The following is an 82,640-nucleotide window of genomic DNA, read 5'->3' on the forward strand; positions in this document are numbered from 1 at the left end:
ATGGCCAGCCACATGATCAAGTCCGGCGCCGCGGACATCGTGATCGCGGGCGGCGTCGAATCCATGAGCCGCGCCCCCTGGGTCCAGGAAAAACCCCGGACCGCCTTCGCCAAACCGGGCGAAATCTTCGACACCTCCATCGGCTGGCGTTTCGTCAACCCCCAGTTCACCAAGGGCGAGCTGTCCAGGGACGGCAAAATGACCTACTCCATGCCGGAGACGGCAGAAGAGGTGGGGCGGGTTGACGGCATCTCGCGGGAGGACGCCGACGCCTTCGCCGTCCGCTCCCACGAACGCGCCCTGGCCGCCATCGCCGCCGGCCGCTTCGCGGAGGAAATCGTTCCCGTGACCGTCAAGACCCGCAAGGGCGAGACCGTGGTGGACACCGATGAGGGCCCCCGCGCCGGCACTACCATGGACGTCCTCGCCGGGCTCCGGCCGGTAGTCAAGGGCGGCTCGATCGTCACCGCCGGCAACTCCTCCACCCTCAACGACGGCGCCTCCGCCATCATCGTTGCCTCGGAGGCCGCGATCCAGAAGCTTGGCCTCACGGCCCGCGCCCGCATCATCGACGGCGCCTCAGCCGGCTGCGAGCCCGAAATCATGGGCATCGGGCCGGTTCCGGCCACCCAGAAGGTGCTCGCCCGTTCCGGGCTCAGCGTCGATGACCTCGGCGCCGTCGAGCTCAACGAGGCGTTCGCGACCCAGTCCCTGGCCAGCATGCGCCGGCTCGGCCTCGACCCGGAGATCGTAAACCGCGACGGCGGTGCGATCTCCCTGGGCCACCCGCTGGGGTCCTCCGGTTCCCGGATCGCCATCACACTGCTGGGCCGGATGGAGCGCGAAAACGCCAAAATCGGCCTTGCCACCATGTGCATCGGCGTCGGCCAGGGCACGGCCATGCTGCTGGAGCGCGTCTAGTGGCGGCCCCGGCCCTCGACCCGGCTGGCTTCGGCACGCTCCTGGTCGAAGAGCGCGAGGACCGCGTGGTGGTGGTGCTCAACCGCCCCGAGGTCCGCAACGCGATCGACCAGCAGATGGTCGATGAACTCCACACCGTCTGCGCCCATCTCGAGCGGCACCCCAAAGTCCTCATCATCGCCGGCTCCATGGGGGTTTTCGCCTCCGGCGCCGACATCGGGCAGCTGCGCGAGCGGCGCCGCGACGATGCCCTGCAGGGCATCAACTCCACCATTTTCGTCCGGATCGCCAAGCTGCCGATGCCCGTCATCGCAGCCCTGGATGGCTTCTGCCTCGGCGGCGGCGCCGAGCTGGCGTACGCCGCGGACTTCCGGATCGGCACCCCGTCCGTCAGGATCGGCAATCCCGAAACCGGACTCGGCATCCTGGCCGCCGCCGGTGCCAGCTGGCGCCTCAAGGAACTCGTGGGGGAGCCCGTCGCCAAGGAAATGCTGCTCGCCGGTGCCGTGCTGCGCGCAGACCGTGCCCTGGCCGTCAATCTCATCACCGAAATCCATGAACCGGCCGGGCTGATGGCCGCGGCCCACAGCCTCGCCGACCGGATCGCCACACAGGACCCGCTCGCCGTCCGGATCACCAAATCCGTGTTCCACGCCCCGGCCGAGGCGCATCCCCTCATTGACCAGCTGGCACAGGGGATCCTCTTCGAATCCCAGGCCAAGTTCGACCGCATGCAGACATTCTTGGATAAGAAATCAGCCAAGAAAACAGAGAAAAAGTCCGCCAAAGATTCCGGGAAGCAGAAATAGACATGGGCAACTCCGTACTCCCCGCCAACCTTCCGACAGCAGTGGGAGTCCTCGGTGGCGGCCGCATGGGCGCAGGCATCGCCCACGCCTTCCTGATCAACGGAGCCAACGTCGTGGTCGTCGAGCGCGACGAGGCGTCGGCCGAGGCCGCCCGGGAGCGGGTCGAGTCCGCCGCCGCCAAGAGCATTGAGCGCGGCGCCGTGGACGGCAACCTGGACGAGATCGTTTCCCGGCTCGCGGTCACCGTGGACTACGACGACTTCGCCGGCCGGCAGCTGGTGGTCGAGGCCGTTCCGGAGGACTGGGACCTGAAGATCACCGCGCTGCGCGGCATCGAGGAACGGCTCGCCGACGGCGCCTACCTCGCCTCCAACACGTCCTCGCTCTCCGTCAACGGTCTGGCCCGCGAACTGAAGCGGCCGCAGAACTTCCTGGGCCTGCACTTCTTCAACCCGGTGCCGGCGTCGACGCTCATCGAAGTGGTCCTCGGCGAGCAGACTTCCGACGCCCTGGCCCAGGCCGCCCGCGGATGGGTGGAGGCGCTCGGCAAGACCGCCGTCGTGGTCAACGACGCGCCCGGCTTCGCCTCCTCCAGGCTGGGCGTCGCGATCGCCCTCGAAGCGATGCGCATGGTGGAAGAGGGCGTGGCCACCGCGGAAGACATCGACAACGCCATGGTGCTGGGCTACAAGCACCCCACGGGACCGCTGCGGACCACCGACATAGTGGGCCTGGACGTGCGCCTCGGCATCGCGGAGTACCTGCAGTCCACGCTGGGTGACCGTTTCGCTCCGCCGCAGATCCTCCGCGACAAGGTGGCCCGCGGCGAACTGGGCCGCAAGTCCGGCAAGGGCTTTTTCGACTGGACCAAGTGACCGGCATTCGTCCGTGCCCCTAGGATGGTGCGGTGACCTCCCTGGACCGCCCCGCGATCGCGCCCATCACCCTGACCGGCAAGTACGTCGTCCTTGAGCCGCTGAGCCAGGACCACCATGACGGCCTTGTCGAGGCGGCACGCGACGGCGAGCTGTGGCACCTCTGGTACACCAGCGTGCCCGCCCCGCAGCACATGGCCGCCGAGATTGAGCGTCGACTGGCCCTGCAGGACAGCGGTGCCATGCTGCCCTTCACCACGCGGCTGCTCGACCCCGCTGCCGGCGGACCGGGCCGGGTGATCGGCATGACCACCTACATGAACATCGACGCCGCCACGCCCCGGGTGGAGATCGGCTCCACCTGGAACGCGGCGTCCGCGCATGGCAGCGGCAGCAATCCGGACTCCAAGTTGCTGCTGCTGCGGCACGCCTTCGATACGCTGGGCTGCCCCGCCGTCGAGTTCCGGACGCACTGGCTCAACCACCAGTCCCGCGAGGCGATCACGCGGCTGGGGGCCAAACAGGACGGCGTGCTCCGCAGCCACACGCGCAGCGCCGACGGGGCGCTGCGGGACACCGTCGTGTATTCCATCCTGGAACATGAATGGCCGATGGTCCGGAACGCCCTCGAATCCCGGCTGGCGAAGCGGCGCTAGCGTGCCGAGTAGGCCTTGGCCCCGTTAAGCGATGCGAAGTACGCCTCGTAGCCCCGGGCGTTCGGGTGGAAGTTTTCGGGACTGGCCAGGGCTGTACGGCTGAAATTGATCCACGGAGCCGCAGAGTTCACGCCGTGACCGGCAAAAGCGGCCCGGACATCGACGTACTCCGCTCCGGTGGCCCGGGCGGCGGCCGCGATGGAGCCGTTCAGGCCGTCCGCCAGGACCGTGGCCTTGTAGATGAACCGGGACATCGGATCAGCCTGGCCGGGCGCTACCGGATCATAGAGGTAGGGGTAGCCCGTCACTACAACCTTGGCGTTGGGGGCGGCAGCCTTCACGCGCTGGATCATCGCTGTCACGTCGCCGGACAGTCGATGGCTGGAGATCTGGCCCTCGGCGTAGGCACTGGCGGCATCGCACAGCGGACCCGCAGCGGGATTGACCATGGCGGCGCCGCAGGAGGCGAGGATTTCCGCAAACCGGAGGTTGTTGCCGCCGGCAGTGATGGTGACGAGCCCGGTGGTCCTGGTCAGCCGCCTGAGCTGGGTGTTGACGACGTCCTGGGTCGTCTTGCCGCTGCAGGCCGCGTTGGCGACGAGTTTGATGGTCTTCGTGTGGGCAGCGAGTTCGGAATAGCTGTTCTCGCTGCGGTAACAATCATCCAGGTACGGCCCCGCCCCCAGCCCGGCGGCATAGGAGTCTCCGAGCGCGACGTACCGGGTCCTGTCCGCCGCCTCCGCCGGTACCGCCGCCACGCCGGCCGCCATGGCCAGGGCGGCGAGACCGGCCGCCAGAGCCGTCCGCCGGCGTCGAAGTTTCAGACGTCCCATGGTGTTCTCCTCAGTGGCACCCTGGGTTCAGCGCCCGTGCCGTGAAAAACGTGTTGCGAAGCGTTAACCCCGCACCATGCCAATGGTCCCATTGTGTATAACGTTTGTGAATCCTGCCGCGGATCGCGCCGGTGCGTGTGCTTAGCTTTCTGGATGATGATTCCTGCAGCGCCCCTGGGCCAAGCCAAGGGGCAGGCGGTGCCCGGAACCGTGGAGTGGGATGGGGCCGTCAACGCCTGGCACGTGGCCGGGGACGTGTTCCGCATGGGACGGCGGGAGTGGCTCACCGAGGCCGGCTGGCGGCAGGTGCACCGCCGGGGCATCCGGACCGTCATCGACCTCCGCAATGAAGCCGAAATCCGGCGCCGGGAGACCGATCCGCCGGTGCGGGCTGGGGCCCTGGCCGGTTTCGACGTCGTGCTGGCCCCCACCGAAGACCCGGACAACCGCGAATTCCGCGAGCTCTGCGTGCCTTACCTGAACGACCCCGCCTGTTATGCGGACAACGCCAGGCTGTTCCCGCACCTGCTGGCCCGGGTCTTCAAGGCGGTGGCCGCCGCGGAAGGCGGTGTGGTCATCCATTGCTCCGCGGGGCGGGACCGGAGCGGCATGATCGCCGCCATGCTCCAGGACCTCGCCGGTGACAGCGACGAGGCCATTGTGGGCGGCTACCAGCGCTCCATGCGGGACATCAACGAGCATCTCCGGCACGCCGCAGTCCCGCATCCCCACGAGCGTTTCCTGCCCGAGAATGTGCTGGCGCCCCTGCTGGAATCCCGGGGCCAGAGCCTGCTGCAATTTGTCCGGTCCCTCAACACTGCGGACTACCTCTTCCGCCACGGCGTGACGACCCCGGAACTCGCGGCCATCCTCGGAAAGCTCGGCCGATAGGGTGGGCGCAGTTAGGGTAGGCCAGTGAAGACTCCGAAGTTCCAGCCGATGGTGCGGGCCGCCGCGGCCCTCGCGATTGCGCTTGCCGGTACCGTGCCTGCCTTTGCGCTGACCGCGGTCCCGGCGATGGCCGAAGCCAACGCCCCAGTCCCCGACGACCCGGCGCCCGCTGCATCGGCGATGGCGACGCCGGTCTCGACGGCGGTCCCGATGCCGGTGCCGGTCTCGACGGCGGTTCCAGCGCCGGCTGCGTCTGCGATCTCGACGGCGGTCCCGGTCCCGGTGCCGTCGCCGGCTGACGCGCCTTTGGCTGGTTCTTCTCCGGTGCCGTCCGCGACGCCGATCAGCGATGCCGGCCTCGCCGAGGCCGTGCGGCGGGACCTTGGCATGACCCTCGCGGAATTCGACGCCGCCGGTGCACTTGCCCGGCGGGCCGCCGACGCCGCACCCTCCCTTCGGGCCCTCCCGGGTTATGTGGGGATCAGCCTCGCCGGCGGCAAGATCGCGGTTGAAGGCAGCGGCGCCGAGCTCCGGGCCCGCGTGGCCGAACTGAACCAGTCCGGCCCGGCTGACTTCCTGCTTGCCGCCCCCGCGGCCGCCGCCGCTGTCCCGTCAGCCGCGGAGCTGCTGGCCTCCAGCACCCAGCAACTGTTCGAGGCCTATGTCCGCGAGGTCGGGGCCGCCGGGCTGCAGGCCGTCACGTACACAGACGGCCACTTTGTCATCCGCACCGGCGGCACCAACACGGCGCAGTCCGTTCCGGCTGCCGACGCCCTTCCCGCCGCCGCTGTTCCCGCCTCCGTTGTTCCCGCCGCTGGCGCCGATGCGCAGCCGGCGAAAGCGCCGGGCACGGTGCCGAAGATGTCCGCGGCCGAATTCGTGGCCCGCTACGCCAACGTGACGCTGGAACAAGGATCCCGGATCACCACCGAGGAAGACTACTTTGGCGGCCAGGGCTACATCGTTGACGGCCAAGCCCTGTGCTCGGCCGGGTTCGGGGCCTTCAGCCCCGCGGGCGAGCCTCTGGTCCTGACCGCCGGGCACTGCGCCGGTGACGGCTCCGCGAAGCAGGCCGCGATCGAAAATCCGGCGGGCGCGCCAGCGGCCGGGGGTGCAGGTTCGGGCGCGGCCGCCGGGATCCTGGGCACATTCGGGTTCAGCCAATTCGGCGGCCCCGGAAATTCCAAGATAGCGACGGACAGCGCCAGCGTCGGCACGGACATCGCCGTCCTCCACGGCATCAGGAGCGACCTGGACCTCCAGCCCGCCGTCACCCGATGGGACAAGCCCGCCGATCCGGGGCCGACGTCCGTGAAGATCGTGGGAACAGTGGCTCCTTTCCAGGGCCAGCCCGTGTGCCGGTCCGGCCGGACCACCGGGTGGAGGTGCGGCACGGTGGATTCAGTCGGCATCTGGGCCATGGTTGGGCCAAATTCACTACCGCCCGATTATGACAACGATCTCCGGGCGGTCCGGGGCTTCGACTCTACGTCCGTCACCTCCGGCGGCGGGGACTCCGGCGGCCCGTGGATCAGCGGGAACTTCGCCGTCGGGCTGCACACGGGGGCGGAAAGTACCGACGAGGGCGTCCAGACTCGGGCCATCGCGACCAGCCTCGAGGACGCCATGGGCCAAGTCCCCGGCGGTGTCCAGCTGCAACTGTTCCTGGCCAAGCCAGCGCTCGCTGCGGCCTCCAACGGAACCGTCACAGCCGGTGAGCCGATTACCGGGCACATCGATGCCGGTCCGGCCTCCGTGGTGGCTCCGAATTCCAAGGTCCGCATCACCGTCCTGAACCAGAAACCTGGCCAGACCTCCGGCCAGAAGGACGGCCAGCCCTTGGAAGTGCCGGTCGATGCGTCGGGAAACTGGCAGTTCCCCGCACCGTCGTTGGCCGGGCCCTTCACGTTCTCGGCTGAAACCGTGAACGGCTTCAGCGGCTCCGGCGCAGTCGCCCTGTCCGTCGACGTCTCCCGGCTCGCGGCTCCGGCCATCACCTCACCTGTGGACGGCCAGCCGGAGGGCCCGGGACTCACAGCCATCGACGCCATCGAGGGCACCGGAGAAGCCGGAGGCACGGTGCGGCTCTCCGGCGACTTCACCGGGACCGGGCTCGTCGACGCAGACGGCCGCTGGCGCATCAACGTGGCCGATCAGCCGGTCTTCGGAAAAATTTCGGTCACGGCAGTGCTCACGGCCCCCGGAGAAATGGACAGTCCCGCGGCGACCCGCGCCTATACCGTCATTCCGCCGGCTCCGGCGGTGTCGAACCTCAGGGACGGCCAACACCTGCGCCAGGACGCCCTGCCAGCCACCATCTCCGGCACAGCCCTTCGAGGTGCCGGCGTGGCCGTGGCTGTGGACGGGGTGGCCGTGGACTCCGTGCAGGCCGGTTCCGGTTCCGGAGCGGAGGAGGCCGCGCTCGAGCCCGGGACCGCGCAGACCTTGGCCGGCAGTGCCCGGTGGAGTGTCACGTTCCCCGCGGAACTGGATGCCGGAGCGCACACCTTGACCGTGACGCAAACCATTGACGGCGTCGCATCGCCGCCGGCAGCCGTGGCGTTCAGCGTCGAGGCCACGCCCGTTTCCGGGGGCACTCCGGCCGGGCCGCCCGCCGGGCCGCCGGGATCCGTGCAGCCGGCAACGCCTGGCCACCCGGCGGTCCCGCAACAGCCCGCCAACCCTGCCGGGGCTCCCGCCGGACCGGTCAAACCGGCGCAAGCTCCCGCCCCGCCGTCGGACACCTCCGTCGTTGTGGGCGGCGCGGCACCGGGCAGCACAACACCGGACAACACGGCACCAGGCAACACGGCGGGCACCTCAGGCCAGCTGGCGAGCACGGGCGCCGGCGGGCTCCTGCCCGTGGCCGGTCTCGGCGCGGGAGCCCTGCTGCTCGGCGCGGCCTTCGTGGCATTCGGCCGGCGCCGGGCGGTGCGTTAGCCGGGGCCTCCAAGCCCGGGCTCGCCGGAAAGCCGCGGGGTCGCCGTAAGGCTACGGCGACCCCGCAAGCTTTGGGCGAATCCGCGCGTTCGGGACAGCGAGCCGCGCGTTACTGGAAGTCAGCCAGCCAGAGATCCGGGCCGAAAACCTCGTACTGAATGTCCTTGGCGGGGACGCCACCGGCAATCAAGGCGCTCCGAACCGACTTCAGGAACGGCAGGGGACCGCAGAGGTAGTACTCGGCGTCGTCCGGGAGTTCGACGTCGCCGACGTCCATGAAACCGGAGAACACGGAACCGCCCGCCTCGCCGGTACCGCCCGCCTCGCCGGTTTCGGCCACCGCGGACGCCCCGCCGGTACCGCCCGCCTCGCCGGTTTCGCCCGCCCCGGCTCCCTCGCCCGTCTCGCCGGTCTCCGCTGTCCCCGCGGGAGCCAGGAACCACGTCTTCAGGGTCCCGTCCGCGAGTTTCGCAAGATCTTCCCTGACCTGAGCGCGGAGCGGGAAGGATGCCTCGCTGTCATCGGCATGCAGCAGCACCACCTGGCGGCGTGAACCGGACTGCACGAGGTGGGAGAGCATCCCGGCCATGGGCGTGATGCCGATTCCCGCGCTGGCCATGACCAGCGGCCGGTCCGTGTACTCCAGCACAACGTCGCCGAACGGAGCTGAGAGCACCACCTCGTCGCCCACCTGGACGTCATTGTGGAGCAGCGTGGACATCTCGCCGTCGGGAGTCTGAAGTCCGTGGACCCTCTTGACGGCGAACTGCCGGTGCTGCCCGTCGTCGGCCCTGGTCAGGCTGTATTGCCGGGGCTGCTGTACGCCGTCGGGCATGGTCATCTTGAGGGTCACGTACTGCCCGGGCAGGGACGGCTTGACGTCCCGCTCGTCGGTCCGCTCGACGACGAACGAGACGACGTCGGCAGTCTCCTGGATCCGCTGCACCACCCGCCACGTCCGCCAAATGGTCTCGGGGGAGAGGTGCACTGCGTTGTACAGCCCGCGCTCCTTGTTGATGAGCAGGTTCGCCATCAGCCAGTAGACCTCATCCCAGGCGGCGGCGACCTCGGGAGTGACAGCATCGCCCAGAACATCCACGATCGCCCACATGAGGTGGTCGTGGACAATCTGGTACTGGTCCGGGCTCGGGCCCAGCGAGACGTGTTTGTGGGCCACCCGGGAGAGCAGATGATCCGGCACCTGGTCCGGTTTCTCCACGAGCATGCCGGCGAAGGCCGCGATGGATCCGGCGAGCGCCTGCTGCTGGCGGCCGTCCGCCTGGTTTCCCCGGTTGAAGAGCCCGTCCAGGAGATCCGGCTGCGCCTCGAACATATGTTTGTAGAAGCGCTTGGCGATCTCCTCGATGTGCTCGCCGACTACGGGCAGCGTTGCCTGAATGACGGGAAGTGAAGTGTCTGAGAGCATGGTGCATCCCTTCCGGTGAGACCGGTGATGCCCGGCGGTGCCGGGCGACTCAGCACTTCCAAGCTAACAGCCGCGGCACCGCGCCTTCCGGGCCGATCGGCCCTACATCGGGAGCGGGGTCCGGTGTAGGCGGCCTCCCGCCCTGGGCCCGAGTTCGCCGGAAAGCTCCCGGGTCGCCGGAACGTTACAGCGACCCCGCAGGTCTCCGGCGACCCCGAGGGTTCGGGGCAGAAGTCAGGCCTTGCGGTCCAGCAGCAGGTTGGTGATCCGCAGCGTGCAGATTCGCTGGCCGGTCTCGTTCGTGATCAGCACCTCGTGGGTGGTCAGGGTGCCGCCCAGATGGATGGGGGTGGCCGTGATCGTGATCAGTCCCTCGCGGGCCGACTTGTGGTGCGTGGCCGAGACGTCGACGCCCACCGCCGTCTTGCCCAGGGTGCTGGCGTGGATGACGGCGGCCCAGGACCCCACGGCCTCGCCCACGGCCAGTGAGGCGCCGCCGTGCAGGAGCCCGAACGACTGCCGGTTGCCCTCCACCGGCATGGTCGCCACCACGCGGTCCACGGACTCCTCGACGATCTTCACGCCCATCTTCTCGTCGAGTTCCCCCAGGGTGATTTTCCACAACTCGGTGCGGCCGGTCTCGGGCGTCATAGCGTCTCCTTCGTTGCCGGCCGGCCGGGTCCCGGACGGTCGGTGCCGCCGCGGCTAGTGTGCGGCAGGCCTCATTCATGTACTGTAGATCATATTACCGAACGGACGGTCAGTAATGTTCCGGCCGTGTTGATCTTGCTCCCCCGTTGGAAGGACCCGTCAACGATGACCACCACAGCCGCACCCGCAGTAGACACTGTCGAGATCGTTCCCAGTTTCATCCGGGGTTCCTGGTGGACTCCCGACGACGCCGCTGCCGCCGGCGCCGCGCCGGTACTGGACGCCAGCACCGGCGAGCTCCTGGCGAAGGTGAGCACCGAGGGGCTCGACCTCGCCGCCGTCGTGGATTATGGCCGCACCACCGGCCAGGCGGAACTTGGCACGCTGACCTTCCACCAGCGCGCGCTCAAGCTCAAGGAACTGGCGCAGTACCTCAATGGCCGCCGCGAGGAGTTCTACGCGCTCTCGGCGCAGACCGGCGCCACGAAGATCGACTCCATGATCGACATCGACGGCGGCATCGGCGTCCTGTTCACCTTCGGGTCCAAGGGCCGCCGGGAGCTGCCCAACTCCCAGGTGGTGGTGGATGGCCCCATGGAGGTGCTGTCCCGCGACGGCTCGTTCGCCGGTGAGCACATCTACACCCGCATCCCCGGCGTTGCCGTGCAGATTAACGCCTTCAACTTCCCTGTCTGGGGCATGCTGGAGAAGCTTGCCCCGGCCTTCCTCGCCGGCGTCCCCACCATCGTCAAGCCCGCCACCCCCACCGGGTACGTGGCCGCCGCCGTGGTCAAGGCGATCGACGAATCCGGCATCCTGCCCACCGGCTCGCTGCAGCTGATTTCCGGCTCGGTCCGCACGCTGCTGGACCACCTGGACTACCGCGACCTCGTGGCCTTCACCGGCTCCGCGTCGACCGCCAACACGCTCAAGTCGCACCCCAATGTGGTCAAGGGCGGGGTCCGCTTCACGTCCGAGACCGACTCCCTGAATGCCGCGATCCTGGGCCCGGATGCGGTCAAGGGCACACCGGAATTCGACGCCTTCATCAAGTCCCTCGTCACCGAGCTGACCGCCAAGGCCGGCCAGAAATGCACCTCGATCCGCCGCGCGATCGTGCCGCAGGAACTCGTCGCCGACGTCACCGCCGCCGTGGGGGACCGCATTCGCGAACGCGTCGTGCTCGGTGATCCCCGCGCCGAGGGCGTCACCATGGGCGCCCTGGCCTCCCTTGAGCAGCTCGCCGACGTGCGCGCCGCCGTACAGTCCATGCTCGACGCTGGCGGGGAGCTCGCCTACGGCACGCTCGACGCGCCCAAGGTCACCAGCGCGGACGGCAGCATCGGCGTCGTCGACGGCGGCGCCTTCATGTCCCCGGTCCTGCTGAGCTGGGCCAACCCGGAAGCCGAGGAGGTCCACTCGCTCGAGGCCTTCGGCCCGGTGTCCTCGGTGATCGGCTACACCGACCTGGCCGACGCCGTCCGCCTCGCCGCCCGCGGCGGCGGCTCGCTGGTCGCCACGGTCTGCACGAACGATCCCGCCGTGGCCCAGCAGCTGGTCACCGGCATCGCGGCCCACCACGGCCGCGTGCTCATGCTCAACCGCGAGGACGCCCGCAGCTCCACCGGCCACGGCTCCCCGGTCCCGCACCTGGTCCACGGCGGTCCCGGCCGCGCCGGCGGCGGCGAAGAGCTCGGCGGCATCCGCTCGGTGATGCACCACATGCAGCGCACCGCCATCCAGGGCTCGCCGAACATGCTCACCGCCGTCACCGGGCTCTGGCACACCGGAGCGGACCGCAACTTCACGCTCGAGACCGAGGGCCAGCACCCGTTCCGGAAATCCCTCGCCACCCTGCACATCGGCGACGCCATCCGCTCGGAGCTGCGTGAGGTCTCGCTGGAGGAAATCACCAAGTTCGCGAACTCCACCGGCGACACCTTCTACGCCCACACCAACCAGGAAGCCGCCGCGGCCAACCCCTTCTTCCCGGGCATCGTGGCGCACGGCTACCTCCTGCTCAGCTGGGCAGCCGGCCTGTTCGTGGAGCCCGCACCGGGACCGGTCCTGGCCAACTACGGCCTGGAGAACCTGCGGTTCATCACCCCCGTGGCCGCGGGCGATTCCATCCGCGTGACCCTGACGGCCAAGAAGATCACCCCGCGCGAGACCGACGAGTACGGCGAGGTGGCCTGGGACGCCGTCCTGACCAACCAGAACGACGAAATCGTCGCGACCTACGACGTCCTGACCCTCGTAGAGAAGTAGCCCGTCCCGCTCACTCCCGCCTTACCTCCCGTTGCGCTATCACTTGTGGCTGCCAAAAGGTCGAAATGACCGCCACAAGTGATAGGGCAACCGGGGAGGGACAGGGGCGGGCTTCGCCGTGCAGGGAGCAATTGGCGGGCTCTTTCCATCCCGCTCCGGCGTAAAATCTTGCTCGTAGGAGGTGGCGAAATGACCCTAGTACTCAATAAAGCCACAACAGTCCTGCCAGTTGATGATGCAGCGCGTGCCCGGCATTTCTACGCGGACACTTTGGGGCTCCCGCACCGTGGCGTGGCAGATGACGGAAGCGAATTGTTCGGCTCAGAAGGCGGCCCAATGCTGCAGCTGATGCCAGTCAAGGATGGAAAGCATTCAGAGCACACCACCCTGAGCTTCGAAGTCAGCGAGATCGAGCGCACGGTCCAGGAAATGGAAGCCAAGGGCGTCATGTTCCAGGACTACGATCGCCCGGACCTCAAGACCGAGAACCATATTTGTACAACTGATTCAGAGAAGTGCGCCTGGTTCATGGACTCCGAGCACAATATTCTGTGCGTGCACGAGAACATCACCACGGCAGCTGATTACCAGCTCTAAACGGCTGGCAACGGCGGGTTTTCGGGCGCTCCGGCTCAGCGGGGCGCCCTTTTCTGTTGCCCGCGGCCATCCAGGGCGCCTCGCCGCCTTCCGGTGGCGCCCAGGCCCAGGCCCAGGTCCAGGTTCACGAGAGGGATTGTCCTCAGCTGCGTCCCTGCAATTGGTTCGCGGGCTGGTCAGCTTCCGTTGTACTCGTCGTCGGTGATGTGCTCGCCCCACGTGGTGGTCGTCGCTGCGTCCTCGCCGTTCTGGAGCATCGCGATATGTTCCATGAAGCAGCCAGGGGCGGCCGCGTGCCAGTGCTCCTCGCCGGGCGGCGTGTAGAGCGTCTGGCCGGGGTGGACTTCGACGATCTTGCCGTCCCGGGTTCCGAACGGGCCAACTCCCTGGGTGACGCGGAGGTACTGGCCGTTTTCGTGGGAGTGCCAGGCGGTGCGGGCTCCGGGCGCGAAACGGACGGTCGCGACCACCATCGTCTGATCCGGCTCGTGCGGGAGCGCGATCGGATCGAGCCAGACGTCGCCGGCGAACCGGGCCGGCGGGTTCTTCGCAGTGGGGACAGTGGGTTCGATGTTCATGGTGATCCTTACTTGCTCTCGGTGAAGAGCCGCTTGGCCACGCCCATGGCGGCCATACCCTTGGGCCAGCCGGCGTAGAGCGTGACATGGGTGATGGCTTCGATGAGTTCTTCCCGGGTGACGCCGTTCTCAATGGCGCGACCAAGGTGGAAGCCGAGCTGTTCGGTGTTGCCGCCGGCGGTGAGAACGGCGACGGTGATAAGGCTGCGGTCACGGGCCGGAAGCTCCGGGCGGTTCCAGACGTCCGCGAACAGGACGTCGTCGGTGAGCTCGGCGAGCTTCGGGGCGAAGTCTCCGAACATGTTCCGGCCGCCGCCGATCTGTTGGGGTTGGTCAGTCATGATGTTCCTTCTTTCAGTGGAAGCTCGAACTGCTGCACAGAGCTTCATGCAGGGCTTCAGGCGCCTCGGCGGTCACAGTTGCTTCCGTCGCCGCGCCAGGGGCGTGAGTTCGTTGGCGCCGTAGCTGTTGTCGTCCGGGTTGACGGTAACGCCGGGTGCGACGAGCTGGTCGATGCGGTCCAGCACGTCGCTGGCCAAGGTGATGTCCGGGGCGGGCAGATAAGACTCGAGCTGTTCCATGGTGCGCGGTCCGACGATGGCGGCTGTGACGCCGGGGTGGTTGATCGCGAAGGCGATGGCCAGTTCGATGAGCGTCAATCCGGCATGTTCGGCCAGTTGGGCGAGTTCTTCGACGATGTCGAGCTTGCGCTGGTTGGCCGGGCTCGTCATGTCGAACCGGGCGTTCGGACGCGCGGTTGAGGTGGGCGCGGAGGCTGCATTTTTACGCCAGCGCCCGGAGAGCCAGCCGCCGCTGAGCGGGCTGTAGGTGAGGGTTCCCATGCCGTGGCGCTGCACCGTGGGAAGGATGTCCTCCTCGATGCCGCGGACCAGGATCGAGTACGGCGGCTGCTCGGTGACAAACCGCTCCAGGTTGCGTTCCCGGGATGCCCACTGGGCTTCCACGATCTGCGACCCGGAATACGACGAGGAGCCGATGTACCGCCCCTTCCCCTGGCGGACCAGATCAGTGAGGGCGCCGAGAGTCTCCTCGACGTCGGTATCCGGGCTGGGCCGGTGCACCTGGTAGAGGTCGATGTAATCGGTGTTCAAGCGGCGAAGGGAGTCTTCCACCGCCCGCATGATCCAGCGGCGGGATCCACCCCGCTGGTTGGGATCGTCCTCGTTCATGGGCATGAAGAACTTCGTGGCGAGGAACACGTCCTCACGCCGGCCCTCCAGTGCCTGCCCGACGATTTCCTCGGATGCCCCGCCGGAGTAGACATCGGCGGTGTCGATGAAGTTAATGCCCGCGTCGAGGGCGCGGTGGATGATTCGAATGGAGTCCGCGGTGTCGTTGTTGCCCCAGGGGCCGAACATCATCGCGCCGAGGCATAGGGGACTGACCTGCACGCCTGTGCGGCCAAGGGGGCGATATTTCATGGGTGGCTTCTCTCGGTCTCAGGCTTCGGGGATGACCATGGCGAAACGCTCTTCGCGGGACTCGTCGGGGTCCGGTCCGTTGCGCACGCCGGTGTCGAGGGAGTCGATGGCGGCGAGTTCGTCGGCGCCGAGTTCGAAGTCGAAGACGTCGAAGTTCTCGGCGATGCGTGCGGGGTTGGTCGACTTCGGGATGGCTGAGCGGCCCTGCTGCAGGTGCCAGCGGATCATGACCTGGGCGGGGCTCTTTCCGTGTGTTTGTCCGATGCCGGCGATCGTCGGGTCTTCCATCACGTTCCTGCGCTTCTCGCCCCATCCGGGGTAAAAAGTGATGCCGCCGATCGGTGACCACGCCTGGGTAAGGATGCCGTGTTCGGTGTCCGTTGCCTGGACGGCCGGCTGGGCGAAGTACGGGTGCAGCTCAATCTGGTTCACCGCCGGGACGACGTCTGTGGCCGCCAGCAGTTGCTCCAGGTGATGCGGCATGAAGTTGCTGACACCGATCGCCCGGACGCGCCCGTCAGCAAGCAGGGTCTCCAGGGCCTTGTACGCGCCGACGGTTCTTTCGAAGCGGTCGGGGGCGGGCTGATGCAGGATGAACAGGTCCAGGTAGTCGACGCCGAGCTTGCCTGTCGCCTTTTCCCAGGCGTGCAACGTCTGGTCGTAGCCGTAGTCACTGACCCAGACTTTGGTCTCGATGAACACGTCGGAACGGTCCAGGCCCGAGTTGCGGATGCCCTCACCGACCTCCCGCTCGTTGCCGTACGCCGCGGCAGTGTCGATGTGCCGGTAGCCGGCCGCCAGCGCCGCTTCGACGGCCGCCGTCGTTTGCTCCGGCGGGCTTTGGAAGACGCCCAGTCCGAGGGCGGGCATCGTGACGCCGTTATTGAGAGTAAGTTCCATGTGCATGCCTTTCACGGTATTCAGGTGTGCGGGATTGTGGGAGGGCACGTGAGTACCCCCTTTTCGGATGTAGACAGGTCAGCGGGCGGCCTCGGCCAGGGGTGCGGGTGCGGCCCTGAGCGGTGTCGGTAGCTGGCGAGGATGATCGCCAGGATCGCCGCCGGGTGGGCAGTAGTTGCGGGTGCAGGATTCATGTTTTCCATGGAACCGTGATTTCCCAATGGCGGGGAGTCACGGTCGTTCCGGGTAATGCCAGTGCCTCCCTCGTCGCATTGGCCGCGGGTAGCGTGGAGGCCATGACACACAGCGACGACGTGCGGAAGTTCCTGACCTCCCGCCGTGCCAGGATCACGCCGGAGGAGGCCGGCCTCCCGGTCTACGGCGGAAACCGCCGCGTTACCGGGCTGCGCCGCGAGGAAGTCGCGATGCTCGCCGGGATGAGCATCGATTACTACATACGCCTTGAGCGCGGAAACCTCTCCGGCGCCTCGGACAGCGTCCTTGAAGCCCTCTGCCGTGCACTGAAGCTTGACGACGCCGAGACGGCCCACCTTTTTGACCTGGCCCGCGCGGCCACGGCCGCTCCCCGGGTGCGGCGAAAGCGCAGCCCGCAGACGGTGCGGCCCAGCGTGCAACGCGTCATTGATGCGATCACGACGGCGCCGGCCTGGGTCCGCAACGACCGCGGGGATGTCCTTGCCGCCAACGAACTCGGCCGTGCACTCTACCTGGACATGATGGCTGAGCAGGTGACTCCGCCGAACAGTGCACGGTTCACCTTCCTGAACCCGAAAGCGCGGGAGTTCTTCGCCGATTGGGAACGCAGCGCGGACGACATCGTCGCGGTCCTGAGGTCCACCGCCGGGAAAAACCCCTACGACAGGGACCTCACGGACCTGATCGGAGAGCTTTCGACCCGCAGCGAGGAGTTCCGCACCCGGTGGGCGAGGCACGACGTGAAGTACCACCGCACCGGCCGCAAACGGCTCCACCACCCGATCGTGGGGGACCTGGACCTGAGCTTCGAGGCACTGGAACTGCCCGCGGACCCCGGACTGCGCATCAACGTCTACACGGCAGATCCCGGGACACCCTCCGAGGACGCCCTGAAAGTCCTCGCCAGCTGGGCCGCCACCCAGCGCGAAACGGCAGCGGCCGCAGTCAGGGAGAAGGAATGACCGATCGTTCCTCCACCGTGCTCATTGTGGGCGCCACCAGGTCAATGCCCGGGTCCGGTCACGATCTTCTTTCGTTCGGATTCGTGCGCGCCGCCCTTCTTTGCCAGTGTTGAGCACGCCTCCTCGATATCCCGGGCGAGCGTGTCGACGTGCTCGCGGCTCATCGTTTCCTTGACCAGCGCACGCATGATCGTCACGTCCTGGGCGTTCGGCGGCAGGGTGTAGGCCGGCACCATCCAGCCGCGTTCGGCCGAGAGCTGCCAGGCAATGTCGAACTCGTCGTAACCGGGGTCGCCGGCGAGCCGGAACGCAACCAGGGGAAGCTGCTCCTCGTCGGGGCCGATGATCTCGAACCGGCCCATGGCCTCCAACTTCTCGGCGAGGGCGCGGGCGTTGGTCTGCATGTTCTGCATGATGTAGGTGTAGCCGGCGCGGCCATAGCGCACGAAGTTGTAGTACTGGGCGAGAACCATCGACGAGCCGGTGGAGAAGTTCAGGGTGAACGTCGAGTCGGTCTTGCCGAGGTAGTTCTCCTCAAAAACAAGGTCCTTGGCCAGGTCGGCCTTCTCCCGGAAGATCAGCCAGCCGATGCCGGGATAGACCAGTCCGAACTTGTGCCCGGAGACATTGATCGAGCGGACCTGCTCGAGCCGGAAGTCCCACTCGGAGTCCGGGTACAGGAAGGGCCAGACAAACCCCCCACTGGCCCCGTCCACATGCAGCGGCACATCAAGGCCCCGCTCACCTTTGATCCGGACCAGCAGGTCGTTGATGCCGACGATGTCGTCTTTGTGCCCGGTGAACGTAGTGCCCAGCACGGCTGCGACGCCGATGGTGTTCTCATCGATATGGGCCTGCACGTCCTCCGGGCCGATCGTGTACTTCCCCGGCTGCAGGGGCACGATCCGCGGCTCGACGTCGAAGTAGCGGCAGAACTTCTCCCACACAACATGCACGTCGCCGCCGAACACCAGGTTAGGGCTCGACGTCGATGCGCCGGCGGCCTCGCGGCGTTTGCGCCAGTTCCACTTCAGGGACAGGCCGCCGAGCATGATCGCCTCGGACGATCCCTGGGTCCGGGCGCCCGTCGTCTCGCCGGGAGCGTGGAAAAGGTCTGCGAGCATCCGAATGCAGCGCTGCTCGATTTCGGCCGTGCGGGGATATTCGGCGTGGTCGATGAAATTGCGGTGCAGGTTCGCTGCGATGATCTGCTGGGCCTGCGGCTCCATCCATGTCGTTACGAAGGTCGCCAGGTTGCGGGCCGGATCACCCTCCAGCGCCAGGTCCTCCGACACCAGCCGCAAAGCGTCCTCAGCAGGAATGCCGGTCTCCGGGAACTCCCGGCTCGGAACCTCCTGGGTGACAAATCGGTTGCCGAACAGTGCCACGTCGGCGTCCGCCGGCTGGGAATTTATTGACATCACTTCTCCTAAAGAGACTGTTGAAAGGGGGTTACGGATGAGCTCCACGGCTTGCAGGAGACGAGGCGTCGGTGGATTCTGGACTCAGCATCAGAACCGCGCCGGTGAGAAAGCACAGGCCTCCCACAAATGTGCCGAGATTGGACAGCTCGGCGTTCCAGACATCGCCGCTCGACGGTATGACAAACGCCGCGACAGCCGAGATGCCGAACGCAACCGAGCCGGCCACGTTGATCACGCCGATCTTCCACGTTCGAGTCCTGGGCCGGCCGGCAATGGCGCCGCGACCGGCATCCCGCAACGCCACCCCGCTTGAAACGAGGAAGGCGACTGACCCCAAAGCGTCGGGTCGCCACACTTGCTGCTCGGTCAGCGCCGCACTGAGATTGACCCGCATTGCGTTTGCCGTACTCCAGTTGAACCACAGCGTGCCGGCAAGTTGAACCGCGCCAGCAAGCCAGCCGAGATTCCGTGGCGCCCATACCCAAAACGAATGGCGCCGCGTGGCACCCACGGCCGGGAGCGCGTCAACGGCTTCGCGGTACTGCAGGAACGCCGCACAGGTGAAGAACAGCGAACCGACGAAGAACGTGGCTGCACACAAGCGCAATCCCACGGCCTCGGCGTATAGCGGCACCGCTCCCAGGGCGAACAGACTCGAGCCAATGATGAACAACCAGGCGGTCCACCGGTCCCGTACGGTCAAACGGCCCGCGCTCGAGATCTCAGTCATTGTCGGCCCTCGAGGCAGCCCGATGGTGGACCTTGCCGCCAGCGTCAGACGCCACGGGCCCTTTCGGGCCCGGGACCGGGAGCACGTTGGAGATCACGAAGGCCACCGCCACAGCCACCACCACCTGCGGTGTTACCGCCACACCGTCCACTCCCAGCAGCAGCGTGGCCAGCAGGGTCGACGTCAACGGCAGCCGCAGCATGGCTGCGCACATGGCTCCCATGCCCATGCCGAGTCCTGCCGCGAGATTCATTCCGGGCAACCCGCTCGCGACAATACCGAGCGCCGCACCGATGAACATCGAAGGGAACACGGGCCCACCACGAAAAGCGCTCAGGGAGAGCCCGTAGGCCAAGGCCTTACAAACGATCAGCAGGAGGAGCGCCGCAAGCGAGTAGTCCGTGGCGTGTTCGACCAGATCCGGAAGGGCGTCCTGCCCCGAAAACAAGACCTGCGTGAAGCTGTTCCCAGAGATCAACTGGTAGGCCATTGCGGCAAGACCGATCAGCAGGCCGAGCCCGGAGGTCACCAACATCCGGTTCAGGTGCACGAGCGGACGAAGCGAGAGCCCGACCCAGCGGATCAACCATCCCAACAGCGCACCGACGACGCCCATGATCACCGCCCAGCCCAGCGTCGCCAGGGTCGGCGGCACAGCAGGCGGCACGACGGGCAGCGCCAGCGAGAAGCTGCCCAGCCCGGTCCAGCCGTCCAGGCCGACGAACACCAGCGCCCCGACGCCGGACGCGAGCAGTCCGGGCAGGGCCATCAGGCTCAGCGTCATTCCCCCGATCCCGGCGGCCTCCATGATCAGGAATGCACCGAGCACGGGGGATCCGAGCAGGGTACTGATCGCTGCGAAGCTGCCAGCCGACGCCATGATCGTCAGGGCCATCGGCGGAGCGTCCTTCTTCGCCAGGTGCACCGCCAACGCCCCGAGGCCGCCACCGATCGCGATCAGCGGACCCTCCGGCCCGAGCACCGCACCCAGGCTGAGCGTGGTCAGCGCCGCGAGAATAATGCCCACGAGCTCCCGGCCGCTGGGCGGACCGCCGCCCGTCTTGAAGCCGAAAGCCGGTGAGTGGCCCCCGGTTCCCGGCAGATACCGGATGGTCGACGCCGTCAACAGCCCACACAGCACCAACCACGGAACCGGCCACCAGGCAGGAGCGGGACCCCCGAGGACTTGTTCAGGCAGGCCGACGAAGACGTACTGCTGGACAACCGCGACCAAAGCGAGAAAGCCGTACGCAATGACCGAGATGGGAACGCCCAAGACCGCAGCCAGCACGAGCGCAGAGATGTACGCCCTGGAACGAATGACGACGGCCGGATCGAAACTGGGCGGCGATGCGGCAGGCTCGCTCATTCCCGGCAACCCGGCGCGACTGTGACGATCCGGGTGACCCCGAATGTCCTTCTTCCAGGTCGGGGCGGCGTGCCCGGCCGGCAACACCGCGGGTCACCGATGATCAACGAGCAGAACATCATCCCTCCTCCTTCCGCCAGACGGCGGGAGCCTTTAGCGAGGTCTCACAAGCGATAGAGGTGGTCCTTCAGATGTTCTCCAAGCTAAACCCTTCCAAGGGGGCAGTCGTCACCCAATGCGGGTGAAAGAGAACCAAAGCGTTGCGGTCACACCCCGGGTGCCCCCGCTCCGTCCGGGCGTGACCACGGCGTGACCGGGCGCTCCTGCCGGACGCCGTCCACCGTGATGTCCACTCGCTCACTGAAGAAACTGACAAGTCCGTGGATCTGCGCGGCGTCGCGGAGCCGCCGGTCATAGCTCCACGCGACGTTCCTGCCCTGCTCGGAGCCAGGGTAGCTCCAGTAGCTCGCCTGGCCCTTGTACGGGCAAATGGTCCGTTTGGGGCTCTCTTGCATCAGATCCAGCCGCACATCCGACGGCGGAATGTAGTAGCGCACCGGCAGCATGGTTTCGTAGAGCAGCTGCGCGCCGTTCGTCGTGGCGAGCGTTACGCCGTCGAGCCCTACCTCAACGGTGAGCGAGGACGCCCGGATGTCCACACGGTGGAACGGATCACGTGGGTGGCCGATGATCTCCTCGTCGTCCTCGAGCCAGTCGAAAGCGTTGAAATCCAGCACCACGTAGCCGGCGAGGTCGGGGTCCGCCGGCCGGAAGGCAGCGCGGGGCAGCCTCGCATGGGGAGCGACGACGTCGAGCTCCTCACCGGCCGCCGTGTGCCTGCCGAACGCCGTGCGCGGATCCAGCGCCCGCGGCCCCTCCCGGCTCACTCGGAAGCCGTGTTCCGGGACGTCGCCCGCCTGCTGCCCCGGCGGCGCCAATTGGGCACGGAGGTCGCCTTCGGAAACGGCGTAGACGGGGGTGATGCGTTTGGGCTCCCACACCAAGAGCGCACCCAGAGTGTCGACGACGGCACGCCCGCCCACCATGGCACGGACCCTTTTCGCGGTGGGCTGGTAACGCAAATCGGGGAACGTGCTGAAGAGGACGTCAGATATCTTCGTGGCCATGACTACAGGGTGGGCGTCCGTTATCCCGCCGTCAACGACTGACCCGGCCACCCGCCGGCCGGCAGGCGGTCAGCGGGGGACGTGAAGGCCGTGGAACGCCATGGTGATGACGTCGTCGGCCAGCTTCTCCGGGGACAGCGAGCCGCCCGGCTTGTACCACTCGACGATCGAGTTGATGGTGCCGAACAGCAGCCGGGTGACGGTGCGGGGGTCAATGTCCTGGCGGAGCGAGCCCTCATCCCGAGCCTCGGAAATCAATGCGGCGACCTTGTGGTCGAAGGTGCGGCGCCGTTCCAACGCATCCCGCTCGATCTCCGTGTTCCCGCGCAGGCGCAGCAGCAGCGTCACGAAGGGCAGCCGCTCCACCAGCACCGAGATGGTCTGGCGGACCACGAACTCCAGCCGGGCATCGGCCGAACCGGAGGTTGCCCCGGGCTGGTCCAGGATCGCCTCGAGCCCGCCCAGGGCGTGGTCCAGGGCGAGCTTCAGCAGGTCGCCCTTGGACGGGACGTGGTGGTAGATCGCGGACTTGGAGATGCCCAGGTTCTCAGCAAGGATACCCATCGAGGTGGCATCGTAGCCGTGGCGGTTGAAGACGTCGACGGCGATGACCAGCACCGACTGCTGGTCATAGCCGGGGCGGCCGCGCTTGGTGGTGGTTGCTGTGCTGGGCATAGTGGCTAGTTTCTCACGATCTGGTGCTCGCTCAGCCCTTGGGGCGCATGTCGTAGATCCGGCGCAGCTTGCCGTTGGACCGCTCCAGCGAGCCGGGGTCGACGACGTCGACGGTGCAGGAGGAGCCGACGTGGATCTTGATCTGCTGCTGCAGGACCTTGGCGGCGGCCGTGGCGCCCTCGACGGTGACGGTGTCGCGGCGCTCGATCTTGACGGTCAGCTGGTCCATGCGCAGGCCCTCGGGCCGGGTCAGCTCCAGCTGGAAGTGCGGGCTGAGCTCGGGGATGCGCAGGGCGATCTCCTCGATCTGGGACGGGAACAGGTTCACCCCGCGCAGGATGATCATGTCGTCGCTGCGGCCGGTGATGCGGCCCATGCGGCGGTGTGCCGGCCGTGCGGTGCCGGGCAGGAGCCGCGTGAGGTCCTTGGTGCGGTACCGGATGATCGGCAGCGCCTCCTTGGTGAGCGAGGTGAACACCAGCTCGCCCGGTTCGCCGTCGCCCAGCACTACGGTGGGGTCGAAGGCGTCGATGATTTCGGGCCGGAAGTGGTCCTCCCAGATGTGGCTGCCGTCCTGCGTTTCCACGGCTTCGCCGGCGACGCCCGGGCCCATGACCTCGGAGAGGCCGTAGATGTCGCAGGCCTTGAGGTTCATGGTGGTTTCGAGCTCGTGCCGCATTTCCTCGGTCCACGGCTCGGCGCCCAGGACCGCGTACTTCAGCGACGTGGAGGCCGGGTCGATGCCCTGCTTGATCATGGCGTCGGCGATGGTCAGCAGGTAGGTGGGGGTGGCCAGGATGGCATCGGGCTTGAAGTCCTGGATGAGGGTGATCTGGCGCTCGGTCTGGCCGCCGGAGATCGGGATGACGGTGCAGCCGAGGGCCTCGGCGCCGGCGTGGGCGCCCATGCCGCCGGTGAACAGGCCATAGCCGTAAGCGTTGTGCACCTTCATGCCGGGCCGGACGCCGGAGGCGCGCAGCGAGCGGGCCACAAGCTTGGCCCAGTCGGCGAGGTCCTTCTTCGTGTAGCCCACCACGGTGGCGCGGCCCGTGGTGCCGGAGCTGGCATGGATCCGCGCTACCTCGTTCTGCGGCACGGCGAACATGCCGAAGGGGTACTCGAGGCGGAGGTCCTCCTTGGTGGTGAAGGGGAACTTGCAGAGGTCGGAGAGTTCACGCAGGTCCGTCGGGTGGACGTCGGCCTCGTCGAACTTGCGCTTGTACAGGGGGACGCGGTCATAGGCGTAGGCCACGGTGTGCTGCAGGCGGCTGAGCTGGAGCGCCTCGAGCTCGTCGCGGGAGATGGTCTCCTCGCGGTCCAGGACAGCGTCGGTAGTGGCGGCGGCAGTTTCTTGGGTCATCAGTGGTTCCCTGTTTCTATTTCTTGGAGATGGTGCGGCTGCGGCCGCGGAACTCGGCGATGAGTTCCCACGTAGGGGCGTCGGTAGCGGTATCGGTGGGGAGCTGGCCCGGAAGGGTTGCTGCGGGGGCCGCGCCGGCCGGTGCCGGCTGCGGTGTTCCGGGCGCACCCGCGCCAGGGTCGGCGGCGTAGATCTGGATGTCGTACAGCCCGCTGCGTCCGGTGCTGGCGCGGCGGTTCGCGACGGCGGTCAGCACCTGTCCGCGGAAGGCGGGCTTCAGGAAGTTGATGTCGACGCCGGCAGCAACCGTGATGTTGCCGCTGTCGATCCCGGCTTCGCCGGGTTTCGGGTTGGCCGGGTTGCAGGCGAGGGCGAAGGCGGTGTCGCCGAAGGCGAAGATCATTCCGCCGTGGGCCATGCCGAAGCCGTTGAGCATTTCCTGCCGGAGCGTCATGCGGATCGTGGCATGCCCGTCGTCCAGCGCCAGGACTTCGATGCCCATCCATTCCGAGGCGTAGTCGTCTTTCAGGATGGGGTGGGTGGCCCCGGAAACCGTCAGTTCAGCCATGCGTCGTTGCCTCCAGCTTTATTTACCGAATGTTCATTAGGTAATCCCATGTGGGTGCCCGCTGTCAAGGGGTGTAAGTATGCTGGGACACATGGCCAAAGGAATTTACGTCAGCGCGACCACCCCGGGCTCCGGCAAGTCCCTCATAGCGCTGGGGCTGGCGGACACCCTCCACCGGCACGCGGACCGGATCGGATTCTTCAAGCCTGTGGTTCACGGCAACGACGCCGCGGCGGACCCGATGGTGGCGCTGATGAAGGCCCGGTTCGATCTTGATGACCAGCGCTGCCGCGGCGGCCTGACGTTTGCCGAGGTCCGCGGGCTGCTGGCCGAGGGCAACAGGGCCGAGATCGACGCCCGCTGCGTGGAAATCTTCGCCGAAATGTCCCGCCACTGCGACGTAGTGATTGTGGAGGGGACGGACCTCACCGGCCAGGATGCCGCCGTCGAATTCGACCTCAACGCTCGCCTCGCGAACAACCTGGCCGCCTCGATCGTCGCCGTGGTGGGCGCGAAGGGGCGGACCGTCGCGGAGGCTGCCGACGCCGTCGAGGTTGCCCGCAAGGAACTGGCGGCGGAACACTGCAGCCTCCTGGCCATCATGGTGAACCGGGCCAACCCGGAGGACGTGGACGGGATCGTCGCCGCCGTGAAGCCCGGCGCGTCCGGCCGCCCCGTCTACGTCTTCCCCGAGCTGGAGGACATCGCACGGCCCACCACCGGGGAGGTGGCCTCGGCCCTTGGGATCCGCCAGGTGGCCGGCCGGCAGGACATGGAACGCGACGTCCATTCCATCAAGGTGGCGGCGATGAATGTGGCCAACTTCCTGCACGTGCTCGACGACGGCGCCCTCGTGATCGTCCCGGGTGACCGTGCGGACGTGATGGTCGCGTGCCTCGCGTCATCGTTCTCGCCGGAGTTTCCGGTGCCGTCTGCGCTCATCCTCACCGGCGGCCTGGCCCCGGACCCCAACATCTACTCGCTGCTGGCGCAGGCGCCATTCCCCGTGTTCGCGGCCCCGGACGATACCTACACCACGGCCAAACGGGTGTCCGAGGTCCGCAGCGAGATCTGGTCCGGGCACCGCCGCAAGGTTGCCTCGGCCGTGGGGCTGTGGGCTAAGCGCGTGGACGAGGCCGAGCTGGTGGAGCGGCTGCACCTGCCGCGGCTGGAGCGGATGACGCCGCTGCGGTTCCTGCACGACCTCATTGAGCGGGCCCGGCTGCAGCGCCGGCACATTGTCCTGCCCGAGGGGAACGACGTGCGGATCCTGCGGGCCGCCGAAATTCTGCACCGGCGGGACGTCTGCGACCTCACGATCCTGGGCAATGAGTCGGCGGTCCGGGAGCTGGCGTCCACCCAGGGCATCGACCTCTCCGGCATGAGCATCGTGGACCCCGCGACGTCGGAGCTGCGCCAGCAGTTTGCCCAGAAGTACGCGGAGCTGCGGGCGCACAAGGGCGTGGACCTGGCCCGGGCGCTGGAAGTCATGCTCGACGGCAGCTACTTCGGCACCATGATGGTGCAGCTCGGTGTGGTGGACGGCATGGTGTCCGGCGCCGCGCACACCACGGCCCACACCATCCGGCCCGCGCTGGAGTTCGTCAAGACGCGGGACGGCGTCAAGATCGTCTCCTCGGTGTTCCTGATGCTGATGCCGGACCGGGTGCTGGTCTACGGCGACTGCGCGGTCAACCCTGACCCGAACGCGGAGCAGCTGGCGGATATCGCGCTGGCCTCGGCCGAGACGGCAGCCCAGTTCGGCGTGGAGCCGCGGGTGGCCATGCTGTCCTACTCCACCGGCGGATCCGGGACCGGGGAAGCAGTGGACAAAGTCCGGCAGGCCACCGAAGTCGTGAAGGACCGCCGCCCGGATCTGGCCGTTGAAGGCCCCATCCAGTACGACGCCGCCGTCGACGCCGCGATCGCCGCGTCCAAGATGCCGGGCTCGTCCGTGGCAGGGCAGGCGACCGTGTTCATCTTCCCGGACCTGAACACCGGCAACAACACCTACAAGGCGGTGCAGCAGTCCTCGGGTGCGGTCGCCGTCGGGCCGGTCCTGCAGGGTCTCCGGAAGCCGGTTAACGACCTCTCCCGCGGGTGCACCGTCGAGGACATCGTGAACACGGTGGCCATCACCGCCGTGCAGGCGCAGTCCGTGGAGCCCGCTACCGAGCCGGAACCTGCGGCTGCCCGCGCATAGTAAGCTGTTCCGGCTCGGCTGTTTTCCGGGTCAGCTGGTATCGGTCAGCTGTTTTCCGTCAGCTGTTTTCCGGCTTCGCCGGACTTTCGGGGTCTTCCTCCTTGGCGGGCTCATCGGCCAGGCCCGCCGGCGTGAGATCCAGGTCCTCCAGATTCTCGGGGGCCTCGGGCGCTTCGCCGACCTCGGCGGCCTTGGGGTTTCCTGTGTCGTCCAGGGCCGGGTTCGCGCCGACGACGCCGGTGGGATCCGGTTTACCGGAACCGCTGGCGGGTTCGGTGCCCGCTGGTTCGGTGCCCTCCGGCTGGGTCGCGTCGTCAGTCATGGAAATCCCCTTCGTGAGTTGTCCAGTTGGTCCGCCGACTCTAGGCGCCCGGCCCGGCTTTCGCAACGGATGGGCGCCACTGGCGTTCCGGCAATTTGGTCCGGCAATTTATAGTGGATCCCACGGAGCGCTCGGCCAGGCTCCGGCGTGATGCCAGTCCCGGCGCACCCTCGGGTAGCGTCGAAGCCAAGGCTTAGGAGGCCCCATGCTCGTGCTCGTCATCAACTCTGGCTCGTCTTCGCTCAAGTATCAGGTGCGCGACGTCGAGGCCGGCAGCGTGCTCACCGAAGGCCTGGTCGAGAAGATCGGCATGGGTGCCGGCGGTGAGGGCGACGGCCAGATCGAGGGCCCGCGCGACCACGCCCAGGCGCTGGAGCAGGTGGACGCCGCCATCCACGACGCCTTGGGGGACCGCGTGCTGGATGCCGTCGGCCACCGCGTGGTGCACGGCGGGGAGCGCTTCGCCGAGCCGGTGCTGGTCAACAACGAGATCACCCGGGCCATTGAGCGGCTGAACCCGCTCGCCCCGCTGCACAACCCCGCCAACGTCCTCGGCATCCGCGCGATCTCGAAGAAGTGGCCCGAACTGCCGCAGGTGGCCGTGTTCGACACCGCCTTCCACCGCACCCTGCCCGAGCACGCCTGGCGCTATGCGGTGCCGGACGAGCTCTACACGAACCACGGGATCCGCCGCTACGGCTTCCACGGCACCTCGCACGAATACGTTGCGCACCGGGCGGCGGCGCTGCTGGATGTTCCGGTCGAGGAGTTCGACGCCGTGATCGCCCACCTGGGGAACGGCGCCTCGGTCACCGCGATCCGCGGCGGCCAGTCAATCGACACGTCCATGGGATTCACGCCCCTCGAGGGTCTCGTCATGGGCACCCGCTCCGGCGACCTCGATCCGTCCATCCTGGTCTTCCTCGGCCGGAACGGATGGTCACCCGAGGACCTGGATTCGATGCTGAACCGGCAGTCCGGGCTCAAAGGCCTGGCCGGCAACAACGACATGCGCTCCGTGGTGGAGGCCGCGGAAGCCGGCGATGCCAAGGCGGCCATGGCCCTGGCGGTCGCGTCCTACCGGCTCGCGAAGTACATCGGCGGCTACCACGTGGCCGTGGGCGGCGCGAAGGCTCTTGTCTTCACGGCCGGAATCGGCGAGAACTCGCACCAGTTCCGGAACCTGGTGGCGCAGCGGCTCGGTGCCCTCGGCGTCGAACTCGACGCCGGGCTGAACCGGGAACGGTCCAGGGAACCCCGCGTCATTTCCACCCCGACGTCGGCCCTGCCGGTCCTTGTGGTCCCCACTGACGAGGAACGGGCGATCGCGGAGGCAACGGCCGCCGCCGTCGCGCAGGCATCCGTTGCTCCGTAGCCGCCCTTTTGGCCGCGCAAAAAGGCGCTTCCGGAGCGACGGATGGGTAGCGTTGGGGACATGAATGAACCCAAGCCACTGCCTCCGCTGCCCATCCGCACCGAGCGGCTGGTGCTGCGGCGTTTTGCAGCCGCCGACCTCGATGCCTTCCATGCCTACCACTCGCTCCCGGAAACCGCCCGGTTCCTGCCCCGCGAGGCCAAGAGCTACACCCAGTCGATGGAAACGGTGGGACGGTACGCCAACTTCGAGTTCGAGAAGGAGGGCGACTGGGTGGCCCTGGCCATTGAGGCCCAGGATTCGCCCGGCCTCCTCGGTGAGGTGGTGCTGAAGTGGCTGGAGGGGTGCGGGCAGGCCGAGATCGGCTGGAGCCTGGCCCCGGAGGCGCGGGGACGGGGCATCGCGAGCGAGGCCGCCCGGGCACTGCTGAAGCTCGGCTTTGAGGAGCTGGGCTTCCACCGCATCGACGCCAAGCTCGATGCCCTGAACACAGCCTCGGCGGCGCTTTGTGAACGGCTCGGCATGCGCCTGGAATCACGGCAGGTGGACAAATGGCATTACAAGGGCGAATGGGCCACGGAAGTGGTGTACGCCATGCTCGCGGACGAGTGGAAGGCCCGCTGACCGGGCCCGGCGCTTGAACTCGGTCAACTCCGCCTGGTGCAGCGTAGCGGCCGACTCAACCATCGGCCGCAAGCTCAACCACGGGCCTCAGGTGCCGGACGAACCAGGCTCATAGGTCCCGTACGTCGGAAGCCCTGCCGACTCATAGACAAGAATCGCGAGTCCGCCGGGCGTCGCCTCATGGCGGACCAGACGCAGGCCCGCCGGGGCGCCACCGGCCGGAAACAGTTGCCTGCCGTTACCCACCACCACAGGGGCGATCACCAGCCTCAGTTCGTCGATCAGCCCCTTCGCCAGCAGCGACTGGGCCAGCCGGGCACTCCCGTGGATCTGCAACTCCCGGCCGGGTTGCCTCTTCAACTCAGCGACCTGCGCGGGGACGTCCCCGGACAGGATGGTCGTGGGCGCCCAACCAGCCCGCGCCAGGCTCTGCGAGGCCACGTACTTCGGCAAACCGTTCATCTTCTCAGAGAACGGATCATCAGGGTCCGTGATTCTCGGCCAGTCCCTCGCAAAGTTGACGTAGGTGCGGCGGCCGAACAGCAACGCATCCGCCTCACCCAGCCAGTCCGCCGCCTGCTGGATGAATTCCTCGTCAAGATAGGGGACGAACCAACCTCCTTGTGAGAAGCCGTCGCTGGTATCCTCCTCGGGCGATCCAGGACCCTGCGCCACGCCGTCCAATGTGAGGAACTCTGTCAGCGTTAGTCTCATCGTGTTGCCTCTCCGTGCTGGGTGCTGGGTGCTGGGTGCCGGGTGCTGGGTGCTGGGGCCTGGGTGCCGGGTTCACCGGCCCGGGCTGGGCCTGGAATCACGGCAGGTGGCAAGTGGCACAACAAGGACGAACGGGCCACGGAAATGGTGTACACCATCCCCGCGGATGAATGGAAGGCCCGGCAGCAGGTATCCGGCGGCCGAAGGCGCAGCGAAGCCCCAATCTAAGGGACGCGCAAATCGTAGGGAAGTACCGACCTGGATAGCGCTCTGACGAGGTGGCGGTCTGTCGGGACGCCGATCTGACGCAGATGGCCGGAATGAAGTCCTCATTCCGGCCATCTGCGTCCATTCGGAACCAATTCGGGCCCAAGCCGAACCCGATTCGAGTTCCCGCCTTAGGGTGCCGGCGGCGCGGTGGATACCGGCGCCGGTGAGACCGTGCCCGGTGCGGGAGCCGCGGGTTGCGTCAGTTGCTGCCCTGCCGGCTCCGTGGCACCGGAGCCCGGGGCGGGACCGGACGACGTCGTACCGTCACTCGGCGCCGCGACTCCCGTGGCTCCCGTGGTTCCCGGGGCCGGGGCCTGCGTGCTGCCGGGGGTGGTTTCGGCAGTGGCTCCCGACGTCGTACCGGGCGTGGCAGCGGTACCGGCACCAGGCGTGGCGCCGGAGGTTGCGCCGGGCGTGGCGCCGGAGGTTGCGCCGGGCGTGGCGCCCGGAGTTGGCGCTGTGCCGGCGGACCCGGCCGGGGTGGCGCTCGGATCGGCCTTGATGACCGCCATGATCTGTTCCTTGTACGCGCTGAGCCGGCCCTGGATCTCCGAGAGCGGCTGGTTCCGCAGGTCCTTGCCGTAGGCGGCGATCTCCTGCCACAGCTCGTTGAGCCTGGTCATGCCGTCGCCGCTCAGGGGCCCATCCAGGGTCAGGACAAGTTGGCTGGCCAAGGCGTAGGTCAGGCACCGGACGCAGTTGTAGTTCGCCGACGCCGAGAGATTTTCCGGAACGATCACATCGGTCTGTCCCACAATCAGGACCACCTGGAAGCCCACCGCCACGGCGGCGCAGTCCGCGCAGCTGGCAAAGGCGTACGCCTCATTCCTGGTGTCCACGGTGTCACCGTCCTCGGCCCAGACCAGGGCGAAGGCGACGTCGTAGACCACGGAACCGTCAGTGGTGTTGACCGCGAGCGACTGGTTGCCGTCGTCCTCCGGAGCGGCCGGCTTGTCGAAGGGGAAGACCCAGGAAGGGGCAGCAGGCGCCGCCGCGGGGCCGGTCTGGTTTGCGGTGCTGGCCGTGCCGGACTGCCGGGGCACCAGGACCATGCTCAGCTGCGGGTCCTCGCGTGTGGGCCGCCGGGCGCCCTCCGGCCACAGGGCAACGGTCGTTCCCGACTGGCCCTCGGCCATCCGGGACGCGGCGGAGGCCGGGAAGACGGCGGTGGTGGCGTCGGCAAGGGTGCCGCGCTCGTAAGGCTGGACCGGGCGGTAGGTGTCAGCTCCCGGCCACCAGGCCCAGGCGAGGCCCGCCGCCACCGCCGCGATCGCAACGATGGCGGTGGCACGCTGGAGGGCCTTGCCGCGGGTCCTGCGCCACAGGCCGGTGGCCAGCTGGCGGACCAGGCGCAGCAGGATGTAGAAGATGCCCAGCACCGGCAGCGCCAGGCAGGCGATCGCGATCACCCGCACAGCGGCGTCGGCGACGTCCCCGGTGGCGACGCTGTGGGAAAGCATGGCCTGCTGTTTCAGGCCGTTGTCCCAGGCGGTGCCCAGGACGCGCGGCAGGGTGAGCACCATGGTGGCCATGCTGAAGAGCAGCAGGGGGACCGTGACCAGCACCCAGATGGTGACCACGGCCCGCGCCCAGGGCTTCAGGAGCCCGGCTTCGGGATCTGTCTTCCGCCACGGCACCAGGGCCAGCAGCGTGGGCTTGATGCGCTGGAACAGGTCCGGGACACCGGTAGCGTCGGCCAGGATATGGTAGCCGTCGAAGCGGACCAGCGGCATCAGCTGCCGGACCATCTGCAGGATCTGGGTAACCACCACCAGCAGCAGCGCATCGAAGCCGGTGGCCCACCAGATACCCATGATCGCGACCGCCACGATGGCGTTGAAGTACAGTCCGCCGAGGTCCGTGCGCAGCCGGCCGCCGCGCCCCAGCCGGTAGGAATCCGTGACGTCGGTATAGAAGGCCGGCCACATCAGATACAGGCCGGTCCCCATGGCGCCGGGGGTGGCCCCGCCGCGGCGGGCGGCGGCGGCGTGGCCGAACTCGTGGAAGCCGGCCGAGAGCACCGTGACCACCAGGATCAGAAGCACCAGGCCGGGGTTGGCGAAGGCCTCATGCGTTGCCGATGCCAGACCCTTGACCATCAGCACCCACCAGCACGTGGCCAGGAAGGCCGCGGTCACGGCCACCACGATCAAGGGGTTGAACAGCGTGGCGAACGGCGCGGTGATCTTCCGGGTGCGGTCCGGATCGGTCACCGAGTACCGGAAGCGCATACCCAGCAGCGGGTTCGATTTCTTTACCGCGGGCTCGGAGCCGTCCGCCAGCTGCAGGAGGCCGAGGGGGAGCAGCTGGGAAGTGATCAGGGTGCGGACGTTCTCGGCACTGACGAGCCGTCCGAAACTGTCACTGGCGTGCCCGGCGATTTCTTCCAGGCCCCGCTCGCCGTCGATCGCCTCGAGCACCAGGTACAGCAGTCGGGTGAGCTGGATGGTCTGGCCGTCGGAACGGCGCACGAGGGACGGGGCTTCCTTGTAACCGGACCCCTTCGCCTCGCCGATCAGCTGGACGCCGGCGGCCCGCACCGGAACCGGGTGCAGGCCGACCGCCGCGGACGCCGCCGGGCCGGCAGCGTCGCCGCGTGCACCGGCTCCGGAGTCGGTGCCGGGCGATGTGGCGGCGGATGTGGCGCCGCCGGTGGCAGACAGGGCCGGAGGGCCGTCCTGCCCGGACGGCCCTCCGTGCACAGTGCTCATCTAGGTGCTACTGCTTCAGGTCGGACTGCTGGTCAGCCGACGCCGTAGCGTCACCATGGATGTCCTGGTTGATGATGGCATCCTGCTGGGCGACGGCGAACGCGTTGCTGTCGATAGAGCCGATGTTGGCGCCGACGGCAGCGTCGATCGGCGCGGCCACGTTGGCGTTGGCGGCCACCGCACCGTTGATCGGTGCTGCGATGCCAGCGTTGGCGTCCAGGTTCACATCGACGTTGAGCAGGTTGCCGTTGAGGGCACCCGCGGCGCCGGCAGCGGCTCCCACGTCAGTCGGCAGCGCACCGCCCAGGTCCGGGGCCGTGCCATCCGGCAAGACGCCGGTGGCATCGGCGGGTACCGTGCCGGCGGGTACAGCGCCGCCGAGATCGGCCGTGGCGGCAGGCGTGGCCGGATCGGTGGGGGCAGGCGCTGCGGCAGAATCTGCTGTGGTCCCGGCATCCGTACCGGTGCCCTGGTCGATGACACTGTCCTGGGTGGAGTCTGCCGTGGCATCGCCTGTGACGCCCTGGTTGATAATGGTGCCCTGGTCGGCGAGGGCCTGGGACTCAGACCCGAAAGAGAGCACGTTTGCCGAGGCAGCCGCATCAATCGGCGCGGCAACGTTGGCGTTGGCCGCGACGCCGAGGTCGATCGGCGCCGCGGCGCTGATCCCCAGGTTCAGGTCGGCGTTCAGGTCCAGGACGGAGGCGACTTCCTTGTCCGGGAGAGCCGTGCCGCCCTGCGCCATCAGCTCATCATCAGTCAACGGGGTCATTCCCTGCTCAACGCTCATAACAAACTCCATCTCCGGCACCCTGTGCCCGGTCAAAGCCCTACGACGCCCCGCCCCCAGCGGACGGGTTCCACGTCGAAGTGCCCATCATGCCAGTAAATAGTAAGCATGATGACCAAATATCGGTAGCGGGCTCCCGGATTATTGCCGGAAAGTCTGCTGACCGGCCGGAAAACGCATCGATTGCTCCGTAACTGCCCTCATAGAGGTCTAAAAGGGCGCCTACGGAGCAACCGATGGGGTTCTTACTTCAGTCCGGCTCCGGGCAGCAGTTCGGTGGCCCCGAGGGAATCGGCGACGAACGCGTAGTCCCAGGCCCGTTCGCGCCACTGCACGTACCGGCCCGACGCGCCGCCGTGGCCGCCTTCCATCTCGATTTTCAGGACGACGGGTTCGCTGCCGGTGTTCACCTCGCGCAGCCGCTGCACCCACTTGGCCGGCTCCACGTAGAGCACGCGGGTGTCGTTGAAGCTGGTGACCGCGGCGATCTTCGGGTACGCCACGGCACGGACGTTCTCGTAGGGCGTGTACGACTTCATGTACGCGTACACGTCCGGGTCGGTGATCGGGTTGCCCCATTCCTCCCACTCCAGCGCCGAGAGCGGCAGGTCGGGGTCCAGGATGGTGGTCAATGCGTCCACGAACGGGACGGCGGCAACGATCGCCGCGTACTTTTCCGGCGCCAGGTTGGCGACCGCGCCCATGAGCAGGCCGCCGGCGGATCCGCCCATCGCCGCGATCCGTGCCGGGTCCACCCAGCCGGAACCGGCGAGCCAGTCCGTGGCCGCAATGAAGTCGGTGAACGTGTTTTTCTTGTGCAGCTTCTTGCCGTCGTCGTACCAGTGCCGGCCCAGCTCGCCGCCGCCCCGGATGTGGGCGATCACAAACACGATTCCCCGGTCCAGCAGGGATAACCGGGGGATCCCGAAGCCCGGATCCATGCTCATTTCGTAGGAGCCGTAGCCGTACACCAGGCCGGCCGCCGTCGAATCCTGCCGGACGGAGGCATGGCGGAGGACCGAGAGCGGAATCCGGGTCCCGTCGGACGCCACCGCCCATTCCCGGGTGGCGACGTAGTCCGACGGCGTGTAGCCGCCCAGCACCGGGCTCTCCTTGCGCAGCAGGAGTTCACCGGCCGGGAGCTCCGGGGTGGGCAGCACGAAGTCGTAGACCCGCGACGGGGTGAAGTAGGAGGTGTAGCCCATCCGGATGACGGGCGCCTCGTAGTCGGAGCCCGCGACGCCGGCGGTATACAGCTCTTCGGCGAACGCAGGCTCCACGGCGGCGCCCTGCTCCGGGGTGCCCAGTCCTGCCAGGGGCAGGACCTGGACCCGTTCAATGGTGTCCTTGCGCACGGAGACCACCGCGTGGGTCGACGTGACGCCGGCGCCGTTGACCCGGACCTGGTCGGAATGGGCGACGACGGTATCCCAGTGCTGCTCGGCGAGCGGCTTTGCGAGCTCGGCCGGGTCCACCAGCGAGACCATGGAATTGATGGCGTCCTTGTTGTGCGTGAGCAGAATCCGCTCCCGGCCCCGTCCCGTGGCGTCCGCCAGCAGGAACGGCTCGGCCTCGTAGAGGATGCGCTCGTCGCGGGAGATCACGGTGCGCAGGCCGGCGTCGGGGTCATCAAAGCGCAGCAGGCGGGTCTCGCTGAACTCGGAGCAGCCGATGCTGAGCACCAGGTGCCGCCGGTCGGCAGAGAGCTCGAAGCCGAGCCACATGGCGACGTCGTCCTCCTGGTAGATGACCGTGTCCTCGCCGACGGGTGTGCCGAGCACGTGGGACTTGACCTGGTACGGCCGCCACGAATCGTCCACCACCGTATAGAAGATCCGGCTGCCGTCGGGGGAGAAGGAGATGCCGTAGAAGACGTTCTCGATCACATCCGGAAGCAAGTCGCCGGTGCGGAGGTCCTTGATGCGCAGGGTGAAGCGCTCGTCGCCGGCGTTGTCCACGGCGTAGGCGTAAAGGGTGCCGTCGATGGTCGTGGCCGCCCCGCCCACGGCGAAGAACGGCTTGCCCTCGGCCTCGAGGTTGCCATCGAGGAGGACCTCCTCGCCGGGGATGACGACGCCGGCCTCCACGGCCGGCGGAGTCCAGTCCGCGACGCGGTCCCCGGTGTCCCGGCCGCGCACGCGGCAGTGGATGCCGTACTCCTTGCCCTCGACCGAGCGGGTGAAATACCACCAGCCGTCCTTGCGGTTCGGGACGGAAAGGTCAGTTTCCTGGGTGCGGCCCTTGATTTCCTGGAAGATTGCCTCGCGCAGCGGCTCCTGGTGCGCGGTCACGGACTCCTGGTAGGAGTTTTCAGCCTTGAGCAGGTCCACGACCTCTGCGGACTCCTTGTCCCGGAGCCACTCGTAGTTGTCCTCGAACGCGTCGCCGTGATGGGTGCGCACCGAGGGAACTTTCCGGGCGACGGGAGGCTGCGGGGACGGCTGGGCGGGAGTCTGGGTCATGGACCCAATCTACCGAAGAGCGGCGCCTCAATTGCCGTTCTGCAGATTGTTGGCCGCCACGTAGCCGGCGAGCGTTCCCGAGCGCAGTGCGGCGGAGAGCGCTGCGGTCGCGGCAGGGTCCTTCAGGACAATCGACTGGCCGTCCCGGCTGGTCCCGGTGCCGGCGGTCGGCAGGGTGAAGAACACGCCACGTCCCGGCGGCGTGCTCCGCAGGCCGAAGGCGAGGTTTTCCAGCGACTCCAGGGTGAAGCTTGCGTCCAGGGTCACGTGCGGCAGCACCGTCTTGATGAGTTTGCGGACGGTGCCGCGGTCCGCCAGACCGCCTTCGGAAGCCAACTTGACCATCATGGCTTTCAAGAACGTCTGCTGGTTCCGGACCCGCTGGTAATCGCCATCGGCGAAGGCATGGCGCTCGCGGACAAAGGCCAGGGCCTGCAGCCCGTTGAGGTGGTTCACGCCCGCCGGAAAGTGCACCTTGTCATCTGCGGTGGCGGTGAATGACTGTTTGATGTTGACGTCGACACCGCCGAGCGCGTCCGTCATGGCCGCGAACCCTTGAAAATCCAGCATCACCGTGTGGTCGATGTGCGCACCCAGCAGCGCCTCCACCGTCCGCGTCATCAGCGGCAGTCCGCCCAGTTCCAGCGCGGCATTCACCTTCGCGGTTCCGTGGCCGGGGATGTCCACCCAAAGATCGCGCATGATCGAGATGCCGTAGACGCTCTTCCGGTCCGCCGGGAGGTGGATCAGCACAAGAGCGTCGCCGCGCTGGTCGGAGGTGGTGCCGCGGGCCGCCGCCGCCCGCTCATTCACCCGGCTGTCGCTCCCGATCAGCAGGATGTTGAGGGCGACGGCGGGTGGTTCCGGCGTGGGCGTGGGGGTGGGTGGCGGCGAGGGCGTGGGGCTCGGTGCCCTCGCCGTGGCGGCAGCCGGGGTGGCGGCCGGTGCCGTGGCTCCGGCCGGGCCGGTGCCACCGGGCCGCTGCACGGTGAGGACGTAGGCCGCGACGGCCACGACGACCGCGAGCAGCGCCCCCAGGAGCAGAATAATCGGACGACGGCGGCCTGCCGCAGGGGACGGGGGAGGGGACGCCGCGGAAGCCGCGGCTGCTGGCTCCGGAGCGTTCCCCATGAACGGACGCTAGCACCGCTGCTGCCGCGGGCTAAGGGTCCAAGGGCCTCTCCTGGCCCCTCAGTTGACGGGAGTCAGTTCCCGTTCTCGAACTTGTTCGCGGCGACGTACTCGCCCAGGGTGTCAGAGGCCATCGCCGCGGAGATCTTTTGGATGGCGTCCGGGTCGGCCAGCACGATCGACTGGCCGTCCGTGGACGTTCCGATGCCCCCGGTCGGCAGGGTGAACATGACGGTGTTCTGCGCCCGGATGTCCTTGAGCTCGAGCCCCAGCCCTGCCACGGCTCCCGAATCAAAGGTCTTGTCGACCGTGACGAACGGCGAGACGGCACCGACCATGTTGTTGATGGTGATCGGGTTGCTCAGCGTCTGGCCGGCAGTCGATTTCTTGATGATGGCCCGCAGGAACTCCTGCTGGTTGCGGACCCGCTGGTAGTCGCCGTCGGCGTAGGCGTGGCGTTCGCGCACGAAGGCCAGGGCTTGGGTTCCGTCGAAGGTGTGCTGGCCCGGGGCGAAGGACTGGCCCGGCAGCGCGGTGGAACTGAACGGCACCTTGATGTTCACAGTTACCCCGCCCAGCGCGTCGGTGAGGCCCTTGAAGCCCTCGAAGTCGATCATCGCCACGTGATCGATGCGCTGGTGGAAGATCGACTCGATGGTCTGCACCATCAGCGGCGTACCGCCAAGGGCCAGTGCCGAGTTGATTTTCGCCTCGCCGTGCCCGGGGATGTCCACCCAGAGGTCGCGCATGATGGACATCGTGTAGATGTTCTTGCGGTCCGCCGGGATGTGCATGAGCATCAGCGTGTCCGCGCGCTGGTTCGTGGGCGTTCCGCCCGCGGCATCAGCCTCGGTGGCGCCGCGGCTGTCGCTGCCCATCACCAGGATATTCATCGCGGTGTTGGTCTTCTGCGGACGCGTGGACTCGTCGGGGAAGGCCTGCTCAATCTTGCTCGTGCCGGAGTCGAAGGTCCGTGCCAGGTTGAAGAGGTAGCCGCCGGCCACCACCGCGACGAGCGCCACGACTACGGCGACGGCGATCAGCACCTTGCGGCCCCGGTGTTTCCTCGCGGGGCGCCGTTCCCTGGATCCGGCCGCGGGGACTTGGTCTGCGCTGTCGAAGGGGTGCGTCATGTATTCCTCTTGGTCAGCCGGGACGGTGCCCGGAATCTATCTGTCACTACTCAGGCTGGCTGCACTCAGGCTGGCTGCGCCGGGGGCCAGATGCCGGAAAGTGGGCCCGGTGGCGGCCTTCTTTACAGTACACCGGGCGCGGCAACAACAGTTTTGGACCAAGAAGGCACTAGATAACGCGGGGTTCCCCGGATATGAAGCGCACTGTTGCCTGCGTCACACTCCCTGCCTAGGCTGGGGGCGGTCGCAGCGTCGCGGCCAAAGCAGTAAATGCACGAACAGGGGAATCGTTTGAACCACAAACTCCGGGTTCTTGTCAGGCTCGACCTCGATTGCGGTCAGGCAGAAGTAGCAGCGCAGGGACATGTGACGGCAAGAAGCCTCCAGGCCCTGTACGTGGTGGTCAAGCGGGCGAACCACCTGAGAGAAGGACTCCATCTGGTGTTGGATGTCAGCCACGCCGTGGTGGAGCCGGCAGCCCTGGAGCAGCTGCGGGAGTGCTCAGCCTCCCACCACCTGCCCGCCGCCATTGATCCGCTTCAGTCCGAATGCCAGCTCAGCATCGTGGCGCCGGTGGAACCGATGGCGGTTCCCCGGGCCAGGAGGTTGGCGGCATAGCTCCGGGCCGTCGAACGAAAACCCCTCCGGGAGTGCCCGGCTCTTGCGGCCACTCAGCCGTTGTGGAACTCAGCCGTTGTGCAACTCAGTTGCGGTGCGCGCGAAACGCAGGATGGTGAGGAGCGCGGGCGCGAGCTCGTACTCCATCTGCCGGTACATTCCCTCGCCGCGCCCGTAGGGATCCACGACGTCGTCCTCTGAAACGTCCTGGGCAAGTGTCAGGTGCCGGACCGCAGCGGCCCGGGCGGGCAATTCGCGCCAAAAACTTCTCAGGTCCACCGCCGGATCCGCCGTGCCATCCCGCTGGGTGCTGCCGCGCTGTTCCAGGACCCTCAGCATGCGCGCGAACTCGCGGATGGTAAACGTGCGCCGGAGCAGGGAGGCATCCATCTGCAATGCTTCGCCGCGGTGATGTGCGGCCATGGTCAGGACCAGATCGGTGTCGCGCAGGATCGTCGGCGTCAACTGCCGGGCGGCAAAGCCGTCCGGTGTTCCGCCATAACTCCGGATGATGTCCGCTGAGCTGGGCTGGACGGGCTCGCCCACCATGGCCCGGGTGCCGGCACTCTCTACCTCGAAGGCGCCGGGTTTCATCCGGTCAAGTCCTGCCTGGAGCAGGCGTTCCGCGACGGGGGAACGGCAGATGTTCCCTGTGCAGACGGTCAGGATCCGAATGGGTGGGGACGACTCCAAGGCTTCCATTTTCCGTTTCGTGATGCTTAGCGGCGACGTAATGTCCGAGCTTATCGTTCCCCGGGCACGGGCGCGCGTTTCCCGCTGGCTGGATGACTGGACGGCTGGATGGCTGGACGGCGCTATTCGGCGGACGGCCGCCGTCGTTGCTGTTTCGTCGCTGCCCGCTGTTCCTTTGCGGCGAGGCGTCGACGGTTTGAGCCGCGGGTGGGTTTGGTCGCCCGGCGGCGGGCGGCCTCCGGGGCAAGACCCTCTGCCACGAGGCCGGCGAGCTTGGCCAGGGCGATCTCGCGGTTGCGCAGCTGGGAGCGCTGCTCGGCGGCGGTCACGGTGATCACTCCGGCGATGAGGCGCCGTTCAAGGCGGGTGGCCAGTATCAGCCGTTGACCATCCGAGAGCGCCGTCGAGGCCGCGACGTTCCACGAGAGTTCGACGCGGCTGTCCGAGGTGTTGACGTGCTGGCCGCCGGGCCCGGACGAGCGCGAGAACCGCCAGCGGAGTTCCGACGCGGGAATGGTGAGCGCGGCCGACACCTCCAGATCCATGCAACCAGCGTTACACGGATTCCTGTCCTTGACGCATCTCCGGCCTTCCGCATATCCTGAACGAACGGTCGGTAATTATTTATCCGAAATCATTAGGAGCAACCATGGCATCGCAGACCCTGCAGTCAGTGCCCGCCGAGCCATCGCAGGCACGGCATGAACTGAGCCCCGAGGACGCGGCCCGGCTCGACGCCGAGGGCCAGGCATACTTCGACAAGGTCATGGCGGAAGATTCCCGGATCGAGCCGCGTGACTGGATGCCCCCGGCCTACCGCAAGACGCTCCTGCGCCAGATCTCGCAGCACGCGCACTCGGAGATCATCGGCATGCAGCCCGAAGCCAACTGGATCTCCCGCGCCCCGAGCCTGAAGCGTAAGGCCATCCTCATGGCCAAGGTCCAGGACGAGGCCGGCCACGGTCTCTACCTGTATTCCGCTGCTGAAACCCTCGGCCAGCCGCGCGATCAGATGATGCAGGACCTGATGGACGGCAAGGCCAAGTACTCCTCCATCTTCAACTACCCCGCCCGCACCTGGGCCGACATGGGTGCCATCGGATGGATGGTCGACGGCGCCGCGATCGCCAACCAGGTGCCGCTCTGCCGCGCCTCCTTCGGCCCCTACGGCCGGGCCATGGTGCGGGTCTGCAAGGAAGAGTCCTTCCACCAGCGCCAGGGCTTCGAGATCCTGCTGGAACTTTCCAACGGCACCCCCGAGCAGAAGCAGATGGCACAGGAAGCGGTCAACCGCTGGTACGCCCCGGCCCTGATGATGTTCGGCCCGCCGGATGACGATTCGCCCAACTCCAAGCAGTCCATGGCCTGGAACATCAAGCGGTTCAGCAATGACGAGCTCCGCAACCGGTTTGTCGGCATGATGATGGAGCAGGTCAAGGTCCTCGGTCTGACGCTTCCGGACAAGGACATCCGGTTCAACGAGGAAACCAAGAAGTGGGAGCACGGGCCGCTGGACTGGGATGAATTCCATGAAGTCCTGGCCGGCCGCGGCCCCTGCAACGCCCAGCGCCTGGAACGGCGCCGCGAGGCACACCAGAACGGCGCCTGGGTGCGCGAAGCCGCCGCCGCCTACGCGGAAAAGCAGAGCCGCAAGCAGAAGGAATCAGCAGCATGACAACCGAACCCCACGCAGGAAACGTCTGGCCCATCTGGGAAGTATTCGTGCGCTCCAGCCGTGGCCTGTCCCACGTCCATGCAGGATCGCTGCACGCGCCCGACGCGGCCATGGCCCTGCGCAACGCCCGCGACCTCTACACCCGCCGCAACGAGGGCGTGTCCATCTGGGTGGTCCCGGCCGAGGCCATCGCCTCCAGCGACCCCGATTCCAAGGGTTCCTTCTTTGAATCCCCCCAGGGCAAGGACTACCGCCACGCCACGTACTACACCAAGAGCGAGGGCGTGAAGCACCTGTGAGCACCACTCCCGAAACAGACATGCACGACAGCGGCCACGGCGACATCTCCGTCGGCGTATCCGGTGCGGGCGCCAGCGGTGACGGCACCGCGAGCGCCACCCGCATCACCCCCGGCAACGCCCTCCGTCCGGAAGACATCGCTCTCGCCGTCAACCGCGGCTCCGCGAAGCCGAGCGAGGACGCTGCCGAGTTCGCCCTGCGCCTGGGTGACGACGCACTGATCCTGGCCCAGCGCTTGGGCCACTGGATCTCCCGCGCGCCGGAGCTCGAAGAGGACGTCGCCCTCGGCAACATCGCCCTGGACGAACTGGGCCATGCCCGGTCCTTCCTCAGCTATGCCGGCGGCCTGGATGGGCGCAGCGAAGACGATCTCGCCTACTTCCGCCGCGAGCACGAGTTCCGCTCCGCGGCGCTCTTCGAGCAGCCGAACGGGGACTTCGCCGTCACCATCGCCCGGCAGTTCGTGGTCAGCTACTACCAGTTCGAGCTCTACCGCCGGCTGACGTCCTCCACCGACTCCACCCTGGCCGGCATCGCCGCCAAGGCGGTCAAGGAAGTTGACTACCACCGGGACCACAGTGCCCAGTGGGTGCTGCGCCTGGCCCTCGGCACGGACGAATCGCGCCGGCGCATGATCCAGGCGTTCAAAGTCGTCTGGCCCTTCGTCGATGAGCTGTTCCGCGACGACGAACTCACCGGACGCCTCAGCGAAGCCGGCGCCGCGCCCCAGCCGTCGAGCCTGCGCGAGGACTTCGACCGGCTCACCGGCGAGATCCTGGCCGAAGCCGAGCTCGAGGTCCCCAACGTCCAGCCATCACCGGGCGGGGGCCGCCGCGGCCTGCACTCCGAACACCTCGGCTACATCCTCGCCGAGATGCAGGTGCTCGCCCGCGAGTACCCCGGAGCCAGCTGGTAGAGACCATGGAAATGTTTGTCTCCGATCCGGAAACCGCCGAGCGCCGCAACGCCGCCAAGGGCAATACTGCCCGGGAGAAGGCCTGGGCGGTCGCTGCCACCGTGTGCGACCCCGAAATCCCGGTCCTCACCATCGCGGACCTCGGCATCCTGCGCGATGTCCAGGTCTCGACGGAACCAAGCACTGACGACGGCGGGATGGTTCCCGCCGTCCAGGTCATCATCACCCCGACGTACTCCGGCTGCCCCGCCATGGACGCCATCCGGGATGACCTCACCACGGCTTTCCACCGCGCGGGGTACCCGAGCGTCCGGGTCGAACTAGTCCTCTCGCCGGCCTGGACCACTGACTGGATGAGTGCCGACGGCAAGGCCAAGCTGGAACAGTACGGGATAGCCCCGCCGTCCGGCCGGGCGGCTGTTGACGGAAAAGCAGCCCGGCACGCCGGCCCGGTCCGGCTCTCGCTCGCCGTCAAATGCCCCCAGTGCTCATCTCTGAACACCAAAGAACTCACCCGCTTCGGTTCCACATCCTGCAAGGCCCTCTACGTGTGCCAGGACTGCAAGGAACCGTTCGACTACTTCAAAGTCTTGTAAGGAACAGGTGCTTCCATGAAGGTTGTCCGCCAGACCGCCGCGGAGTCGGCCGCAGCCACCGGCCGCCGTCGTGCGTCCTTCCACACCCTGACGGTGGACGAAGTCCGCCGTCTCACCGACGACGCCATCGAGGTGACGTTCGGGGTCCCGGCCGAGCTCGCCGGCCAGTTCGACTACCTGCCGGGCCAGTACGTCGCGTTGCGCACCACCCTGCCCGACGCCGACGGCCAGCCGCACGAGATCCGCCGCAGCTACTCGATCTGCGCCGAACCGCGCAGTTTCGCGGACGGCAGCAGCGAAATCCGCGTGGCCATCAAGAAAGACCTCGGCGGCCTGTTCTCCACGTGGGCCAATGCCGAACTCAAGGCCGGCGACGTCCTCGACGTCATGAGCCCCATGGGAGCCTTTGTCTCCAAGCACGGACGCGACGGCAAGTCCGTGGAACAGAATGTCATGAATTCCATGAACCATCCGGAAGAGTTGGCGGGGGAGCCCGGATCTTTCGTGGCGATTGCCGCCGGCTCCGGCATCACCCCGGTGATCGCCATCGCCCGCACCCTGCTGGCGGCCCACCCGGAAACCCGCTTCGACCTCGTCTACGCCAACAAGGCCGCGATGGACGTGATGTTCCTGGAAGAACTCGCGGACCTGAAGGACAGATACCCCGCCCGGCTGGCGCTGCACCACGTGCTCTCGCGTGAACAGCGGATCGCGCCGCTGCTCAGCGGCAGGATCGACGCCGAGAAGCTGCAGGCGCTGCTGGGCACAGCGATCCACGCCGACGACGTCGACGAATGGTTCCTCTGCGGCCCGTTCGAACTCGTCCAGCTCTGCCGGGACACCCTCGCCGCGCGCGGCGTCGCCCCGGAGCATGTCCGCTTCGAACTGTTCACTTCCGGCAAGCCGGAGCGCCCCGAGGGCAACATCGGCCGGCCCGTGGTCACGGACGAATCCAAGGAAACCTACAAGATCACGTTCAAGCTGGACGGGCTGCAGGGCGAAGTGGCCAGCCCCACCCATGCCCGCGAGTCCATCCTCAACGCCGCGCTCCGGGTCCGCCCCGATGTGCCGTTCGCCTGCGCCGGCGGCGTCTGCGGCACCTGCCGGGCCAAGGTGGTCAGCGGCAACGTCACCATGGACGAGAACTACGCCCTGGAGCAGGATGAACTCGACAAGGGCTACGTCCTGACCTGCCAGTCCCACCCCACCACACCGGAAGTCACGGTCGACTTCGACGTCTAAGGTTTTTCGACGTCCAGGCCTTTTCGAATCCAAGGAGCCCCATGATTTCCCTCTCCATTGCCGACGGCGTCGCCGAGGTCGTACTCGACGCCCCGCACAAGCTCAACTCCCTCGACGAGCAGGCGCTCGCGGATTTGTCCCGGGCGTACGACGACGCCGCTGACGCCGCCGGGCGCGGCGAGGTCCGGGCGCTGCTGCTCCGCGGCGAGGGCCGGGCCTTTTGCGCCGGCCGTGACATTGCCGGCGTTAAACCGGAGAGCGATGACGCGCAGGCCTACCTCGGCGGGCTCGTCCAGCCGCTGCTGAAGAAAATGAGCGCCTTCCCCGCGCCCACGTTCGCCGCCGCCCAGGGCGCCTGCCTGGGTGTGGGGCTGGGGCTGCTGCTGGCCACGGATGTGGTCTACGTGGCAGAGAATGCCAAGGTCGGCTCACCGTTCGCCAAGCTCGGCGCCACCCTCGATTCGGGCGGGCACTGGTATTTCACCGAGCGCCTCGGCATGCACAGGACCCTGGACCTGATCTACACCGCCGAGCTCATGAGCGGCGCCGACGCCGTGGCGCAGGGCCTGTTCAGCCGGGCCATGCCCGTGGCGGAACTGCTTGAGAATACCCGCGCCATCGTGGCCGACGTTGCCACCGGCGCCACGGGTGCGTTCCGGGCCAGCAAGGAGCTCGTCGCGCACATCCGGGACCAGCGGCTGGGGCTGTGGGAGGCCATGGAAGAGGAAAACGCAGAACAGGCACGGCTGTGCAAGAGCGAGGACTACGCCGAGGGTTTCCGGGCCTTCCAGGAGAAGCGCAGCCCGGTTTTCAAGGGCTGAGGGCCGGCCCGGTCGGGGTACCCGGAAACGCATTTCCCGGCTACTCGTCTTTGCTTCGAAGCATTCTCATTTCCGGAACCCGCTTGTAATGTTCGGTTATGACTCTGGGGAAATCTGTAAATAAGGCTGTCATACCCGCGGCGGGACTGGGAACCCGGTTCCTGCCGGCAACTAAGGCGATGCCAAAGGAAATGCTGCCCGTGGTCGACCAGCCGGCCATCCAGTACGTGGTGGAAGAAGCCGTCCGGGCCGGGCTGACGGATCTGCTCATGGTGACCGGGCGCCAGAAGCGGGCGCTGGAGGACCACTTTGACCGCGAGCCCTCGCTGGAGCACGCCCTCGAACTCAAGGGTGATTTCGACAGGCTGGAGGCCGTCCGCCACGCTTCCCGCCTGGGCCCGCTGCACTACGTGCGCCAGGGCGACCCCAAGGGGCTCGGTCATGCCGTCCTCTGCGCCCGCCAGCATGTCGGGTACGAACCGTTCGCCGTCCTGCTGGGCGATGACCTGATCGACGAGCGGGACGAGCTGCTGACCGCCATGATGGATGTCCAGGCCCGGACCGGCGGCTCGGTTGTGGCCCTGATCGAGGTGGATCCGGCGGAAATCAGTGCCTACGGCTGCGCCGACGTTTCGGTTGTGCCGGGCCAGGACCATGTGCGGGTCAACCGGCTCGTGGAGAAGCCTGCCGCCGCCGAGGCCCCGTCCAACCTGGCCGTGATCGGCCGGTACATCCTGCATCCGGAGATTTTCGATGTCCTGGAGGACACTCCGCCCGGCCGCGGCGGCGAAATCCAGCTGACCGACGCGCTGCAGACCCTTGCCGTGTCCGACTGCGAGGGCGGAGGCGTCTACGGGGTGGTCTTCCGGGGCCGCCGGTACGACACCGGAGACAAACTGAGCTACCTCAAGGCGGTCATCTCGATCGCAGCCGACCGGGTGGAATTCGGCGAAGAGCTCCGGGCCTGGATGAAAGCATTCGTCAGCTAGCGGGTGTCCAGGTCCTCGAACACCAGGAACGTCTGGGTGTCCAGGACTCCGGGCATGGACTGCAGCTGATCGAAGATCACCCGGCGAAGATCGATGTTGTCCACGGCGCGCACCAGCAGGATGACATCGAAGTCCCCGCCGACCAGAGCGATGTGATGGACCTCGGGGATCGCGCGCAGGAGTTCGCGCAACTCGCGCCAGGAATGCTGGCGCACTTTCAGCGTGACGTAGGCAGACGACTTCAACCCGGCTTTGATGGGATCCACCAGGGCGGTGAACTTGGTCAGGACGCCTTCGCCCGTGAGCCGGGCGATCCGGGTGTAGGCGTGGGCGCGGGAAATGTGGACGTTCTCGGCCACCTGTGTCACCGACATCCGGCCGTCTCGGGTCAGCTCCGCGATGATGTTCCGGTCCACATCGTCCAGCGGTACCGCCACCTGCTCTGATTCGAGCTCTGCCATTCGTCTACGACCCCCGCCGGTAATCCAGCTCACACTTACGATTTGTCTTCCAGACTAGGGCAAATTTGTGGACATCTCCACGATTCACGGGAGAGGTGGATACGAAACATCAGCTGGCGGCATACTGGGAAAGATTAGTGGCTACAGAAGGACGGACCAATGACGATCTCCGCAGACCACGCTGCGCAGCCAGCTGCGCAGCAGGCCGCGCAACAAGATCCAGCCGGTGATGCCGTGAGCAAGTTCGGTATCACCGTTGAGGACTACATGCTGCCCGCACGCCACCAGATCCAGATGGTGGGCCCGGACGGAACCCTGAATCCCCACACGGAACAGGGTACCCAGCCGGGGCACGAGTACAGCCTGCCCAGCGAGACCGAACTGATGGCCGCCTACGAGCAGCTCGTCATCGGCCGCCGCGTCAATGACCAGAACTCCGCGCTGGTCCGGCAGGGCCGCATGGCCGTCTACCCCTCGAGCCACGGCCAGGAGGCGTGCCAGGTTGCCGCCGCACTGTGCCTTGCCGAGGGTGACTGGCTGTTCCCCACCTACCGCGACTCCGTGGCCGTCATGGCCCGGGGCGTGGATCCGGTCCAGACGATGACGCTCTTCCGCGGCGACTGGCACGGCGGTTACGACCCCGCCAAGAACAAGGTCGGCATCCAGTGCACCCCGCTGACCACCCAGTTGCTGCACGGCGTCGGCGTTGCCCACGCCGCCAAGCTGCGCGGCGAGGACACCGTGGTCCTGGCCATGTGCGGCGACGGCGCCACGAGCGAAGGCGATTTCCACGAGGCCCTGAACTTCGCCGCCGTCTTCCACCTGCCAGTGGTCTTCTTCGTCCAGAACAACCAGTATGCGATCTCCGTGCCGCTGGCGCACCAGTCCGTTGCGCCCTCCCTGGCCCACAAGGCCGTGGGCTACGGCATGGCCGGCGAACGCGTGGACGGCAACGACATCGTGGCCCTGCTCGCCGTGCTCGGCCGGGCCGTCAAGCTCGCCCGGGAAGGTTCCGGCCCGCTGCTGGTGGAGGCGCACACCTACCGGATGCAGGCGCACACCAACGCCGATGACGCCACCCGCTACCGGCAGGACAGCGAGGTCGCCGAATGGGTGGCGAAGGACCCGCTGAGCCGGATGCAGACCTACCTGACGGACCGCGGCCTGCTGGACGACGACCGCGCCGCCGTGATCGCCGACAAGGCGGAGGCGGTAGCCACGCAGCTGCGCGAAGGCCTCAGCGAAGAGGTTCCGGTGGAACCGCAGGATCTCTTCAAGTACGTCTTCTCCACCCCCACACCACAGCTGAAAGAACAGTCCGCCATGCTCGCCGACGAACTGGCCCGGGACGCCGCATCCGCATCCACCTCAAGGGAGGCCGGGAAATGAGCCCCACCATCACCACGTCCTCCGAGGCGAACGGCAACGTCAGCGCCGCGACCGCCCGCGCCGCCGCCAAGGCTGCTGTTGCGGCCGAGCAGGCCGGCCCGCAGACCATCACCCTGGCCAAGGCCCTGAACACCGCGATGGCGGACGCCATGCACGCGGACCCCTCGGTCCTGGTCTTCGGCGAGGACGTCGGCATGCTCGGCGGCGTCTTTCGCATCACGGACGGGCTCACCAAGACCTTTGGCACGAGCCGCTGCTTCGACACCCCGCTGGCCGAATCCGGCATCGTCGGCATGGCCGTCGGCATGGCAATGAACGGCATGCGCCCGGTCATCGAAATGCAGTTCGACGCGTTCGCGTACCCGGCCTTCGAACAGATCGTCAGCCACGTCGCCAAGATGCACAACCGCACCAAGGGCGCCGTGAAGCTGCCCATGGTCATCCGGGTCCCTTACGCCGGCGGCATCGGGGGAGTGGAGCACCACTGCGACTCGTCCGAGGCCTACTACGCGCACACTGCCGGTCTGAAGGTCTTCACCCCGGCCACCGTGGCCGACGGCTACCGGATGCTTCGCGAAGCTATCGACTCCGATGACCCCGTCATGTTCATGGAGCCCAAGAAGCTGTACTGGTCCAAGGACCAGGTGGACCTGGACGCGCTGCGCGCCGAGCACGCCGCGAACACCGAGCGCGGCACGTCCTCCGAGGGCCGGGCCGCCGTCGCCCGCCCCGGCACCGACGCCACGCTGATCGCCTACGGCCCGTCCGTTCCGACGGCGCTCGCCGCAGCGGCCGCCGCCGCCGAGGAAGGCCGCTCGCTGGAAGTGATCGACGTCCGCTCGATCGTGCCGTTCGATGACGAGACCGTCTGCGCCTCGGTCCGCAAGACCGGCCGCGCCGTCGTGATCGCCGAGGCCCACGGCTTCGCGTCCGTGGCCTCGGAAATCGTCGCCCGGGTCCAGGAACGCTGCTTCCACCACCTGGCCGCGCCGATCCGCCGCGTCACCGGCTTCGACGTGCCCTACCCGGCGCCGAAGCTCGAGCACTACTACCTGCCCGGCGTGGACCGCATCCTCGACGCCGTTGACGACCTCCAGTGGGAAGACTGACCATGAGCGAACCGAAAGTATTCCTCCTGCCGGACCTGGGCGAAGGCCTCACCGAAGCCGAGCTCGTGAACTGGCTCGTGGCCGTGGGCGACGAGATCCGCGTGGACCAGCCGATCGCCGAGGTGGAGACCGCCAAGTCCATGGTGGAGGTGCCGTCGCCATACGCCGGCACCGTGGCCGTCCTGCACGGCGAACCCGGCCAGACGCTCGACGTCGGCAAGCCGCTGATCTCTGTTACTCCTGTCGGCGCTGCTGTTTCCGTCGCCGCTGGTGGGGCCGCCGCGGATGATGCCGCCCCCGCCCCTTCGCCGGACAGCATTCGTCCTGCGGACGATGCTGCCGGCTCCGGAAGGCCCGATGCCACTCCCGGGGCGGCATCATCCGCGCCGGCTGGTTTCGCTGCTGGCACACCGGCCGCCGCTCCTGTTTCTTCGCCTGCTGCTGTTGCGGCTGAGGCTTATCGCGAGGAGGAGAAGGCCGGGTCCGGCAATGTCCTGATCGGGTATGGGACTCCGGGCGGGCATGGGGTTGCCCGGCGGACCCGGGCTCCTAAGCGGGCTGCGGGGGCCGAGCCGGTTTCCGGGGTTTCGGCTGCCGAGGAGGCTGCCGATGACCTGGTGCTGCTGCGCACCCGGGTTCCCGGGAAACTGGGGGCCGTTATTTCTCCGCTGGTTCGCCGGATGGCGCGCGATCATGGGGTTGATTTGGGGGAACTCCAGGGCTCGGGGGCCAGCGGGCTCATCATGCGGCGCGATGTTGAGGCCGTCATCAAGCCGTCGCCGGTGGTTGAACGTCCGGCTGCTGCGGAGTCTGCCGCGCCGGCCGCGCCTGCCGCGGGTTCCGGCACCGACGCGCGCACCGGTCTGGGCATTTCCGGACGCACGGCGGTCCGGGGAGTGCGGAAGGCCGTCGCGGCAAACATGTCGCGCAGCCGCTCCGAGATCCCGGAAGCCACGGTGTGGGTGGACGTGGACGCCACTGCGCTGGTGGAGATGCGTGCCGCGCTGAAAAAGGCGGACCCGCACAACACCCCGGGCCTGCTGGCCTTCATCGCACGGTTTGTTACTGCCGGGCTCAAGAAGTTCCCGGAGCTCAACACCCGGATCGTGACCACGGAGGATGCCGCGGGTGGGGCGATGCAGGAGATTGTGGCCTTCGACGGCGTCAACCTCGGGTTCGCGGCACAGACCGACCGCGGACTGATGGTGCCGTCGGTGCGGAACGCGGACAAGCTCAGCGCCCGCGAACTGGACGCCGAAATCCGCCGCCTCACCGCCGTCGTGCGCGAGGGCAAAGCGACCCCGGCGGAACTGGGCAGCGGCACGTTCACGCTGAACAACTACGGCGTGTTCGGGGTTGACGGTTCCGCCGCGATCATCAACCACCCCGAGGTGGGGATCCTCGGCGTCGGGCGGATCATCGACAAGCCCTGGGTGGTCAACGGCGAGCTCGCCGTCCGCAAGGTCACCGAGCTGACGCTCACGTTCGACCACCGGGTGTGCGACGGCGGAGCGGCCGGCGGCTTCCTGCGCTACGTCGCGGACGCGATCGAGAACCCGGGGTCGGCACTCGCGGACATGTGAGGCTTAACCGGGGATCTGCATCCCGATTGAGGGGACAGGGGCCGCGCAATCACTCTTGTGCGGCCCCGGCGGCCCCTGCCGTCCCCTGCCGCGCCGAAAGCCACCGTGCCAGCCACGACGCCGGCAGGAGCAGCAGCCACGCGAACGGCGTGTAGGCCTTGAGGACGAACGCCGCGGGAATTGAGAGCAGGAAGACCAGCGCCACGGCAATCCGCGCATAAAAGATCCGGCGGTGGACGTGGGCGGCCATCTCGCGGTCCATGAGCCCCGCATGCTTCGCATAGCCCCAGATGGCCGCCAGCATCAAATAGACAGCGGCAATGTTGGCGGCGTACAGGACGCTCGGCCACGGGGTGGGGTCGTCCCCGTAGTCGCTGAGGATCGACGTCGGACCGGGCAGCATGGCGATGAAGAACAAGAGGGCAAGATTCAGCCAGGCCAGGTTCGCATTGAAGCGGCGGATGAGGGCAAAGTCGGAGTGGTGGGACATCCACGTCTTGGCGATGATGACAAAGGACAGGGCGTACGCCAGCAGCTGCGGCAGGGCAGCAACCAGGGCGTCGTCCACCTGGTCCGCGGGAATTCCTTCAGGCAGTTTCAGGTCCAGGGCCAGGAGGGTCAGGGCTATGGCGAAGACGGCATCGCTGAAGAACACCATCCGCTCCAGGGACGTGCCGGATTTCAACGGGAGCCACCCCCATTCGTTCGGTGGAGCACCTGGCTCATCGAGGGAAGTAGCCCACAGGCTACACCGCCGCGCGGGCCACGACGAGGGGTCCGGGCATACCCGCCACAGGGACCGGACGGGCATGCCCTGAAGGGAAATGCCAGCCAGCGCGGGTAGAATCGAGGCCTGTACAGCACCAACAACGCTGGACCAACAATGCCGGAAAAGCGTCGGAAATACGGAGATTCAATGTCACGATGGCTCGAGGTCGGTCCGGACAACTACGTACTGACAACTCAAGGTTCCCTGCTCAACACGGGTCTGGTGGTCGGCACCGAACGCGCCATGGTGATCGACACCGGCGGCGGGCCCCGGCAGGGCCGCGAGATCCTGGCTGCCGTTCGGGAAAAGACCGGGCTGCCGCTCGTCGTGGTCAACACGCACGCTCACTTTGACCACTTCTTCGGCAACGCAGTCTTCGCCAGTGAGGGCGTCACGGAGTTCTGGGCTCACGAGAACTGCGCCGCGGAAATCGAGGAGAACGGTGACGAGCAGCGCCGGCTGGTGGCCTCCGCGGAACCCGAAATGGCGGCCGGTCAGGGCTCCGACGCTGAGTTGGTGGTTCCCAACGCCATCGTGAAGGACCAGCCGGTCCTGGTGGATCTTGGCGGGCAGACCGCCACCTTGTTCTATCTGGGCCGCGGACACACCGACGGCGACCTCCTGGTCGGCACGGGAAGCACCCTCTTCGCCGGCGACCTCGTCGAACAGGGTTCCCACCCGTCCTTCGAGGACTCATTCCCGGAAGACTGGGCCGACGCCCTCCGGCACCTCTCCGCGCTGCGGCACCGCTACGAATTCCTGATTCCCGGCCACGGCGAACCGTGCTCGGACCAGTTCGTCAAGACCATGGCCAACACCATGACCACCGCGGTCCGGCAGGCGATCCAGGCCACCCGGGAAACCCCGGACGACGCCACCAAGGCCATCCCGATCCTGCCGTACGGCCCCGAACAGTCGCGCTGGTTCATCAAGCGCCTGCAGGACACGCGGGCCCACCGCTAGGGCCGGGAAATTGGCGGTAATGGTAAGTGTGCTCATTACTGCCCCTAGACTTGTTCCTTGAACGATGTCAATCGAGCACTGCAGCGGTCTGCGCTGTGATCCCTGGGGGGAACGAACATGCCAGAACCGGTCGAAAACAAGACCGCCAACGCCCTCGCTGAAGCTGAAACAGCTGAAGAGCAGGCCCAACTCCCGCGTCGGAGAGACCGCCGCCGCGGCGACGACTCCGACGCCTGGACAGGAACCATGCCCATCATTTCGAGCAACCAGGCCGAACAGCGCCCAACAGCCCCCAGCAGTTCCTGGGCGGAGGCCGCCGCTGCCGCTGACGCGCCGGCGCGCCCGCAGCCTGCCAAACCGTCCAAGGATCCCGTGCTGAAGCCGCCTGCCCCCGAGGCCGCACCTGCCGTGCCCGCCCAGCCCACCCGTTCCACCCGTTCGGCCAGCAAAGCCGCGGCCCTGGCCGATGCCCCGCTGCCCGACTTCATCAGCTCACCGGGTCTTTTTGTCCGCGAGCAGAAGCCCCGGCCCGTCGGCGGTTTCCGCGGTGCCCTCTACAACCTGACCGGCGGCGGCCTGAACCTTGGCCCGAGCGCCAGGCAGCGTGAGGAAGACGAACTGGCCCGGCGCATCTCCCGGCAGCTCCAGGGCAGCTACAACACGGCCGTCCTGAGCCTCAAGGGTGGCATCGGGAAGACCTCCACGACGGTCGGCGTCGGACTGACCCTGGCCGAGTTCCGCGGCGATCCTCCGTGCGCCATCGACGCCAACCCCGATTCCGGCGATCTCGTCGAGCGCGCCCTCGGCGAGGGGATCTACCAGCAGCAGAGCCCGCGCACCATCACGGACCTGCTCAGGAACATCGAGTCAGTCGATTCCCTCACCGCCCTGGCCCGCTACATGCACCACGCCGGCAGGCTCCACCTCATTGCCGGCGAGCAGGACCCCGAGGTCTCAGATTCGCTGACGGCCGAGGAATACCTGCGGATCCGCAAGCTCATCTCCGCCTACTACTCCGTGGCGCTGATCGACTGCGGCACGGGCGTGACCCACAATGCCATGAGCGGCATCCTGCAGTCGGCGGACAACCTGATCATCGCGGCCGGCTATGCCGTCAGCGGCGCCAAGCGGGCCCGCAGCACGCTTCACTGGCTGGCCAGCCACGGCTACGAAGACCTGGCCCGCAACGCCGTCGTGGTCATCACCGACAAGGACGAGGTGTCCACCCGGGTGGACAAGGACGCCATCGAAGAACACCTGTCCGGCATCTGCCGCCAGTTGATCGCGGTTCCGCACGACCGCGGAGTGGCCGACGGCGACCTCGTCACCCTTGATGTGCTTCGCCCCGAAACGCGGCGCGCGTACCGGGAGATCGCCGCGGCAATCGTCGACGGATACGTCTAAGCGCGACCCGTGCCGACCTCCGCGGTACATTTGAGCATGGCCAACAACTCACTCGGGGTCGACGCCGCCCGCCACCTCCAGGACCTGCTTTTGGGGACCGACAACGTCGAGGACTTCCTGGGCCGCCTTGCGGAGTTCTCGGCCGCCACGCTGAGCCGCACGACCGGCGCCGAGATTGAGTGCGGCGTGACCCTGCAGCGCCGCAAGCGCACCATGACGGTCGCGGGCAGCAGCCCGCGGGCGGTCACCCTGGACCGCATCGAACAGACCCTCGGCGACGGCCCCTGCATCGAGGCGCTGCGGACCAGGTCCGTGGTCCTGCTGGCGGATGTCGACGCCGATCCCCGCTGGCCCGACTACCAGCGGCAACTTGCCGCCAACGGGTGCCGCAGCACGCTGGGCGTTCCGCTGGAAATCGGCGACGACGCCGCCGCGGCCCTGAACTTCTTCGGGGCGGACACCGGGCTGTTCACGGACGACATCATAGCGGAGGCGGCCGGATTCGCCGACCTCGCCGGCCGCGCCCTCCGGCTGGCCGTGCGGCTCGGAACCTTCCAATCCCGGGCCGAAGATCTCCAGGCGGCCATGGAACACCGCACTTCCATTGATCTGGCGTGCGGCGTGATCATGGCCCAGAACCGCTGCTCCCAGGACCAGGCCATGGCCATCCTCACCAGGGTCTCCAGCAACCGGAACCAAAAGCTCCGGGAAGTCGCCGAGGACGTGCTCCGGCACCTCACCAGCGAGGAAGTCCGCACCCACTTCGACGCTTAGGGCAGGGACGGCCGCGGCGGGTGCCTAGGATGAAGGGGATGACCACCACACGCCTCGCGCCCTTCAGCCTCCGCAGCATCGCCGTTCCCGCGTTCGGGCCGGCCCTCATGTTCAGCCTGGGGGAGGGCGCGATCCTGCCCGTGGTCGCCCTGTCCGCCCGTGATCTTGGCGCCTCCGTGGCCGGGGCCGCGCTGATTGTGACGCTGATCGGCCTCGGATCGTGGTTCTTCAACCTGCCGGCGTCACTGATCACCCTGAGATTCGGGGAACGCTGGGCGATTGTGGGGGCCGCGGCCGCCAGCGCGTTCGCCCTCGCCGCGGCGGCGGTCGCTCCGCTGTTTTCCGGCGGTCTCTGGGTGCTGGCGGCGGCTATGGTGGTGGTCGGCATGGCCGCCAGCGTATTCAGCCTGGCCCGGCAGAAATACCTGACCGAGGCCGTGCCGGTCATGCTCCGGGCCCGGGCCCTGTCCACCCTCGGCGGCGTCAACCGGATCGGGATCTTCATCGGCCCGTTCGTTGGCGCCGCCGTGATGCAGTTTGCCGGCATCAGCGGGGCCTACTGGGCCGGCGTCGTGGCGATGGCCGCCGCGGCGGCCGTGTCGGTCACCATCCCCGACCTCGTGGCGAAGCCGCAACCGGCCGACGGCGTTCCGGTGCAACAGCCCACCTTGCGCAGCGTCGCCGTTTCCCACGCCGGCGTCTTCCTGAGCGTGGGGGCCGGGGTGCTGCTGCTGAGCGGGCTGCGCGCCTCGCGCCAGGTGGTCATCCCGCTGTGGGCCGATCATCTGCGCCTGGACCCCACCCAGGCCTCGCTGATCTACGGGATCTCCGGGGCGATCGACATGCTGGTGTTCTATCCGGCGGGAAAGCTGATGGACCGCAAGGGCCGGCAATGGGTGGCCGTGCCGTCCACACTGATCATGGGGACGGCCATGGTGCTGATTCCGCTCAGCACGGGCTTCGTCTCGCTCATGCTGGCGGCACTCCTGATCGGCTTCGGCAACGGGATCAGCTCGGGCCTGAACATGACGCTCGGGGCCGACTTCTCGCCGGACAACGGCCGCGGCCAGTTCCTCGGCATCTGGCGCTTCATGGCCGACGCCGGCGCGACCGGCGGCCCCGTGTTGCTCTCCGCCGTCACCGCCGCCGTGTCCCTCGGGGCCGGCGTGGCCGCGACCGGTGTGATCGGCTTCGCCGCCGCGGCCGTGTTCGCCGTGACCATTCCCCGGCTCAAGCACCGCCGGAACTACTGACCGGCCGGGCATTGGTGCGCCCAAGCAGGCAGTGATTAACAGGTAGCGACTACTCGGGCGACGCCTGCGTGGGCTCAGTAAGGTCGGGGAAGCGCGCCGGTGCATCGAGACCGGCCCTTCGTGGGGCGGCACGAGTGCCGCAGTCAGGGTCCGCCCGTGATTATTTTCAGCGCATGGTCTCCGCCCGGAGGGGTGATGCGTTTCGACGCAAAAAAATGAGGAGATGCTCATGTTAGGAAAAAAGTCCCGCTGGTTCGCGCCTCTCGCCGCAACAGCGGCGGTGCTTCTTGCCGCTTCGCCCGCGAGTGCAGTCACCACGCCGGATGTTGTCATTCCTGCCGCGGATTCGTGTGGCGGTTTTGATCTTGGCCTCACGGCCACGGGCGGCAGGATCAAGGAGATCCAGTTCAGCAACGGCAATCTCTACAGGGTGGGCACTGGAGTCGTCCTCACCTGGTCCAACCAGGGCCTCAACGGTTCTGGGAGCAACGGGAAGACGTACACGGTGAAAACCTCCGGCTCCGTGGCCAGGTATGTCAAGAACCCGGGCGGAGAGTCCTATACGCTCACCCTCACCGGCCACAACGGGTTTGTCTTCTTCTCGACGGACGCCGGAGGTCCCGGGGCCTTCCAGTACACCGGACGGGTGGTGCTCACCGTTGACAATCCGGTTGGCAATAACGTGAAATCCGTGGACGCCAGCGCAGGCAAAGCCGTGGACATCTGCGCACGCCTCAAGTAGCTATCGCAGGATCTGCTTAGGCCCGGGCGCGCTGTTGTTCCCGGGCCTACGTGCGCCGCGCTAGCGTTCCTGGTGCAGGGGCCTGTCCCGCCGTCGTGGGTCCGGCTGCAGGGCGGCCAGGCCGAACAGCCACACGCCGGCCACCGTTGCGAGGTAGCCGGCAATGACGATCAGGGACGTGCCGGCCCAAAAGTAGCTGGTGGTGCTGACCTCCTGGCCGCCCGGGCCAATGCTCAGCAAGGCGACGGCCGCCACCCCGGCCGCGGCGAGACCGGTGAGGACGGGAAGCGCCACCCATACCCTGGCCGAGGCCCAGTGTTCGTTGTAGCCGTTCCAGACGTTCCAGCCCGGGCCCCGGCGGATGATCAGCCAGCCGGCCGGGATCATGAAAGCCCCGACCACCAGGAAGGCCGCCATCACATCGGCGGGCCGGTGCCACTGGTTGATCAGCGTGGACACGCCCGTGGCGACGGCGAAGCTGCCGCCCAGATAGCCGGCCAGCGGCCGCCAGCGCGGCGAAACCATGAGGAACACGGCGGCGGCGGCCGAGGCCGCCATGGTGGTGTGGCCCGAGGGCAGCGAATTCAGCTCCAGCGTCTCAACCCCGCGGTACGGCCGGACCGGAAGCCAGTCCTTCAGGATCTGGGTGGCAAGGTTGGCGCCCACACACGCCGCAATCGCAATCACCGCCGCAGACCAGCGGCGCCGCAGGATGGTGACGAACACGACCACAACCGACGCGATCACCACGGAGAGCGCCGGCAGCCAGTCCAACAGCTTGGTGGCGGCCTTGCCCGCGGTCCCGCTGAGCGCCACGGCTTCCACGAGGGCCGATTCGTCAATGAACTGGCCCGTGGTGGTACGGACAAAGAAGACATAGGTGACGGCCAGCGCAGCGATGCAGGCAACCGTGGCCAGCACGAACAAGGCTGCCGTGGCCTTGCCGGGGGACCACCGCGCCTGCGGATCCGGTGTTGTGCGGTCCCGCGTGCTGCGCTCTGGCGTCTCGGGCGCACTCGCCGGGAGGACTTGTGTTTCCGCAACCTGTGTTTCCTGGGCCTCTGTTTCATAGACCGGGGCAGACGGGTCCCAAGGGGTGCGTTCCTGCCGAAAAGTCATGCCATTAAGAGTCCCATAGAACCCTGCGCGCCAGCTGAAGGGCCGGCGCGCGGCGCGGAGGGTAGTGCCCGTCAATTAACGAGTACTCACTACTGGTGCGCCGCCGGGCCGGGATTTGTAGAGTCGGGTGTGTGCTGCCGCGGCTTGTCCCCGGCACGGCGCTCCTTGAGCGGGGCCGGCGGAGACGAGTTTCCTGGACCAGGGACTCACCCCCAGTCGACGCCGGCCCAATCAAGGATCCATGCCGGGTTCCCGGTGCCGCGTTCTTGTGCCCCGCGTCTGAGACCGATGTCCGGGAAAGCTCCGCTGTACATTCCTCCCAGTGCATTCCCCGCAGTGCATTCCCAGTACAGTGGCTCCATGCCTGCCCTCCCCATGGACCCTCCGGAACATCCCGCGGCGCCCCTGCCCGGCCTCGACGAACTCCTGGCCGGCGCCCATGTTGTGAGCCTGCCGATGCGCGTGAAATTCCGGGGCATCCTGCAGCGGGAGGCCCTGCTGCTCCGCGGGCCGCTGGGTTGGGGCGAATTCTGTCCCTTTCCCGAGTACGGCGACCCCGAGGCCTCCCGCTGGCTTACGGCCGCCGTCGAGGCCGGCTGGGAAGGGTTCCCCGCGCCGCTGCGGGACAGCATCCCGGTCAACGCCACGGTTCCTGCCGTGCCGGTGCACCGGGTGCCCGAGATCCTGGCCCGCTTTGGCCGGGTGGACGCGGTCAAAGTCAAGGTCGCGGAGCGCGGCCAGAGCCTGGACGACGACGCCGCCCGGGTGGCGGCCGTCCGGGCGGCGCTGCCGGACGCCGCGATCCGGGTGGACGCGAACGGCGGCTGGGACGTGCCGGAGGCCGTCGCGGCACTGACCCGTCTCGCCGCCGTCGGGCTCGAATATGCAGAACAGCCCGTGCCCGAGATCGCAGGCCTCGCCGAGGTCAGGCGGCAGCTCCGGGCCGCCGGCGTCCCCGTGCTGATCGCCGCGGATGAGAGCGTGCGCAAGGAGGACGACCCCCTCAAAGTGGCGCGGGCCGGCGCCGCGGACCTGATCGTGGTCAAGGTGGCCCCGCTCGGGGGAGTGCGGCGCGCCCTGCGGATCGTGGCGCAGGCCGGGCTGCCCGCCGTCGTGAGTTCGGCGCTGGACACCTCGGTGGGGATCCGGGCCGGACTGGCCCTGGCCGCCGCCCTGCCCGAGCTGCCGTATGCCTGCGGCCTGGGCACGGTGTCCCTGCTCGCCGCCGATGTCACTCACGATCCGCTGGTACCCGACGACGGCGCGATCGCCCTGCGCGACGTCCGCCCGGCACCCGAGCTGATGGCCGAACACGCCGCCCCGCCGGAACGCCGGGACTGGTGGCTGGACCGGCTGCGGCGGGTGCATGCCGTACTGGCCGCATCGACTGCTCCGTAACGGCCCTTCAGGACCTCGAAAATGGCGATTACGGAGCAACCGATGGGTTCGGCGGCACGGCGAAGCATTCACCGGGACTTCATCTGACAGACGCCTCTCGGTAGCCAGCGGCTGGAAGGGTGGGCGCGACCGCAACTCACCCCATGGAAGGTCTCTCCATGTCTGTCACCTCCGGACGCAAATTTTCCCTGCTCCCCATGCTCGGCCACACCAAAGGCAAGCGAAGCCCTGTCACCTGTGCGCTGAAGTGCGACAACGCCTGCTCGGGCGAGGTCTGCAACACCAGCACCAACAGCTACTTCCGGGACATCGCCTCCGCCACCATGTCCCGCCGCGCCGCGCTGGGCTTCGGCGCCGCCGGCGCGCTCGCCGTCGTCCTCGGCAACGCCGTGACGTCCGCCGATACGGCAGTGGCCGAGGGCGGTCCGGGCCTCGCCGCTGCCGCCAAGGACGGGTTTGGAAAATCCAAGCTGCAGTTCACCGCCATCGCTCCGGTGGACGCCGCCGTGGATCAGTTCACCGTCCCGGCCGGGTTCACCTGGCAGCCGGTCATCCGCTGGGGCGACCCGCTCTTCAACGACTCGCCGGCCTTCGACCTGGACCACCAGAGCGCGGCGGCGCAGGCCCGCCAGTTCGGCTACAACAACGACTACACCGACATCCTGCCGATCGATAGCTCCAAGGACCGCCGGGCCGTGCTCTTCACCAACCATGAATACACCAACGAGTCCATCATGCTGCCGGCCGGATTCGACGCCGCCGAGGCCCGCGCGATCGGCCGTGCGGCCCACGGCCTCACGGTGGTCGAGTTGGAGCGTGCGAACAAGAACAAGCCCTGGAGCTACGTCCGGGGCGCCGGGCTGAACCGCCGTTTCCTGACCGACACCACCTACGAGCTCGACGGCCCCGCCGCCGGGTCCCCGCTGCTGAAGACCGCCGCCGATCCCTCCGGCCGGGCCATCCAGGGCACCCTGGGCAACTGCTCCGGCGGCACCACCCCGTGGGGCACGATCCTCTCCGGCGAGGAAAATTTCAACGGCTACTTCGCCGCGCCCGGAACCTCCGACGCCGACAAGCGCTACGGCCTGACCAGCAAGCCCACCGCCCGCCAGTGGGAACTCGATGACCCGCGCTTCGACACCCGCAACCCCGGATATCAGAACGAGGCCAACCGCTTCGGCTGGATCGTGGAAGTGGATCCCTTCGATCCCTCCTCCACGCCCCGCAAGCACTCCGCGATGGGCCGCTTCAAGCACGAGGGCGCCAACGTGATCGTCGCCAAGTCCGGTCACGTGGTGGCCTATATGGGCGACGACGAGCGCTTCGACTACCTGTACAAGTTCGTTTCGGCCGGCACCTACCGGCCCGGAAAGACGGCGGAGGACCGCAGGAACAACCTCACGCTGCTCTCGGAAGGCGACCTGTACGTCGCGAAGTTCACGGGCAATTCCCCTGCCGACGGGTTCGACGGCGCGGGCAAGCTTCCGGCCGACGGCGCCTTCGACGGCGCCGGTGTTTGGCTGCCCCTCGTGGTGGGCGGACAGTCCAAGGTGGCCGGGATGTCCGTGGAAGAGGTACTGGTGTACACCCGCCTCGCCGCCGACAAGGTGGGCCCCACCAAGATGGACCGCTGCGAGGACGTGCAGCCCAGCCCGCACACCGGCAAGGTCTACGTGGTCTGCACCAACAACGCGGACCGCGGCAAGCCCGGCAAGGAAGGGGCCACCGAGGTCAACCCCCGTACCCTCAACCGCGACGGCCACATCGTCGAAATCACCGAGACCGGGGACCAGAGCTCCACAAAGTTTGGCTGGAACCTGCTGATGGTCTGTGGCGATCCGGCCAAGAACTCCGCCACCTACTTCGCCGGGTTCCCTGCCAGCCAGGTCTCACCGATCTCCTGCCCGGACAACGTGGCCTTCGATTCCGTGGGCAACCTCTGGATCTCCACCGACGGCGCGCCCTCCAGCATCGGCTACGCCGACGGGCTCTTCAAGGTGACCCTGGACGGTGCCGAACGCGGCAGGGTGGAACAGTTCCTCGCCGTCCCGCGCGACGCCGAGACCTGCGGCCCGGTCATCCACGACGAGGAGCGAACCGTCTTCGTTGCCGTTCAGCACCCGGGCGAGGAAGGCACCTTCGCCGAACAGCACTCGTACTTCCCTGACTACGTCGCGGCCGGCGCGACACCGAAGCCCGGCCAGGTGCGCGCCCCGCGTCCGTCCGTGGTCCAGGTGTTCCGCACCGGCGGCTAGCTTCCTGCCGCCACGCTCCCTCACGTTTGGCAGGTTTCCTTCCCGCGCTCCCTCACGTTTGGCAGGTTTCCTTCCCACGCTCCCTCACTTCCCTTATTTTGGCGGCGGGACGTGAGGGAGCGTCGGGTTTTTGCCGGCGGGACGTGAGGGAGCGTCGGGTTTTTGCCGAACTGATAATTTGGGACTGTGAATAATCCGGCCGAATTGGTTGTCCCCAGAGTCCAGGCTGCAATTGCCACCGCGTTTGGCGAAGAGTTCCGGCAGACGGATCCGGTGGTCAGGCCCTCCCAGTTCGCCGACATCCAGATCAACGCCGCCATGGCCCTGGCCAAAAAAGCCGGCCTGCCGCCGCGGGACGCCGCCGCCAGGATCGTGGACGCCCTGAACCTGGACGGCATCTGCACCAGTGTGGAAATCTCCGGACCCGGCTTCATCAACCTGAGCTTTGACGGCACCTGGATCGAGGAGCTGCTCAATGCGGAGTCGGTCCAGGCCGCGTCCCCGGCCACGGCCGTCACGCCCGCCGCGACACCGCAGCGCGTCGTCGTCGACTATTCCTCCCCGAATGTCGCCAAGGAAATGCACGTCGGCCACCTGCGCACCACCGTGGTGGGGGACAGCCTCGTCAAGGTGCTCGAAGCCCTCGGCGACACCGTGATCCGGCAGAACCATATCGGTGACTGGGGCACCCCGTTCGGGATGCTGATCGAACACTGGCTGGAGATCGGCGAGGACTCCCCGGAGGCGGCGCTGCTGGTGGAGGACCCCAGCGCGTTCTACCAGGCCGCCCGGGCCAAGTTCGATGCCTCCGCCACCGACGAGGACGGCTTCGCCACCCGGGCCCGGCTCCGCGTCGTTGCCCTGCAGGGCGGCGACCAGGAGACCTTCGCCGTCTGGCAGCGGCTGGTCGCCCAGTCCAAGCGCTACTTCAACGCCATCTACTCCACCCTCGGCATCAGCCTTACCGATGACCACATCGCCGGCGAAAGCTCCTACGACGCGCATCTGGCACAGCTGTGCCAGGAACTCGAGGAACGCGGCCTGGCCCGGATCAGCGACGGCGCCCTGTGCACCTTCCCCGCAGGATTTACCGGCCGCGACGGGCAGCCGCTGCCGCTGATTATCCGCAAGTCCGACGGCGGCTACGGCTACGGCACCACGGACCTCGCCACCATCCGCTACCGGGTCCGCGACCTGGCGGCCAACCGGATCCTCTACGTCGTGGGCGCCCCGCAGAACGTCCACCTGCGCATGGTCATGGCCAGTGCCCGGGACGCCGGCTGGCTTCCGGAGACGGTCGAGGCCGTGCACGTGCAGATCGGCAACGTGCTTGGCGAGGACGGAAAGATCCTCAAATCCCGTTCCGGTGCCCCGGTGAAGCTCATGGCCCTGCTCGAAGAGGCCGTGGACCGTGCCCGCGCCGTCATCGACGCGAGCCGGCCCGAGCTCAGCGAGGCGGAGCGCGCCGTGACCGCCCGCCAGGTGGGCATCGGTGCCGTCAAGTACGCCGACCTCTCCACCGGCCACGACACCGAGTATGTCTTCGACTTCGACCGCATGCTCGCCCTCAGCGGCAACACCGGACCCTACGTGCAGTACGCTGCGGCGCGGATCCGCTCCATCCTGCGCAAAGCCGGGGTACTGGAAGAAATCACCGGCGACGGCGGCTCGCCGTCAGCCGGCGCCGCAGGAACTCCGGCGGCCGGCACTCCGGCAGCCGAAGCATCCGGCGGCCCCGCCACGGCGATCGCCGTCGTCGAACCCGCAGAACGCGCGCTGGCCCTGCACCTGCTGGAGTTCGACGCAACGCTGAACAAGGTGCGGGACGCGCTGGAGCCGCACCGGCTCTGCGGCTACCTCTTTGAGCTCGCACAGCTCTTCACCACGTTCTACGACCAGTGCCCTGTGCTCAAGGCCGAGGAATCCGTTCGGGACTCGCGGCTGGCCCTGTGCGCGCTGGCTCTGCGCCGCCTCTCCGGCGGCCTGGAACTGCTGGGCATCGAAACGCCGGAGCACATGTGAGTCCGGCGGATTCCGCTGCCGGCTCATCCGCTCCTGGCGGCCTGACCGCGGTGGAGGCTGCGCGCATCGCCGTCGGCACGTTGCTCGCCGCCGGTGTGCGCCAGGTGGTGGTGTCCCCGGGATCGCGCTCGGCGCCCATGGCCTACGCCCTGGCCGAGGCCGAAGCCGCCGGACGGGTGGAGCTGCTGGTCCGGATCGACGAAAGGTCCGCCGGCTTCACCGCCCTGGGCCTGGCCCTGTCCGCCGGTGCGCCCGCCGCCGTCCTGACCACGTCCGGGACCGCCGTCGGCAATCTCCTCCCGGCCGTCATGGAGGCCAACCACGCCGCGGTGCCGCTCGTGGTCATCTCCGCCGACCGGCCCGAGGAGCTGCGGGGGACCGGCGCCAACCAGACCACCGTGCAGCTGGACCTCTTTGGCGACCACGTCCGCTTCGCCGTCGACGTGCCCGCGGGCAGCGATCCGCAGCGCGCCGTCGAAACGGCCCTCAGTGCCGCCACCGGAGCTTTCGAGGACGCCCCGCCCGGGCCGGTGCAGCTGAACCTTGCCTTCCGCGACCCGCTGGTCCCGGCCGTGGGCGACGGGCTGCCCGCGGCCGCCGGTCACGGCATCTACCGGGCCGCCCGGAACCCCCTGGCCCTGGACTTTCCGGCCGCGTCGACGGCGCTGCCGGAGCGGCGCACCGTGGTGCTGGCCGGGCACGACGCCGGCCCGGTCGCGGAGGCTTTCGCCCGCGCGCACGGCCTGCCGCTGCTGGCCGAGCCGTCTTCCAACGCCCGCTTCGGCCCCAACGCGGTGGGCCCCTACCGGCTGCTGATCGAGCACTTCGGCGCGGACGCGGCACAGCCGATCGAACGCGTGGTCCTCTTCGGCCGGCCGACGCTCTCCCGGCCGGTGAGCGTGCTGCTGGAGCGGGCGGATGTCCCGTCGGCCCTGTACCAGCCGGTTCCGGTGGCCTGGTACGAACCCGGCCGCCGCACCGAACTGCCGCTGGAAACCCTGGCGGACCTGGCGGACTTCGCCGGCCGCGGATCTGCCGCCTGGCTCGATGCCTGGCTGCTGGCAGGAGCCGCCGCGCAGCATGCCGTGGACCTGATCCTGGCCGCATCCCCGGCCGCGACCGGCCCGTCGGTGGGCGCCGAAGTCTGGAAACATGCCCGCGGGCAGCTGGTCCTGGGCTCCTCGAACGGGATCCGCGACGTCGACCTCGCCGGGGCGCCGCCCGCGGAACCCCAGGCCACCATGTTCGCCAACCGGGGCCTGGCCGGGATCGACGGCACCACGTCCACCGCCACCGGGATCGCGCTTGGCGGCGGCCAGGAAACCACCGTACTCATGGGGGACGTGACGTTCCTGCACGACGCCGGGGGACTCCTGCTCGGCGCCGGGGAGGCCGAACCGCAGCTGCGGATCGTGGTGCTCAATGACGCCGGCGGTGCCATCTTCGGGCTCCTGGAGCACGGCACCGTCGCCGCGGCGGGGCGCTACGGCGACGCCGTCGAACGCCTCTTCGCCACCCCGCAGCGGGTGGACCTCGCCGCGCTGGCCGCGGCCTACGGCGTCCCGCACCGCCTGGTCGGCACGACGGCGGAACTCGCCGAGGCGCTGTCCGGCCCGCCGGAGGGCCGCAGCATCATCGAGGTGCGCACGGACCGGCACCGGCTCGGGGAACTGCACCGCGCCATCCGGGCCGCGGTGGCCACGGCCGTGGAGGGCCTCCCGCAGACGTAGCGCACGTTTCCGCTACGAAAAAGGACAGCCGCTACGTGGATCCACGTAGCGGCTGCCCTAAATCGGTGCGGAAATCCGGAACTACAGCACGCGGCTGAGGAACTCCTTGGTGCGGGGGTGCTGGGGATTGGCCAGGACCTCCCGCGGGTCGCCCGACTCCACGACGATGCCGCCGTCCATGAAGGTCAGGCGGTCGCCGACCTCCCGGGCAAAGCCGATCTCGTGGGTCACCACGATCATGGTCATGCCCGACTTGGCGAGGTCCTTCATCACGTTCAGGACATCGCCCACGAGCTCCGGGTCGAGCGCGGACGTGGGCTCATCGAACAGCATGAGCTCGGGGTCCATGGCCAGGGCCCGGGCAATCGCGACGCGCTGCTGCTGGCCGCCGGAGAGCTGGGACGGGTAGTGTCCGGCGCGGTCGCCGAGCCCCACCCGGTCCAGTAGCTCCAGGGCGCGTTTGCGGGCGACGGCCTTTGACTGGCCCTTGACCTGGACCGGGGCCTCCATGATGTTCTGCAGCGCGGTCTTGTGCGGGAACAGGTTGAAGCGCTGGAAGACCATGCCGATCTCGCGGCGCTGGGCGGCGATTTCCTTGGTCTTCAGGTCATGGAGCCTGCCCTTGACCTCGCGGTAGCCGATCAGGTCGCCGCCCACCGAAATGCGCCCGGCACTGATGGTCTCCAGCAGGTTCACGCAGCGCAGCATGGTGGACTTGCCCGAACCGGACGGGCCGATCACAACCGACACCTCGCCCTGGTTGACGGTCAGGTCGATGCCGCGCAGCACGTGGTGTGTGCCGTAGTACTTGTGAAGGCCCTCGATCTTGACCAGGGGCTGCTCTGTGGTGATCGTCATTTCGCCTCCTCCTCGGGGAAGTCCATCTTGAGGTCCGGCTCGGCCCCGGCGCTGGGGGCCACGGCTGCGGACGCCTTGGCGGCGGCGGGGTTGATCGCTGCCGGAACCCGGTTGTCCACTCCCTTGCCGTAGTGAGCCTCAATGAAGTGCTGGCCCACCATCAGGATGCTGGTGATGACGAGGTACCAGAAGGCGGCGACAATCAGGAGCGGAATGGGAAGGTAAATCCGGTTGGCCAGGGCGTTGGTCGCGAAGGTCAGGTCCAGTGTGAACGGCACCGCCAGGACCAGCGACGTGGTCTTCAGCATGCCGATTGTCTCGTTGCCGGTGGGCGGCACGATGACGCGCATGGCCTGCGGCAGGATGATCCGCCGCATGATCTTGCCCTTCGTCATGCCCAGGGCCTCGGCAGCCTCACTTTGGCCCTGGTCCACGGACTTCAGGCCGGCCCGGAAAATCTCTGCGAGATACGCGGACTCATTCAGGCCCAGGCCCAGGATGGCCGGGATCAGGCCGTGGGTGGGGTCCGAGGTCACCCAGGTGAAGGTTGCAGGACCAAACGGGATGCCGAGGACGATCGTCGGATAGAGAACCGTGGCGAGCCCCCAGAACAGCAGCTGGGTGTAGATCGGGGTGCCGCGGAAGAACCAGACCCAGGTCCAGCTGGACCAGCGGAACACCGGGTTGTCGGACTGCCGCATGAACGCCAGGAGGATGGCCAGGACGATGGCCAGGACCATGGACGCAAATGTCAGGAACAGGGTCCAGACGACGCCCTGGACCACCTTGGTGTCCAGGATGTAGGTGCCGACGACGTCCCAGCGGAAGTTGGGGTTCGTGAACAGGCTCTGCAGGAAGGCAAGCAGGAAGCCGACGATGATGATGGCGCTGATCCAGCGGCCGGGATGCCGTACCGGTACTGCATTGTTCAGTACCGGTGCGGCGTGAGGGTCCTGATGGCTGTCCATCTCTGCCCCTGCTGCGGATCCGGTTGTGGGGAGGCTCAAGACGCGACCGCCGGGTTGACCTCGGACTTGGTGATGGCACCGTCGGTGACGCCCCAGCCCTCAAGGATCTTCTTGTAGGAACCGTCTTCCATCAGTTTGGTCATGGTCTTCTGGACGACGTCCGCCAGGGCCGTGTCCGACTTGGCGACGGCGATGCCCTGGGGAGCAGAATCGTAGACTTCGCCGAGCTTCTCGAGCTGGCCGTTGGTCTGGGTCAGTGCGTAGCCGATGATGGGGGAGTCGGCGGCCATGGCATCGATGCTGCCGTTGACCAGTCGGGTGGTGATGTCCGTCTGGGTCTTGAGGGTCACGATGTTAATGGGCTGCTTGCCCTCGGCGGTGCACTTCTTGTTGCGGTCCGAGAGGTCCGGATCTTCCTGGATGGTGCCGGTCTGCACGCCGATGGACTTGCCGCAGAGGTCATCGAGGGAGATCTTCTTGGGGTTGCCCTTCTGAACGGCCCAGCCGGTACCTGCCTGGTAGTAGCTGACCATGTTCACCGCGGCAAGCCGCTCCGGGTTGATCGTGAAGGAAGAGACCCCGAGGTCGTACTTCGGGCCGAGAGCCGGAAGGATGCCGGTGAATTCGGCCGTCTGGACCTGGACCTTCAGGCCCAGCGCCGCGCCGATCGCCTTGGCGATGTCGACGTCGTAGCCCACGGGGGTCTGGCCGTCGGTGCCGAGGAATTCCGCGGGGGCGTAGGAGGTATCCGAGCCCACGGTCAGGGTGCCCTTTGACTTGATCGACTCGGGCAACATGGCCGCCAGGGCGTCGTCCTTCTGGACCGTGCTGGGGTCAAAGCTGGCCGCGGCGCTGCCCGAAGCGGAAGCCGCGCCGGAGGGGCCGGTCTCGGAGGCGTTCGTGCAGGCCGTCAAGGCCAATGCGCCGACGGCGAGCACCGTGGCGACCTTCATTGCGGGGTTGCTCAGGAGCGAAGGGGAGATCTGCATTTTCTTACCTTTTGTTGCCGGAGGGATGCGTAACGAGGCCGATTTATAGTGTATCGCCGAACAAGAGATGTACGTCACAGAAAACTAAGTTTCACTATTGGATAACTAAACCAGACCCGAATGCAATATCTTTAATGCCCGATCTGTCTGTGATCCCGGATTCCTGTCCGTTTCGCCAGTTCCTGCGGTGCAAGTCCGACGGCCGATTCGCCGGCCCGGCCGGCGTCACCGGCCCCACCCGCATCTTGGGCCTCACCGGCCCCGCGGCCTAGCTGCTGATGCCGAGCGACTCCAGCATCGGCCGGAACTTCGCCCACGTCTCGGCGAGCTCAGTCTCGGGAACCGAGCCGTCCACCACGCCGCAGCCCGCATAGAGCCGGACCGTGTGCGGGGATTCGATGACGGCGCCACGCAGGGCGATGCCCCACTCGCCGTTGCCGGCCGCGTCGAGCCAGCCGACCGGCCCGGCGTACGGGCCGCGGTCCAGGTGCTCGAGCTTGCGGATGAGCGCCCCGGCCACGGTGGTGGGGGTACCGCAGACGGCGGCGGTCGGATGCAGCGCGTTGATCAGGGCCAGGCACGTGGGGACGTGGCCTTCCACCTCAGCCAGCTCAGCCTTGACGTCCGAGGCCAGATGCCACACATTGGGCAGTTCGAGGATGAAGGGCTCGCTGTGCGCGTTCATGGCCTCGGAAAACGGGGCCAGCTGCGTGGTCAGGGACTGGATTGCGATGTCGTGTTCGTGCCGCTGCTTCTCGGAGCCGGCCAGCACCCGTTCGGCGAATTCCAGCGGCGAGCCCGCCATGCCATCGGCGTCGCGGCGGTCCAGTGTGCCGGCCAGGACGCGCGCCTGCGCGGTGCGGCCCTCCACCTGGATCAGCATTTCCGGAGTGGCCCCCACCAGCCCGTCCACCCCGTACGTCCAGCATTCGCGGTACCGGGCCGACAGCTCGCGCAGCACCTCGGCGGCCTTGACGCCGGTGGGGACGGTGGCCACGACGTCCCGCGCCAGCACCAGCTTTTCCAGGGCGCCGGTCCGGATCTCCGCGACGCCGGAGGCAACGGCGGCCATCCAGTCTTCCTCGCTGAGCGAGCCGGTGTGCAACGTTGCCCCTGCGGCCAATGGCAAAGGACGTACGACGGCGCCACCGGTCTGCGCGGGTGCCGGCACCGGGTCATCCACCACGGTCACGCTGGTCCCGGGATTGGCGCTGGCTCGGGGATTTGAGCCGGGATTGGCGCTGGTGCTGTGAAGCCAGCGGTCCAGGGCGGCGCGGGCACCGGCTTCGGTGAGGTCGCCGTCGTCGAACGTGAGCTGGGTCAGCCAGGCCTGGCCGTCACGGAGCCCGACGACGATTTCCGGGACCAGCAGCCGGGACTCATGGGCGGAGGCCTTGGAGAAGGCGAAGGAGCCGAAGGCGACCGGGCCGGTGCCGGGGCAGCCCACACTGTCCTGGATGTCTGCCTCCAGGACCTGGTGGCGCCACCAGATGTCCGCTTCCAGGAACCGCTCGGGTCCGGTGGCAGTGAAACGGGCTATCTCGCCGAAGCCCACGAGACCGGCCTCGCGGCGGGTCCAGCAGAGGACATCGTCCCGGACCAGAAACGACGGCAGGCCCCCGGGGAAAGTTTCGGCATCGAGGGGGACTGTCAAGGTGCGGAACGTGCTCGTCATGATGGCATAACACTAGCCCGTGATCGCCCATTGGGTGGATATACACGGGCCGGCCGGGCCTCCACGGGGCCGCCGCGGCCGTTGCCGCAGGTGAAAGCCGCGTCAATTGGCGGCCCGTTCGTGGGAGCGCCGATCATTTGAGACAATGTCAGGGTGAACCGAGCATCCTTGGATAAGCGTCCGGACGAAGTAGCCACGATGTTTGACGACGTCGCCCCCAAATACGACGTCGTCAACGATGTCCTGTCCTTGGGGCAGACGCGGCGTTGGCGCAAGGTGGTGGTGGAGGCGATGGGCGTATCGGCCGGCCAGCACGTCCTGGACCTCGCCGCCGGCACCGGCACCTCCAGCGAGCCGTACGCCGACGCGGGCATCAACGTCATCGCCTGCGATTTCTCCCTCGGCATGCTCAAGGTCGGCAAGCGCCGCCGCCCGGACATCGACTTCATCGCCGGGGATGCCACCCGCCTGCCGTTCGCGGACAACACCTTCGACGCCAGCACGATCTCCTTTGGCCTGCGCAACGTCAACGAGCCGAAGAAGGCCCTGGCCGAGATGCTGCGGGTCACCAAGCCCGGCGGCCGGCTGGTCATCGCGGAGTTCTCCCAGCCAGTGGTGCCGCTGTGGCGCACCATGTACACCGAATACCTCATGCGGGCCCTGCCGGCCATCGCCGTCAAGGCCTCCTCCAACCCCGACGCCTACGTCTACCTCGCCGAGTCCATCCGCGCCTGGCCGGACCAGGACCACCTTGCGGCCTGGCTGCAGGAGGCCGGCTGGGAATCCGTCACCTACCGCAACCTCAGCGGCGGCATCGTCGCCGTGCACCGGGCCCAGAAGCCGGCAGACCCCTCAACCGGCCCTGCCGCAGGCGCTGCGGCGCTGGCCGCCCACACCGGACCCGTGGCCAAGCTGCGCCGCAACATCACCCGGCCCGGCCGGTAGCCGATCCCTGCTGTGAATGTACTGATCGTCGGGGCGGGCCCGGCCGGATCCACCGCCGCCTACTACCTTGCCAAAGCCGGCATTGACGTCACGGTGCTGGAGAAAACCAGCTTTCCCCGCGAGAAAGTCTGCGGCGACGGACTCACCCCACGCGCGGTCCGCGAGATCCAGAAGCTGGGACTCGCCCACCCCGAAGCCGACGGCTGGCGGCGGAACAAGGGCCTGCGCCTGATCGCCGGCGGCCGCACGATCGAACTGCCCTGGCCGGAGGTTGCCGACTTCCCGCAGTACGGGCTGATCCGGACCCGGCTCGGCTTCGACGAACAGCTCGCCCGGCATGCCCAGTCCGCGGGCGCCGTCGTGCTGGAACGCCACAGCGTCACCGAGGCGCTGCGCTCCGAGGATGGCCGGGTCACCGGCGTGCGCGCAGCGCTGCTGGACAACTCCGGGCGCAAGACCGGCGAGACGCGCGACTTCAGCGCCGACGTCGTCCTCGCCGCCGACGGGAACTCGACGCGCACCGCCGTCTCCCTGGGCATCGGCAAGCGCGACGACCGGCCGCTCGGCGTGGCCGTGCGGACCTACTTCACCTCGCCGCGGCACGACGACGACTGGATGGAAGGCTGGCTCGAGCTTCCCGGCCGCGACGGCAAGCTCCTGCCCGGCTACGGCTGGGTGTTCGGCGTCGGCGACGGCACCTCCAACGTGGGCCTGGGCATCCTGAACTCCTCGAAGGACTTCGGCAAGCTGGACTACAAACAGGTGCTGCGCGAATGGACCGCCGGCATGCCCGAAGACTGGGGCTTCACCCCGGACAACCAGGTGGGCGAAATCCGTGGTGCCGCGCTGCCCATGGGCTTCAACCGCACCCCGCACTATTCTCCGGGCCTGCTGCTCCTCGGCGACGCCGGCGGCATGGTCTCCCCGTTCAACGGCGAGGGCATCTCCTACGCCATGGAGTCCGCCCGCTTCGCGGCCGAATTCATCGCCGACGCGGCTGCCCGGTCGGCGTCCGCCGGCTGGGGGACCGGGACGGAGGCTTCCAGGGCCGCCGACGCGCACCTTGCCCGGTACGCCGACTACGTGCGCCAGCAATGGGGCTCACACTTCACACTGGGACGGGCGTTCGCCGCCCTGATCGGCAAGCCGGCCGTCATGAAACTGGCCCTCCGGACCGGTATGCCTGTCCCCGTGCTCATGCGTTTCGTGGTGCGGATGCTGGCCAACCTCACCGATCCCGCCGCCAAGGGCTTCGAGGACCGGGTCATCCGGGTCCTGGAATCCCTGGTTCCCGCCACGTCCAATCAGGCCACGTCCAATCAGGCAACGTCCAACAAGGCCGCGTCCACCACGGACAGCGTTCCGCACTCCGGCGCCAACTCCGCGGTTTCCGCAACAAAAAGTTAGGGTTAACCCGTGACCAACTCTGCAGACCAAAGCTGGACGCACGCCGGACACGGCCTGCCGAGCGCTGAACCCAGCCTCAACACCACCGCGATCGCCACCGGCCTCCAACTGCCGGCAGGCTTCTCGGCCATCGCGGGCGACGCCGAGCTGGGCCCGGCGCTCACCACCAACCTGGCGCGCGTCGAGAAGAAGCTGCGCGAAGCCATTGCCAACTCCGATCCCCTGGCTGACGCAACGTCGCGCCACCTCGTGGAAGCCGGCGGCAAGCGGATCCGCCCGCTGCTGACCCTGCTGTGCGCCCACCTTGGCGACGCCTCCTTGCCCGCAGTGGTGCAGGCCGCCGTCGTCGTCGAACTGACGCACCTCGCCACCCTCTACCACGACGACGTCATGGACTCCGCGCCGTTCCGCCGGGGGGCGCCGACGGCCCACGAGGTCTGGGGCAACTCCGTCGCGGTCCTGACCGGCGACCTGATCTTTGCGCGCGCCTCCATCCTGGTCTCAGAACTCGGGTCCCGGGCGCTTGGCATCCAGGCCCGCACCTTTGAACGGCTCTGCCTGGGCCAGCTGCACGAGACCGTGGGACCGCGCCCGGACGAGGACCCCTTGGCGCACTACCTCTCCGTCATCGCGGACAAAACCGGCTCGCTCGTGGCCGCCTCCGGGCAGCTGGGTGCAATCTTCTCCGGCGCCGACGAAGCCTACGAGCCGATCCTGGTCGAGTACGGCGAGAAGGTGGGCGTTGCCTTCCAGCTCGCCGACGACGTCATCGACGTCACCGGGATCAAGGTCAAGTCCGGCAAGTCGCCGGGAACCGACATGCGCGAAGGCGTGCCCACCCTGCCCGTGCTGCTGCTGCGCAACGCGGCCCGCGACGGCGACCAGGCCGCCGTCGAACTGCTGACGCTGATAGACGGTGACCTCAGCTCGGATGAGGCCCTGACCGCCGCCGTGGCCGGACTCCGGGAGCACCCCGTCACTGCACAGTCCTGGGTGGTGGCACGCACCTGGGCCGATGAGGCCATTGCCGCCCTTGCCCCGCTGCCCGAAGGCGTCGTAAAGGCCTCGCTGACCAGCTTCGCCCACGCCGTAGTGGACCGCAGCAGCTAGGTCCCCGGCCTCCAGCCGCTGGGCCCGCCTCCGGCCACACCAGCTAGGCCGGGCCCGGCGGTACAGCCGGGCCGGAGTCACTCCCCGGCCGGTTCTTCCGGCTGGGTGCAGCCTGACGATTAACCTGGCTTCCGGCTTAAACGGAATGGCCCCGGTTCCTCACAACGTCCGAGTCTTCCGTTGCGCCGAACCGGGGCCATTTCTCCGTTCGCATCAGATCCACCGGAGGCATTTGGTGAACCCAGAAACAACTCTATGACAGTTATGTCATAGCGTCCAGACCTATCTGTAAATTTCTTGTCATAAGATTTCGATTCATTGCCGGACGTTGTCGCGCTGAGTTTCCCCACCTTTGGCCGGACAGCTTCGGGACACGCCCGCCGCTGGCGGGACACGCCGTCGGACATGGTCAAAAGCGGGGAATACCAGCGGCGCGGATGGTGCGGAGTTGTCCACATAACCGATGTTGTGGCCCCCGGGGCTGTCATGCCGCGTGTGTGCTTGCCCCATGGACGTTACGGTTTATCTGGAATACGCCGGCTCGGTTGCCCGCACGGCCACGCTGCTGCAGGCAGGTTTTACGTCGAACAGGATCCGCGCTGGCGTGGCTGCGGGGGAAATTCGCCGCCTCCGCCATGGGGTGGTGGCGCTGCCCGGGGCGCGGGCGGACTTCGTGGCCGCCGTGCTCGTGAACGGCGTGCTCACCTGCGCCTCCGCCGCGCCGTTCCACGGCATATGGCGCCTCCACGAGCCCGCACGGCTGCACCTGCTGTGCGCGCACGGCGCAGCGCCCGGAATGGTCATCCACCGCGGCAGCCTGGTCCCGACGGAATACCCGTGCCCCGTGGCCGGACTCACCGACGCTCTGCTCCACGCGCTGCGCTGCCTGCCCCCGGTGGATGCGGCGGTCATGGTGGAAAGTGCCCTGCTGCAGGGCCGCACCTCGCTGGACTATCTGCGCCAGCGGCTGCCGGGAAACCGGAACGGGGCCGCCCGTGCAGTCCTGGATCTGGTTGACGGCACGGCGGATTCGGCGATCGAGGTCGTTGCCAGGCTGCTCTTCAGGAGCCAGGGAATCTACACCCAGACGCAGGTGCACCTGCCGGGGATCGGCGTCGTGGACTTCCTGCTTGAAGGATTCCTGATCGTGGAGATCGACGGGAGCACCCATCTTGAGCGCGCGCAGGTCAAGAAGGACCGGGGCCGGAACAACGCCAGCATCCTGACCGGCTACGCCGTCCTCCGGTACGGATATCACGACGTCGTTTACAACCCGCAGAAGGTGATCGACGAGGTGTGGCAGGTGCTGCGCGGCAGGGTCATCCGCTGAATTTCCCCACGTATGGAATCCCGTTGCCGCAGAATGCCGGCGGTTCCTCCGGACACGCCGGTGGGGGACGCCAAACAAGGGGAGAATCGGCGGCCGCAGGAGGGGAGAGTCGGCGGGAGCAGGAGAGCGGGAGAGTCGGCGGCCGCAGGAGGGGAGAGGTCGGCCGGAGATGGGAGGGGAGGCCGTGGAGCCTAGTCTTCGTCCTCGTCGTTGAAGGCCCACTCGAACATGTCGAAGACGAATTCGGAGAAGGTCCCTTCCTCGCTCTTCCACTGGCCGCGGGCGTTGTTGCGGCGGTACACGATGGGATCCGGGATGCTGAGGTCCCCGATGCGGAAGCCCCAGGTGAACTGCTCTTCCTCGTCCTCGAGGAACATGAGGAAGCCCTCGTCATCGACTTCGAGCTCTTCGGGGTCCCAGAAGTAGTGGTAGGCCTCCATGATGTCCTCGCAGCCGCCGACTGCCAGGTAGAACTCGCGCAGGACCATCGGGACCTGGAACTGGTGCTCGGCGAGGGCGGCGTCGAGCTCCTCGGCCGGGAGGCCATCTTCTTCCTGCCATTCGTCTTCGAGATACTTCGGGACAAGCGCGCGGAATTTCTCGAGGAACATGTCAGTCATGGTCTTATCCTAGCTAATCCTCAGCGGTCGTTTTCCGCGGTGTCCAGGCCCAGCCGGTGCCAGCCGCGGACCGCCAGCGGAACGTACCAGTGGCGCCGCCAGGCCGTGACCCGGAAGGCGAAGACCACCCCGGCGACGGCGCAGGCGCTCACCGCGGTGAAGGTCCCCGTGAGGGACAGGATCACGGTCGACGCCGACCCGGCGAACGCCGGCAGCGCGTACAGATCCCTGGGGTCGAAGAGCTGCGGGACCTCGTTGGCGGTGATATCCCGCAGCAGGCCGCCACCCACCGCCGTCGTCACACCCAGCAGGACGGCGGCCACGGGATTCATCCCGGCGGCCAGGGCCTTCAGTGTGCCGGTGATGCAGAACAGGGCCAGCCCGCCGGCGTCGAACAGGATCAGCAGCGACGTGAAGCGCTGGACGCTGGAGAACAGGAAATACACCAGCACCGTGGCAAACAGGGGCGGTGCCAGGTACGCCGGGTTGGTGAACGCGGCGGGCGGGCCCGCGTTGATGATGATGTCGCGGATGACGCCGCCGCCCAGGCTCACCACCGAGGCCAGGAGCAGCGAGCCGATGATGTCGAACTGCTTCCGCGCCGCGAGCAGCGAGCCGGAGACCGCAAAGAAGAACACGCCGGCGAGGTCAAGCCAGACCAGGACAAGGCTGAAGGAGAAGGTCATGAAGCGTCCCGGTCGATTGCAAGGGGGCGGATAGGGCGGCTCCAAGGTTACGCTAACGGCTATGAATACCCCCATCCTGATCGCCTGCGCCCACGGCACGTCGAGCCCGCACGGGGCCGCGGAGGTCAACGCGCTCCGGGACGGCATCGCGGGGCTCCGTCCCGGGCTGGTCGTCCGCGAGGCCTACGTCGACGTGCAGGACCCGGATCTGCCGGCCGTCGTGGCGGGGCTCCCGGCGGGGGTAACCGCCGTCGTGGTTCCGCTGCTGCTCAGCGTCGGATACCACGTCAAGGTGGACATCGCCCGCGCCGTGAAGAGCCGGCCGGACACCCTGGCCGCGGCGCCGCTGGGTCCGGATCCGCGGCTCGCAGCGCTGCTCGATGCGCGGCTGCGCGAGGCCGGGGTAACGGACAACGACGCCGTGGTCCTCGCCGCCGCCGGGTCCTCCGATCCCAGCGCCGCACAGAATGTCGAGGAACTCACGGAGCAGCTCCGTGCCCTGCGTTCCAACCGGATCGTGGCCGCCTACGGCGCCTCCGCCAAACCCTCGGTTCCCGACGCCGTCGCCATGCTCCGCGAGGAGGCCGCCGGCGGTGCCGGCGCGGGGGAGTCGGCCGGAGCGGTGGACCTTGGCGGTCGCGTCGTCATCGCCTCGTATCTCCTGGCGCCCGGTTTCTTCCATGACCAGCTGGCCAAGGCCGGCGCGGACCTGGTGACGGCGCCGCTGCTGCCCTCCCCGGTCCTCGCCGAAATTGCCTTGGAACGCTACGACGCGGCGCTGGCCGGGGCCCCGCAGCCCCGGCCCTGACGGTCCGCGCAGATGCACAGCCGCAGGGCGACTTCAAGAGTTTTCGGCGGTTCGTGACGAAATGTTGCCCTAGGTGACTCCCCGTTTCTGACCCTTTGTGACGGGATTACGGCCGCCCCTACAGTCGATGCATGACTGATACAGCTCTAGCCGGAGCGTCCACGGACGAGGCTGCCGCCGGCCGCACCAAGCGCCCTCCCCGCCCGGCCGCAAAGCCGCACGGCCAGTGGAAAGTGGACGGCACCACGCCGCTGAACGCCAACGAGACCTGGAAACAGGAAGACAACGGCCTCAACGTCCGCGAGCGTATTGAGTCCGTCTACTCCAAGCACGGCTTCGACTCGATCGACGGCACCGACCTGCACGGCCGCTTCCGCTGGTGGGGGCTTTACACCCAGCGCAAACCCGGGATCGACGGCGGCAAGACCGCCACGCTTGAGCCGCACGAGCTAGAAGACAAGTACTTCATGCTCCGCGTCAGGATCGACGGCGGTGCGCTCACCACCGCGCAGCTGCGCGTCATCGGCCAGATCTCCGTGGACTTCGCCCGCGACTCGGCCGACCTCACGGACCGCCAGAACATCCAGCTGCACTGGATCCGGGTCGAAGACATGCCCGAAATCTGGCGCCGGCTCGAAGGCATGGGGCTGTCCACCACGGAAGCCTGCGGCGACGTGCCCCGCGTCATCCTCGGCTCCCCGGTGGCGGGCATCGCCAAGGACGAGATCATCGATCCCACACCGCTGATCCAGGAACTCGCCGAGCGGTTCATCGGCGACCCGGAACTGGCCAACCTGCCGCGCAAATTCAAGACCGCCATCACCGGCCACCCCAGCCAGGACGTGGTGCACGAGATCAACGACGTCGCCCTGGTGGGCCTGGTCCACCCCGAACTCGGCATCGGCTACGACCTCTGGGTGGGCGGCGCGCTCTCCACCAACCCCATGCTGGGCAAGCGCCTCGGCGCCTTCGTCCGGCCGGACCAGGCCGCCGACGTGTGGCTCGGCGTCACCAGCATCTTCCGCGATTACGGCTACCGGCGCATGCGCACCAAGGCCCGGCTGAAGTTCCTGCTGGCCGACTGGGGGCCGGTGAAGTTCCGCCAGGTCCTCGAAGACGAATACCTCGGCTACAAGCTCGCCGACGGCCCGGCCGCCCCGAAGCCCTCCACGCCCGGCGACCACATTGGCGTGCACGAACAAAAGGACGGCAAGTTCTTCATCGGCGCCACCCCGCTGGCCGGCCGCCTCTCCGGCAGCCAGCTGGTCAAGCTCGCGGACACCCTGGAGGCCCGCGGCTCGCAGCGCCTGCGCACCACCCCGCACCAGAAGCTCGTGGTCCTCGACGTGCCCAAGGATGAGGTGGACTCGCTCGTGGCCGAGCTCGACGCGCTGGGCCTGTCCGCCCGCCCGTCCGTGTTCCGGCGCGGCACCATCGCCTGCACCGGCATCGAGTTCTGCAAGCTCGCCATCGTGGAAACGAAGGTGACCGCGGCGACGGCGGTCGCCGAGCTGGAGCGCCGGCTGGCCGACCTCGCCGAGAGCAAGCAGCTGCCCCAGGCGCTGTCCCTGCACATCAACGGCTGCCCCAACTCCTGCGCCCGGATCCAGACGGCGGACATCGGCCTCAAAGGCATGATGCTGCCAACGCCCGACGGCGACCCCACCCCGGGTTTCCAGGTCCACCTCGGCGGCGGGCTCGCGTCCGACAGCCGCGAGGAGGCAGGCCTGGGCCGCACCGTCAGGGGCCTCAAGGTCACGGCCGGGGAACTGCCCGACTACGTGGAACGCGTGGTCCGCAAGTTCGTCGCCGACCGCTCCGAGGGCCAAAGCTTCGCCGAGTGGGCCTTCGCCGCGGAAGAGGGTGATCTGCAGTGACCGCAGCGCTCCGCTCCCACGACGAGCTCAAGGCCCTCGCCGAGGCCGGCGCCGCCGAGCTCGGCTGGGACGCCCCGGCCCGCGACGTCATTGCCTGGGTGGCCCGCAATTTCGAACTGCCGACTGTCGCCGTCGCCTGCTCCATGGCGGATGCAGTCCTCCCGGCGCTGGTCGCGGACCAGCTCCCCGGCGTCGACGTCCTGTTCCTGGAGACCGGCTACCACTTCCCGGAGACGCACGCGACGCGCGACGAGGTCGCGGCCAACCTGCGCGTCAACGTCGTGGACGTGCTGCCGGAGAACACCGTGGAGCAGCAGGACCGGCTCCTGGGCAAGGACCTCTTCGCCCGCGACCCCGCGCAGTGCTGCGCCCTGCGCAAAGTGGCGCCGTTGCGCCGCACCCTGGCAGGCTACGAGCTCTGGTTCACCGGGGTCCGCCGCGACGAGGCGCCCACCCGCACCAACACGCCGCTGGTCACCTGGGACGAGGCCAACGGCCTGGTCAAGGTCAACCCGGTGGCGGCCTGGACTTTCGACCAGCTGGTGCAGTACTCCGACGACAACCTTCTTCCCGTCAACCCGCTGCTTTCACAGGGCTACCCGTCCATTGGCTGCCAGCCCTGCACCCGCAAGGTGGCGCCCGGCGACGACCCCCGCGCCGGACGCTGGGCAGGAACCGACAAGACAGAATGCGGACTACACGTATGAGAACTCAAATCACCAACGAGGACCTGGAGCTGTCGGTGCTGGACAACGACGCAGCTGAGACGCCGATTGCCGCCCAGGGAGTGGCATCGGGCCTGTCGGAGCCGCGCGCTGGGCTGATCGAAGATCAGCCGCGCGGCGCAGGGGCGGGGGCGGCAATCGGCGTCGCAGGTTCACGCCTCTCGAGCCTCGACACCCTCGAGTCCGAGGCCATCCACATCATCCGCGAGGTCGTCGCCGAGTTCGAGAAGCCTGCGCTGCTGTTCTCCGGCGGCAAGGATTCCGTGGTGATGCTGCACCTGGCCACGAAGGCCTTCTGGCCCGGCAAGGTGCCCTTCCCGGTGCTGCACGTGGACACCGGCCACAACTTTCCCGAGGTCATCGACTTCCGCGACCGCACTGTGGAACGGCTGGGCCTGAAGCTCGTCGTCGGCTCCGTCCAGGAGTTCATCGACTCCGGTGAGCTGGCCGAGCGTGCGGACGGAACCCGGAACCCGCTGCAGACGGTGCCGCTGCTGGATGCGATCCAGCGCAACAAGTTCGACGCCGTCTTCGGCGGCGGCCGCCGCGACGAGGACAAAGCCCGGGCCAAGGAACGGATCCTGAGCCTGCGCGACGAGTTCGGCCAGTGGGACCCCCGCAACCAGCGGCCCGAGCTGTGGAACCTCTACAACGGCCGGCACACGGTGGGCCAGCACGTCCGCGCGTTCCCCATCAGCAACTGGACCGAACTGGACGTGTGGCGCTACATCGAGCGCGAGAACATCGAGCTGCCGGGCCTGTACTACGCCCACCGCCGCGAAGTCTTCGCCCGCGACGGCATGTGGCGCGCCGTCGGCGAGGTCTCCCAGCCGCGCGATCACGAGGAAGTCATCACCAAGACCGTCCGCTACCGGACCGTCGGCGACATGTCCTGCACCGGCGCCGTGGAATCGGCCGCCGCCACGGTGCGCGACGTCGTCATTGAGGTTGCCGCCTCGACCATCACCGAACGTGGCGCCACCCGGGCCGACGACCGCATCTCCGAGGCCGCCATGGAAGACCGCAAGAAGGACGGCTATTTCTAATGAGCACGGAAACGTTTCTCCCGGGCCCGGACCTCGTTGCCGCGGCGCTGCCCACCACGCTGTTCCGCTTCGCCACCGCAGGCTCCGTCGACGACGGCAAGTCCACACTGGTGGGCCGGCTCCTGCACGACTCGAAGGCGATCCTCGCCGACCAGCTCGACGCCGTCGCCCGCACCTCGGCGGACCGCGGGTTCGGCGGTGAAGGGGCCACCGGCACAAAAGCGATCGATCTCGCCCTGCTGACCGACGGCCTGCGCGCGGAGCGCGAGCAGGGCATCACGATCGATGTCGCCTACCGCTACTTCGCCACGGACCGGCGCAGCTTCATCCTCGCGGACTGCCCCGGGCACGTGCAGTACACCAAGAACACGGTGACCGGTGCGTCCACCGCGGACGCCGTCGTCGTGCTCATCGACGCCCGCAAGGGTGTCCTCGAGCAGACCCGCCGGCACCTGTCCGTGCTGCAGCTGCTGCGCGTGGCACACGTGATCGTCGCCGTGAACAAGATCGACCTTGTGGATTTCAGCGAGGACGTGTTCCGCGGGATCGAGGCGGACGTCCAGCAGGTCGGGCGCGAACTCGGGCTCGGCCGTGACGATTCAAATGCAGGCGGGGTCTCCGATCTCTTCGTCGTCCCCGTCTCCGCCCTCGACGGCGACAACGTGGTGGACCGCTCGGAGCGGACACCGTGGTACGACGGCCCGGCGCTCCTGGAGGTCCTGGAGACGCTGCCGGCCGCCGACGAACTCGAAAGCCACCTCGAAAGCTTCCGTTTCCCGGTCCAGCTGGTGGTCCGGCCGCAGGGCGCGCTGGCTCCGGACGCCATCGCCGGCGGCCTCGATCCCGAGGCCTACCGCGACTACCGTGCCTACGCCGGCCAGATCACCGAAGGCTCCGTGAAACTGGGGGACCAGGTCAGCATCCTGACCCCGGGCCAGGCCCCGCGCACCACCACCATCACCGGGATCGACTTCGCGGGCCGCGAGCTCGCCGAGGCGGCCGCACCGCAGTCCGTGGCGCTGCGCCTGGCCGATGAGTTCGACGTCGCCCGCGGTGACACGATCGCGGCGGCCGGGACGGTGCGTGAAAGCAGTGCAGACCTCTACGCCGCCCTGTGCTGGCTCTCGCCCAAGCCGCTCCGGGAGGGCTCCAAGGTCCTGGTCAAGCACGGCACCCGCACGGTCCAGGCCCTGGTGCGGAACGTGACAGGCAGGCTCGACCTCGCCAGCTTCGGCCTGGAGCCGACCACCACCCTGGAGCTCAACGACATCGGGCACGCGCAGCTCCGGCTCGCCGCGCCGCTGCCGCTGGAGAACTACCTGCACCACCGCCGCACCGGGGCGTTCCTCGTGATCGACCCGCTCGACGGCAACACCCTCGCCGCAGGCCTGGTCAACGACCACCCCGGCGACCACGAGGACGAGCGCTACTCGATCTAGGCCACGTGTCACATGGGCGCAGCTTGTTCCCCGGTCGGTCGCCATGGGCGGCTGTCCGGGAAACAAGCTGCCGTCTTTTGGGGCCGAATGTGACGCTGCGTGAACCCGCGTGACCCCCGGTTTCCGGGCCGTTGAACCCCGAATATGACACTCCCTATGGTGAATGAATGAAGACACAGGAACGGTTCCCCGGCCTCCCCCGCAGGGACTTCCAGGGGCGATGTCGCCGGCGCTGACCATCCGCCCGGCCCTTCCGCACACACCCCAGAACAGGACTTCACCCATGTCACACACCCCCGAAAACCCCGGGCCCGGCACACAGCCCGGCACCACCCGGATCGTCGCCGGCGAGACCGGCAAACCCAAACGCAAGCGCACCCTGGAAATCGCCCTGGTCGCGGGCCTCGTGCTCCTGATCGGCGCCGGCGCAGCAGTTGCATCCTCGCTGTCCCGCAGCCCCGAAACCGCCCCCGTAGCGGCAACGGCGGACGCCGGCCCGGCCGCGGAGCTCAGGCTCGGCTACTTTGGCAACATCACCCACGCCCCGGCCCTGGTGGGTGTCAACAAGGGGTTCATCGCCAAGGACCTCGGGGCGACCAAGCTCAGCACGCAGGTGTTCAACGCCGGCCCGGCCGCGATCGAGGCCCTGAACGCCGGCGCCATCGACGCCACCTACATCGGCCCCAACCCGGCCATCAACTCCTACGTCAAGAGCAACGGCCAGTCCATCAGCATCATCGCCGGCGCCGCGGCCGGCGGAGCGCAGCTGGTGGTCAAGCCCGGCATCAACTCGGCGGCCGACCTCAAGGGCAAGACGCTCGCATCGCCGCAGCTCGGCGGCACCCAGGACGTGGCCCTCCGCGCCTGGCTCGGCAAGCAGGGGTTCAAGACCTCCACGGACGGCAGCGGCGACGTCTCGATCAACCCGACCGAGAACGCCCAGACCCTCAAGTTGTTCCAGGACGGCAAGCTCGACGGCGCGTGGCTGCCTGAGCCCTGGGCCTCCCGCCTGGTGCTCCAGGCCGGCGCGAAGGTCCTGGTCGACGAGAAGGACCTGTGGGAGAAGGGCGAGTTCGTCACCACCGTCCTGATCGTCAACAAGACGTTCGCGGCCGAGCACCCTGCCACGGTGCAGGCGCTGCTGAAGGGCCATGTCGAATCCGTGGACTGGCTCAACGCGGCGCCCGCCGCCGAGAAAGCCACCGTCCTCAACGACGGGCTCAAGGCTGCCGCAGGCAAGGCGTTGCCGGCCGACGTCATCGACCGGTCCCTGAAGAACATTGTCTTCACCACCGACCCGCTCGCAGGGACGTACAAGAAGCTGCTCCAGGACGGCGTCGACGCCGGCACCACCAAGCAGGCCGACATCAACGGCATCTTCGA

74 protein-coding genes (1 of these 74 only partly in view) are annotated in these 82,640 nt (G+C 67.9%); 42 read left to right on the top strand and 32 right to left on the bottom strand.

Going from position 1 to position 82,640, the window contains the following annotated elements; genetic code table 11:
- The 4 genes in view from AC1DNG_RS10175 to AC1DNG_RS10190 are tightly spaced (at most 32 nt apart) and all read left to right on the top strand, a layout consistent with a single transcriptional unit that may run on beyond the window.
- Positions 1-921, top strand: the 3' portion of a protein-coding gene (locus AC1DNG_RS10175) for a thiolase family protein (RefSeq protein ID WP_079554859.1). Its footprint begins 291 nt before the window's first position; 921 of the gene's 1,212 nt are visible here — the last part of the coding sequence; the start codon falls outside the window, past its left edge; it ends in the stop codon at positions 919-921.
- A complete protein-coding gene (locus AC1DNG_RS10180) occupies positions 921-1,730 on the top strand; it encodes an enoyl-CoA hydratase/isomerase family protein (RefSeq protein ID WP_476887281.1) in 810 nt (269 codons plus the stop codon). Before AC1DNG_RS10175 ends, AC1DNG_RS10180 begins: the two co-directional genes overlap by 1 nt.
- 2 nt (positions 1,731-1,732) lie before the next feature.
- Positions 1,733-2,605, top strand: a complete 873-nt coding sequence (locus AC1DNG_RS10185; RefSeq protein WP_476870365.1) for a 3-hydroxyacyl-CoA dehydrogenase family protein — start codon at positions 1,733-1,735, stop codon at positions 2,603-2,605.
- Between the two features lie 32 nt (positions 2,606-2,637).
- Positions 2,638-3,261, top strand: a complete 624-nt coding sequence (locus tag AC1DNG_RS10190) for a GNAT family N-acetyltransferase (RefSeq protein WP_230009133.1) — start codon at positions 2,638-2,640, stop codon at positions 3,259-3,261.
- Here AC1DNG_RS10190 and AC1DNG_RS10195 read toward each other — a convergent pair.
- Positions 3,258-4,094: an SGNH/GDSL hydrolase family protein gene (locus AC1DNG_RS10195; RefSeq protein ID WP_476850195.1), complete on the bottom strand. Its 837-nt coding sequence runs from the start codon at positions 4,092-4,094 to the stop codon at positions 3,258-3,260. The genes AC1DNG_RS10190 and AC1DNG_RS10195 overlap by 4 nt on opposite strands.
- Positions 4,095-4,247: 153 nt before the next feature.
- Between AC1DNG_RS10195 and AC1DNG_RS10200 the strand changes: the two genes are divergently transcribed.
- Together AC1DNG_RS10200 and AC1DNG_RS10205 are read left to right on the top strand one after the other, a co-directional pair.
- Positions 4,248-4,985, top strand: a complete 738-nt coding sequence (locus AC1DNG_RS10200) for a tyrosine-protein phosphatase (protein ID WP_476870366.1) — start codon at positions 4,248-4,250, stop codon at positions 4,983-4,985.
- 24 nt (positions 4,986-5,009) lie between these two features.
- The gene (locus AC1DNG_RS10205) at positions 5,010-7,925 is read left to right on the top strand and encodes a S1 family peptidase (protein WP_476887282.1); all 2,916 of its coding nucleotides are present in this window, start codon (positions 5,010-5,012) and stop codon (positions 7,923-7,925) included.
- 109 nt (positions 7,926-8,034) lie between these two features.
- On the opposite strand, the gene AC1DNG_RS10210 is transcribed toward AC1DNG_RS10205, so the two are convergent.
- Positions 8,035-9,351, bottom strand: coding sequence for a globin domain-containing protein (locus AC1DNG_RS10210; RefSeq protein ID WP_476887283.1), 1,317 nt, complete (start codon positions 9,349-9,351; stop codon positions 8,035-8,037).
- A 234-nt stretch (positions 9,352-9,585) separates the two neighbouring features.
- On the bottom strand, positions 9,586-10,002 hold the full coding sequence (locus tag AC1DNG_RS10215; protein ID WP_476859296.1) for a PaaI family thioesterase: 417 nt from the start codon (positions 10,000-10,002) through the stop codon (positions 9,586-9,588).
- Between the two features lie 165 nt (positions 10,003-10,167).
- Between AC1DNG_RS10215 and paaZ the strand changes: the two genes are divergently transcribed.
- Positions 10,168-12,270, top strand: coding sequence for a phenylacetic acid degradation bifunctional protein PaaZ (gene paaZ / locus AC1DNG_RS10220; protein ID WP_476887284.1), 2,103 nt, complete (start codon positions 10,168-10,170; stop codon positions 12,268-12,270).
- Positions 12,271-12,459: 189 nt separating this feature from the next.
- Positions 12,460-12,867, top strand: a complete 408-nt coding sequence (locus AC1DNG_RS10225; RefSeq protein ID WP_079554881.1) for a VOC family protein — start codon at positions 12,460-12,462, stop codon at positions 12,865-12,867.
- Between the two features lie 176 nt (positions 12,868-13,043).
- Here AC1DNG_RS10225 and AC1DNG_RS10230 read toward each other — a convergent pair whose 3' ends face one another.
- The 4 genes from AC1DNG_RS10230 to AC1DNG_RS10245 form a co-directional block, all read right to left on the bottom strand.
- Positions 13,044-13,445 carry a (R)-mandelonitrile lyase gene (locus tag AC1DNG_RS10230; RefSeq protein WP_476887285.1) on the bottom strand — a complete coding sequence of 134 codons (402 nt, stop codon included), beginning with the start codon at positions 13,443-13,445 and terminating at the stop codon, positions 13,044-13,046.
- Between the two features lie 8 nt (positions 13,446-13,453).
- Positions 13,454-13,786 (bottom strand): carboxymuconolactone decarboxylase family protein, encoded by a 333-nt coding sequence (locus tag AC1DNG_RS10235; RefSeq protein WP_476850188.1) that lies wholly within the window; start codon positions 13,784-13,786, stop codon positions 13,454-13,456.
- Positions 13,787-13,858: 72 nt separating this feature from the next.
- Positions 13,859-14,887 (bottom strand): aldo/keto reductase, encoded by a 1,029-nt coding sequence (locus AC1DNG_RS10240; protein WP_476887286.1) that lies wholly within the window; start codon positions 14,885-14,887, stop codon positions 13,859-13,861.
- 18 nt (positions 14,888-14,905) lie between these two features.
- The gene (locus AC1DNG_RS10245; protein WP_476887287.1) at positions 14,906-15,787 is read right to left on the bottom strand and encodes an aldo/keto reductase; all 882 of its coding nucleotides are present in this window, start codon (positions 15,785-15,787) and stop codon (positions 14,906-14,908) included.
- Between the two features lie 296 nt (positions 15,788-16,083).
- Between AC1DNG_RS10245 and AC1DNG_RS10250 the strand changes: the two genes are divergently transcribed.
- A complete protein-coding gene (locus AC1DNG_RS10250; RefSeq protein ID WP_476850185.1) occupies positions 16,084-16,965 on the top strand; it encodes a helix-turn-helix transcriptional regulator in 882 nt (293 codons plus the stop codon).
- Between the two features lie 41 nt (positions 16,966-17,006).
- On the opposite strand, the gene gad is transcribed toward AC1DNG_RS10250, so the two are convergent.
- The 7 genes from gad to AC1DNG_RS10285 all read right to left on the bottom strand — a co-directional run bounded on the left by gad (position 17,007) and on the right by AC1DNG_RS10285 (position 24,218).
- Entirely contained in the window at positions 17,007-18,386 is a 1,380-nt protein-coding gene (gene gad, locus AC1DNG_RS10255; RefSeq protein ID WP_476855571.1) for a glutamate decarboxylase, read from the bottom strand.
- A gap of 31 nt (positions 18,387-18,417) precedes the next feature.
- A complete protein-coding gene (locus AC1DNG_RS10260; protein WP_476850183.1) occupies positions 18,418-19,119 on the bottom strand; it encodes a hypothetical protein in 702 nt (233 codons plus the stop codon).
- Positions 19,112-20,488, bottom strand: coding sequence for a chloride channel protein (locus tag AC1DNG_RS10265; protein WP_476872913.1), 1,377 nt, complete (start codon positions 20,486-20,488; stop codon positions 19,112-19,114). Before AC1DNG_RS10265 ends, AC1DNG_RS10260 begins: the two co-directional genes overlap by 8 nt.
- Before the next feature lie 266 nt (positions 20,489-20,754).
- The gene (locus AC1DNG_RS10270; RefSeq protein ID WP_476887288.1) at positions 20,755-21,615 is read right to left on the bottom strand and encodes a DUF427 domain-containing protein; all 861 of its coding nucleotides are present in this window, start codon (positions 21,613-21,615) and stop codon (positions 20,755-20,757) included.
- A gap of 69 nt (positions 21,616-21,684) precedes the next feature.
- Complete coding sequence (locus AC1DNG_RS10275; RefSeq protein ID WP_028276376.1) at positions 21,685-22,290, bottom strand: TetR/AcrR family transcriptional regulator; 606 nt, start codon at positions 22,288-22,290, stop codon at positions 21,685-21,687.
- Positions 22,291-22,321: 31 nt separating this feature from the next.
- Positions 22,322-23,650 carry a phenylacetate--CoA ligase PaaK gene (gene paaK / locus AC1DNG_RS10280; protein ID WP_476887289.1) on the bottom strand — a complete coding sequence of 443 codons (1,329 nt, stop codon included), beginning with the start codon at positions 23,648-23,650 and terminating at the stop codon, positions 22,322-22,324.
- 16 nt (positions 23,651-23,666) lie between these two features.
- Complete coding sequence (locus AC1DNG_RS10285; RefSeq protein ID WP_476887290.1) at positions 23,667-24,218, bottom strand: hotdog fold thioesterase; 552 nt, start codon at positions 24,216-24,218, stop codon at positions 23,667-23,669.
- 91 nt (positions 24,219-24,309) lie between these two features.
- Here AC1DNG_RS10285 and pta point away from each other — a divergent pair, with 91 nt between their 5' ends.
- The gene (gene pta / locus AC1DNG_RS10290) at positions 24,310-26,421 is read left to right on the top strand and encodes a phosphate acetyltransferase (RefSeq protein ID WP_476859305.1); all 2,112 of its coding nucleotides are present in this window, start codon (positions 24,310-24,312) and stop codon (positions 26,419-26,421) included.
- A gap of 58 nt (positions 26,422-26,479) precedes the next feature.
- Here the strand turns inward: pta and AC1DNG_RS10295 are convergent, their stop codons facing one another.
- Positions 26,480-26,743: a hypothetical protein gene (locus AC1DNG_RS10295; RefSeq protein ID WP_028276372.1), complete on the bottom strand. Its 264-nt coding sequence runs from the start codon at positions 26,741-26,743 to the stop codon at positions 26,480-26,482.
- 205 nt (positions 26,744-26,948) lie between these two features.
- On the opposite strand from AC1DNG_RS10295, the gene AC1DNG_RS10300 reads away from it, so the two are divergent.
- The gene (locus AC1DNG_RS10300; RefSeq protein WP_476872917.1) at positions 26,949-28,118 is read left to right on the top strand and encodes an acetate kinase; all 1,170 of its coding nucleotides are present in this window, start codon (positions 26,949-26,951) and stop codon (positions 28,116-28,118) included.
- Positions 28,119-28,178: 60 nt separating this feature from the next.
- Positions 28,179-28,742 (top strand): GNAT family N-acetyltransferase, encoded by a 564-nt coding sequence (locus AC1DNG_RS10305; protein ID WP_476887291.1) that lies wholly within the window; start codon positions 28,179-28,181, stop codon positions 28,740-28,742.
- Positions 28,743-28,829: 87 nt separating this feature from the next.
- On the opposite strand, the gene AC1DNG_RS10310 is transcribed toward AC1DNG_RS10305, so the two are convergent.
- The 6 genes from AC1DNG_RS10310 to AC1DNG_RS10335 all read right to left on the bottom strand — a co-directional run bounded on the left by AC1DNG_RS10310 (position 28,830) and on the right by AC1DNG_RS10335 (position 37,953).
- On the bottom strand, positions 28,830-29,456 hold the full coding sequence (locus AC1DNG_RS10310; RefSeq protein WP_476887292.1) for a dihydrofolate reductase family protein: 627 nt from the start codon (positions 29,454-29,456) through the stop codon (positions 28,830-28,832).
- A 398-nt stretch (positions 29,457-29,854) separates the two neighbouring features.
- Positions 29,855-32,437, bottom strand: a complete 2,583-nt coding sequence (locus AC1DNG_RS10315) for a hypothetical protein (RefSeq protein ID WP_476887293.1) — start codon at positions 32,435-32,437, stop codon at positions 29,855-29,857.
- Between the two features lie 7 nt (positions 32,438-32,444).
- On the bottom strand, positions 32,445-33,227 hold the full coding sequence (locus tag AC1DNG_RS10320; protein ID WP_476870384.1) for a peptidoglycan-binding protein: 783 nt from the start codon (positions 33,225-33,227) through the stop codon (positions 32,445-32,447).
- Between the two features lie 245 nt (positions 33,228-33,472).
- On the bottom strand, positions 33,473-35,689 hold the full coding sequence (locus AC1DNG_RS10325; protein ID WP_476887294.1) for a S9 family peptidase: 2,217 nt from the start codon (positions 35,687-35,689) through the stop codon (positions 33,473-33,475).
- Positions 35,690-35,716: 27 nt separating this feature from the next.
- A complete protein-coding gene (locus AC1DNG_RS10330) occupies positions 35,717-36,820 on the bottom strand; it encodes an LCP family protein (protein ID WP_476887295.1) in 1,104 nt (367 codons plus the stop codon).
- Positions 36,821-36,894: 74 nt separating this feature from the next.
- A complete protein-coding gene (locus tag AC1DNG_RS10335) occupies positions 36,895-37,953 on the bottom strand; it encodes an LCP family protein (protein ID WP_476887296.1) in 1,059 nt (352 codons plus the stop codon).
- Between the two features lie 366 nt (positions 37,954-38,319).
- On the opposite strand from AC1DNG_RS10335, the gene AC1DNG_RS10340 reads away from it, so the two are divergent.
- Complete coding sequence (locus AC1DNG_RS10340; RefSeq protein ID WP_343213085.1) at positions 38,320-38,571, top strand: hypothetical protein; 252 nt, start codon at positions 38,320-38,322, stop codon at positions 38,569-38,571.
- A gap of 69 nt (positions 38,572-38,640) precedes the next feature.
- Here AC1DNG_RS10340 and AC1DNG_RS10345 read toward each other — a convergent pair whose 3' ends face one another.
- Both AC1DNG_RS10345 and arfB read right to left on the bottom strand, forming a co-directional pair.
- On the bottom strand, positions 38,641-39,264 hold the full coding sequence (locus AC1DNG_RS10345; RefSeq protein WP_476887297.1) for an arsenate reductase/protein-tyrosine-phosphatase family protein: 624 nt from the start codon (positions 39,262-39,264) through the stop codon (positions 38,641-38,643).
- A gap of 122 nt (positions 39,265-39,386) precedes the next feature.
- A complete protein-coding gene (gene arfB, locus AC1DNG_RS10350) occupies positions 39,387-39,809 on the bottom strand; it encodes an alternative ribosome rescue aminoacyl-tRNA hydrolase ArfB (protein WP_476855587.1) in 423 nt (140 codons plus the stop codon).
- 104 nt (positions 39,810-39,913) lie between these two features.
- Between arfB and paaA the strand changes: the two genes are divergently transcribed.
- The 7 genes from paaA (at position 39,914) to galU (ending at position 45,803) form a co-directional block, all read left to right on the top strand.
- Positions 39,914-40,939 (top strand): 1,2-phenylacetyl-CoA epoxidase subunit PaaA, encoded by a 1,026-nt coding sequence (paaA, locus tag AC1DNG_RS10355; protein ID WP_476859315.1) that lies wholly within the window; start codon positions 39,914-39,916, stop codon positions 40,937-40,939.
- Positions 40,936-41,238 carry a 1,2-phenylacetyl-CoA epoxidase subunit PaaB gene (gene paaB, locus AC1DNG_RS10360; RefSeq protein WP_079554945.1) on the top strand — a complete coding sequence of 101 codons (303 nt, stop codon included), beginning with the start codon at positions 40,936-40,938 and terminating at the stop codon, positions 41,236-41,238. Before paaA ends, paaB begins: the two co-directional genes overlap by 4 nt.
- 20 nt (positions 41,239-41,258) lie before the next feature.
- Positions 41,259-42,155, top strand: a complete 897-nt coding sequence (paaC, locus tag AC1DNG_RS10365; protein WP_476887318.1) for a 1,2-phenylacetyl-CoA epoxidase subunit PaaC — start codon at positions 41,259-41,261, stop codon at positions 42,153-42,155.
- 11 nt (positions 42,156-42,166) lie between these two features.
- A complete protein-coding gene (paaD, locus tag AC1DNG_RS10370) occupies positions 42,167-42,751 on the top strand; it encodes a 1,2-phenylacetyl-CoA epoxidase subunit PaaD (RefSeq protein WP_476859407.1) in 585 nt (194 codons plus the stop codon).
- A gap of 15 nt (positions 42,752-42,766) precedes the next feature.
- Positions 42,767-43,993 carry a 1,2-phenylacetyl-CoA epoxidase subunit PaaE gene (gene paaE / locus AC1DNG_RS10375; RefSeq protein WP_476870389.1) on the top strand — a complete coding sequence of 409 codons (1,227 nt, stop codon included), beginning with the start codon at positions 42,767-42,769 and terminating at the stop codon, positions 43,991-43,993.
- A gap of 41 nt (positions 43,994-44,034) precedes the next feature.
- Positions 44,035-44,814, top strand: coding sequence for an enoyl-CoA hydratase/isomerase family protein (locus tag AC1DNG_RS10380; RefSeq protein WP_476855590.1), 780 nt, complete (start codon positions 44,035-44,037; stop codon positions 44,812-44,814).
- A 98-nt stretch (positions 44,815-44,912) separates the two neighbouring features.
- Positions 44,913-45,803 (top strand): UTP--glucose-1-phosphate uridylyltransferase GalU, encoded by an 891-nt coding sequence (gene galU / locus AC1DNG_RS10385; protein ID WP_476855591.1) that lies wholly within the window; start codon positions 44,913-44,915, stop codon positions 45,801-45,803.
- On the opposite strand, the gene AC1DNG_RS10390 is transcribed toward galU, so the two are convergent.
- A complete protein-coding gene (locus tag AC1DNG_RS10390; protein WP_026537452.1) occupies positions 45,800-46,264 on the bottom strand; it encodes an Lrp/AsnC family transcriptional regulator in 465 nt (154 codons plus the stop codon). The genes galU and AC1DNG_RS10390 overlap by 4 nt on opposite strands.
- A gap of 159 nt (positions 46,265-46,423) precedes the next feature.
- Between AC1DNG_RS10390 and pdhA the strand changes: the two genes are divergently transcribed.
- Genes pdhA through AC1DNG_RS10405 form a run of 3 tightly spaced genes read left to right on the top strand, consistent with a single transcriptional unit; the run spans position 46,424 to position 50,345 of the window.
- Entirely contained in the window at positions 46,424-47,653 is a 1,230-nt protein-coding gene (gene pdhA / locus AC1DNG_RS10395; protein ID WP_476887298.1) for a pyruvate dehydrogenase (acetyl-transferring) E1 component subunit alpha, read from the top strand.
- Entirely contained in the window at positions 47,650-48,762 is a 1,113-nt protein-coding gene (locus tag AC1DNG_RS10400; protein ID WP_018775128.1) for an alpha-ketoacid dehydrogenase subunit beta, read from the top strand. Before pdhA ends, AC1DNG_RS10400 begins: the two co-directional genes overlap by 4 nt.
- Before the next feature lie 2 nt (positions 48,763-48,764).
- Entirely contained in the window at positions 48,765-50,345 is a 1,581-nt protein-coding gene (locus tag AC1DNG_RS10405; RefSeq protein WP_476887299.1) for a dihydrolipoamide acetyltransferase family protein, read from the top strand.
- A 49-nt stretch (positions 50,346-50,394) separates the two neighbouring features.
- On the opposite strand, the gene AC1DNG_RS10410 is transcribed toward AC1DNG_RS10405, so the two are convergent.
- Positions 50,395-51,030, bottom strand: a complete 636-nt coding sequence (locus tag AC1DNG_RS10410; protein ID WP_476872928.1) for a TMEM175 family protein — start codon at positions 51,028-51,030, stop codon at positions 50,395-50,397.
- A gap of 231 nt (positions 51,031-51,261) precedes the next feature.
- Between AC1DNG_RS10410 and AC1DNG_RS10415 the strand changes: the two genes are divergently transcribed.
- From AC1DNG_RS10415 to AC1DNG_RS10435, 5 genes are all read left to right on the top strand, one after another.
- Positions 51,262-52,077: an MBL fold metallo-hydrolase gene (locus tag AC1DNG_RS10415; protein WP_476887300.1), complete on the top strand. Its 816-nt coding sequence runs from the start codon at positions 51,262-51,264 to the stop codon at positions 52,075-52,077.
- A 117-nt stretch (positions 52,078-52,194) separates the two neighbouring features.
- Positions 52,195-53,481, top strand: coding sequence for a MinD/ParA family ATP-binding protein (locus AC1DNG_RS10420; RefSeq protein WP_459385496.1), 1,287 nt, complete (start codon positions 52,195-52,197; stop codon positions 53,479-53,481).
- Between the two features lie 36 nt (positions 53,482-53,517).
- A complete protein-coding gene (locus AC1DNG_RS10425) occupies positions 53,518-54,255 on the top strand; it encodes a GAF and ANTAR domain-containing protein (RefSeq protein ID WP_476855599.1) in 738 nt (245 codons plus the stop codon).
- 38 nt (positions 54,256-54,293) lie between these two features.
- Complete coding sequence (locus tag AC1DNG_RS10430; RefSeq protein ID WP_476887301.1) at positions 54,294-55,508, top strand: MFS transporter; 1,215 nt, start codon at positions 54,294-54,296, stop codon at positions 55,506-55,508.
- Between the two features lie 229 nt (positions 55,509-55,737).
- On the top strand, positions 55,738-56,250 hold the full coding sequence (locus AC1DNG_RS10435) for a hypothetical protein (RefSeq protein WP_476887302.1): 513 nt from the start codon (positions 55,738-55,740) through the stop codon (positions 56,248-56,250).
- 60 nt (positions 56,251-56,310) lie between these two features.
- Here AC1DNG_RS10435 and AC1DNG_RS10440 read toward each other — a convergent pair whose 3' ends face one another.
- On the bottom strand, positions 56,311-57,369 hold the full coding sequence (locus AC1DNG_RS10440) for a phosphatase PAP2 family protein (RefSeq protein WP_476887303.1): 1,059 nt from the start codon (positions 57,367-57,369) through the stop codon (positions 56,311-56,313).
- Positions 57,370-57,729: 360 nt separating this feature from the next.
- On the opposite strand from AC1DNG_RS10440, the gene AC1DNG_RS10445 reads away from it, so the two are divergent.
- The 4 genes from AC1DNG_RS10445 to menD all read left to right on the top strand — a co-directional run bounded on the left by AC1DNG_RS10445 (position 57,730) and on the right by menD (position 64,774).
- Positions 57,730-58,767, top strand: coding sequence for an o-succinylbenzoate synthase (locus AC1DNG_RS10445; protein WP_476887304.1), 1,038 nt, complete (start codon positions 57,730-57,732; stop codon positions 58,765-58,767).
- A gap of 158 nt (positions 58,768-58,925) precedes the next feature.
- On the top strand, positions 58,926-61,022 hold the full coding sequence (locus tag AC1DNG_RS10450; protein WP_476887305.1) for a PhoX family protein: 2,097 nt from the start codon (positions 58,926-58,928) through the stop codon (positions 61,020-61,022).
- Between the two features lie 186 nt (positions 61,023-61,208).
- Entirely contained in the window at positions 61,209-63,044 is a 1,836-nt protein-coding gene (gene argS, locus AC1DNG_RS10455) for an arginine--tRNA ligase (RefSeq protein WP_476887306.1), read from the top strand.
- On the top strand, positions 63,041-64,774 hold the full coding sequence (gene menD / locus AC1DNG_RS10460) for a 2-succinyl-5-enolpyruvyl-6-hydroxy-3-cyclohexene-1-carboxylic-acid synthase (RefSeq protein WP_476887307.1): 1,734 nt from the start codon (positions 63,041-63,043) through the stop codon (positions 64,772-64,774). The genes argS and menD overlap by 4 nt, the downstream gene beginning before the upstream one ends.
- An 81-nt stretch (positions 64,775-64,855) precedes the next feature.
- Here menD and AC1DNG_RS10465 read toward each other — a convergent pair whose 3' ends face one another.
- The 4 genes from AC1DNG_RS10465 to AC1DNG_RS10480 form a co-directional block, all read right to left on the bottom strand.
- A complete protein-coding gene (locus tag AC1DNG_RS10465; protein ID WP_028276658.1) occupies positions 64,856-65,632 on the bottom strand; it encodes an amino acid ABC transporter ATP-binding protein in 777 nt (258 codons plus the stop codon).
- Positions 65,629-66,600: an amino acid ABC transporter permease gene (locus AC1DNG_RS10470; protein WP_476851222.1), complete on the bottom strand. Its 972-nt coding sequence runs from the start codon at positions 66,598-66,600 to the stop codon at positions 65,629-65,631. Before AC1DNG_RS10470 ends, AC1DNG_RS10465 begins: the two co-directional genes overlap by 4 nt.
- A gap of 35 nt (positions 66,601-66,635) precedes the next feature.
- Positions 66,636-67,589, bottom strand: coding sequence for an ABC transporter substrate-binding protein (locus AC1DNG_RS10475; protein ID WP_476851223.1), 954 nt, complete (start codon positions 67,587-67,589; stop codon positions 66,636-66,638).
- Between the two features lie 268 nt (positions 67,590-67,857).
- Positions 67,858-69,264, bottom strand: coding sequence for an isochorismate synthase (locus AC1DNG_RS10480; protein ID WP_476887308.1), 1,407 nt, complete (start codon positions 69,262-69,264; stop codon positions 67,858-67,860).
- Positions 69,265-69,417: 153 nt separating this feature from the next.
- Here AC1DNG_RS10480 and AC1DNG_RS10485 point away from each other — a divergent pair, with 153 nt between their 5' ends.
- From AC1DNG_RS10485 to AC1DNG_RS10500, 4 genes are all read left to right on the top strand, one after another.
- Positions 69,418-70,209 (top strand): demethylmenaquinone methyltransferase, encoded by a 792-nt coding sequence (locus AC1DNG_RS10485; RefSeq protein WP_084476083.1) that lies wholly within the window; start codon positions 69,418-69,420, stop codon positions 70,207-70,209.
- A gap of 12 nt (positions 70,210-70,221) precedes the next feature.
- On the top strand, positions 70,222-71,616 hold the full coding sequence (locus tag AC1DNG_RS10490; protein WP_476887309.1) for a geranylgeranyl reductase family protein: 1,395 nt from the start codon (positions 70,222-70,224) through the stop codon (positions 71,614-71,616).
- A gap of 9 nt (positions 71,617-71,625) precedes the next feature.
- Positions 71,626-72,726, top strand: a complete 1,101-nt coding sequence (locus tag AC1DNG_RS10495) for a polyprenyl synthetase family protein (protein ID WP_476887310.1) — start codon at positions 71,626-71,628, stop codon at positions 72,724-72,726.
- Between the two features lie 508 nt (positions 72,727-73,234).
- Positions 73,235-74,056 carry an endonuclease domain-containing protein gene (locus AC1DNG_RS10500; RefSeq protein WP_476887311.1) on the top strand — a complete coding sequence of 274 codons (822 nt, stop codon included), beginning with the start codon at positions 73,235-73,237 and terminating at the stop codon, positions 74,054-74,056.
- Positions 74,057-74,247: 191 nt separating this feature from the next.
- Here the strand turns inward: AC1DNG_RS10500 and AC1DNG_RS10505 are convergent, their stop codons facing one another.
- The gene (locus tag AC1DNG_RS10505; protein WP_476887312.1) at positions 74,248-74,676 is read right to left on the bottom strand and encodes a hypothetical protein; all 429 of its coding nucleotides are present in this window, start codon (positions 74,674-74,676) and stop codon (positions 74,248-74,250) included.
- Positions 74,677-74,696: 20 nt separating this feature from the next.
- A complete protein-coding gene (locus AC1DNG_RS10510) occupies positions 74,697-75,362 on the bottom strand; it encodes a trimeric intracellular cation channel family protein (RefSeq protein WP_476851228.1) in 666 nt (221 codons plus the stop codon).
- A 61-nt stretch (positions 75,363-75,423) separates the two neighbouring features.
- On the opposite strand from AC1DNG_RS10510, the gene AC1DNG_RS10515 reads away from it, so the two are divergent.
- From AC1DNG_RS10515 to AC1DNG_RS10540, 6 genes are all read left to right on the top strand, one after another.
- Positions 75,424-76,170, top strand: a complete 747-nt coding sequence (locus tag AC1DNG_RS10515) for a sirohydrochlorin chelatase (protein ID WP_476887313.1) — start codon at positions 75,424-75,426, stop codon at positions 76,168-76,170.
- Between the two features lie 131 nt (positions 76,171-76,301).
- Positions 76,302-78,047 (top strand): nitrite/sulfite reductase, encoded by a 1,746-nt coding sequence (locus tag AC1DNG_RS10520; RefSeq protein WP_476887314.1) that lies wholly within the window; start codon positions 76,302-76,304, stop codon positions 78,045-78,047.
- On the top strand, positions 78,044-78,754 hold the full coding sequence (locus AC1DNG_RS10525) for a phosphoadenylyl-sulfate reductase (protein ID WP_476870404.1): 711 nt from the start codon (positions 78,044-78,046) through the stop codon (positions 78,752-78,754). Before AC1DNG_RS10520 ends, AC1DNG_RS10525 begins: the two co-directional genes overlap by 4 nt.
- Positions 78,751-79,818 carry a sulfate adenylyltransferase subunit CysD gene (gene cysD, locus AC1DNG_RS10530; RefSeq protein ID WP_476872940.1) on the top strand — a complete coding sequence of 356 codons (1,068 nt, stop codon included), beginning with the start codon at positions 78,751-78,753 and terminating at the stop codon, positions 79,816-79,818. The genes AC1DNG_RS10525 and cysD overlap by 4 nt, the downstream gene beginning before the upstream one ends.
- Complete coding sequence (locus AC1DNG_RS10535; protein WP_476887315.1) at positions 79,818-81,257, top strand: sulfate adenylyltransferase subunit 1; 1,440 nt, start codon at positions 79,818-79,820, stop codon at positions 81,255-81,257. Before cysD ends, AC1DNG_RS10535 begins: the two co-directional genes overlap by 1 nt.
- Before the next feature lie 283 nt (positions 81,258-81,540).
- Positions 81,541-82,640, top strand: a 1,100-nt coding sequence (locus AC1DNG_RS10540) for an ABC transporter substrate-binding protein (RefSeq protein ID WP_476887316.1), incomplete at its 3' end; no start/stop codon positions are given.

The organism is Arthrobacter sp. 01T425, assembly GCF_056398725.1.

Coding starts and splice junctions, on each gene's coding strand:
- paaD (WP_476859407.1), top strand. CDS start 42,167: ATGTTTGTCTCCGATCCGGAAACCGCCGAGCGCCGCAACGCCGCCAAG.
- paaB (WP_079554945.1), top strand. CDS start 40,936: ATGACAACCGAACCCCACGCAGGAAACGTCTGGCCCATCTGGGAAGTA.
- paaC (WP_476887318.1), top strand. CDS start 41,259: ATGCACGACAGCGGCCACGGCGACATCTCCGTCGGCGTATCCGGTGCG.
- AC1DNG_RS10185 (WP_476870365.1), top strand. CDS start 1,733: ATGGGCAACTCCGTACTCCCCGCCAACCTTCCGACAGCAGTGGGAGTC.
- AC1DNG_RS10245 (WP_476887287.1), bottom strand. CDS start 15,787: ATGGAACTTACTCTCAATAACGGCGTCACGATGCCCGCCCTCGGACTG.
- AC1DNG_RS10390 (WP_026537452.1), bottom strand. CDS start 46,264: ATGGCAGAGCTCGAATCAGAGCAGGTGGCGGTACCGCTGGACGATGTG.
- AC1DNG_RS10515 (WP_476887313.1), top strand. CDS start 75,424: ATGAATACCCCCATCCTGATCGCCTGCGCCCACGGCACGTCGAGCCCG.
- cysD (WP_476872940.1), top strand. CDS start 78,751: ATGAGAACTCAAATCACCAACGAGGACCTGGAGCTGTCGGTGCTGGAC.
- AC1DNG_RS10295 (WP_028276372.1), bottom strand. CDS start 26,743: ATGACTGACGACGCGACCCAGCCGGAGGGCACCGAACCAGCGGGCACC.
- AC1DNG_RS10510 (WP_476851228.1), bottom strand. CDS start 75,362: ATGACCTTCTCCTTCAGCCTTGTCCTGGTCTGGCTTGACCTCGCCGGC.
- AC1DNG_RS10465 (WP_028276658.1), bottom strand. CDS start 65,632: ATGACGATCACCACAGAGCAGCCCCTGGTCAAGATCGAGGGCCTTCAC.
- AC1DNG_RS10230 (WP_476887285.1), bottom strand. CDS start 13,445: ATGAACATCGAACCCACTGTCCCCACTGCGAAGAACCCGCCGGCCCGG.
- AC1DNG_RS10505 (WP_476887312.1), bottom strand. CDS start 74,676: ATGACTGACATGTTCCTCGAGAAATTCCGCGCGCTTGTCCCGAAGTAT.
- AC1DNG_RS10320 (WP_476870384.1), bottom strand. CDS start 33,227: ATGAGCGTTGAGCAGGGAATGACCCCGTTGACTGATGATGAGCTGATG.
- AC1DNG_RS10225 (WP_079554881.1), top strand. CDS start 12,460: ATGACCCTAGTACTCAATAAAGCCACAACAGTCCTGCCAGTTGATGAT.
- AC1DNG_RS10520 (WP_476887314.1), top strand. CDS start 76,302: ATGACTGATACAGCTCTAGCCGGAGCGTCCACGGACGAGGCTGCCGCC.
- AC1DNG_RS10275 (WP_028276376.1), bottom strand. CDS start 22,290: ATGCCCAGCACAGCAACCACCACCAAGCGCGGCCGCCCCGGCTATGAC.
- AC1DNG_RS10435 (WP_476887302.1), top strand. CDS start 55,738: ATGTTAGGAAAAAAGTCCCGCTGGTTCGCGCCTCTCGCCGCAACAGCG.
- galU (WP_476855591.1), top strand. CDS start 44,913: ATGACTCTGGGGAAATCTGTAAATAAGGCTGTCATACCCGCGGCGGGA.
- paaK (WP_476887289.1), bottom strand. CDS start 23,650: ATGACCCAAGAAACTGCCGCCGCCACTACCGACGCTGTCCTGGACCGC.
- AC1DNG_RS10420 (WP_459385496.1), top strand. CDS start 52,195: ATGCCAGAACCGGTCGAAAACAAGACCGCCAACGCCCTCGCTGAAGCT.
- AC1DNG_RS10335 (WP_476887296.1), bottom strand. CDS start 37,953: ATGACGCACCCCTTCGACAGCGCAGACCAAGTCCCCGCGGCCGGATCC.
- AC1DNG_RS10430 (WP_476887301.1), top strand. CDS start 54,294: ATGACCACCACACGCCTCGCGCCCTTCAGCCTCCGCAGCATCGCCGTT.
- AC1DNG_RS10310 (WP_476887292.1), bottom strand. CDS start 29,456: ATGAGACTAACGCTGACAGAGTTCCTCACATTGGACGGCGTGGCGCAG.
- pdhA (WP_476887298.1), top strand. CDS start 46,424: ATGACGATCTCCGCAGACCACGCTGCGCAGCCAGCTGCGCAGCAGGCC.
- AC1DNG_RS10400 (WP_018775128.1), top strand. CDS start 47,650: ATGAGCCCCACCATCACCACGTCCTCCGAGGCGAACGGCAACGTCAGC.
- AC1DNG_RS10285 (WP_476887290.1), bottom strand. CDS start 24,218: ATGGCTGAACTGACGGTTTCCGGGGCCACCCACCCCATCCTGAAAGAC.
- AC1DNG_RS10250 (WP_476850185.1), top strand. CDS start 16,084: ATGACACACAGCGACGACGTGCGGAAGTTCCTGACCTCCCGCCGTGCC.
- AC1DNG_RS10240 (WP_476887286.1), bottom strand. CDS start 14,887: ATGAAATATCGCCCCCTTGGCCGCACAGGCGTGCAGGTCAGTCCCCTA.
- AC1DNG_RS10195 (WP_476850195.1), bottom strand. CDS start 4,094: ATGGGACGTCTGAAACTTCGACGCCGGCGGACGGCTCTGGCGGCCGGT.
- AC1DNG_RS10305 (WP_476887291.1), top strand. CDS start 28,179: ATGAATGAACCCAAGCCACTGCCTCCGCTGCCCATCCGCACCGAGCGG.
- AC1DNG_RS10480 (WP_476887308.1), bottom strand. CDS start 69,264: ATGACGAGCACGTTCCGCACCTTGACAGTCCCCCTCGATGCCGAAACT.
- AC1DNG_RS10500 (WP_476887311.1), top strand. CDS start 73,235: ATGGACGTTACGGTTTATCTGGAATACGCCGGCTCGGTTGCCCGCACG.
- AC1DNG_RS10425 (WP_476855599.1), top strand. CDS start 53,518: ATGGCCAACAACTCACTCGGGGTCGACGCCGCCCGCCACCTCCAGGAC.
- AC1DNG_RS10415 (WP_476887300.1), top strand. CDS start 51,262: ATGTCACGATGGCTCGAGGTCGGTCCGGACAACTACGTACTGACAACT.
- AC1DNG_RS10325 (WP_476887294.1), bottom strand. CDS start 35,689: ATGACCCAGACTCCCGCCCAGCCGTCCCCGCAGCCTCCCGTCGCCCGG.
- AC1DNG_RS10235 (WP_476850188.1), bottom strand. CDS start 13,786: ATGACTGACCAACCCCAACAGATCGGCGGCGGCCGGAACATGTTCGGA.
- AC1DNG_RS10445 (WP_476887304.1), top strand. CDS start 57,730: ATGCCTGCCCTCCCCATGGACCCTCCGGAACATCCCGCGGCGCCCCTG.
- AC1DNG_RS10200 (WP_476870366.1), top strand. CDS start 4,248: ATGATGATTCCTGCAGCGCCCCTGGGCCAAGCCAAGGGGCAGGCGGTG.
- AC1DNG_RS10475 (WP_476851223.1), bottom strand. CDS start 67,589: ATGCAGATCTCCCCTTCGCTCCTGAGCAACCCCGCAATGAAGGTCGCC.
- AC1DNG_RS10405 (WP_476887299.1), top strand. CDS start 48,765: ATGAGCGAACCGAAAGTATTCCTCCTGCCGGACCTGGGCGAAGGCCTC.
- AC1DNG_RS10380 (WP_476855590.1), top strand. CDS start 44,035: ATGATTTCCCTCTCCATTGCCGACGGCGTCGCCGAGGTCGTACTCGAC.
- paaA (WP_476859315.1), top strand. CDS start 39,914: ATGGCATCGCAGACCCTGCAGTCAGTGCCCGCCGAGCCATCGCAGGCA.
- pta (WP_476859305.1), top strand. CDS start 24,310: ATGGCCAAAGGAATTTACGTCAGCGCGACCACCCCGGGCTCCGGCAAG.
- AC1DNG_RS10270 (WP_476887288.1), bottom strand. CDS start 21,615: ATGGCCACGAAGATATCTGACGTCCTCTTCAGCACGTTCCCCGATTTG.
- AC1DNG_RS10450 (WP_476887305.1), top strand. CDS start 58,926: ATGTCTGTCACCTCCGGACGCAAATTTTCCCTGCTCCCCATGCTCGGC.
- AC1DNG_RS10210 (WP_476887283.1), bottom strand. CDS start 9,351: ATGCTCTCAGACACTTCACTTCCCGTCATTCAGGCAACGCTGCCCGTA.
- gad (WP_476855571.1), bottom strand. CDS start 18,386: ATGTCAATAAATTCCCAGCCGGCGGACGCCGACGTGGCACTGTTCGGC.
- AC1DNG_RS10535 (WP_476887315.1), top strand. CDS start 79,818: ATGAGCACGGAAACGTTTCTCCCGGGCCCGGACCTCGTTGCCGCGGCG.
- AC1DNG_RS10470 (WP_476851222.1), bottom strand. CDS start 66,600: ATGGACAGCCATCAGGACCCTCACGCCGCACCGGTACTGAACAATGCA.
- AC1DNG_RS10300 (WP_476872917.1), top strand. CDS start 26,949: ATGCTCGTGCTCGTCATCAACTCTGGCTCGTCTTCGCTCAAGTATCAG.
- AC1DNG_RS10440 (WP_476887303.1), bottom strand. CDS start 57,369: ATGACTTTTCGGCAGGAACGCACCCCTTGGGACCCGTCTGCCCCGGTC.
- AC1DNG_RS10215 (WP_476859296.1), bottom strand. CDS start 10,002: ATGACGCCCGAGACCGGCCGCACCGAGTTGTGGAAAATCACCCTGGGG.
- AC1DNG_RS10265 (WP_476872913.1), bottom strand. CDS start 20,488: ATGAGCGAGCCTGCCGCATCGCCGCCCAGTTTCGATCCGGCCGTCGTC.
- AC1DNG_RS10260 (WP_476850183.1), bottom strand. CDS start 19,119: ATGACTGAGATCTCGAGCGCGGGCCGTTTGACCGTACGGGACCGGTGG.
- arfB (WP_476855587.1), bottom strand. CDS start 39,809: ATGGATCTGGAGGTGTCGGCCGCGCTCACCATTCCCGCGTCGGAACTC.
- paaZ (WP_476887284.1), top strand. CDS start 10,168: ATGACCACCACAGCCGCACCCGCAGTAGACACTGTCGAGATCGTTCCC.
- AC1DNG_RS10330 (WP_476887295.1), bottom strand. CDS start 36,820: ATGGGGAACGCTCCGGAGCCAGCAGCCGCGGCTTCCGCGGCGTCCCCT.
- AC1DNG_RS10315 (WP_476887293.1), bottom strand. CDS start 32,437: ATGAGCACTGTGCACGGAGGGCCGTCCGGGCAGGACGGCCCTCCGGCC.
- paaE (WP_476870389.1), top strand. CDS start 42,767: ATGAAGGTTGTCCGCCAGACCGCCGCGGAGTCGGCCGCAGCCACCGGC.